Source organism: Pseudomonas sp. P108, from assembly GCF_032613195.1.
Classification (GTDB): Bacteria; Pseudomonadota; Gammaproteobacteria; order Pseudomonadales; family Pseudomonadaceae; genus Aquipseudomonas.
On sequence record NZ_CP126691.1, the window covers coordinates 1,223,670 to 1,339,012 of the forward strand.

Annotated in this window: 103 protein-coding genes and 3 pseudogenes (2 of these 106 cut by a window edge); 67 read left to right on the forward strand and 39 right to left on the reverse strand. The window is 59.2% G+C overall.

What is annotated here, in order from left to right; all coding sequences use genetic code 11:
* On the reverse strand, window positions 1–555 hold the 5' portion of the coding sequence (locus QOM10_RS05200; RefSeq protein WP_316917710.1) for an alpha/beta hydrolase. Its footprint begins 102 nt before the window's first position; only the first 555 of its 657 coding nucleotides appear in the window; the start codon lies at window positions 553–555; the stop codon falls past the left edge of the window.
* A 468-nt stretch (window positions 556–1,023) separates the two neighbouring features.
* Here QOM10_RS05200 and QOM10_RS05205 point away from each other — a divergent pair, with 468 nt between their 5' ends.
* The 4 genes from QOM10_RS05205 (at window position 1,024) to QOM10_RS05220 (ending at window position 5,184) form a co-directional block, all read left to right on the forward strand.
* Entirely contained in the window at window positions 1,024–2,055 is a 1,032-nt protein-coding gene (locus QOM10_RS05205) for an amino acid ABC transporter substrate-binding protein (protein WP_127925921.1), read from the forward strand.
* Window positions 2,056–2,121: 66 nt separating this feature from the next.
* Window positions 2,122–3,303: an amino acid ABC transporter permease gene (locus QOM10_RS05210; RefSeq protein WP_007914329.1), complete on the forward strand. Its 1,182-nt coding sequence runs from the start codon at window positions 2,122–2,124 to the stop codon at window positions 3,301–3,303.
* Between the two features lie 10 nt (window positions 3,304–3,313).
* Window positions 3,314–4,408 carry an amino acid ABC transporter permease gene (locus tag QOM10_RS05215; protein ID WP_007949911.1) on the forward strand — a complete coding sequence of 365 codons (1,095 nt, stop codon included), beginning with the start codon at window positions 3,314–3,316 and terminating at the stop codon, window positions 4,406–4,408.
* 11 nt (window positions 4,409–4,419) lie between these two features.
* Window positions 4,420–5,184, forward strand: a complete 765-nt coding sequence (locus tag QOM10_RS05220; RefSeq protein ID WP_038357653.1) for an amino acid ABC transporter ATP-binding protein — start codon at window positions 4,420–4,422, stop codon at window positions 5,182–5,184.
* Between the two features lie 53 nt (window positions 5,185–5,237).
* On the opposite strand, the gene QOM10_RS05225 is transcribed toward QOM10_RS05220, so the two are convergent.
* Window positions 5,238–5,726: a type II toxin-antitoxin system MqsA family antitoxin gene (locus tag QOM10_RS05225; protein ID WP_034154577.1), complete on the reverse strand. Its 489-nt coding sequence runs from the start codon at window positions 5,724–5,726 to the stop codon at window positions 5,238–5,240.
* On the reverse strand, window positions 5,723–6,034 hold the full coding sequence (locus QOM10_RS05230) for a type II toxin-antitoxin system MqsR family toxin (protein ID WP_127925922.1): 312 nt from the start codon (window positions 6,032–6,034) through the stop codon (window positions 5,723–5,725). Before QOM10_RS05230 ends, QOM10_RS05225 begins: the two co-directional genes overlap by 4 nt.
* 166 nt (window positions 6,035–6,200) lie before the next feature.
* Here QOM10_RS05230 and QOM10_RS05235 point away from each other — a divergent pair, with 166 nt between their 5' ends.
* The 7 genes and pseudogenes from QOM10_RS05235 to QOM10_RS05265 all read left to right on the forward strand — a co-directional run bounded on the left by QOM10_RS05235 (window position 6,201) and on the right by QOM10_RS05265 (window position 10,215).
* The gene (locus QOM10_RS05235; RefSeq protein WP_127925923.1) at window positions 6,201–6,860 is read left to right on the forward strand and encodes a FadR/GntR family transcriptional regulator; all 660 of its coding nucleotides are present in this window, start codon (window positions 6,201–6,203) and stop codon (window positions 6,858–6,860) included.
* The gene (locus tag QOM10_RS05240; protein ID WP_316917711.1) at window positions 6,850–8,154 is read left to right on the forward strand and encodes a CynX/NimT family MFS transporter; all 1,305 of its coding nucleotides are present in this window, start codon (window positions 6,850–6,852) and stop codon (window positions 8,152–8,154) included. Before QOM10_RS05235 ends, QOM10_RS05240 begins: the two co-directional genes overlap by 11 nt.
* A gap of 209 nt (window positions 8,155–8,363) precedes the next feature.
* Window positions 8,364–8,834: a nuclear transport factor 2 family protein gene (locus QOM10_RS05245; protein WP_007909058.1), complete on the forward strand. Its 471-nt coding sequence runs from the start codon at window positions 8,364–8,366 to the stop codon at window positions 8,832–8,834.
* 39 nt (window positions 8,835–8,873) lie between these two features.
* Window positions 8,874–9,176, forward strand: coding sequence for a GIY-YIG nuclease family protein (locus QOM10_RS05250; protein ID WP_008083651.1), 303 nt, complete (start codon window positions 8,874–8,876; stop codon window positions 9,174–9,176).
* Window positions 9,177–9,184: 8 nt separating this feature from the next.
* Window positions 9,185–9,412, forward strand: a pseudogene (locus QOM10_RS05255) (phage portal protein); the annotation flags it as partial.
* Between the two features lie 158 nt (window positions 9,413–9,570).
* On the forward strand, window positions 9,571–9,798 hold the full coding sequence (locus QOM10_RS05260; RefSeq protein WP_316917712.1) for a hypothetical protein: 228 nt from the start codon (window positions 9,571–9,573) through the stop codon (window positions 9,796–9,798).
* 159 nt (window positions 9,799–9,957) lie between these two features.
* Window positions 9,958–10,215: pseudogene (locus QOM10_RS05265) on the forward strand (ogr/Delta-like zinc finger family protein).
* A gap of 33 nt (window positions 10,216–10,248) precedes the next feature.
* Here the strand turns inward: QOM10_RS05265 and QOM10_RS05270 are convergent.
* On the reverse strand, window positions 10,249–10,632 hold the full coding sequence (locus QOM10_RS05270) for a DUF6124 family protein (protein ID WP_127925926.1): 384 nt from the start codon (window positions 10,630–10,632) through the stop codon (window positions 10,249–10,251).
* 533 nt (window positions 10,633–11,165) lie between these two features.
* Here QOM10_RS05270 and QOM10_RS05275 point away from each other — a divergent pair.
* Window positions 11,166–12,101, forward strand: coding sequence for a glutathione S-transferase family protein (locus QOM10_RS05275; RefSeq protein ID WP_123451880.1), 936 nt, complete (start codon window positions 11,166–11,168; stop codon window positions 12,099–12,101).
* 102 nt (window positions 12,102–12,203) lie between these two features.
* On the opposite strand, the gene QOM10_RS05280 is transcribed toward QOM10_RS05275, so the two are convergent.
* Both QOM10_RS05280 and yejK read right to left on the reverse strand, forming a co-directional pair.
* Window positions 12,204–12,554, reverse strand: a complete 351-nt coding sequence (locus QOM10_RS05280) for a glutaredoxin family protein (protein WP_127925927.1) — start codon at window positions 12,552–12,554, stop codon at window positions 12,204–12,206.
* Window positions 12,554–13,558, reverse strand: coding sequence for a nucleoid-associated protein YejK (gene yejK, locus QOM10_RS05285; RefSeq protein ID WP_127925928.1), 1,005 nt, complete (start codon window positions 13,556–13,558; stop codon window positions 12,554–12,556). The genes QOM10_RS05280 and yejK overlap by 1 nt, the downstream gene beginning before the upstream one ends.
* Before the next feature lie 395 nt (window positions 13,559–13,953).
* On the opposite strand from yejK, the gene QOM10_RS05290 reads away from it, so the two are divergent.
* On the forward strand, window positions 13,954–14,235 hold the full coding sequence (locus QOM10_RS05290) for an HU family DNA-binding protein (protein WP_003221909.1): 282 nt from the start codon (window positions 13,954–13,956) through the stop codon (window positions 14,233–14,235).
* A 194-nt stretch (window positions 14,236–14,429) separates the two neighbouring features.
* Here the strand turns inward: QOM10_RS05290 and rlmF are convergent, their stop codons facing one another.
* On the reverse strand, window positions 14,430–15,449 hold the full coding sequence (gene rlmF / locus QOM10_RS05295; protein ID WP_127925929.1) for a 23S rRNA (adenine(1618)-N(6))-methyltransferase RlmF: 1,020 nt from the start codon (window positions 15,447–15,449) through the stop codon (window positions 14,430–14,432).
* A gap of 210 nt (window positions 15,450–15,659) precedes the next feature.
* Between rlmF and QOM10_RS05300 the strand changes: the two genes are divergently transcribed.
* From QOM10_RS05300 to QOM10_RS05305, 3 genes and pseudogenes are all read left to right on the forward strand, one after another.
* Entirely contained in the window at window positions 15,660–16,067 is a 408-nt protein-coding gene (locus tag QOM10_RS05300; protein WP_127925930.1) for a hypothetical protein, read from the forward strand.
* A 173-nt stretch (window positions 16,068–16,240) separates the two neighbouring features.
* The gene (locus QOM10_RS31240) at window positions 16,241–16,339 is read left to right on the forward strand and encodes a transposase domain-containing protein (RefSeq protein WP_127925931.1); all 99 of its coding nucleotides are present in this window, start codon (window positions 16,241–16,243) and stop codon (window positions 16,337–16,339) included.
* Window positions 16,332–16,556: pseudogene (locus QOM10_RS05305) on the forward strand (IS4 family transposase); the annotation flags it as partial. The gene QOM10_RS31240 and the pseudogene QOM10_RS05305, both read left to right, overlap by 8 nt.
* A 224-nt stretch (window positions 16,557–16,780) precedes the next feature.
* On the opposite strand, the gene QOM10_RS05310 reads toward QOM10_RS05305, so the two are convergent.
* From QOM10_RS05310 to QOM10_RS05325, 4 genes are all read right to left on the reverse strand, one after another.
* The gene (locus QOM10_RS05310; protein ID WP_160038414.1) at window positions 16,781–19,627 is read right to left on the reverse strand and encodes a valine--tRNA ligase; all 2,847 of its coding nucleotides are present in this window, start codon (window positions 19,625–19,627) and stop codon (window positions 16,781–16,783) included.
* Between the two features lie 193 nt (window positions 19,628–19,820).
* Window positions 19,821–20,216 (reverse strand): DNA polymerase III subunit chi, encoded by a 396-nt coding sequence (locus QOM10_RS05315; RefSeq protein ID WP_150749494.1) that lies wholly within the window; start codon window positions 20,214–20,216, stop codon window positions 19,821–19,823.
* An 8-nt stretch (window positions 20,217–20,224) separates the two neighbouring features.
* Window positions 20,225–20,653, reverse strand: coding sequence for a DNA polymerase III subunit chi (locus tag QOM10_RS05320; RefSeq protein ID WP_316917713.1), 429 nt, complete (start codon window positions 20,651–20,653; stop codon window positions 20,225–20,227).
* A gap of 57 nt (window positions 20,654–20,710) precedes the next feature.
* The gene (locus QOM10_RS05325; RefSeq protein ID WP_127925936.1) at window positions 20,711–22,201 is read right to left on the reverse strand and encodes a leucyl aminopeptidase; all 1,491 of its coding nucleotides are present in this window, start codon (window positions 22,199–22,201) and stop codon (window positions 20,711–20,713) included.
* A gap of 576 nt (window positions 22,202–22,777) precedes the next feature.
* On the opposite strand from QOM10_RS05325, the gene lptF reads away from it, so the two are divergent.
* The 8 genes from lptF to pdxJ all read left to right on the forward strand — a co-directional run bounded on the left by lptF (window position 22,778) and on the right by pdxJ (window position 31,186).
* On the forward strand, window positions 22,778–23,899 hold the full coding sequence (lptF, locus tag QOM10_RS05330) for an LPS export ABC transporter permease LptF (protein ID WP_095050952.1): 1,122 nt from the start codon (window positions 22,778–22,780) through the stop codon (window positions 23,897–23,899).
* The gene (lptG, locus tag QOM10_RS05335) at window positions 23,892–24,953 is read left to right on the forward strand and encodes an LPS export ABC transporter permease LptG (RefSeq protein WP_122843205.1); all 1,062 of its coding nucleotides are present in this window, start codon (window positions 23,892–23,894) and stop codon (window positions 24,951–24,953) included. Before lptF ends, lptG begins: the two co-directional genes overlap by 8 nt.
* A 172-nt stretch (window positions 24,954–25,125) precedes the next feature.
* Window positions 25,126–26,925 carry a translation elongation factor 4 gene (gene lepA / locus QOM10_RS05340; protein WP_038357686.1) on the forward strand — a complete coding sequence of 600 codons (1,800 nt, stop codon included), beginning with the start codon at window positions 25,126–25,128 and terminating at the stop codon, window positions 26,923–26,925.
* Between the two features lie 5 nt (window positions 26,926–26,930).
* Window positions 26,931–27,785, forward strand: a complete 855-nt coding sequence (gene lepB / locus QOM10_RS05345; RefSeq protein WP_127925937.1) for a signal peptidase I — start codon at window positions 26,931–26,933, stop codon at window positions 27,783–27,785.
* 169 nt (window positions 27,786–27,954) lie between these two features.
* A complete protein-coding gene (rnc, locus tag QOM10_RS05350) occupies window positions 27,955–28,644 on the forward strand; it encodes a ribonuclease III (RefSeq protein ID WP_016986099.1) in 690 nt (229 codons plus the stop codon).
* Entirely contained in the window at window positions 28,637–29,539 is a 903-nt protein-coding gene (era, locus tag QOM10_RS05355) for a GTPase Era (RefSeq protein ID WP_016771562.1), read from the forward strand. Before rnc ends, era begins: the two co-directional genes overlap by 8 nt.
* Before the next feature lie 165 nt (window positions 29,540–29,704).
* Window positions 29,705–30,394: a DNA repair protein RecO gene (recO, locus tag QOM10_RS05360; protein ID WP_127925938.1), complete on the forward strand. Its 690-nt coding sequence runs from the start codon at window positions 29,705–29,707 to the stop codon at window positions 30,392–30,394.
* A gap of 48 nt (window positions 30,395–30,442) precedes the next feature.
* Complete coding sequence (pdxJ, locus tag QOM10_RS05365) at window positions 30,443–31,186, forward strand: pyridoxine 5'-phosphate synthase (RefSeq protein ID WP_038357694.1); 744 nt, start codon at window positions 30,443–30,445, stop codon at window positions 31,184–31,186.
* Between the two features lie 127 nt (window positions 31,187–31,313).
* Here the strand turns inward: pdxJ and mltF are convergent, their stop codons facing one another.
* On the reverse strand, window positions 31,314–32,774 hold the full coding sequence (mltF, locus tag QOM10_RS05370) for a membrane-bound lytic murein transglycosylase MltF (protein WP_127925939.1): 1,461 nt from the start codon (window positions 32,772–32,774) through the stop codon (window positions 31,314–31,316).
* A 285-nt stretch (window positions 32,775–33,059) separates the two neighbouring features.
* Here mltF and purL point away from each other — a divergent pair, with 285 nt between their 5' ends.
* Entirely contained in the window at window positions 33,060–36,956 is a 3,897-nt protein-coding gene (gene purL / locus QOM10_RS05375) for a phosphoribosylformylglycinamidine synthase (RefSeq protein ID WP_150749493.1), read from the forward strand.
* 5 nt (window positions 36,957–36,961) lie between these two features.
* Window positions 36,962–37,273, forward strand: coding sequence for a YqfO family protein (locus QOM10_RS05380; protein ID WP_042607740.1), 312 nt, complete (start codon window positions 36,962–36,964; stop codon window positions 37,271–37,273).
* Window positions 37,274–37,750: 477 nt separating this feature from the next.
* Here QOM10_RS05380 and QOM10_RS05385 read toward each other — a convergent pair whose 3' ends face one another.
* The 9 genes from QOM10_RS05385 to QOM10_RS05425 all read right to left on the reverse strand — a co-directional run bounded on the left by QOM10_RS05385 (window position 37,751) and on the right by QOM10_RS05425 (window position 53,683).
* Window positions 37,751–38,767, reverse strand: coding sequence for an IS110 family transposase (locus tag QOM10_RS05385; RefSeq protein WP_160038422.1), 1,017 nt, complete (start codon window positions 38,765–38,767; stop codon window positions 37,751–37,753).
* 345 nt (window positions 38,768–39,112) lie between these two features.
* Window positions 39,113–45,040, reverse strand: a complete 5,928-nt coding sequence (locus QOM10_RS05390; protein ID WP_316917714.1) for a membrane-targeted effector domain-containing toxin — start codon at window positions 45,038–45,040, stop codon at window positions 39,113–39,115.
* Window positions 45,041–45,093: 53 nt separating this feature from the next.
* On the reverse strand, window positions 45,094–46,809 hold the full coding sequence (nagE, locus tag QOM10_RS05395) for an N-acetylglucosamine-specific PTS transporter subunit IIBC (protein ID WP_316917715.1): 1,716 nt from the start codon (window positions 46,807–46,809) through the stop codon (window positions 45,094–45,096).
* A 23-nt stretch (window positions 46,810–46,832) separates the two neighbouring features.
* Entirely contained in the window at window positions 46,833–49,346 is a 2,514-nt protein-coding gene (gene ptsP, locus QOM10_RS05400) for a phosphoenolpyruvate--protein phosphotransferase (RefSeq protein ID WP_316917716.1), read from the reverse strand.
* Window positions 49,347–49,381: 35 nt separating this feature from the next.
* Window positions 49,382–50,404 (reverse strand): SIS domain-containing protein, encoded by a 1,023-nt coding sequence (locus QOM10_RS05405; protein ID WP_110721222.1) that lies wholly within the window; start codon window positions 50,402–50,404, stop codon window positions 49,382–49,384.
* The gene (gene nagA, locus QOM10_RS05410; protein WP_127925945.1) at window positions 50,385–51,491 is read right to left on the reverse strand and encodes an N-acetylglucosamine-6-phosphate deacetylase; all 1,107 of its coding nucleotides are present in this window, start codon (window positions 51,489–51,491) and stop codon (window positions 50,385–50,387) included. Before nagA ends, QOM10_RS05405 begins: the two co-directional genes overlap by 20 nt.
* Before the next feature lie 22 nt (window positions 51,492–51,513).
* Window positions 51,514–52,245 carry a GntR family transcriptional regulator gene (locus QOM10_RS05415; RefSeq protein ID WP_316917717.1) on the reverse strand — a complete coding sequence of 244 codons (732 nt, stop codon included), beginning with the start codon at window positions 52,243–52,245 and terminating at the stop codon, window positions 51,514–51,516.
* A 283-nt stretch (window positions 52,246–52,528) separates the two neighbouring features.
* Complete coding sequence (locus tag QOM10_RS05420) at window positions 52,529–53,044, reverse strand: murein L,D-transpeptidase family protein (protein WP_127925947.1); 516 nt, start codon at window positions 53,042–53,044, stop codon at window positions 52,529–52,531.
* 87 nt (window positions 53,045–53,131) lie between these two features.
* Window positions 53,132–53,683: an NUDIX hydrolase gene (locus QOM10_RS05425; RefSeq protein WP_127925948.1), complete on the reverse strand. Its 552-nt coding sequence runs from the start codon at window positions 53,681–53,683 to the stop codon at window positions 53,132–53,134.
* 147 nt (window positions 53,684–53,830) lie between these two features.
* On the opposite strand from QOM10_RS05425, the gene QOM10_RS05430 reads away from it, so the two are divergent.
* From QOM10_RS05430 to purT, 5 genes are all read left to right on the forward strand, one after another.
* Window positions 53,831–54,430, forward strand: coding sequence for a CoA pyrophosphatase (locus QOM10_RS05430; RefSeq protein WP_034154815.1), 600 nt, complete (start codon window positions 53,831–53,833; stop codon window positions 54,428–54,430).
* A gap of 47 nt (window positions 54,431–54,477) precedes the next feature.
* Window positions 54,478–55,002 (forward strand): gamma carbonic anhydrase family protein, encoded by a 525-nt coding sequence (locus tag QOM10_RS05435; protein ID WP_007954617.1) that lies wholly within the window; start codon window positions 54,478–54,480, stop codon window positions 55,000–55,002.
* Window positions 54,999–55,211, forward strand: a complete 213-nt coding sequence (locus QOM10_RS05440) for a DUF1289 domain-containing protein (RefSeq protein ID WP_316917718.1) — start codon at window positions 54,999–55,001, stop codon at window positions 55,209–55,211. Before QOM10_RS05435 ends, QOM10_RS05440 begins: the two co-directional genes overlap by 4 nt.
* Before the next feature lie 338 nt (window positions 55,212–55,549).
* Entirely contained in the window at window positions 55,550–56,017 is a 468-nt protein-coding gene (locus tag QOM10_RS05445) for a VUT family protein (RefSeq protein ID WP_016986366.1), read from the forward strand.
* A 100-nt stretch (window positions 56,018–56,117) separates the two neighbouring features.
* A complete protein-coding gene (gene purT / locus QOM10_RS05450) occupies window positions 56,118–57,299 on the forward strand; it encodes a formate-dependent phosphoribosylglycinamide formyltransferase (protein ID WP_016986367.1) in 1,182 nt (393 codons plus the stop codon).
* A gap of 120 nt (window positions 57,300–57,419) precedes the next feature.
* Here purT and QOM10_RS05455 read toward each other — a convergent pair whose 3' ends face one another.
* The 3 genes from QOM10_RS05455 to QOM10_RS05465 all read right to left on the reverse strand — a co-directional run bounded on the left by QOM10_RS05455 (window position 57,420) and on the right by QOM10_RS05465 (window position 61,106).
* A complete protein-coding gene (locus QOM10_RS05455) occupies window positions 57,420–58,736 on the reverse strand; it encodes an MFS transporter (protein WP_160038434.1) in 1,317 nt (438 codons plus the stop codon).
* Between the two features lie 303 nt (window positions 58,737–59,039).
* Complete coding sequence (locus QOM10_RS05460) at window positions 59,040–60,281, reverse strand: transporter associated domain-containing protein (protein ID WP_150776050.1); 1,242 nt, start codon at window positions 60,279–60,281, stop codon at window positions 59,040–59,042.
* Between the two features lie 12 nt (window positions 60,282–60,293).
* Window positions 60,294–61,106: an inner membrane protein YpjD gene (locus tag QOM10_RS05465; RefSeq protein WP_038357737.1), complete on the reverse strand. Its 813-nt coding sequence runs from the start codon at window positions 61,104–61,106 to the stop codon at window positions 60,294–60,296.
* Between the two features lie 210 nt (window positions 61,107–61,316).
* Here QOM10_RS05465 and ffh point away from each other — a divergent pair, with 210 nt between their 5' ends.
* The 6 genes from ffh to QOM10_RS05495 all read left to right on the forward strand — a co-directional run bounded on the left by ffh (window position 61,317) and on the right by QOM10_RS05495 (window position 65,554).
* On the forward strand, window positions 61,317–62,693 hold the full coding sequence (ffh, locus tag QOM10_RS05470) for a signal recognition particle protein (protein WP_008081630.1): 1,377 nt from the start codon (window positions 61,317–61,319) through the stop codon (window positions 62,691–62,693).
* A gap of 411 nt (window positions 62,694–63,104) precedes the next feature.
* The gene (gene rpsP / locus QOM10_RS05475) at window positions 63,105–63,356 is read left to right on the forward strand and encodes a 30S ribosomal protein S16 (protein WP_003198088.1); all 252 of its coding nucleotides are present in this window, start codon (window positions 63,105–63,107) and stop codon (window positions 63,354–63,356) included.
* 5 nt (window positions 63,357–63,361) lie between these two features.
* Complete coding sequence (rimM, locus tag QOM10_RS05480; RefSeq protein ID WP_064393256.1) at window positions 63,362–63,898, forward strand: ribosome maturation factor RimM; 537 nt, start codon at window positions 63,362–63,364, stop codon at window positions 63,896–63,898.
* A gap of 2 nt (window positions 63,899–63,900) precedes the next feature.
* Window positions 63,901–64,653 carry a tRNA (guanosine(37)-N1)-methyltransferase TrmD gene (trmD, locus tag QOM10_RS05485; protein ID WP_008081628.1) on the forward strand — a complete coding sequence of 251 codons (753 nt, stop codon included), beginning with the start codon at window positions 63,901–63,903 and terminating at the stop codon, window positions 64,651–64,653.
* A 45-nt stretch (window positions 64,654–64,698) separates the two neighbouring features.
* Window positions 64,699–65,049, forward strand: a complete 351-nt coding sequence (gene rplS / locus QOM10_RS05490) for a 50S ribosomal protein L19 (protein WP_003175895.1) — start codon at window positions 64,699–64,701, stop codon at window positions 65,047–65,049.
* Window positions 65,050–65,140: 91 nt separating this feature from the next.
* A complete protein-coding gene (locus QOM10_RS05495) occupies window positions 65,141–65,554 on the forward strand; it encodes an acyl-CoA thioesterase (RefSeq protein WP_007908981.1) in 414 nt (137 codons plus the stop codon).
* 118 nt (window positions 65,555–65,672) lie between these two features.
* Here the strand turns inward: QOM10_RS05495 and QOM10_RS05500 are convergent, their stop codons facing one another.
* Window positions 65,673–67,481 (reverse strand): sodium:proton antiporter, encoded by a 1,809-nt coding sequence (locus QOM10_RS05500; protein ID WP_316917719.1) that lies wholly within the window; start codon window positions 67,479–67,481, stop codon window positions 65,673–65,675.
* Window positions 67,482–67,589: 108 nt separating this feature from the next.
* On the opposite strand from QOM10_RS05500, the gene xerD reads away from it, so the two are divergent.
* From xerD to QOM10_RS05535, 7 genes are all read left to right on the forward strand, one after another.
* Window positions 67,590–68,486, forward strand: coding sequence for a site-specific tyrosine recombinase XerD (gene xerD, locus QOM10_RS05505; protein WP_316917720.1), 897 nt, complete (start codon window positions 67,590–67,592; stop codon window positions 68,484–68,486).
* Between the two features lie 255 nt (window positions 68,487–68,741).
* The gene (dsbC, locus tag QOM10_RS05510; protein WP_007908974.1) at window positions 68,742–69,473 is read left to right on the forward strand and encodes a bifunctional protein-disulfide isomerase/oxidoreductase DsbC; all 732 of its coding nucleotides are present in this window, start codon (window positions 68,742–68,744) and stop codon (window positions 69,471–69,473) included.
* A gap of 131 nt (window positions 69,474–69,604) precedes the next feature.
* The gene (locus QOM10_RS05515; protein ID WP_007908972.1) at window positions 69,605–70,909 is read left to right on the forward strand and encodes a homoserine dehydrogenase; all 1,305 of its coding nucleotides are present in this window, start codon (window positions 69,605–69,607) and stop codon (window positions 70,907–70,909) included.
* Between the two features lie 109 nt (window positions 70,910–71,018).
* The gene (gene thrC, locus QOM10_RS05520; protein ID WP_150775846.1) at window positions 71,019–72,428 is read left to right on the forward strand and encodes a threonine synthase; all 1,410 of its coding nucleotides are present in this window, start codon (window positions 71,019–71,021) and stop codon (window positions 72,426–72,428) included.
* A 120-nt stretch (window positions 72,429–72,548) separates the two neighbouring features.
* Entirely contained in the window at window positions 72,549–73,922 is a 1,374-nt protein-coding gene (locus tag QOM10_RS05525; protein ID WP_150650196.1) for a transporter substrate-binding domain-containing protein, read from the forward strand.
* Window positions 73,923–74,038: 116 nt separating this feature from the next.
* Entirely contained in the window at window positions 74,039–74,446 is a 408-nt protein-coding gene (locus QOM10_RS05530) for a response regulator (RefSeq protein ID WP_127925956.1), read from the forward strand.
* Between the two features lie 166 nt (window positions 74,447–74,612).
* A complete protein-coding gene (locus QOM10_RS05535) occupies window positions 74,613–74,894 on the forward strand; it encodes a DUF3509 domain-containing protein (RefSeq protein WP_127925957.1) in 282 nt (93 codons plus the stop codon).
* Between the two features lie 176 nt (window positions 74,895–75,070).
* On the opposite strand, the gene QOM10_RS05540 is transcribed toward QOM10_RS05535, so the two are convergent.
* Together QOM10_RS05540 and QOM10_RS05545 are read right to left on the reverse strand one after the other, a co-directional pair.
* Window positions 75,071–76,051 carry a TIGR02285 family protein gene (locus QOM10_RS05540; protein WP_174245044.1) on the reverse strand — a complete coding sequence of 327 codons (981 nt, stop codon included), beginning with the start codon at window positions 76,049–76,051 and terminating at the stop codon, window positions 75,071–75,073.
* The gene (locus QOM10_RS05545) at window positions 75,978–77,177 is read right to left on the reverse strand and encodes a CaiB/BaiF CoA transferase family protein (RefSeq protein WP_150749480.1); all 1,200 of its coding nucleotides are present in this window, start codon (window positions 77,175–77,177) and stop codon (window positions 75,978–75,980) included. Before QOM10_RS05545 ends, QOM10_RS05540 begins: the two co-directional genes overlap by 74 nt.
* 146 nt (window positions 77,178–77,323) lie before the next feature.
* Between QOM10_RS05545 and QOM10_RS05550 the strand changes: the two genes are divergently transcribed.
* The 3 genes from QOM10_RS05550 (at window position 77,324) to QOM10_RS05560 (ending at window position 81,006) form a co-directional block, all read left to right on the forward strand.
* Window positions 77,324–77,866: a YaeQ family protein gene (locus tag QOM10_RS05550; RefSeq protein WP_007908961.1), complete on the forward strand. Its 543-nt coding sequence runs from the start codon at window positions 77,324–77,326 to the stop codon at window positions 77,864–77,866.
* A gap of 55 nt (window positions 77,867–77,921) precedes the next feature.
* A complete protein-coding gene (recJ, locus tag QOM10_RS05555) occupies window positions 77,922–79,631 on the forward strand; it encodes a single-stranded-DNA-specific exonuclease RecJ (RefSeq protein ID WP_150775847.1) in 1,710 nt (569 codons plus the stop codon).
* Window positions 79,632–79,899: 268 nt separating this feature from the next.
* The gene (locus QOM10_RS05560; RefSeq protein ID WP_150749478.1) at window positions 79,900–81,006 is read left to right on the forward strand and encodes an NADH:flavin oxidoreductase/NADH oxidase; all 1,107 of its coding nucleotides are present in this window, start codon (window positions 79,900–79,902) and stop codon (window positions 81,004–81,006) included.
* 208 nt (window positions 81,007–81,214) lie between these two features.
* On the opposite strand, the gene QOM10_RS05565 is transcribed toward QOM10_RS05560, so the two are convergent.
* Window positions 81,215–82,843 carry a glucan biosynthesis protein D gene (locus tag QOM10_RS05565; protein ID WP_127925960.1) on the reverse strand — a complete coding sequence of 543 codons (1,629 nt, stop codon included), beginning with the start codon at window positions 82,841–82,843 and terminating at the stop codon, window positions 81,215–81,217.
* Window positions 82,844–83,246: 403 nt separating this feature from the next.
* Here QOM10_RS05565 and QOM10_RS05570 point away from each other — a divergent pair, with 403 nt between their 5' ends.
* Window positions 83,247–83,432, forward strand: a complete 186-nt coding sequence (locus QOM10_RS05570) for a hypothetical protein (protein ID WP_102357616.1) — start codon at window positions 83,247–83,249, stop codon at window positions 83,430–83,432.
* A 55-nt stretch (window positions 83,433–83,487) separates the two neighbouring features.
* Here QOM10_RS05570 and QOM10_RS05575 read toward each other — a convergent pair whose 3' ends face one another.
* On the reverse strand, window positions 83,488–83,994 hold the full coding sequence (locus QOM10_RS05575) for a Bro-N domain-containing protein (protein ID WP_316917721.1): 507 nt from the start codon (window positions 83,992–83,994) through the stop codon (window positions 83,488–83,490).
* Window positions 83,995–84,339: 345 nt separating this feature from the next.
* Here QOM10_RS05575 and QOM10_RS05580 point away from each other — a divergent pair, with 345 nt between their 5' ends.
* Both QOM10_RS05580 and QOM10_RS05585 read left to right on the forward strand, forming a co-directional pair.
* On the forward strand, window positions 84,340–84,921 hold the full coding sequence (locus tag QOM10_RS05580; RefSeq protein WP_150775850.1) for a ComF family protein: 582 nt from the start codon (window positions 84,340–84,342) through the stop codon (window positions 84,919–84,921).
* Between the two features lie 5 nt (window positions 84,922–84,926).
* Window positions 84,927–85,484 (forward strand): hypothetical protein, encoded by a 558-nt coding sequence (locus tag QOM10_RS05585; RefSeq protein WP_150749476.1) that lies wholly within the window; start codon window positions 84,927–84,929, stop codon window positions 85,482–85,484.
* 152 nt (window positions 85,485–85,636) lie between these two features.
* On the opposite strand, the gene QOM10_RS05590 is transcribed toward QOM10_RS05585, so the two are convergent.
* From QOM10_RS05590 to QOM10_RS05620, 7 genes are all read right to left on the reverse strand, one after another.
* Window positions 85,637–87,061, reverse strand: coding sequence for a gamma-aminobutyraldehyde dehydrogenase (locus tag QOM10_RS05590; RefSeq protein WP_316917722.1), 1,425 nt, complete (start codon window positions 87,059–87,061; stop codon window positions 85,637–85,639).
* A gap of 165 nt (window positions 87,062–87,226) precedes the next feature.
* The gene (locus QOM10_RS05595) at window positions 87,227–88,054 is read right to left on the reverse strand and encodes an ABC transporter permease (protein WP_034154841.1); all 828 of its coding nucleotides are present in this window, start codon (window positions 88,052–88,054) and stop codon (window positions 87,227–87,229) included.
* Window positions 88,044–88,964 (reverse strand): ABC transporter permease, encoded by a 921-nt coding sequence (locus QOM10_RS05600; RefSeq protein WP_007908947.1) that lies wholly within the window; start codon window positions 88,962–88,964, stop codon window positions 88,044–88,046. Before QOM10_RS05600 ends, QOM10_RS05595 begins: the two co-directional genes overlap by 11 nt.
* A gap of 16 nt (window positions 88,965–88,980) precedes the next feature.
* A complete protein-coding gene (locus tag QOM10_RS05605; RefSeq protein ID WP_127925966.1) occupies window positions 88,981–90,018 on the reverse strand; it encodes an ABC transporter ATP-binding protein in 1,038 nt (345 codons plus the stop codon).
* A 278-nt stretch (window positions 90,019–90,296) separates the two neighbouring features.
* Window positions 90,297–91,448, reverse strand: a complete 1,152-nt coding sequence (gene ydcS, locus QOM10_RS05610) for a putative ABC transporter substrate-binding protein YdcS (protein ID WP_127925967.1) — start codon at window positions 91,446–91,448, stop codon at window positions 90,297–90,299.
* Between the two features lie 83 nt (window positions 91,449–91,531).
* Entirely contained in the window at window positions 91,532–92,989 is a 1,458-nt protein-coding gene (locus QOM10_RS05615; RefSeq protein WP_127930357.1) for a gamma-aminobutyraldehyde dehydrogenase, read from the reverse strand.
* 131 nt (window positions 92,990–93,120) lie between these two features.
* A complete protein-coding gene (locus tag QOM10_RS05620) occupies window positions 93,121–94,035 on the reverse strand; it encodes a LysR family transcriptional regulator (RefSeq protein ID WP_007967749.1) in 915 nt (304 codons plus the stop codon).
* Between the two features lie 176 nt (window positions 94,036–94,211).
* On the opposite strand from QOM10_RS05620, the gene QOM10_RS05625 reads away from it, so the two are divergent.
* The 16 genes from QOM10_RS05625 (at window position 94,212) to QOM10_RS05700 (ending at window position 111,181) form a co-directional block, all read left to right on the forward strand.
* Window positions 94,212–94,934, forward strand: coding sequence for a tellurite resistance TerB family protein (locus tag QOM10_RS05625; RefSeq protein WP_316917723.1), 723 nt, complete (start codon window positions 94,212–94,214; stop codon window positions 94,932–94,934).
* A 294-nt stretch (window positions 94,935–95,228) separates the two neighbouring features.
* On the forward strand, window positions 95,229–96,851 hold the full coding sequence (locus QOM10_RS05630) for a methyl-accepting chemotaxis protein (RefSeq protein ID WP_316917724.1): 1,623 nt from the start codon (window positions 95,229–95,231) through the stop codon (window positions 96,849–96,851).
* Window positions 96,851–97,387: a chemotaxis protein CheW gene (locus QOM10_RS05635; protein WP_150775855.1), complete on the forward strand. Its 537-nt coding sequence runs from the start codon at window positions 96,851–96,853 to the stop codon at window positions 97,385–97,387. Before QOM10_RS05630 ends, QOM10_RS05635 begins: the two co-directional genes overlap by 1 nt.
* Window positions 97,384–98,655 (forward strand): CheR family methyltransferase, encoded by a 1,272-nt coding sequence (locus QOM10_RS05640; protein WP_316917725.1) that lies wholly within the window; start codon window positions 97,384–97,386, stop codon window positions 98,653–98,655. The genes QOM10_RS05635 and QOM10_RS05640 overlap by 4 nt, the downstream gene beginning before the upstream one ends.
* Entirely contained in the window at window positions 98,652–99,335 is a 684-nt protein-coding gene (locus QOM10_RS05645) for a chemotaxis protein CheW (RefSeq protein WP_127925973.1), read from the forward strand. Before QOM10_RS05640 ends, QOM10_RS05645 begins: the two co-directional genes overlap by 4 nt.
* The gene (locus tag QOM10_RS05650) at window positions 99,332–101,620 is read left to right on the forward strand and encodes a hybrid sensor histidine kinase/response regulator (RefSeq protein ID WP_316917726.1); all 2,289 of its coding nucleotides are present in this window, start codon (window positions 99,332–99,334) and stop codon (window positions 101,618–101,620) included. Before QOM10_RS05645 ends, QOM10_RS05650 begins: the two co-directional genes overlap by 4 nt.
* Window positions 101,617–102,627, forward strand: coding sequence for a chemotaxis response regulator protein-glutamate methylesterase (locus QOM10_RS05655; protein WP_150749469.1), 1,011 nt, complete (start codon window positions 101,617–101,619; stop codon window positions 102,625–102,627). The genes QOM10_RS05650 and QOM10_RS05655 overlap by 4 nt, the downstream gene beginning before the upstream one ends.
* A gap of 48 nt (window positions 102,628–102,675) precedes the next feature.
* Complete coding sequence (locus tag QOM10_RS05660; protein WP_077571285.1) at window positions 102,676–103,677, forward strand: PleD family two-component system response regulator; 1,002 nt, start codon at window positions 102,676–102,678, stop codon at window positions 103,675–103,677.
* A gap of 106 nt (window positions 103,678–103,783) precedes the next feature.
* The gene (locus QOM10_RS05665) at window positions 103,784–104,200 is read left to right on the forward strand and encodes a hypothetical protein (RefSeq protein WP_316917727.1); all 417 of its coding nucleotides are present in this window, start codon (window positions 103,784–103,786) and stop codon (window positions 104,198–104,200) included.
* A gap of 51 nt (window positions 104,201–104,251) precedes the next feature.
* Window positions 104,252–105,347, forward strand: a protein-coding gene (gene prfB, locus QOM10_RS05670; protein WP_105707287.1) for a peptide chain release factor 2 whose coding sequence is annotated in 2 segments (ribosomal slippage) — window positions 104,252–104,323 and window positions 104,325–105,347 — 1,095 coding nt in all. Because the reading frame shifts where the segments join, the coding sequence is not laid out codon by codon here.
* Between the two features lie 113 nt (window positions 105,348–105,460).
* Window positions 105,461–106,963, forward strand: a complete 1,503-nt coding sequence (lysS, locus tag QOM10_RS05675; RefSeq protein ID WP_122591277.1) for a lysine--tRNA ligase — start codon at window positions 105,461–105,463, stop codon at window positions 106,961–106,963.
* 105 nt (window positions 106,964–107,068) lie between these two features.
* Complete coding sequence (locus QOM10_RS05680) at window positions 107,069–107,782, forward strand: TetR/AcrR family transcriptional regulator (protein ID WP_127925976.1); 714 nt, start codon at window positions 107,069–107,071, stop codon at window positions 107,780–107,782.
* A 157-nt stretch (window positions 107,783–107,939) separates the two neighbouring features.
* On the forward strand, window positions 107,940–108,494 hold the full coding sequence (locus QOM10_RS05685) for a hypothetical protein (protein ID WP_127925977.1): 555 nt from the start codon (window positions 107,940–107,942) through the stop codon (window positions 108,492–108,494).
* Window positions 108,495–108,527: 33 nt separating this feature from the next.
* Window positions 108,528–109,805, forward strand: coding sequence for a flavohemoglobin expression-modulating QEGLA motif protein (locus QOM10_RS05690; RefSeq protein ID WP_127925978.1), 1,278 nt, complete (start codon window positions 108,528–108,530; stop codon window positions 109,803–109,805).
* Window positions 109,806–109,949: 144 nt separating this feature from the next.
* Window positions 109,950–110,855 (forward strand): alpha/beta hydrolase, encoded by a 906-nt coding sequence (locus QOM10_RS05695; RefSeq protein ID WP_127925979.1) that lies wholly within the window; start codon window positions 109,950–109,952, stop codon window positions 110,853–110,855.
* Entirely contained in the window at window positions 110,852–111,181 is a 330-nt protein-coding gene (locus QOM10_RS05700) for a hypothetical protein (protein ID WP_127925980.1), read from the forward strand. Before QOM10_RS05695 ends, QOM10_RS05700 begins: the two co-directional genes overlap by 4 nt.
* 462 nt (window positions 111,182–111,643) lie before the next feature.
* On the opposite strand, the gene QOM10_RS05705 is transcribed toward QOM10_RS05700, so the two are convergent.
* The 3 genes from QOM10_RS05705 to QOM10_RS05715 form a co-directional block, all read right to left on the reverse strand.
* Complete coding sequence (locus QOM10_RS05705) at window positions 111,644–112,432, reverse strand: OmpA family protein (protein ID WP_038357819.1); 789 nt, start codon at window positions 112,430–112,432, stop codon at window positions 111,644–111,646.
* Window positions 112,433–112,487: 55 nt separating this feature from the next.
* A complete protein-coding gene (locus tag QOM10_RS05710; protein ID WP_034154861.1) occupies window positions 112,488–112,892 on the reverse strand; it encodes a DUF4398 domain-containing protein in 405 nt (134 codons plus the stop codon).
* Window positions 112,893–113,269: 377 nt separating this feature from the next.
* The gene (locus QOM10_RS05715) at window positions 113,270–113,614 is read right to left on the reverse strand and encodes a hypothetical protein (RefSeq protein ID WP_008078374.1); all 345 of its coding nucleotides are present in this window, start codon (window positions 113,612–113,614) and stop codon (window positions 113,270–113,272) included.
* Window positions 113,615–113,827: 213 nt separating this feature from the next.
* On the opposite strand from QOM10_RS05715, the gene ppc reads away from it, so the two are divergent.
* Window positions 113,828–115,343, forward strand: partial view of a phosphoenolpyruvate carboxylase gene (ppc, locus tag QOM10_RS05720; protein WP_316917728.1) — the 5' portion only. It continues 1,115 nt past the right edge of the window; the window shows 1,516 of its 2,631 coding nt (coding positions 1–1,516); the start codon lies at window positions 113,828–113,830; the stop codon falls past the right edge of the window.

The following is a 115,343-nucleotide window of genomic DNA, read 5'->3' on the forward strand; positions in this document are numbered from 1 at the left end:
CTTCACCAAATGCTCGTAGGCACTGCGGCCCATCGAGTTTTGCACCACGCCATCGAACTGGCCGTGCAGGCACAGCGCAGGAATCCGCTGTTGACTGGCTGAAAGCTCCATCGCGTCACTGAAGGTCGGCGCATACGTCGACAACGCCAGCACGCCACCCAACGGCCCCTGCCATTTCACAAATGCGGTGTGCAATACGGCCGCGCCACCCTGGGAAAACCCGGCGAGGAAAATCCGCGAAGCGTCTATTCCGCTGGCGCGCTGGTTTTCGATCAATTCGATGATGCGATCCGCCGACGCTTCCAGCTGGTCACGGTCAATCGCCCGCGCCGGGCTCATGGCTTTAATGTCGTACCAGCTCGGCATGGCATATCCGCCATTTATCGTCACTGGAAGTGTGGGCGCCTGCGGCAGCACGAAGCGCGTGCTCAGCAGGCTTTCCTGCAACGCTTCGGCCACCGGCAAGAAGTCGTAGCGGTCGGCGCCGAGGCCGTGCAGCCAGATCACGCAGGCGTCTGCGGGCTTAACAGGCTGAAGAATCAAGGGCTCGGTCATGTCTGCTCCAAAAATGTGCGGGCGCTCTCATTAAGTGCGTGGTTCGAGTGCGCGTCCGGTTGATCCGTTAAGAAGATGTCGCAAGGTTACAAGTTTTGCTATTGACCTGTCGTCGAATCGATTCGGCGAGCGGTGTGGTACGGGCTTTGCTATGGAACGTTCTGTACGAAGCATCCTACGCGTGGCGGTAACACTATCAGTGTACGACCCGCGACGGGATGGCAAAGAATCCGGTGATGGATGTTCGCCAATGGCCGCTACGGGCGCAGCGAACGTGAAAGGGCTACAGCCCGTTCGGCCGATTGGTGAGAAGTGAGTTGTCCATGATGTGGATTTTCTCCTACTAGACTCATAGCGAAGGTCTTACGTCGGTTGACCCCAAAAAAAGCCAACACGGGTCAACAACGCCTCAAAAGGGTGCGACTGGACTCAAGCTCCGACACAACAAGAGCAAAACTGGAGGTTTGAATGAAGATGTTGAAATCCACTCTGGCGATCGTGACTGCAGCAACAGTTCTCGGCGTCAGCGGGTTCGCTCAGGCGGGTGCAACCCTGGATGGCGTGAAGAAGAAAGGTTTCGTGCAGTGTGGCGTGAGCGACGGTCTGCCGGGCTTCTCGGTACCGGACGCGACCGGCAAGATCCTCGGGATCGACGCTGACGTCTGCCGCGCTGTGGCCGCTGCCGTCTTCGGCGATGCGACCAAAGTCAAATTCAGTCAGTTGAACGCCAAAGAGCGCTTCACCGCGCTGCAATCGGGCGAGATCGACATCCTGTCGCGCAACACCACCATGACCAGTTCCCGTGACGCGGGCATGGGCCTGAAATTCCCGGGCTTCATTACCTACTACGACGGCATCGGCTTCCTGGTAAACAACAAACTGGGCGTGAAAAGTGCCAAAGAGCTGGACGGTGCAACCATCTGCATCCAGGCCGGTACCACCACCGAGCTGAACGTTTCCGACTACTTCCGTGGCAACGGTCTGAAATACACCCCGATCACTTTCGACACCTCCGATGAAAGCGCCAAGTCGCTGGAATCCGGTCGTTGCGACGTGCTGACCTCCGACAAGTCCCAGCTGTTCGCCCAGCGCAGCAAGCTGGCTTCGCCGAAGGACTACGTGGTTCTGCCGGAAACCATTTCCAAAGAACCGCTGGGCCCGGTCGTACGTAATGGCGACGACGAGTGGCTGGCCATCGTCCGTTGGGTAGGCTACGCGCTGCTCAACACCGAAGAAGCCGGTATCACTTCGAAGAACGTCGAAGCGGAAGCCAAGTCGACCAAGAACCCGGACGTCGCCCGTATGCTCGGCGCTGACGGCGAGTACGGCAAAGACCTGAAGCTGCCGAAAGACTGGGTGGTGCAGATCGTCAAACAAGTCGGCAACTACGGCGAAATCTTCGAGAAAAACCTCGGCAAGAGCACTCCGCTGGAAATCGACCGCGGCTTGAACGCCCTGTGGAACAACGGCGGCATTCAGTACGCACCACCAGTGCGCTAATGGTTCTATCGCCCGGCGGGCCAACCGCCGGGTGATGTTCTTGTTCCATTTTTTCCGGGGCACTTCATGCAAAATTCAATCGGCGCACCAAAGCAGAGGCTCAGCCTCAGCGATCCACGAGTGCGTGCGTGGCTATTCCAGATCATCACCGTTGTGGCGGTGGTCTCGCTGGGCTGGTACCTGTTCGACAACACGCAAACCAACCTTCAGCACCGGGGCATTACCTCCGGTTTCGGCTTTCTGGAGCGCAGTGCCGGGTTCGGCATCGCTCAACACCTGATCGACTACACGGAAGCGGACAGCTATGCCCGTGTGTTTGTCATCGGTCTGCTCAACACCCTGTTGGTGACTGTGATTGGCGTGGTTCTGGCGACGATCCTCGGTTTCATCATCGGTGTAGCGCGGCTGTCGCAGAACTGGATCATCAGTAAACTGGCGACGGTGTATGTGGAAGTGTTCCGCAACATTCCGCCGCTGCTGCAAATCCTGTTCTGGTACTTCGCGGTGTTCCTGACCATGCCGGGACCGCGCAACAGCCACAACTTCGGCGACACCTTTTTCGTCAGCAGCCGTGGCCTGAACATGCCGGCCGCATTGGCTGCGGACGGGTTCTGGGCGTTCGTGATCAGCATCGTGGTGGCCATTGTCGGTATCGTGCTGATGACGCGCTGGGCCAACAAGCGCTTTGAAGAAACCGGCGTGCCGTTCCACAAGTTTTGGGTGGGCCTGGCGATTCTGCTGGTGATTCCGACCTTGTGCGCACTGATCTTTGGCGCACCGCTGCACTGGGAAATGCCCGAGCTCAAAGGCTTCAACTTTGTTGGCGGCTGGGTGCTGATCCCGGAACTGCTTGCCTTGACCCTGGCCCTGACCGTGTACACCGCGGCGTTCATCGCCGAGATCGTGCGTTCCGGGATCAAGTCGGTCAGCCATGGCCAGACTGAGGCGGCGCGTTCCCTCGGCCTGCGCAACGGCCCGACCCTGCGCAAGGTGATCATTCCGCAAGCCCTGCGCGTGATCATTCCGCCACTGACCAGCCAATACCTCAACCTGGCGAAAAACTCTTCGCTGGCGGCCGGTATCGGTTACCCGGAAATGGTGTCGCTGTTCGCCGGCACGGTGCTTAACCAGACCGGTCAGGCGATCGAAGTGATTGCCATCACCATGAGCGTGTACCTGGCGATCAGTATCAGCATTTCCCTGCTGATGAACTGGTACAACAAGCGCATTGCGCTGATCGAGCGGTAAGGAAAAGCGCATGAGTACTCATACTTTCAAACCCGACATGCCCCCACCGAACAGCAGCATCGGCGTGGTGGCGTGGATGCGCGCGAACATGTTCTCCAGCTGGCTCAATACCTTGCTGACGCTGTTTGCGTTCTACCTGATTTATCTCGTGGTGCCACCGATCCTCAGTTGGGCGATTGTCGATGCCAACTGGGTCGGCACCACCCGCGCCGACTGCACCAAGGAGGGCGCCTGCTGGGTGTTCATTCAGCAGCGTTTCGGCCAGTTCATGTACGGCTATTACCCGACGGAACTGCGCTGGCGCGTCGACCTGACCGTGTGGCTGGCGGTGATCGGCGCGGCGCCATTGTTCATCTCGCGTGTGCCGCGTAAAGCGATCTACGGGCTGAGCTTCCTGGTGTTGTACCCGATCATTGCTTTCACCCTGCTGCACGGCGGTTTCGGTCTGACCCCGGTGGCGACCAGCCAGTGGGGCGGCCTGATGCTGACTCTGGTGATCGCCACAGTCGGTATTGCCGGTGCGTTGCCGCTGGGGATTGTGCTGGCGCTGGGTCGACGTTCGAACATGCCGGCGATTCGTGTGGTCTGCGTGACCTTTATCGAATTCTGGCGCGGCGTGCCGTTGATCACGGTGCTGTTCATGTCTTCGGTGATGCTGCCGCTGTTCCTGCCGGAAGGCATGAACTTCGACAAACTGCTGCGGGCACTGATCGGCGTGATCCTGTTCCAGTCGGCCTATGTCGCCGAAGTGGTGCGCGGCGGTCTGCAAGCGATTCCCAAAGGTCAGTACGAAGCGGCTGCGGCGATGGGCCTCGGTTACTGGCGCTCGATGGGCCTGGTGATTCTGCCGCAAGCCCTGAAGCTGGTGATTCCCGGCATCGTCAACACCTTCATTGCGCTGTTCAAGGACACCAGTCTGGTGATCATCATCGGCCTCTTTGACCTGCTCAACAGCGTCAAGCAAGCCGCTGCCGATCCGAAATGGCTGGGCATGGCCACCGAAGGCTACGTGTTCGCCGCCCTGGTGTTCTGGATTTTCTGTTTTGGTATGTCGCGCTATTCCATGCATCTGGAACGCAAGCTCGACACTGGCCACAAGCGTTAGGAGTTGTGTAAATGAGTGAAGCAATCAAAAAGCCTGCAGGTCCTGAAGGCATTATTCAGATGCAGGGCGTCAACAAGTGGTACGGCCAGTTCCACGTGCTCAAAGACATCAACCTCAACGTCAAACAGGGCGAGCGTATCGTCCTGTGCGGGCCGTCGGGTTCCGGCAAGTCGACCACGATTCGTTGCCTCAATCGTCTGGAAGAACACCAGCAGGGCCGCATCGTCGTCGACGGCGTGGAACTGACCAACGACCTCAAGCAGATCGAAGCGATCCGCCGCGAAGTCGGCATGGTGTTCCAGCACTTCAACCTGTTCCCGCACCTGACCATTTTGCAGAACTGCACCCTGGCACCGATGTGGGTACGCAAGATGCCCAAGCGCAAGGCCGAGGAAATCGCCATGCATTACCTGGAACGCGTACGCATTCCAGAGCAGGCGCATAAATTCCCGGGGCAATTGTCCGGCGGTCAGCAACAGCGTGTGGCAATCGCCCGTGCCCTGTGCATGAAGCCGAAAATCATGCTGTTCGATGAACCGACTTCAGCGCTCGATCCGGAGATGGTGAAGGAAGTACTCGACACCATGATCGGTCTGGCTGAAGACGGCATGACCATGCTTTGCGTGACTCACGAAATGGGCTTTGCCCGCACCGTGGCGAACCGTGTGATCTTCATGGACAAGGGCGAAATCGTTGAGCAGGCGGCGCCGAATGACTTCTTCGATAACCCGCAGAATGAGCGGACGAAGTTGTTCTTGAGTCAGATTTTGCATTGATGGTTTGTGTGTAAATCAAACCCGGCCTTGTGCCGGGTTTGTTTTTTTGTGGGTCAGGAAACGGTGAGGGTTTCGTGTTCCTTGTGTACGGTGTGCGTGAAACCTCGCAGGTCTGCGCCTTCAGCCAAGGTCTGGATATCGACGAGCATGTAGGGATGACGATCCAATAGACGCATCAGCAGCACCAATGCTTTGGGTGGAAGTAACTCGCCGCGTTCGTAGCGAGAGAATGCGTTATGCCCGCCACCAGAGAGCAGTTGCACCGTCTCTTTCTGCGTCAGGTGCAATTTGCGTCGAATACGTTTCATCTCGGCGCCGATCATTTGTCTGCCAGCGAGAACCAGCTCGTCACCGGCATCACAATAACGCTCAGCACTATCGGTGTCGAAATCCCATTCCACTTCACCGCACTTCTGGCACTCCCAACCAGATAAATCGTCTACTCGGCGCTCCATGCCTTTGACACTCAGGGTTTCTCCGCGACCCTGGAAATGCCTCATTCCCTCACGTGCACCGCAGCTGACACATTGCTGGGTTTTCATGGGTTTTTCTCCTTGAAGGAGATTACCGGTGGGCTGCCGCCGGGGCGGTAGGTCACCTTGATGTAAATCTCCTGATCTCGTGAATTGATGTGATACCCGTCTTGCCAGATTCGATGATCGTCATAAGTAGTCATCGATTTGTACAACATCCTGGTTTGTAGCTCGAAAACGATCTCTAGCATTTCGCTGAGGTTGAAGCCGAGCTTCTCCGCTGATTTGACCGAAGCTTTGGTGAAAGCTTTTTGACCTAACCGCCTCACCTCAGCCTTGATCACCGCCAGCTCATAATGGGGTGTGTTCTTTTCCATAAGAAACCAAAACCCTGTCCCTGAAATTACCCTTAAAGGGTAATTTTCACCAATCGATAATACCGCTTCATGTGTCTCCGATTGACCCTAGGTGGTTGCCGTCCTACACGGGTCTGACTAACATGTCAGAAAATTCATCCTATGATTGGATGAAAGGGCGAATCCTATGTCAGACATTTCTCCACTCATCAAACGATCCCTGGTCGATCAGGCCCTGGATCAACTTCGTCAGCGCATCAACAGCGGTGCCTGGCAGGTCGGCGAGCGATTGCCGACAGAACCCGAGCTCTGCGCCGAGTTGGGCATCAGCCGCAACACCGTGCGCGAAGCCATGCGCGTGCTGGCGTTTTCCGGACTGATCGAGATTCGTCAGGGCGATGGCAGTTACCTGCGCGCAGTGGTCGATCCGATGGATACCCTGAAAGCGCTGTCGCAATGCTCGCTGGAACAGGCACGGGAAACCCGCCACATCCTCGAAGTCGAGGCCATCGGCCTGGCGGCGTTACGTCGTACCGAAGAAGACCTCGTCGCATTGCGCGAGGCGCTCGGCACCAGCGGCAGTCACTACCACGGCGATCTCGACACCTACATTGCTTGCGATCTGGTGTTTCACCGCCGTTTGGTCGACGCCGCGCACAACCCGACCCTCAGCGAGCTGTATCGCTATTTCTCCAGCATCGTCGGCGCGCAATTGCGCCAGACCCTGAACATCGTCCCGCGCCGTCAGGAAGTGTTCGACCTGCACATCGCGTTGCTCGATGCGGTCGAGCAAAGCGACCCGGAACGGGCCAAAGCCCTGTCGAGGCAGTTGATCAATGAACCTTGAAACCGAAAAATCCATGTCCCGCAACGAGATATCCACAACCCCCAAGCGCACGGCAGAACTTGAAGAACTGCTGATCGACGCCGAGGCCGATGACGAACAAGTGCAACAAAGCCATCCGCTGGTGCGCCGGCCGTGGTTGTTGCTGCTGGGTCTGATTCTGGTGGCGCTGAATTTGCGCCCGGCGCTGTCGAGCATGGCGCCGCTGCTCAGCGACGTATCCAAAAGCCTCGGCTTGTCGGCGGCTCAGGCCGGTCTGCTGACCACGTTGCCGGTGCTTTGCCTCGGTTTGTTTGCACCCTTGGCGCCTATTCTGGCGCGACGTTTTGGCGCTGAGCGGGTGGTGCTGGGGATTTTGTTGGCGTTGGCCGGCGGTATCATTTTGCGCAGCAACTTCGGTGAGATCGGCTTGTTCGCCGGCAGCGTATTGGGTGGCGCGAGCATCGGCATCATCGGTGTTCTGTTGCCGGGAATCGTCAAGCGCGACTTCGCCAAACACGCCGGCACTATGACGGGCGTCTACACCATGGCGTTGTGTCTGGGCGCGGCGATGGCGGCCGGTTCCAGCGTGCCGTTGAGTGAGCATTTTGGTGGGAGTTGGTCGATGGGCCTGGGCTTCTGGGTGATTCCGGCATTGGTTGCAGCGGTGTTCTGGCTGCCGCAAGTCGGGCAGAAACATGGCGCGCACAATGTCGCCTATCGCGTGCGCGGTCTGCTGCGTGATCCGCTGGCCTGGCAGGTGACCTTGTACATGGGCCTGCAATCGTCGCTGGCCTACATCGTCTTCGGCTGGTTGCCGTCGATTCTGATTGGGCGTGGACTGACACCGACTCAGGCCGGTCTGGTGTTGTCCGGTTCGGTGATCATTCAACTGGCCAGCTCGTTGGCCGCGCCATGGCTGGCCACGCGTGGCAAGGATCAGCGTCTGGCAATCGTTGTGGTTATGGCACTGACCCTCGGCGGTCTGTTCGGTTGCCTGTATGCGCCGATCGAAGGCCTGTGGGGCTGGGCGATTCTGCTGGGTCTGGGGCAGGGCGGTACGTTCAGTCTGGCGTTGACGCTGATCGTGCTGCGCTCGCGGGATTCCCATGTCGCGGCGAACCTGTCGAGCATGTCTCAGGGCTTCGGTTACACCCTCGCGTCCATGGGGCCGTTTGCGGTCGGCGTGGTGCATGACTGGACCGGCGGTTGGAATGCGGTGGGCTGGATCTTTGGCATCATCGGTACTGGTGCGATCATCGCCGGGCTTGGCGCCGGGCGTGCGCTGTACGTGCAAGTGCAAAGCGAAAAAATCTGAATGCACTGATTTTAAATGTGGGAGCGAGCCTGCTCGCGAAGGCGATTTTACATTCAATATCTGTGTCGACTGACACGCCGCTTTCGCGAGCAGGCTCGCTCCCACATGGGTTTTGCGTGCTGCAGGTATTCGGTGTGCGAATGCCGATAGTGTTTCTGCGCATTGCAGATTATCGTGCTGGCAATCTGTACCTATTTTGGAGATTGCCCATGAGCGAAGCCCACGCCGCGTTGATCACCCGCTTCTACCAGGCCTTCCAGCGCCTCGATGCCGAAGCCATGGCCGCCTGCTACACCGATGACGTAGTGTTCAGCGATCCGGCCTTCGGTGAACTGCGCGGGCGCGATGCCGGCGACATGTGGCGCATGCTCACCACTCGCGCCAAGGACTTCTCCCTGACCTTCGACAACGTCCGCGCCGATGAGCGCAGCGGCGGCGCGCATTGGGTCGCGACCTACCTGTTCAGCCAGACCGGCAACGTCGTGGTCAACGATATCCAGGCCCGCTTCGTGTTCCGTGACGGCAAGATCTGCGAGCACCACGATCACTTCGACCTGTGGCGCTGGTCGCGTCAGGCGCTGGGTTTCAAGGGCCTGCTGCTGGGCTGGACGCCGTTGGTGCGCAACGCCGTGCGTGCACAGGCATTGAAGGGACTGAAGGCATTTCAGGCCGGTCGCTGATAAGATCGCCGCCTGTTTCCTACACGTCTTGATCCCGAAGTGACCAGTCTTAGCGAAAAATCTGTCGATGTCGCCGAACCGGTGAGCAAGTCCTGGTTCGTCTACCTCGTTCGCGCCGCCAATGGTTCGTTGTACTGCGGGATCAGCGATGATCCGGTGCGCCGTTTCGCCAAGCATCAAAGCGGCAAAGGCGCGCGGTTCTTCCTCTCCAGCCCGGCAATGGCGCTGGTCTATACCGAGTTGTGTCGCGATAAAAGCGATGCGCTGCGCCAGGAGCGGCTGATCAAAAAGCTGCGCAAGAGCGCCAAGGAATGTCTGGTCGCGTCTTATCAGTCTGACTGATTGCAACAAAAGACGAGTTCGAGCGCATCAAGAACATCACGCGCAATGACGTGATCGCGGCGTGGCGAATGAACGCAGCGCTGGGGGGGATGCCAGAGAATGCGGCGGGGTTTGGTGATATCGAGAAAATAGATCGGGTTTATATAAATAATTAGATACGACCGATTAGCCAGTTGTTCAAGCAGATGAACAGATCTCTGCGACATGACAGGCAAATTTATTGGTCGGATTTATAGTAAATCAATTATATTAATAGAAATTTAAATCGCAAAATCAACTAAAGACCTGTCAGGTTTGACAGTGGTTTTGATCTTCTTTTAATGACAGGCTAAAGGCTCCAGTCTTACCAATACTAAGACTTTAATTTAACTGGCTAGTGCTTAGGAGCTTCAAAATGTCGAAGACAGCAGAGTTTCCGATCGTGAAAACAGTTGATACGGAGGTGTCCGTTAGGGATAAGTTTGCGAAAGACTATGGGGTGTCTACTCCAATAGTTGAGGTTCGTCTCGACTGGGCGCGAAACATGGCCACGGTTGTTTATGATGATATTCAGCTTAGCGCGCGTGGAGTTGGAACTTACAGCGCGTCCTCAATAGAAAAAACGACAACTATCAAAAGATGATTGTATTCTTGTCTTTTAGTGTTGGTTTGTCGGTGGGTGCAGAGTTTGCATTTATCAATTAGCGTGTGCTGCTGTTTTTAAAGGCTTTAGGGGTAAGTTGACGAGGAGTGGATTTAATGGTGTTAGAATTTAGGTTTGGTCACGTCTGAGTCGGTCTAAATGATGGTGAACTGCAAAGCCTGTGATGAGAAAGGTCGGATTGTTTCTCGAGAAGAGCTTTCATTGGAGTTCGCTCGACTTTACTGTCAGTGCGGTTCGACTGCATGTGGGCATACTTGGGTCACTAATCTTACATTTTTACGCACACACTCAATCCGCCTGCTCAAGCAGTTGATCGCCTACTGTTCGACCGACTACGAGCTTTACCACGCGAAAAAACAACATGATTTATTTGAGCAACTTAGGTCTTTACTATAGTGGCGAGAGTACACCTCTCGCCACTAATTTCATTTACTCAGTGGGTACTAATTTATCCACAACCTGATTGACTGCCATCTCGGCCACCATGACGATTTGCGCTATGCCTTGCAGTGTTTTACGGCGGGGCCCTTCTAACTGGCCGGCAAAATCATTGAGCATCACACTCGCCGATCCCAAGGTTTCGCACGCGTCGACCAACAGGGATTCGGCGTCCGATTGCGGGTTGGCCATGTAGAGGCGGTTGGGTTGATAGGGGGTGTCCATGATCCGGGCCGTGGGTGGACCTAAATAATGGTCGAGTGCGCGTTCGGCGGCTTCGTTGAGTTTTCTCGAATCGGGGGATTCGTATGGCGACGTCGGATGGGTGATGGTTGCCGAGTCTATGACCGGTGGGTTTGGCGTTACTTTAAACATGGTGACTAACCTCTTTGAGGCCGCAAGCCCTAAGCCGCTAAGCGAAAGGGTGGCGGCTATGCGCAAGTTAGCGGACCGGTAGTCACCAAAACCCGGCGCACCCGAAGGTGCCATGCGCACAGCCACCATCAAGTGCAGGCGAATGCCCGACTGGATAGACATGTGCAACCGTAGTGACTAGCTGAGCCGCTAAGCTCGATCACTGGAAATCAGTGACGGTTCCAAGTTACGCAGCCAGTCCAAGGCGCACAAGCCGGCGGATTCTGGCGTACGCGTAGGCAGCGGCGCAAGAATTTGTGGGCCTTTGCGCGTAACACTGAGTGTCTTTAAACGAATTATAAAAATAGCGTGTAATTACCGACGAGTTCCAAGACTTTATCTGTCAGGCAATGCCCTGATGCCATGTCTCGGTACCGCGATCACGGCAGAGCTCTTATCAATCTGACTGATCAGTTCCCATCAGGCAGATCTGTAGGCTGCTAAGCAAATGCACGCTAAGCTGCTGGCTCACTATCTGAGCGGCGGAGCCGAGCATGTCCGAGTTGATTCTGCATCATTACCCGACCTCTCCATTTGCCGAGAAGGCCCGCCTGCTGCTGGGCTTCAAAGGCTTGTCGTGGCGCTCGGTGCATATTTCGCCGGTGATGCCGAAACCGGATCTGACCGCCCTGACCGGTGGCTATCGCAAGACCCCGGTGCTGCAGATTGGCGCTGATATCTATTGCGACACCTCGCTGATCGCCCGTCGTCTGGAGCAGGAAAAGGCGTTGCCGGCGTTCTTCCCCGAAGGTCAGGAGTTTACCGCCGCCAGTTTTGCCACATGGGCTGACTCGGTGGTGTTTCAACATGCGGTGAGCCTGGTGTTTCAACCGGAATCGGTGGCGGTGCGCTTCGCCAAGTTGCCGCCGGAAGCGATCAAAGCTTTTATTGCCGACCGCGCTGGTCTGTTCAGTGGTGGCAGCGCCACGCGTTTGTCTGCTGAACAAGCCAAGCACCAGTGGCCGACGATCATGGCGCGGCTGGAGCAGCAGTTGCAGCGCGAGCAGGGCGACTTCCTGTTCGGCGAACCGTCGATTGCCGACTTTGCACTGGCGCATCCCATGTGGTTCCTGAAAGCGACTCACGTCACTGCACCGCTGGTGGATGAGTATCCGGCGGTTGCAGCCTGGTTGGGCCGAGTGCTGGGCTTTGGCCATGGCGCGGCGAGCGCGATGACCTCGGAAGAAGCGCTGGAGGTGGCACGCAACGCGACACCGGCGGCATTGCCGGATGAGCAGTTCGTAGATCCGAACGGCTTCAAGGCTGGGCAGCAGGTGGCGATCGCCGCGACCGATTACGGAGTTGATCCGGTGGTGGGTGAGTTGCTGTTTGCCGGTAGCGAAGAGTTGATCATTCGTCGCGAAGACGAGCGTGGCGGCGTGGTGCATGTGCACTTTCCGCGTTTTGGTTTCCGTATCGAAGCCCGCTAAAGCTCCATTGTGGGAGCGAGCCTGCTCGCGAAAGCGGTATGTCGGACAACAACAGTGTTGAATGATCAGCCGTCTTCGCGAGCAGGCTCGCTCCCACATTGGTTACTTCAGGGCGGCGAGGATTTCGTCCGGGTCAAATCCGCGAATCAACGTACCGTTCACATCAATCAACGGAATCCCGCGCCCACCCAATGCCTCGTACGCCTTGCGCGCCTCGGCATCCTTCTCGATGTCGAACTCCTGGAAGGGAATCCCCTTGCTGTCGAGAAAACGTTTGGTCTGCTTGCAGTAGCCGCACCAGTCGGTGGCGTAGAGCACGACGTTGGCTTGGGCCCGCGTCTGCTCTGCAACCATCTGCGACGGATTGAACACCCGCTCGATCTTGCCCCAGTTCTGATAGACCACGACCACCAGCAGAACCAGCGCAACCTTCTTCAGCACTTTGCCGAGCATCAGTTACGGCGCTTCAGCTGATCGGTGAGCGACGTTGGCAGGCCTTTGATCACCAGCGTGCCCGCCTCTTCGTCGTACTCGATCTTCGAACCCAGCAGATGCGCTTCAAAGCTGATCGACAGGCCTTCGGCGCGCCCGGTGAAGCGGCGGAATTGATTCAGGGTGCGTTTGTCCGCCGGAATCTCGGGCGACAGGCCGTAATCCTTGTTGCGGATGTGATCGTAGAAGGCTTTCGGGCGTTCTTCGTCGATCAGCTCGGACAACTCTTCCAGACCCATCGGTTCGCCGAGTTTGGCCTGGCTGCTGGCGTAATCGACCAGGGTTTTGGTCTTCTCGCGAGCGGATTCTTCCGGCAGGTCTTCGCTCTCGACGAAGTCGCTGAACGCTTTGAGCAGCGTGCGCGTCTCGCCCGGGCCGTCGACACCTTCCTGGCAGCCAATGAAGTCGCGGAAGTATTCCGACACCTTCTTACCGTTCTTGCCCTTGATGAACGAGATGTACTGCTTGGACTGCTTGTTGTTCTGCCACTCGGAGACGTTGATCCGCGCCGCCAGGTGCAGTTGGCCGAGGTCGAGGTGGCGCGACGGGGTCACGTCCAGCTCATCGGTCACCGCCACGCCTTCGCTATGGTGCAGCAGGGCGATGGCCAGGTAGTCGGTCATGCCTTGCTGATAGTGGGCGAACAGTACATGGCCGCCGACCGACAGGTTCGATTCTTCCATCAACTTTTGCAGGTGCTCGACCGCGACCTTGCTGAACGCGGTGAAGTCCTTGCCGCCTTCCATGTATTCCTTCAGCCAGCCGCTGAAGGGGAATGCACCGGATTCCGGGTGGAACAGACCCCAGGCTTTGCCCTGTTTGGCGTTATAGTTCTCGTTGAGGTCGGCGAGCATGTTCTCGATGGCTGCAGACTCGGCCAGTTCCGTGTCACGGGCGTGCAGAACTGCGGGTGTGCCGTCGGGTTTTTTGTCGATCAGGTGGACGATGCAATGACGGATCGGCATGGGCTTCTCGGCTGTTGGAAGGGAGGAGGGCAGGCTCCCCCGAAAAAGCGCCCAGTGTACCGCAACCACTGGTTTTGGCGCGGGTTGTAGGGCAAAACCGGGGCGCGCACTGACGCATATGCAGTTTTTTACCGATTTAGCGCAATAAAGCTGACCAAATGGGTAGCTAGAGGCGGATATTTCCCCGTCTCTGTGCTAGTTTTGCCCGGTCTTACGCGAAGTCACTGCGTTAAGCGTGCAATCAGCATTTGTCAGGTCGAACCAAACCCTGATTTCGGTATCTATAACCCGACTCGTCGTGGTTATCGCCGAGGGTGCCAGATCCAGAAGATCGGGCTCGATGGCTGACACTGCACTCTGCAATCCATATGAATTTGATAGGGAAGGAACACTACATGGCTCTTACTAAAGACCAACTGATCGCCGACATCGCTGAAGCTATCGACGCGCCGAAAACCACCGCGCGTAACGCTCTGGACCAACTGGGCCAAATCGTTGCCGATCAGCTGGAAAACGGCGGCGAAATCACCTTGCCAGGTATCGGCAAGCTGAAAGTGACCGAGCGTCCTGCCCGCACTGGCCGTAACCCTTCGACTGGCGCTGCCATCGAAATCCCTGCGAAGAAAGTGATCAAGCTGGTTGTGGCCAAAGGCCTGACCGACGCTGTGAACAAGTAAGACGCAGCGATAAAAAAACCGTGCTCCGGAGTGATCCGGGCACGGTTTTTTTGTGTCTGCGATTTGGTGGCTGAATCGCAGGGCCAGTGTGGGAGCGAGCCTGCTCGCGAATGCAGTGGTTCAGTCTCCTTCAATACCGACTGACCTACCGCTTTCGCGAGCAGGCTCGCTCCCACAGGTGAATCTGTTGTGTGTCAGCGAACCCAGCGTTCGCGGCGCCAGATCTGCTGCTCGGACTTGGTCTGGAAGGTCCAGGCGACGAAACGGCTTTGCTTCTGACCTTGGGACATCTCCACCACTTGGCTTTCCAGCACGCCAGCCTTTTTCAGTGCGGTTTCGATGGCGGGCAGGTTCGAGGCTTTCGACACCAGCGTGCTGAACCACAGCACCTTATGCTGGAAGTTCGCGCTCTCAGCGATCAGTTGCGTCACGAAGCGCGCTTCACCGCCCTCACACCACAGCTCGGCCGATTGGCCACCGAAGTTCAGCACCGGCAGTTTGCGTTTCGGGTCGGCCTTGCCCAGTGCACGCCATTTGCGCTCGCTGCCCTTGGTCGCTTCGTCCATCGAAGCGTGGAAAGGCGGGTTGCACATGGTCAGGTCAAAGCGCTCACCCGGTTCCAGCAAGCCGATCAGGATGTGCTTGCGGTTTTCCTGCTGGCGCAACTGGATGACCTTGCTCAGATCGTTGGACTGAACGATGGCTCGGGCGGCAGCCACGGCCGTCGGGTCGATCTCCGAACCGAGGAAGTGCCAGCGGTATTCGCTATTGCCGATCAGCGGATACACGCAGTTGGCGCCCATGCCGATGTCCAGCACATTGACGATCGCGCCGCGTGGGACCTTGCCGTCGTTCATGCTGGCCAGCAAATCCGCAAGGAAGTGCACGTAATCGGCACGGCCCGGCACTGGCGGGCAGAGGTAGTCCGCCGGAATGTCCCAATGCTGAATGCCATAAAACGACTTGAGCAGCGCCCGGTTGAACACGCGCACCGCATCGGGACTGGCGAAGTCGATGCTTTCCTTGCCGTACGGGTTGGTGATCACGAACTTCGCCAGTTCCGGCGTGGTCTTGATCAGCGCCGGGAAGTCGTAACGACCCTGATGGCGATTGCGCGGGTGCAGGCTGGCCTTTTCACGCGGCTCGGCGGTCTTGGCCGGGGTCGCGGTGTCAGGCTTCTTGCGCGCAGGTTTGGGTGTGCGGGGGGCGTTCATGGGCGTGGTCGATTCGGGTATGGCTGAAAGTGGCGGGTATTGTCCCACATCTAATAACAAGCCAGTCCGTAATGTTGGTGGATGTTCTTTTATATAGCTAAATCATATGAATAACTGTCATTTCTGACAGTTGTAAGGCGCTTTCGCTCCTTGTTTACTGAATTTGCACAAACCAGTGCAAATAAAATCCAATGACACAAGGAAGCCATCATGACTGGCGCAATCACATTTCCGGATGCAGATCTCGACGTTGACCCTAATCAGCCATATCTCAATTGCAACTCGAATCCCATGCAGGGATTAAAAGTTGCAATCGGCCCCCTCAGAGATGTACAGGTCGGCGCGGTATTGAATATTTCCTGGGAGGGGTTCGAAGACAAAGAGTCAACGAAACCTGTTAAGGGAACATTGAATTCCGTGACTCATTTCGTAACCGAAGATGATCGCGAGAAAGGATTTGTCGTGAAGATAGGCGATTATTTTCAGCACCTGAAACCTATCCGGAGTGGCTGGGGGAAGGCCTCCTATACGATTAATGGTGCTGGAATTATTGACGCAAGTCTTAGGGTTTACTTGATATACCCGTCAGGTGATTTCTGTGATGAGGTAACAGATTGAGAAAGAAGCAGGCCATCAGGCCTGATGCCGATCAGTTAAGCCTCTTTGCTTGACCTTTGGCCGCAAGAAATCAAAATCCGATGCCTGTAACCGGCATTGGATTTTTTTATGCGTCTCGCTCGGGCATTGGAACTGACCCACAACATCGCCTCTACCCCTAGCGCCATTGAGGGGTGGATTCTTTGCTCGATCCTGCACTGGTCGAGCAGGCACTGGAACAGGCCGGCTTAGCAACCCTGCGCAAGCGGCGGTTGCCCTTGGAAAGGCACTGAGCGGCATTGGCTGATGCCGTTACGCAAAGGGACGCAGTACGAAGTTATTCAGCGTTTGGGACGTCAGGATGCGGTGGTCTCGTTAAGCAATTCGCCGCAGGCCCGCAAGCAATGGCCGGGATTACCAGAACGCCTGACCGCAAGACTCCTGAGCAAAACCGTCAAGGGCAAGGTCTGTCAGATTTTGACGTCGATGGCCGATCCGCTGCATTTCCCATCCGATGGGCGTCTCCGTCGACCGCTCCGGGAACATTGCCAATAATTTTGGCCGAACGGCATGCTTCAGCGCCGCACTACGTGCTGCCGCATCGACGTGAGGAGCGCGCATATCCTCGGGCGATTCGGCTGAAATCACCGAAGTATCCGATCAAAAAAAATGCCAGTCAGCTTAACTGACTGGCATTAGGCCTTTGTAGCCGCCCTTTTTAAAGCGATTTGCCGTTACAGGCTGGCAATCCGCGCGTGTTGCTCGGCCAGTTTGCCCAGGGCTTGTTCAGCCTCGGCCAGTTTGGCGCGTTCCTTCTCGATGACTTCGGCCGGGGCCTTGTCGACGAAACCGGCATTGGACAGTTTGCCGCCAACCCGCTGGACCTCGCCCTGCAGACGCAGGATTTCCTTGTCCAGGCGTGCCAGCTCGGCGCCCTTGTCGATCAGACCGGCCATCGGCACCAGCACTTCCATCTCGCCAACCAGCGCGGTGGCGGACAGCGGTGCTTCTTCACCAGCCTGTAGAACGGTGATCGATTCCAGACGCGCCAGTTTCTTCAGCAGCGCTTCGTTCTCGGTCAGGCGGCGCTGGTCTTCAGCGCTGACGTTCTTCAGGTAGATCGGCAGTGGCTTGCCCGGGCCGATGTTCATTTCGCCACGGATGTTACGTGTGCCGAGCATCAGTTCCTTGAGCCATTCAATGTCGTCTTCGGCGGCCGGATCGATGCGCTCTTCGTTGGCCACTGGCCACGCTTGCAGCATGATCGTCTTGCCCTGAATGCCGGCCAGTGGCGCGATGCGCTGCCAGATTTCTTCAGTGATGAACGGCATGAATGGATGCGCCAGACGCAAGGCGACTTCCAGTACGCGAACGAGCGTGCGACGGGTGCCGCGCTGACGTTCAACCGGTGCGTTCTCGTCCCACAGCACAGGCTTGGACAGTTCTAGGTACCAGTCGCAGTACTGGTTCCAGATGAACTCGTACAGCGCTTGCGCGGCGAGGTCGAAACGGAACTGATCCAGCTGACGGGTCACTTCGGCTTCGGTGCGTTGCAGTTGCGAGATGATCCAGCGATCTGCCAGCGACAGCTCGTAGGCTTCGCCGTTCTGGCCGCAGTCTTCGCCCTTGTCCAGAACATAACGCGCGGCGTTCCAGATCTTGTTGCAGAAGTTGCGATAGCCTTCAACACGGCCCATGTCGAATTTGATGTCGCGACCGGTCGAGGCCAGCGAGCAGAAGGTGAAGCGCAGGGCGTCGGTGCCGTAGCTGGCGATGCCATCGGCGAACTCGTCGCGGGTCTGCTTCTCGATCTTCTTCGCCAGTTTCGGCTGCATCAGGCCGGAGGTGCGCTTCTGCACCAGGTCTTCCAGCTCGATACCGTCGATGATGTCCAGCGGGTCCAGGACGTTGCCCTTGGACTTGGACATCTTCTGGCCCTGGCCATCACGCACCAGACCGTGCACATAAACGGTCTTGAACGGAACTTGCGGCGTGCCGTCTTCGTTCTTGATCAGGTGCATGGTCAGCATGATCATCCGGGCAACCCAGAAGAAAATGATGTCGAAGCCCGTCACCAGCACGTCGGTGGAGTGGAATTTCTTCAGGAACTCGGTCTGCTCAGGCCAGCCCAGGGTGGAGAACGTCCACAGACCAGAACTGAACCAGGTGTCGAGTACGTCGTTGTCCTGTTGCAGTGCAACGTCCGGACCCAGGTTGTGCTTGGCACGCACTTCTGCTTCGTCGCGACCTACATAGACCTTGCCCGACTCGTCGTACCAGGCTGGAATCCGGTGGCCCCACCACAGCTGGCGGCTGATGCACCAGTCCTGAATGTCACGCATCCACGAGAAGTACATGTTTTCGTACTGCTTCGGTACGAACTGGATACGGCCGTCTTCAACGGCAGCAATCGCAGGCTCGGCCAAAGGCTTGGTCGACACGTACCACTGGTCGGTCAACCACGGCTCGATGATGGTGCCGGAGCGGTCGCCTTTCGGTACTTTCAGGCCGTGGTCGTTGACGCTGACCAGCAGGCCGGCGGCGTCGAACGCAGCAACGATTTGCTTACGCGCTTCAAAACGCTCAAGACCGGCGTATTCAGCCGGAATCGCGCCGTCGATGCTGTCGTTCAGCGTGCCATCAAGGTTGAACACCTGCGCTGCCGGCAGCACGTTGGCATTCTTGTCGAAGATATTCAGCAGCGGCAGGTTGTGGCGCTTGCCGACTTCGTAGTCGTTGAAATCGTGGGCCGGGGTGATTTTCACGCAACCGGTGCCGAATTCAGGATCGCAGTAATCGTCGGCGATGATCGGGATGCGGCGGCCAACCAGTGGCAGCTCGACAAACTTGCCGATCAGGGCCTGGTAGCGCTCGTCGTTCGGGTTCACCGCAACGGCGGAGTCGCCGAGCATGGTTTCTGGACGGGTGGTCGCGACAATCAGGAAATCGTTGCCATCAGCGGTTTTCGCGCCGTCGGCCAACGGGTACTTCAGGTTCCACAGGAAACCTTTCTCGTCGTGGTTTTCCACTTCGAGGTCGGAAATCGCCGTGTGCAGTTTGGTGTCCCAGTTGACCAGGCGCTTGCCGCGATAGATCAGGCCGTCTTCGTGCAGGCGTACGAAGGCTTCTTTAACCGCTTCCGAGAGGCCGTCGTCCATGGTGAAGCGCTCGCGGCTCCAGTCAACGGACGAGCCGAGGCGGCGGATCTGACGGCTGATGTTGCCGCCGGACTGATCCTTCCACTCCCAGACTTTCTCGAGGAATTTTTCACGGCCCAGATCATGGCGATTCTGGCCCTGGGCTTCGAGTTGACGCTCCACCAGCATCTGCGTGGCGATACCGGCGTGGTCGGTGCCCGGCTGCCACAGGGTGTTACGACCCTGCATGCGGCGGAAACGGATCAGGGCGTCCATGATCGCGTTGTTGAAACCGTGACCCATGTGCAGGCTGCCGGTGACGTTCGGCGGCGGGATCATGATGGTGTAGGAGTCGCCCGCGCCTTGCGGGGCGAAGTAGTTCTCGGACTCCCAGGTGTTGTACCAGGAAGTTTCAATGGCGTGCGGCTGGTAGGTCTTATCCATGCGCGGCGGGACCCTATTGGCATTAATTCAGGAAAAGCCGACGAGTATAGCGGGGCATGGGGCCGAGGGCGAGCGGGGCGGGCCCGGAGGGGAGCTAAATGTAGGAGCTGCCGAAGGCTGCAATCCCTTGACTTCGGTTTTTAAAAACAAGATCAAAAGATCGCAGCCTGCGGCAGCTCCTACACGGGGCGCGTTATTCGTACTGGCTGAGGAGCCGTTCCATGCGCGCATCGAGACGGCGTTTGATTTCGGTTTCGATGTGCGGCGCGAAGTCGTCGATCACGTCTTGCATGATCAATTGCGCAGCGGCGCGCAGTTCGCTGTCGAGGTGGAGCAGGGCGTCCGGGCCTTTATCCACAGGTGCCGCCGGTTGTACGGCGGGTGCCGGAGCTGGCGCGGGTGGTGGTTCGACAGTGGCCGGCTCGTTGCCAACCGAATCGAACAACATCGGAATCTGTTCCTGTTCGCCGTCATCGACCGTATCGGTCAGCAGTGGCGGTTGCAGGTTGTCGTCGCCGAGCAACTGGCGGATCGATTCGAGATCGTCCAGCAGATGTGCGGACTTTTGCTGCGGTTTCGGAGTGTCCATTGGAATGCTCAGAGTCGCTGTAAACGGTGATCTTGCAGAGGATAGCCCTGTTCGCGGTAGAAACGGAAACTCTCCCGCGCGGCCGCTCGAATCGTCGGTTCTTCCACCACCACTTCCGCCACTCGGGCGAATTTGCTGGCGAAGCCCGGGACTTTCAGGTCGAGATTGACCAGCAAATCCTGATGCTGACCGCAGTCCTCACCCAATCCCAACACAATCAAACCGTCCGGTTCGCTGTCGGCCGGGCCATGCGGCACGAAGGTTTCGCCCTTGAATGCCCACAGGCGCGCATCAAGATCGTCACGCTGAGCCGCGTCGCTGCAATGCAGGTAGATGCGGTGGCCCATGCGCCAGGCTTTCTCGGTGAGCTTGCAGGCAAAGTCCAGACGAGCCGAAGGGTCGGCGCTGGGCAGGATATAGAAGTCGACTTTGGTCATTGCGGTTCCAGAGCAGCAAGCGGCGTCACCCGAAAGTGACGCCGCCCGTCAGCGGGTTCAGGCTTTGGCGCGATCCAGCAGGTACTGGGTCAGCAGAGGCACCGGACGGCCGGTTGCACCTTTGTCCTTGCCGCCGCTGGTCCATGCGGTGCCCGCGATGTCCAGGTGCGCCCAGTTGAGGTTCTTGGTGAAGCGCGACAGGAAGCATGCAGCCGTAATGGTGCCGGCTTTCGGCCCGCCAATGTTGGCGATGTCGGCGAACGGGCTGTCCAGTTGCTCTTGGTACTCGTCGAACAGCGGCAGTTGCCAGGCGCGGTCGTCAGCGGCTTTGCCGGCGCTGAGCAGTTGGCCGATCAGTTCGTCGTTGTTGCCCAGCAGGCCCGAAGTGTGGGCGCCCAAGGCAACGACGCAAGCGCCGGTCAGGGTGGCAATGTCGATCACTGCCTGCGGCTTGAATCGCTCGGAATAGGTCAGCGCGTCGCACAGCACCAGACGGCCTTCGGCGTCGGTGTTGAGGATTTCCACGGTCTGGCCGCTCATGGTGGTGACGATGTCGCCCGGACGGGTTGCATTGCCGCTCGGCATGTTCTCGGCGCAGGCGAGGATGCACACCAGGTTGATCGGCAGTTTCAGTTCAAGTACGGCACGCAGGGTACCGAACACGGACGCCGCGCCGCCCATGTCGTACTTCATTTCGTCCATGCCGGCGCCTGGTTTCAGGCTGATGCCGCCAGTGTCGAAGGTGATGCCTTTGCCGACGAGGGCGTACGGCTTCTCGGATTTCTTGCCACCGTTGTATTGCATGACGATCAGGCGCGGCGGTTGCTCGCTGCCTTGGCCGACGGCGTAGAACGAGCCCATACCGAGGGATTTGATCTTCTTCTCGTCGAGGACTTCGACTTTCAGATCCTTGAATTCTTTGCCCAGATTCTTGGCTTGTTCACCGAGGAACGTCGGGTGGCAGATGTTCGGCGGCAGGTTGCCCAGGTCGCGGGTGAAGGCCATGCCATTGGCGATCGCGGTCGCGTGGTTCACGGCGCGCTGCACTTCGGCTTGCGCGGCCTTGATGGTCAGCAGGGTGATTTTCTTCAGCGCGCGCGGTTCGGCTTTCTGGCTCTTGAACTGGTCGAAGGTGTATTCGCCGTCGACCAGAGTTTCCGCCAGCAGGCGGGTTTTGCCGTAGCTGTCACGGTTTTTGACAATAACTTCATCCAGCGCCAGCACGGCGTCGCTGCCACCCAGACCCTTGAGGGTGTTGAGGATGCCGGCAACGATTTTGCGGAACGGACGGTCGCCCAGTTCTTCATCCTTGCCCACGCCGACCAGCAGCACGCGCTCGGCTTTGAGGTTCGGCAGGCTGTGCAGCAACAGGCTTTGACCGACTTTGCCGGCCAGATCGCCACGCTTGAGCACGGCGCTGATCGCGCCACCGCTGAGTTCGTCGACCTGTTTGGCGGCGACGCCGAGTTTGCGGCCTTCGCCGACGGCAACCACCAGGGTGGCGGTTTTCAACGTTTCTGGGCTAACGCTTTTTACAACCAGTTCCATGTCCGGATCCCTGAATGAATGGTCAACACGCAGGCGTTCGACGGTGTCCGCAGTCGCCTGCTTATAGATAGAAGAGGCGCAGGCCAAAGCCTGCGACAAGGGCCGCAGTTTGAACCTCGCTCCCCGCGCCTGACAACCCTAGGGGGCGTTCTCAATTAGTTTCCACGCCGCGTTGTCGCCTTAAAGCCAGCCAGGCAAGGCGCAGGCCGCTGGGAATGGTTGTTCCCTTTCCAAGGCCTGCAACGCAGACTGGCCGGCTTTAAGGCACAACCCGAAGGGCCGGGCCTGCTGTTGTGCAGGGCTGCGTTGCTCGAAGCTTATTTGGAATGACCAAACCACGCTTCTCGCGCCTTGCCCTGCACAACAGCAGACCCGGCGCGGTGTGAAAACTAATTGAGAACGCCCCCTAGGTTGTACGATCTGCAAAGGATTACAACGATGGATGAGTGTGCGCAGTGACAGGCGCCCCCAATCACAGGATAATGCCGCATCTTTTTTCGACGGCTCTGCGTTGCGGGCCGGTCGATGTGTTTGCTTGTTTGGCCGCCTTAGCCTGACAACCCTGGAGTGTCTGGTTTGATCGTCTTCCGTTATCTGTCCCGCGAAGTCCTGTTGACCCTCAGCGCCGTGAGTGCCGTGCTGCTGGTCATCATCATGAGCGGTCGCTTCATCAAATACCTGGCGCAGGCCGCTGCCGGCCAGCTCGATCCGGGCTCGTTGTTCCTGATCATGGGCTTTCGTCTGCCGGGTTTCCTGCAACTGATTCTGCCGCTGGGCCTGTTTCTCGGCATCCTGCTGGCGTATGGTCGCCTGTATCTTGAAAGCGAAATGACCGTGCTGTCGGCCACCGGCATGAGCCAGCAGAAGCTGTTTCGCATGACCCTGTTTCCGGCGACGCTGGTTGCATTGGTCGTGGCATGGCTGAGCCTGGGCCTGGCCCCGCAAGGCGCCAATCAGTTTCAGTTACTCCTGAACAAGCAGGATGCACTGACTGAATTCGATACCCTTGAACCGGGGCGTTTCCAGGCCCTGCGTGACGGCACTCGGGTGACTTACACCGAAACCCTGAGCGACGATCGCGTCAATCTGGGCAGTGTATTCATTTCGCAGAAGAACCTCGGAGCCGATCAAAAGGATCGCGGGATTTCCGTGCTGGTGGCCGAAAGTGGTCGCCAGGAAGTGCGCCCCGACGGCAACCGCTATCTGATCCTCGATAACGGCTACCGCTACGACGGCAGCCCGGGTCAGGCCGATTACCGTGCCATTCATTACGAAACCTACGGCGTGCTGCTGCCCAAGCCGGACGTCAGCGAAGAAGTCACCGACCGTGACGCCATGCCGACCTCGTCTCTGCTGGGCAGCGATGACATCCGCTCCAAAACCGAACTGCAATGGCGTTTGTCCCTGCCGCTGCTGGTGTTTATCGTGACCCTGATGGCGGTGCCGCTGTCGCGAGTCAATCCGCGCCAAGGGCGTTTCCTCAAGCTGCTGCCGGCGATTCTTCTTTATATGGCTTATCTGACCATCCTGATTGCCGCGCGCGGCGCCCTTGAAAAAGGCAAGATTCCACCGGCCCTTGGCCTGTGGTGGGTGCACGCGATCTTCCTGTTCATCGGTCTCGGCCTGCTCTATTGGGAGCCGCTGCGTCTGAAAATGGCCAGCCGTCGCGCCGCTGCGCTGGAGGTGGCCCGTGGTTAAACTCGACCGCTACATCGGCAGCAGCGTGTTCATGGCGATCATCGCCGTGCTGGCAATCATCCTCGGTCTGGCAACGCTTTTCGCGTTCATCGATGAGATGGGTGATGTCAGCGACACCTACACCCTCGTTGATGTTCTCAGCTTCGTGTTGCTGACCGCGCCACGCCGTCTCTACGAAATGTTGCCAATGGCCGCGTTGATCGGTTGCCTGATCGGCCTCGGCAGTCTGGCCAGCAGCAGTGAGCTGACCGTCATGCGCGCCGCTGGCGTGTCCATCGGCCGGATCGTCTGGGCGGTGATGAAGCCAATGCTGGTGCTGATGCTGGCTGGCGTGCTGATCGGCGAATACGTTGCTCCGGCGACCGAAAGCATGGCGCAGGCCAACCGTTCGCTGGCGCAAGGCAGCGGCGACGCGCAAAGCGCCAAGCACGGTATGTGGCACCGTCAGGGTGAAGAGTTCATCCACATCAACGCCGTGCAACCGAACGGCTTGCTGTATGGCGTGACCCGTTATCACTTCGACAAGGAGCGCCATCTGCTCAGTTCGAGCTTCGCCAAAAAGGCTGAGTTCGATGGCAATCACTGGCAGCTCACCGATGTGGCGACGACCAAATTCAATGAGCGCAGCACTGAAGTGGTGAATATGCCGACCGAGCGCTGGGACGTGTCCCTGAGCCCGCAATTGCTGAGCACCGTGGTCATGGCCCCGGAATCGCTGTCGATCAGCGGCCTGTGGGGTTACATCCACTATCTGTCCGAGCAAGGTTTGAGTAACGGCCGTTACTGGCTGGCATTTTGGGTCAAGGTGTTGCAGCCGCTGGTGACCGCCGCGCTGGTACTGATGGCGATCTCCTTCATCTTCGGTCCGCTGCGTTCGGTGACCCTCGGTCAGCGGGTGTTCACCGGCGTGCTGGTCGGTTTCACGTTCCGCATCGTCCAGGATTTGCTGGGCCCGTCGAGCCTGGTGTTCGGTTTCTCGCCGCTGTTCGCGGTACTGGTGCCGGCCGGGGTTTGTGCGCTGGCGGGTGTCTGGCTGCTGCGAAGAGCCGGTTGATCGGCTCTTTTCTGCCAATGTTTCCGCTTTGAGAACGCCTCGGTCGACAGAACGAGGCGTTTTTGCATGCAATCCGGGTGACAGGTGAACGTGACGCTTGCGCCGTGTATCAGGTACAATTCCCGGCTATTTTTCGGCGGGCCATGCCTGCAGCCTTTTTGAGTGTTGATCCGTGAGTGATTTGAGTCATATCCGCAATTTCTCCATCATCGCCCACATTGACCATGGCAAGTCGACGCTGGCTGACCGTTTCATCCAGATGTGTGGCGGCCTGGCCGAGCGTGAAATGGAAGCCCAGGTACTGGATTCCATGGATCTGGAGCGTGAACGCGGGATCACCATCAAGGCCCACAGCGTCACCCTTTATTACACGGCCAAAGACGGCATCAAGTACCAGCTGAACTTCATTGACACCCCGGGCCACGTCGACTTCACCTACGAAGTCAGCCGTTCCCTGGCCGCGTGTGAAGGTGCGTTGCTGGTGGTCGATGCCGGTCAAGGTGTTGAAGCCCAGTCCGTGGCCAACTGCTACACCGCGATCGAGCAGGGCCTTGAGGTCATGCCGGTACTGAACAAGATCGACCTGCCGCAGGCCGATCCTGATCGCGTCAAGGACGAGATCGAGAAGATCATCGGCATCGACGCCACCGACGCCGTCACCTGCAGCGCCAAGACCGGCCTGGGTGTCGACGAAGTGCTTGAGCGTCTGGTGCACACCATTCCTGCGCCGACCGGCAACATCGAAGATCCGCTGCAAGCGTTGATCATCGACTCCTGGTTCGACAACTATCTGGGCGTTGTCTCCCTGGTGCGCGTGCGTCATGGCCGCGTGAAGAAGGGCGACAAGATCCTCGTCAAGTCCACCGGCAAGATCCATCTGGTCGACAGCGTTGGCGTGTTCAACCCGAAGCACACCGCCACGTCTGACCTGAAGGCCGGCGAAGTGGGCTTCATCATCGCCAGCATCAAGGACATTCACGGTGCACCGGTCGGTGACACCCTGACCCTGAGCTCGACCCCGGACGTTGAAGTGCTGCCCGGCTTTAAACGCATCCAGCCACAGGTTTACGCCGGTCTGTTCCCGGTCAGCTCCGACGACTTCGAAGATTTCCGCGAAGCGCTGCAGAAGCTGACCCTCAACGACTCGTCGCTGCAGTACACCCCGGAAAGCTCCGACGCACTGGGCTTCGGCTTCCGTTGCGGCTTCCTTGGCATGCTGCACATGGAGATCATTCAGGAGCGCCTGGAGCGCGAGTACGACCTGGACCTGATCACCACCGCGCCAACCGTAATCTTCGAGCTGGTACTGAAAACCGGTGAAACGATTTACGTCGACAACCCATCCAAGCTTCCGGATGTCTCGTCGATCGAAGACATGCGCGAGCCGATCGTGCGCGCCAATATTCTGGTGCCGCAGGAACACCTGGGCAACGTCATCACCCTGTGCATCGAGAAGCGCGGCGTTCAAGTCGACATGCTGTTCCTCGGTAATCAGGTGCAAGTCACTTACGACCTGCCGATGAACGAAGTGGTCCTGGACTTCTTCGACCGTCTCAAATCCACCAGTCGCGGCTATGCTTCGCTGGATTACCATTTCGACCGTTACCAATCGGCTAATCTGGTGAAACTGGACGTGTTGATCAACGGCGACAAGGTCGATGCCCTCGCATTGATCGTGCACCGTGACAACTCGCACTACAAAGGTCGCCAGTTGACCGAGAAGATGAAAGAACTGATTCCTCGTCAGATGTTCGACGTGGCGATTCAAGCTGCCATTGGTGGTCAGATCGTTGCCCGGACAACCGTCAAGGCACTCAGAAAGAACGTATTGGCCAAATGCTACGGTGGTGACGTCAGCCGTAAGAAGAAACTGCTCGAGAAGCAAAAGGCCGGTAAGAAACGCATGAAGCAGGTCGGCAACGTGGAAATTCCACAAGAAGCCTTCCTTGCCGTGCTCAGGTTGGATAGTTAGGTCCTATGTCACTAAATTTCCCGCTGTTGCTGGTCATCGCCGTGTTCGTCTGCGGCCTGTTGGCGTTGCTTGATCTGTTGATCCTGGCACCGCGTCGGCGTGCTGCCATTGCCTCTTATCAAGGCAGCGTCAGCCAGCCTGACGGGGTGGTCGTTGAAAAACTGAACAAAGAACCGCTGCTGGTTGAATACGGCAAGTCGTTCTTCCCGGTGTTGTTCATCGTTCTGGTGCTGCGTTCGTTCCTCGTGGAGCCGTTCCAGATTCCTTCGGGCTCGATGAAGCCAACCCTGGACGTCGGCGACTTCATTCTGGTGAACAAGTTTTCTTACGGGATCCGCCTGCCGGTGGTCGACAAGAAAATCATCGAAGTCGGTGATCCGCAGCGCGGCGATGTGATGGTGTTCCGCTACCCGAGCGATCCGAACGTCAACTACATCAAACGTGTGGTCGGTCTGCCGGGTGACACGGTGCGCTACACCGCCGACAAGCGTCTGTTCGTCAATGGCGAGTCGATTGCCGAGCAGATGGTCGGCGCCGAGCCGGGCACGCTGGGCAGTGCCGAACTGTACAAAGAGAAACTGGGCGCCGCCGAGCATCTGATCCGCAAGGAAATGAGCCGCTACCGCGCCACGCCGGACCGCTCGTGGACAGTGCCTGCCGGGCACTACTTCATGATGGGCGACAACCGCGACAACTCGAACGACAGTCGCTATTGGGATGATCCGAACATTCCCAAGGATCTGCTGGGCATGGTTCCCGACCAGAATATCGTCGGCAAGGCCTTCGCGGTCTGGATGAGCTGGCCGGAACCGAAACTCAGTCACCTGCCGAATTTCTCGCGGGTTGGCCTGATCAAGTAATCACACACGGCGCTGTTGACCACAGCGCCGAATGCATTTCTGGAGCCGGCACAATCGGCTTCGCAATCGCCAGGATTTAATTTTTGAACACAGCGTTAATTGTCCCAGGCCTGCGCCGCATCCCGGCGATGGCAGTGGAATCCAGCCACGAACTCAGCGTGGGTAAACCGTGAGCGTTTCTCTAAGCCGTCTCGAGCGCCAGCTCGGTTACACCTTCAAGGATCAGGAGCTGATGCTGCTGGCCCTCACGCACCGCAGTTTTGCCGGGCGTAACAACGAACGCCTGGAATTCCTCGGCGATGCCATCCTCAACTTCGTTGCCGGCGAGGCACTGTTCGATCGCTTCCCGCTGGCCCGCGAAGGCCAGTTGTCGCGTTTGCGCGCACGCTTGGTAAAAGGTGAGACGCTGGCCGTACTGGCGCGCGGTTTCGACCTTGGCGATTACCTGCGACTGGGTTCCGGTGAGTTGAAAAGCGGCGGCTTCCGTCGCGAATCGATTCTGGCCGACGCCCTCGAAGCCTTGATCGGTGCGATCTACCTTGATGCCGGCATGGACATGGCGCGTGAGCGCGTGCTGGCCTGGCTGGCCGGCGAGTTCGAAGGCCTGACGCTGGTCGACACCAACAAGGATCCGAAAACCCGCCTGCAGGAACACCTGCAATCGCGCGGTTGCGATCTGCCACGCTATGAAGTGGTGGATATCCAGGGCGAGCCGCACTGCCGAACCTTCTTCGTCGAGTGCGAAGTTGTCTTACTGAATGAAAAAAGCCGAGGTCAGGGTGTGAGCCGTCGTATTGCCGAACAGGTAGCGGCCGCTGCAGCACTGATTGCCCTGGGCGTGGAGAATGGCAATGACTGATACAAACGCAACTCGCTGTGGCTATGTTGCCATCGTCGGCCGTCCCAATGTCGGTAAGTCGACGTTGCTGAACCACATCCTTGGCCAGAAGCTCGCGATCACCTCGCGCAAGCCGCAGACCACCCGCCACAACATGCTCGGGATCAAGACCGAAGGTGACGTGCAAGCGATCTACGTCGACACCCCCGGCATGCACAAGGGTGGCGAAAAGGCTCTGAACCGTTACATGAACAAAACCGCTTCGGCGGCGTTGAAAGACGTCGATGTGGTGATTTTCGTCGTTGACCGCACCAAGTGGACCGACGAAGACCAGATGGTTCTCGAGCGCGTGCAGTACGTGACCGGCCCGCTGATCGTCGCGCTGAACAAGACCGACCGCATCGAAGACAAAGCCGAGCTGATGCCGCACCTCAGCTGGTTGCAGGAACAGCTGCCGAACGCGCAGATCATTCCGATTTCCGCGCAGCACGGGCACAACCTCGAAGCGCTGGAAAAAGTGATTGCCGATCATCTGCCGGAGAACGATCACTTCTTCCCGGAAGACCAGATCACTGACCGCAGCAGCCGTTTCCTCGCTGCTGAACTGGTGCGCGAGAAAATCATGCGCCAGATGGGCGCCGAGCTGCCGTACCAGATCACCGTCGAAATCGAAGAGTTCAAGCAGCAGGGCAAAACCCTGCACATTCACGCTCTGATCCTCGTTGAACGTGACGGCCAGAAGAAGATCATCATTGGCGACAAGGGCGAGCGCATCAAGCGCATCGGCACCGAAGCGCGCAAGGACATGGAGCTGCTGTTCGACTCCAAGATCATGCTCAACCTGTGGGTCAAGGTGAAGGGCGGCTGGTCTGACGACGAGCGTGCGCTGCGTTCGCTGGGTTACGGCGACCTGTAATCACCGTTCCAGAGAACACCGATACCCACTGTGGGAGCGAGCCTGCTCGCGAAGGGATGTAACATTCAGCATTGATGTTGACTGTCACTCCGCTTTCGCGAGCAGGCTCGCTCCCACAGTGGTTTTGGGTTGTGTGTAAAACTGCGTTTCTTCATCGAGAACTCAATGTCGCAAAACCCACCTCCCGCCCAACCCGCCTACGTTCTGCACAGTCGCGCCTATCGCGAAACCAGTGCGTTGGTGGATTTCCTCACGCCGCAAGGGCGGCTGCGGGCGGTGTTGCGCAGTGCGCGGGGCAAGGCCGGGACATTGGCGCGGCCGTTCGTGTCGCTGGAAGTCGAATTCCGTGGCAAGGGGGAGCTGAAGAATGTCGGACGTATGGAGAGTTCTGGCACTTCGGCGTGGCTCAATGGCGAGGCGCTGTTCAGTGGTCTCTATCTCAATGAGCTGCTGATCCGTCTGCTGCCCGCTGAAGATCCGCACCCGGGTGTATTCGATCACTACGCCGCGACCTTGCTGGCACTGGCTGAAGGCCGTCCGCTGGAGCCGTTGCTACGTTCGTTCGAATGGCGACTGTTGGACGATCTCGGTTATGGCTTCTCGCTGAACACCGATATCCACGGCGAGCCCGTCGCGCCAGACGGTCTCTATCGTCTGCAAGTGGATGCGGGGCTTGAGCGGGTTTTCCTATTGCAACCCGGCCTGTTCAACGGCGTCGAATTACTGGCCATGGCCGAAGCCGACTGGAGCGCTCCCGGCGCGTTGTCCGCCGCCAAGCGCTTGATGAGGCAGGCCTTGGCCGTTCATTTGGGCGGTCGCCCTCTCGTCAGTCGCGAGCTGTTTCGCAAGCCCTAGCCCCGTGTATGCTGTGCGCCGAATCTTTTCCTTCAGGAGCGCGCATCCGTGACCACCAGCAATCGCATTCTTCTTGGCGTGAACATCGACCACGTCGCCACCCTGCGTCAGGCCCGTGGCACGCGCTACCCGGATCCGGTCAAGGCTGCGCTGGACGCGGAAGAGGCGGGTGCCGACGGCATCACCGTGCACCTGCGTGAAGACCGCCGGCACATTCAGGAACGCGACGTTCTGCTGCTCAAGGACGTGCTGCAAACCCGCATGAATTTCGAAATGGGCGTCACCGAAGAAATGATGGCGTTCGCCGAGCGTATTCGCCCGGCACACATCTGTCTGGTTCCGGAAACCCGTCAGGAACTGACCACTGAAGGTGGTCTGGATGTGGCGGGGCAGGAAGAGCGGATCAAGGCAGCGGTCGAGCGTCTGTCGAAGATCGGCAGTGAAGTGTCGTTGTTCATCGATGCGGACGAGCGTCAGATCGCTGCGTCGAAGCGCGTCGGTGCGCCTGCAATTGAACTGCACACCGGGCGCTACGCCGATGCCGAAACCCCGACCGAAGTGGCTGAAGAACTAAAGCGCGTTGCCGATGGCGTGGCGTTTGGTTTGGCCCAAGGCTTGATCGTTAACGCGGGTCACGGCTTGCATTACCACAACGTTGAAGCCGTCGCGGCGATCAAGGGCATCAACGAACTGAACATCGGCCATGCGCTGGTGGCGCATGCGTTGTTCGTCGGCTTCAAGTCTGCCGTATCGGAAATGAAGGCGCTGATCCTGGCTGCTGCCAAGCACTAAAGGTCACCGCATAACAACTTGTGGGAGCGAGCCTGCTCGCGAAAGCGTTGTATCAGTCAAAGATGATGTCGACTGACACGACGCTTTCGCGAGCAGGCTCACTCCTACATTTGATTTGGGGTGTTGGTTAGAGCGGGGCAGGTTCTTGAGTGGGCTTTGATTTGTCGATGCCGGGCACATGCAGATTGCCCTCAGCGACTTGATCGCCCTCAAGCTGCGGCTGCGTCACCCAGGTCAGAATGTCGTAATAGCGACGAATGTTCGCCACAAAATGCACCGGCTCGCCGCCGCGGGCGTAGCCATAACGCGTCTTGCTGTACCACTGCTTCTGCGACAGGCGCGGCAGGATCTTCTTCACATCCAGCCATTTGTCCGGGTTCAACCCTTCCTTGGCCGTCAGTTTGCGCGCGTCATCCAGATGACCGCTGCCGACGTTGTACGCCGCCAGGGCAAACCAGGTGCGATCCGGTTCCTTGATCGAATCGTCGAGCTGATCCTTCATATAAGCCAGGTACTTGGCGCCACCCATGATGCTCTGCTTGGGGTCGAGGCGGTTGGACACGCCCATCGCCTGCGCGGTGTTCTGGGTCAGCATCATCAGCCCGCGCACGCCGGTCTTCGAGGTAACCGTCGGCTGCCACAGCGATTCCTGATAACCGATCGCTGCCAGAAGGCGCCAGTCGACTTTCTCTTTCTTCGCATAATTCTTGAAGTGCTGTTCGTATTTCGGCAGGCGCTGCTGCAAGTGCTGGGCGAAGGTCGTGGCGCCCATGTAACCGAGGACATCGACGTGGCCGTAATAGCGGTCTTTCAGGCGTTGCAGGGTGCCGTTCTTCTGCACCTTGTCCAGATACGCGTTGATTTCGTTGAGCAGGCTGTTGTCTTCGCCAGGGCCAACCGCCCAACTCTGGCTGCGCGCATCGCCGAGGTCGAAGGCCACACGAATGTTGGTGAAGTACACCTGATTCATCGCCACTTCGTTGGAGTCGACCAGGGTCAGGTCAATCTGCCCTTCATCGACCATGCGCAGCAGATCGACCACTTCAACCGCGTCGGACTCTTCGTATTCGATGCCGGGGAATTTCTTTTTCAGCTCGGCCAGTTGTTCGGCGTGGGTGCTGCCCTTGAGCACCATGATCTTCTTGCCGACCAGATCGCCGGGATCGGTTGGCCGCGACTGGCCGTTGCGGTAGATGATCTGCGGGGTGACTTCGAGATAGGAGTGCGAGAAACGCACCTGCTTCTTGCGCTGTTCGCTGCTGACCAGACCGGCGGCGGCCAGCACCGGGCCGTTCGGCTTGCCGATCTGATCGAACAGGTCGTCGAGGTTGTCGGCGGTCTCGATCTTCAGCTCGACACCCAAATCGTCGGCGAAGCGCTTCACCAGCTCGTATTCGAAGCCGGTTTCACCGCTGCGATCCTGAAAGTAGGTGGCGGGGCTGTTACGGGTAATCACCCGCAGCACACCATCCTCCTTTACGCGCTCGAGTGTGTTGGGTTTATCAACACAGCCACCGAGCATCAGGAAGAGTCCGGTTGCGATCAGCCATTTGGCGTACCGCGGACGCAAAGCCGTTGGGAAAAACATCTGCGCAGTATACGCAAACGGCCGCGGGCGCCATATCTCGACAGTGCAAGGCGAGTCTGCTAGCGATCACAAAACCGAGCGAAACCCCGCAGAAACGGGCCTTTACGGCTTTTTGTTACAGTAAAAATAAGCGGCCTCCGAATAGCTGATTTACCTGACTCTGAAGTCGGAAACACAGATTGATACTCGAGTGCAACCGTGCGTAGCGTTTCGGGTGATGTTGAGGGCGGTTTAGGCTAGAATGCACGGCCTCAAAGCACACCCCTTCCCGAGGCTGTCCCGAAGATGTTGATCCTGCGCGGCGCTCCTGCCCTTTCTGCCTTTCGCCACAGCAAACTCCTTGAGCAACTGAGCCAGAAGGTTCCAGCTGTCAGTGGCCTGTATGCTGAATTCGCTCACTTCGCCGAAGTCACCGGCGTCCTGACCGGCGACGAACAGCAGGTGCTAGCGCGCCTTCTGAAGTACGGTCCAAGTGTTCCGGTTCAAGAGCCGACCGGCCGTCTGTTTCTGGTGTTGCCGCGTTTCGGCACCATCTCGCCATGGTCGAGCAAGGCCAGCGATATCGCTCGCAACTGCGGCCTGAGCAAGATCCAGCGTCTGGAGCGCGGTATCGCCTTCTACGTGGCCGGTCAGTTCAGCGAAGCCGAAGCCCAGCAGATTGCCGATGTGCTGCATGACCGCATGACCCAGATCGTGCTGGCCAACCTCGAGCAGGCCGCCGGCCTGTTCAGCCACGCCGAGCCGAAGCCGCTGACTGCAATCGACATCCTCGGTGGTGGTCGCGCCGCGCTGGAAAAAGCCAACACCGAGCTGGGCCTGGCCCTCGCCGAAGACGAAATCGACTATCTGGTCGACGCCTTCAACGGTTTGAAGCGCAACCCGCACGACATCGAACTGATGATGTTCGCCCAGGCCAACTCCGAGCACTGCCGTCACAAGATCTTCAACGCCAGTTGGGACATTGATGGCGAGAACCAGGAAAAAAGCCTGTTCGGCATGATCAAGAACACCTACGTGATGCACAGCGAAGGCGTTCTGTCGGCTTATAAGGACAACGCCTCGGTGATCGTCGGCAACGTTGCCGGCCGTTTCTTCCCGAATCCTGAGACCCGCCAGTACGGCGCGGTGCAGGAGCCGGTGCACATCCTGATGAAGGTTGAAACCCACAACCACCCGACCGCGATCGCTCCGTTCCCGGGCGCGTCGACCGGTTCCGGCGGCGAGATCCGTGACGAAGGTGCAACCGGCCGTGGCGCCAAGCCTAAGGCTGGCCTGACCGGTTTCACTGTATCCAACCTGCAGATCCCGGGCTTCGAACAGCCGTGGGAAGTGCCGTACGGCAAGCCTGAGCGCATCGTCACCGCGCTGGACATCATGATCGAAGGCCCGCTCGGCGGCGCCGCGTTCAACAACGAATTCGGTCGTCCGGCCCTGACTGGCTACTTCCGTACCTTCGAACAATCGATCACCACCCCGCACGGTGACGAAGTTCGCGGTTACCACAAGCCGATCATGCTCGCTGGCGGCATGGGCAACATCCGCGAAGAACACGTCAAGAAAGGCGAGATCGTGGTCGGCTCCAAGCTGATCGTCCTCGGCGGCCCGGCGATGTTGATCGGTCTGGGCGGCGGCGCCGCTTCCTCGATGGCCACCGGCACCAGCTCGGCGGATCTCGACTTTGCTTCCGTACAGCGTGAAAACCCTGAGATGGAGCGTCGTTGCCAGGAAGTCATCGACCGTTGCTGGCAACTGGGTGACAAGAACCCGATCAGCTTCATCCACGACGTGGGTGCGGGCGGTCTGTCCAACGCCTTCCCGGAACTGGTCAACGACGGCGACCGCGGTGGCCGTTTCGAACTGCGCAACATTCCTAACGACGAGCCGGGCATGGCCCCGCACGAAATCTGGTCCAACGAATCCCAGGAACGTTACGTTCTGGCGGTCGGCCCGGAAGATTTCGAGCGCTTCCAGGCGATCTGCGAACGTGAGCGTTGCCCGTTTGCCGTAGTCGGTGAAGCCACCGCCGAGCCGCAACTGACCGTGACCGACAGCCACTTCGGCAACAATCCGGTGGACATGCCGCTGGAAGTGTTGCTGGGCAAGGCTCCACGCATGCACCGTTCGGTGGTTCGTGAAGCTGAACTGGGCGATGACTTCGATCCGTCGAACCTCGACATCAGCGAATCCATCGAGCGCGTTCTGCATCACCCGGCCGTGGCGAGCAAGAGCTTCCTGATCACCATCGGCGACCGCACCATCACCGGCCTCGTGGCCCGTGACCAAATGGTCGGCCCATGGCAGGTTCCAGTGGCTGACGTTGCCGTCACCGCGACCAGTTTCGACGTCTACACCGGTGAAGCGATGGCGATGGGCGAGCGCACTCCGCTGGCATTGCTGGACGCTCCGGCGTCGGGCCGCATGGCCATCGGCGAAACCCTGACCAACATCGCGGCTTCGCGCATCAACAAGATCTCCGACATCAAACTGTCGGCGAACTGGATGTCGGCGGCCGGCCACCCGGGCGAAGACGCGCGTCTGTACGACACCGTGAAAGCGGTCGGTATGGAACTGTGCCCTGAGCTGGGCATCACCATTCCGGTGGGCAAGGACTCGATGTCCATGGCCACTCGCTGGAATGACAACGGCGAAGAAAAAACCGTGACCTCGCCGATGTCGCTGATCGTGACCGGTTTCGCGCCAGTGTCTGACATCCGTCAGACCCTGACCCCGGAACTGCGTATGGACAAGGGCACCACCGACCTGATCCTGATCGACCTCGGTCGCGGGCAGAACCGTATGGGTGCTTCGATCCTTGCTCAGACACACGGCAAGCTCGGCAAACACGCGCCGGACGTCGATGACGCCGAAGACCTGAAAGCCTTCTTCGCGGTGATCCAGGGCTTGAACGCCGACGGTCACTTGCTGGCTTACCACGACCGTTCCGACGGTGGTCTGCTGACCTCCGTGGTGGAAATGGCCTTCGCCGGTCATTGCGGTCTGAGCCTGAACCTCGACAGCGTTGCCGAGTCCTCGGCAGAAATCGCTGCGATCCTGTTCAACGAAGAACTGGGCGCGGTGATCCAGGTCCGTCAGGACGCCACGCCGGACATCCTCGCGCAATTCAGTGCGGCCGGTCTGGGCGACTGTGTGTCGGTGATCGGTCAGCCGATCAACAATGGTCAGATCAACATCACCTTCAACGGTGACACCGTGTTCGAAGGCCAGCGTCGTCTGCTGCAACGTCAGTGGGCCGAGACCAGCTACCAGATCCAGCGTCTGCGCGACAACGCCGACTGCGCCGAGCAAGAGTTCGACGTGCTGCTGGAAGAAGACAATCCGGGTTTGAGCGTCAAGCTGAGCTATGACGTCAACCAGGACATCGCCGCGCCTTACATCAAGAAAGGCATCCGCCCACAGGTTGCCGTGCTGCGTGAGCAGGGCGTCAACGGTCAGGTGGAAATGGCCGCTGCGTTCGACCGCGCCGGTTTCAACGCGATCGATGTGCACATGAGCGACATTCTCGCCGGCCGTGTCGACCTGAACGAGTTCAAAGGTCTGGTGGCGTGTGGTGGTTTCTCCTACGGCGACGTGCTCGGCGCCGGTGAAGGCTGGGCCAAGTCGGCACTGTTCAACAGCCGTGCCCGCGATGCGTTCCAGGGCTTCTTCGAGCGTAACGACAGCTTCACCCTCGGCGTGTGCAACGGTTGCCAGATGATGTCCAACCTGCACGAGCTGATCCCGGGCAGCGAGTTCTGGCCGCACTTCGTGCGCAACCGCTCCGAGCAGTTCGAAGCGCGCGTGGCGATGGTGCAGATTCAGGAATCGAACTCGATCTTCCTGCAGGGCATGGCCGGTTCGCGTATGCCGATCGCCATCGCTCACGGTGAAGGTCACGCCGAGTTCTCCAGCGAAGAGGCACTGCTGGAAGCCGATCTGTCGGGTTGCGTGGCGATGCGTTTCGTCGACAACCACGGCAAGGTCACCGAGCGTTACCCGGCCAACCCGAACGGTTCGCCGCGCGGGATTACCGGTCTCACCAGCCGTGATGGCCGCGTGACGATCATGATGCCGCACCCGGAGCGGGTGTTCCGCGCGGTGCAGAACTCTTGGCGTTCGGAAGACTGGAACGAAGATGCACCGTGGATGCGTATGTTCCGTAACGCGCGCGTCTGGGTGAACTGAGCCCTGTGTACAAGCTCGCCTTTTTTGTTCCCGACAGTCATGTCGAAGTGGTCAAAGGCGCTGTGTTCGCTGCCGGTGGTGGGCGGATCGGTGATTATGATCACTGTGCGTGGCAGGTGCTCGGTCTGGGCCAGTTTCGACCGTTGGACGGCAGTCAGCCGTTTATTGGCGAGGCTGGGCAGGTCGAGCGGGTTGAGGAATGGAAGGTTGAGCTTGTAGTGGCGGATGAGCTGATCGTTGCTGTTGTGGCGGCGTTGAAGCTCAGTCATCCCTACGAGACACCGGCTTATGAAGTGTGGCGGCTGGAAGATTTCTGATAGCCGCTTAAACAGGAAACCCGCAGATGAGTGATTGTCTGCGGGTTTTTTGTTGCCCCCCCGATTTTCCGGGCGATGGGAATCCAATGTGGGAGCGAGCCTGCTCGCGAAGGCGCCGGCTCAGGCAATAATGTTCTGACTGACCGAGTACATATCCATTGCTGCGGTAACGGCTTCTCAGGGGTCCGCCCTTACGGCGGGTCACCTTTTCCAAACGCCGAAAAAGTAACCCAATGTATGGTCAGCCCATCTTCTGCCACTCAGCAGCGATTAACGGTAAATCGAGCTTGCGCTAATGTATCCGGGCTCAGTGTGAGCACGGATAGCGCTCGGCCCTTGATGAGTAGTCGCTCCTGCCTGTCCTTAAAAAGGCTTCAGCTTCCAAAGCTTTTTGGGTTATCAGGTTTTCAGTCAGGATGTCTGCCGTTTATCGTCATCAGTACTGACGTCGCAAAAGCCGTTGGTGAAGCGTACAGATCAAGCTAAGAGCGTTGAGTTAAAGGTGCCGCCCTTGGTTAACAACACCCAGACGATTCTTGCCATTTTGTTCGCGAGGGCGCAGGCCACTTTGTTTGGATGTTTGCGTGCTAGTAAGTTTTTGGCCCAGACACCGAGGGCATCCGTTCGCTTATCGACGCGACACAAAACGGCGTGAGCGCCCTGCATCAGCAAACTCCTTAAATACTTGTCCCCTCGCTTGCTGATGCCGAGCAATGTCGTTTCCCCACCCGTTGAGTACTGGCGCGGCACCAGCCCCAACGACGCTGCAAAATCGCGAGATGACTTGAAAATCGAAGCGTCGCCGACATCGGCCACCAGCGCGCTAGCGATGAGAGGGCCGATACCGGGGATGCTCTGCAGGCGTTGGCCGGCATCGTTTTGCGTCAGCTGTTGTTTGATTTCGACGTCGAGTTTTTTGATCTCATGTGTCAGCTGCCGAATGTCTTCAAGCATGCGTTCGATAGCACTTATCAAGCGAGTGGGCAGTTCACGGCTCTCCATCAGACCTGAGAGCCGATCCAGTGCGGCGTATCCAACGGGAAAAACGACGCCGAACTCCAGGAGAAATCCATGCACTTGATTGATGACGGCGGTGCGTCGATTTACTAAAGACTTACGCAGTCGGTGTTCTGTGGACAGTACCTGCTGTTCTACGGTTTTGACTTGAACCGAGCGGGTTCTGGGGCGCGAGGCCGCTTCACAAATGGCCTCGGCATCAATGAAATCGTTTTTATTTCCGGTGACGTAGGCCTTCACATGTTGGGGGGCAATCAACTGCACGTGATGCCCCTGTTCCATGATTTTTCGGGCGAGCCATTGAGACCCGCCGCAGGATTCCATGGCGATTTTGCAGATCGAGATCTGCGCCAGAAAGGGGAGTAATTGGTTTCGGTTGAGTTTTTTACGCAGTACCTGATGGCCTCTGGCGTCTTGGCCATGCAGGTGGAAAGTGTGTTTGCCGATGTCGATACCCAAAAGCGTGATGGTATTCATGAGAAATCCTCCTTCAGTAAAAAGAGAGCCTCGGCAAGTTTAGACCCGCCGAGGATCTCACCGGGCTGACCATCTCATTAAGGCTTGTCCCAACGTTCGGCCCACTCGCTAAAGCTCGGGGTTCCTTCGCTCCGGGATCCATCCGCTCAGCCTGCCGACGAGGCTGGTGGATCAAGATCAAAAACTGCAGCCGAGCTAACGCTCATCCTGTTGAGTCGGGCGGCTTCGCTGCGGGTATGTTCGCAAATCGAAGTTGTGGGGGCTGGCCCCAAAAACGGCGAGAAGAAAACCACTGGGCCGTCAAGTCCAGTGGTTTTCAGCGTGATTACGCCCTCTCGAAGGCGTTCAACTGACAGCCGAAAGTTTGACTTGGTCGACAAGCATTTCGATCAATTCGGGCAAGTATTGGAACCGCTGCTCCTTCCTGTTCCAGCGGTCAATGAAGAACAACCCTTTGTCATCCACCTGGATTGGCGTGCTGACAATGTCCCCCGTTGCGGACTTATGCACCAGATTGATTTCGCTCGGGTCAGGACGTTCGATCAGAAAGTGTCCGGCCTGGGTGAGTCTGGTCCGACTGACAGACGGAATGGGTGGCAGTTTTTTTGCTCGGGAAACCGCGATGTCCAGATTGAAATCGCTGCGCAGTGCGAACACGCCGGAATTGACTTCCGAGTTCACCACTTCCCAGGTGCCTTGATAGACACCTTTGGCCAGTTCTTGCGGGGTGTCGCGCACATGAAGGCTGGCAGCACCAAGCGTATCGGTCAGCCCCGGTACGCCCAGATTATAGTGGGTGTTCGTTCTGTCGATCAGCGCCACCCACTTATGCGGTCCGTGTGCCAGTTGGTCAGCCTCGATCAGCTGGGTAGCGAAGTAACTGAACATCTGGTTTCGCGAAATATTCTTGTCAGCCAAGCCGTCCAGGTAATAGCTCACCGTGCAATCGAGCGCCCTGATGCGGATGTTGTTTTTCGCCGCCGCGTGGACCAGTTCGGTGTAGAGAGCGACACCGCCCGAACGCCCCATGAGTGAGGAGTCGAGTATCCGCAAGTAGCTTCTGAGGCGGTCGGGCATGCGTTGGGTTTGAAAAAAAATGTCCAGCTCGGCCTGATGCAGGTCGGTCAGCAGATGTTGCATATACAACGTGTCGTAGCCTGACGACTTGAGTGTTTCCATGTGTTTTTTCAGCAGTGTTTTGCTCGACACTGTGAGTCTTGATTCGCCGATCAGCAGGCTCAGACGACTGTCGACCAGTTGGCTCAAAAATGTTTCGAATGAGCTATCGGCAGCGATGTCTGGAAGGGTCGCAGCGGGGGCCGGGGTGTAGTCGGTAAAGGCGTCTCGGGCCTTTTTCTCGAGGCGGTTGCGTTGAGCAATAAACGCGTCATAGGCAGCCTGCGCGTCGCGGCCGGCCTGACCACGCAAGGAGGTAAAGGGGAAGCGAGAGTCCAGTGCTCGGGGGCGGAATTGCATGCGAGCAATTTCGTCACGGAACGCCGTCGGAACATCGAACTCGTCGAAATGTTGAACGCCCGGACTCGCCGTCGCCGGAGGCTGAGCCGGTACTTGGGGCGCTTTGTAGGATGTCGGCAATGCCACGAGGTAATCGCCCTTGGCCGCTGCGTCACCGGGTATCGCGCCGGGTGAGTCCACGCCGATGCGCGTCGGTTGACCCACAGCCACGTCGTCGATGCGCAGCGCAACGGCTTCGTGCAGGTCGGCCAGACCAGGCGTCTTGTCGAACGTGCTCATGCGTGAAGCGTCCGTCAGGGCTATCCAGCGCTCGGCGGGCGCCTCAATCGCATCGGCGGCAATGGCCTTGAGCGAGTAGAAGTTTCTGATGCTGTTGCTGCGGGGCGTCAGCGGCGAAACATCGGCCATCACCAGGGCTCCGTCCAGCTTATAGCTGGTGGAGGCGTCCAGCGCGTGGATTTTCAGACCCTTTTCCCGAGCCGTGCGGACCAGCGCAAGGTACGAGAACGGCGCGTCGGGTCCGTGGCCAAAGGCTTTGTCGACGGCTTTCAAATGTCGTTTGATACCGCGCCATGATTCGCCCCGGTTGAATTTTGCCAGCTTGATATGGAAGACGTCAGCCGGCAGATATTCCATATAAAGGTGTTTGAAACCACTCTTGAGCAACGCGTCCATATAAGTGATCAGCGCCTGTTTACTGGCGATGGAGCCAGGCTGGGCGCCGATGACCAGATTCTTGCCGGCCAACGCGTCGCTGGCGATCAGTTGCGTAAATGACGTGTCGACGGCGATGGCCGGCACTTCGATGCGCGCAGGCAAAGGGGCCAGGTCGGCAAAATGACGGGTCGCGTCCGTGGTCAGCTTTTCGACCTGTTGCAGGTAGGCAGTGCGTGTGGAAGCCAGTTGGTCGGCAGCGGCGAAGAGGCTGGAGTGAGCGTAGGACGTTCCCATGTAGTCCTGGCTGCGCAAAATGAGTTCCTCTCGGGACTCTGGATTGATCACCATTGCAATCCTGTCCCGATATTTGGACGGCACGCCGTAGTCTTTGTGCGGGCCGGGTGTATCCGGCAAGGCGTCGTATTTCGGCGCGCCGCCGGCCACGCCGCTGCGCACCATCACACCTTCGCCATTGGGCACGGCCAGAATCCCGGTCGACAGAAGCCTGTCGGTGTCAGGGTCAAGGCGATGTAGCAGGTATCGGCCAATAACGTCGGGCGTATTCGCTGCCCACAGGGTCTGGCCCTTGTAGTTCACCGGCCGCATGTCCGCCGGGGGTACGCTGGGTTCCAGTTGCTCAATCAGAGCCATGACGCGTTGCTGCTCGCTGGCGCTGCTGACGGCGGCCTGGCGCAGGGGACGGCTGACTGGCTGAAGTGAGCGCAGAGCTGGACGCAGGTCGGTCAATAGCGCACCGGTACTGTTGAGCATGTAGCCGAGCAAATGGTTGAGCGCTTCGGCGTTGTTACCCTGCCGATAGGCGTGCAGGGCGAGCATGCCATCCTTGAATGCCAACAGCAGCCCGGTGCTCAGACTCAACAGTGGAAACGGTGCGGTGGCAATGGCGGTGATCCATTCGACGCACGTCCAGATCAGGCCGGCAATCATCTGGGCGCGGCTGCTGGTAGTCGCGTGGACATCGTCGATCTTGCGCTGCAGCTTCATGTCATACAGCGCGTCGCGCATGTCGCTGATCGGGGCTTTCTGCTGTGTCGAGTCGTAGCGTGCCTGGCTGGACGTGGTTTTGTCGATGTCTTTGGGCAGCTGCTTTTTGGCGGTTTCAAGGAATTTGCGCACCCGGGTCTGCGATTGAATGCCCACCCGCCGGGTGAAGTATTCGATCATGCCGGGCTGCTGTTTCAGCAGGTAATTGAACAGCCGTGCTTCGCGAAAACTCACGCCGTCAGGCGCGTCGGGGGTGTAGAGCAGCACCGGGTTTTTGTCGTGGCCGAACAGCCAGTTGTCGAGCACCCACTCACCCTCAATCATCAGTCGATGGACCGGGTATTTTTTTTGCCGTGGCGCCGATGTGTCCTCCATGCTGTCGATGCTCTGCTCAAGCCATTGCCGGTCACTGCTGGCGATATGGCCCTGCAACTGGCATTCCAGCGCTGCGCATTTCATCTGGCGTTGAGTAATGGCCAGGATTGTATTGCGCCTGAAGGCGTAACCCTCACTCGCGTCACTTTGCAGTTCTTGTCTGACCTTGTCGGTGTAGCGTTTGCCTATCCACACACCGGTAATCGAGCGCGCGACAGTCTCTGCGCTCAGGTTGCTGATATCGATGTCTGGCGGCCCTTTGAAGTGTGCCGAACGAGAGAATTTTTCGTCGAGGAAGCCGACGCCGTCGGCATACCCGTCGCGATACAGCCGTGTGTACGTTAACGGTTTTGGTGTCAGGGCCGGAATGACCGACATGGGTGAGTAAGCGATGACAGTATCCGGGTCGACGTCATTTGCCGGGCGTTTGAGCAACTGGTTCAGTTGTTTTTTCGCCTGCTCGTGCACGTAATCGTCGAACGCCGGAAAGCGGCTGCCCGAAAGTTGATGTCGGTCGAAGCCTTGCAATGCACCTTCGGCGTCTTCGCTCAGCGTCGACAGTTTTCTGCGGTTTTCGTCGGTGGTTGTGCGATACCACAGCGGGGTGCCGAAATCGTAGTCGTCGATTCGCGTGGCCAACACGTGTTCGGCCATGACTTGCAGGCAATCGAGGTGCTTGCCGATGTTCTCGAAGGTGACTTTTCTGTGCTCCTGATCCTCAAGCTTGAAACTGAGGCTGGAGAGCACTTTGCGCAGGCTTGAACGAAAACGCAGAGGTGCACGGCTGATCAGGTAGCCGGTCATGGTATTGACGTCTTCGCTGTGCGTGGCCCAGCCAAGCAGGTGGGTCTGACATTCAAGCTCACTGGCGAAGACCTGGAACTGCTGCTCTCGCGGCGCTTGTGGCGTGCACAGCAACATGCGTTTGAGGACGCCCTCGGCGTCGCTCTGGCGCAACACCCAGAGATCCTGCAGTTGCGCACCGTGCACGGACAGGGTCGCGGCGCGCAGGTGTGGATCGCTGTCGCTGCGCAAGCGCTGGATCAGTTGCAGGTCACTCTCGAGCAGATGGCCTTGCAGCACTGCCGTATGAGCCAGCGCGACGATCCGTTGATCGAGCATGTCCTCGATCGCGGGTTTGATGGCTGGGCCGGCATGCATGTCTTTCTGCAAACGGTCGAATTCGATACGCGGCTTGAGGCTCAACCCTTGCTTGACCAGCCACTGCGGTGTCAGGTCTGCGTAGTCATCGGCCAAAGGCGCATCGTCATAGGTGAGGGTGGTATATCGAAGAAACTCCGAGTCCGGCAATTCGTCTCCCGTGTGCGGGCCACGCAAGGACAGCTCGAGCAAATTGCGCTGATGCTCATACACACCGTATCCGGGCACCCGACGTTGCGTGGTGATTTGCAGCTTCTGCGGTTCCAGATCATCAATCTCCAGATCTTCGCTCAGACGCTCCAGCCATTGATGCCGGGCGAGGGCCAGAAGACTGGCCGACGGCCCCATCAGGTCGAGCAGTTTTTGCCGCGCCTTGTGGTAAATACCGACCTGTTGCGCCAGCTCGGTCTGCCTGGCGGCGCTGGCGCTGCGGTACCACTGCGGTGCACTGTCGCGCAGGTGGCGTTCGAACAAGGTTTGCGCCTGCAGTTCCAGGCGCGGGGCGAGATCCGGCAGGGCTCCTGCAATGGCCCGGTCGAGGGCCGCGAGCAACTGCGCCGAGTCTTGTTGCGGGTTGTCGTCGTAGCTCCAGGCGCGATCGATGTCTTGTGTGCGCTTGTCGATCAGGGCATCGCAGATATGTTCAAACAGCGGTTGGCTATCGATCAGCGAACACTGCAACGGCCAGATCCCCGCTGCACTCAAGTCGTGATAGCGCGCCGGCAACATCTGCATGAATTCAGTGTGGCTGGCGGGATGCTGCAGGTATTGCAGCAAATGGACGTCGAGAGCCGCTGCTGAATCGAAGTACTCGATGCCCCGGCTCGGGGTGAACAACAGGACGTAACCACCGTCCCTGGCCGTCGACAGATCGGTGAGCGCGGACTTGTTCTTTTCCGTGACGACAAAGGCGCCAGCCAGCTCAACGGTGTGTTCCTGAAAGCTGAACTGCAGCGCGTAGGCGGCCGGACGTAGCGTCGGCCCCAGCGTCAGCTGTTCCAGGAGCGCAGCGGCTTGGGGATGCAGCAGGCGATCCTTGACGGCCTGTCGCGCCTCGTGGCCGATCGCGGTGAAACCGGCTTCGTAGGTCAGAAAGGTTCTGGCCGATTTGTTATCGATCAGATCGCGCAGATCCATGTCGAGCAACGCCGTGTCGAGCTTGGCTTTGGTGGTCGCGAGCAGTTTTTTGCCCTGGTCACTGTGCAGGTCGCTGTTTTCCAGGATCTGGTAGATCGCCCGACTTTTTTGCAAGAACTGCTCGCGGTGAGCTTTGAGCAGGCTGTTCAGGCGTTTGAGGTAAATCTGCTCCGCTGTCGGTGCCTGTTCGGCAAGCAACGGGGTCTGGATGTTGAAAAGATGCTGGGCGATCTGGTTGAGATCGCTCCTGATCTCTTCAACCGTGGGGGCGGTGGGAGTGCTCATCGGCACAGTCTCCATGCTGGTGGGAAGAGCCTTCAGCATGGCGAGGGTGATTCGATCGAAGGTGGTACATATGTAGTGGGTGTGCAGTGCGGGGCAGGCGGGGGCGTGAAAGGCGACTCGATCCACATACCGGAGAATTGCAGCATCGTTGATCGCCAGCAGGGCATGTGAATGCATTCCTCTACGGGAACGAGCCTGCCAGCGATACAGTCGACTCAAACACTATCGCTTCAAACCTTCGCGCTGACCTCGCTGCGATTCACCAGGCTCTCCAGCGCTCCACTCAAACTCGCGGCCTTATCCCCCACCAGCAAATGCCAGACCCCGCCATCCAACTGGCTGACGCCATGACACCCCAACGCCTTCAACTGCGCTTCCGACAGCGCCTTGCCATCCGCCAATTGCAGGCGAATCCGCGTCATCGCGATGCAGTCCAGTTGCAGTACGTTGCCGCCACCGCCCAAGGCATTCAGCCATTGCTGCGCCTCGGAGCCGGCGACCACCGGCGCTTTCGGTTCCTCGACAGCCACAGCATTTTCAAGCAGAACCGCATGGCCGAGAGAAGGCATTGCCAGGCGAATCTCGTCAGCAATGCTGTCCGCCATCGGCCCGACCACAACCTGCAAACTGCCACCTTTACCCGGACGCACAACCGCCATTGCGCCCAGCGCTTTCAGATCGGCATCCGAAGCCTTGTTGCGATCGACCATCTCCAGTCGCAGGCGCGTGGTGCAAGCGCCAACAGTCAGCAGATTTTCGGCGCCGCCCAAGGCCTTTATGTAAGCGCTGGCACGTTCGTTTTCTGTGAGCACTGCTTTCTCAGCAGAAGCCACATCCTCGCGCCCCGGCGTCTTCAGGTTGAAGCGACGAATGCAGAAATCAAATACGGCGTAATAGATAACCGCATAGGCGAGGCCCACCGGAATCACCAGCCAACCATTGGTCGAGCGCCCCCAACCCAGCACCATGTCGATAAAGCCGCCGGAGAAGGTAAAGCCCAGATGAATATTCAAGCCATTGGTAATCGCCATCGATAACCCGGTCAGCAACGCATGCAGCAGATACAACAGCGGTGCGAGGAACATAAAGGCAAATTCGATCGGCTCGGTCACCCCGGTCAGAAACGAGGTCAACGCCATCGACAGAAAAATCCCGCCCATGACTTTGCGGCGCTCCGGCAGGGCGTTGCGGTACATCGCCAGACAGGCCGCCGGCAGGCCGAAGATCATCATCGGGAACATGCCGGTCATGAACTGGCCACCCTTCGGATCGCCAGCGAAGTAGCGCGACAGGTCACCGGTCACCAGCGCACCAGTCGTCGGATCGGTGAAGTTACCGAACACGAACCACGCCATGTTGTTGAGGATATGGTGCAGGCCGGTGACGATCAGCAGACGGTTGAATACGCCGAACACGAACGCACCGATGCTGCCGCTCTCCATCATCAACGCACCGAAGGCGTTGATGCCGTGCTGGATCGGCGGCCAGATATAGCCGAACACTACGCCCAGACCGACCGCTGCAAACCCGGTGACAATCGGCACAAAGCGCCGCCCGCCGAAGAACGCCAGATATTCCGGCAGCTTGATGTCCTTGAAGCGGTTGTACAGAGCGCCGGCCATCAGACCGCTGACGATCCCGGCGAGCATGCCCATGTTGATGCTCGCATCGAGCACCTTGAGCGTGGAGATCATCACCAGATAACCGATCACCCCGGCGAGGCCAGCGGTGCCGTTGTTGTCCTTGGCGAAACCGACGGCGATGCCGATGGCGAAGATCATTGCCAGGTTGGCGAAGATCACTTGGCCGGCATCGTGAATGATTGCGATGTTCAGCAGGTCGGTGTCACCCAGGCGCAGCAGCAGACCGGCAATCGGCAGGATTGCGATCGGCAGCATCAGCGCACGGCCGAGGCGTTGCAGGCCTTCGATGAAGAGTTGGTACATGGCGTTTGTCCTTGTTGTTTTTGTTAGCGCAGAGGCCAATGTTGATGACAGGCGTGACGCACGGCGGCGGCGCTGCTCAGTTTGAGCAGGTCGCGGCTGAGACGCTGGCACTCGGCCTCGTGCACCTGGCGCACGCGATCCTTGATTTCGCCGATCTGCACCGGGCTGACCGACAGTTCGGTGACGCCCAGACCGATCAACACCGGTGTGGCCAGCGGATCAGAGGCGAGGGCGCCGCAGACACCGACCCAACGTTTGTGCACCGCCGCGCCTTCGCAGGTCATGGCGATCAATCGCAGCAGCGCCGGATGCAGAGCGTCGACGCGAGCGGCCAAACCAGCGTGGTCGCGATCCATGGCCAAGGTGTATTGCGAGAGATCGTTAGTACCGATCGAGAGGAAATCGGCGTGTTCGGCCAGTTGTTCGGCTTGCAGCGCGGCGGCAGGGACTTCGATCATCACGCCGATTTCCGGGCGCTGGCTCACGCCCAGTTCGACGCACAACGCATCGACGCGTTGGCGAATCTGCAGCAGCTCATCGACTTCGGTAACCATCGGCAACAGGATCCGGCAACGACGCAACGGGCTGACTTGCAGCAGCGCACGCAGTTGCTGATCGAGGATTTCCGGACGCGCCTGAGCCAGGCGAATGCCGCGCAGACCGAGTACCGGGTTGGCCTCGATGGGCAGTGGCAGGTAGTCGAGTTGCTTGTCGCCGCCGACGTCGATGGTGCGGATGATCACGCATTTATCGCCCATGGCATCGATCACCGCCTGGTAAGCACTGCGCTGCACTTCGACGTCCGGAGCGGTCTGGCGATCGACGAACAAAAACTCGGTTCGTAACAGGCCTACACCGTCGGCACCGTTGGCGAAGGCGTCCGCCGCTTCAGCGCTGGAGGCGACATTGGCGACGACTTCGATGTGCACGCCATTACGTGTTTCGGCGGGCAGATGAGCTTTGGTTTGTTGCGCGTCGCGGCGATGCTGCCGGTCGATTTGCGCTTGCCGAACTTCGGCCAGACGTTCAGCGTTGGGCGTCAGTTCGAGACGACCGCCATCGGCATCGAGGACCACCGATTGACCTTGCGGCTGATCAAGCAGCGCCGAACCCAACGCCACCATGCACGGCAGACCTTTACCGCGAGCGAGAATCGCCACGTGCGAAGTCGCGCCACCCTCGGCCATGCACAACCCGGCGACACCTTGCGCGCTGAGTTGCAGCAGATCCGACGGCGTCAGTTCATGTGCCGCGACGATGGCGCCGGCCGGCACGTCGTAGTGCCAGGCCTCGCCGAGCACTGCACGCAACACGCGTTGCTTGAGGTCGCGCAGATCATTGGCGCGTTCGGCCAGCAGCGCGCTGCCGGTGTGTTGCAGGACTTCGCACTGCACATCGATCGACTGGCTCCAGGCGTGAGTCGCTGCAGTGCCTTGTTCGATGGCTTGCTGTGCGGCATCGAGCAGTGCCGGGTCTTCGAGCAGTGCCAGATGCGCGGCAAAGATCGCTTCTTCATCGGCATTTTTGTGTTTTTTCGCTTGGGCGAGGGTGCCGTCGATTTCACTGCGCACCTGATTCAGTGCAGTGTCGAGCGCCTGCAGTTGTTGCAGCGGATCATGATTGCCCGTATCCACCGGCAAACTGATCGCGTTCAAGCGAAACAGTGGCCCGCCGACCAATCCCGGTGCAGCGCACACACCGTGCAACACGCCAGCCTCGGCCGGGCGTTTAACCGATGCGACACTCACCGGCGCCGCAGCGTGACAATCATCCGGCAGCGCTGTGGCCAACGCGGTGAGCAACGCTTGCAGCGCCGCTTCGGCATCCGGCCCCTGACAGCTGACCTGCACCTGATCCTGCTCGCCAACCGCCAGCCCCATCAGGCCGATCAGGCTGTTGCACGGCGCCGATTTGCCGGCGAAGTGCAGTTGCGACCGGCTTTTGAAACCTTGCGCGGTCTGCCGAATCAGTGCCGCAGGGCGCGCATGCAATCCGCCGCGATGCGCCACCAGAACATGGCCATGAACCTCTGGCCCGCCCACGTCTGCAACATTCGCCGCCGAACTGTTGCGCGCAACAATGTGCAGTAACGGCTCGCCGACTTTCACCGCTTTGAGCGTGATCGGACGCACCTGAAAATCCTGGCTGTTGGTCAGGATCAACAAGCTGACGAGGCTTTTGCACTGCTGACCGACCTTGTCCAGGTCATAGCGCAACAACGGCTGGCCCTTGCTGACACGCGTGCCATCCTTGACCAGCATCGAGAAGCCTTCGCCGTTCAGTTCAACGGTATCCAGGCCCAGATGCAAAAGAATCTCCGCACCGTTATCGGCACGCACAGTGAGTGCGTGGCCGGTGCGCGCGACGTGAATGATCACCCCGGCGCATGGCGAGTACAGGGTGTCGTTGATCGGGTCGATGGCAATGCCGTCGCCCATCGCGCCGCTGGCGAACACTGCGTCCGGGACTTTGGCGAGCGTGAGCACCGGGCCGCTGAGCGGGGCGCTGAGGGTCAGCTCTTTATTGTTGTTGTGCATGGCTCGGTCTCATCAGGTCTGCAGTCATTCGGGGCTTAGTGCGTACGCGTTACTTTGCTCAGGTGGCGCGGCTGATCCGGGTCCATGCCTCGGGCCACGGCCAGACCTGCGGCCATCACGTAGAAGCTCTGGATCGCCAGGATTGGATCGAGGGCCGGATGTTCGGCGCGGGTCAGGGTGAGATCACGTTCGCTGACGTCATCCGGTGCGGCCAGCAACACACGGGCGCCGCGTTGACGCATCTCTGCTGCCAGACTCAACAGGCCAGCCTGTTCAGCTCCGCGCGGTGCGAAAACCAGCAACGGATAATGTTCATCGATCAGCGCCATCGGGCCGTGACGGACTTCCGCGCTGCTGAACGCTTCGGCCTGAATCGCCGAGGTTTCCTTGAATTTCAGCGCCGCCTCTTGAGCAATGGCAAAACCGGCGCCACGGCCGATGACCATCAAACGCTCGCAATCGCGCAGCGCTTCGATGGCCACGCTCCAGTCCTGTTTCGCCGCTTCGCGCAGGCCTTCGGGCAAGGCATTGCCAGCCTCGAGCAATTCGCTGTCCTCTTTCCAGTGCGCAATCAACCGGGCGCTGGCGCTGAGGGTGGCGATAAAACTTTTGGTCGCGGCAACGCTGCTTTCAGTCCCGGCCAGCAACGGCACGCTGAACTCGCATGCCGCTTCCAGTGGCGAATCGGCAGCGTTGACCATCGATACGCTCAACGCGCCACGCTTGCGCAACAGACGCAGGCTGTTGACCAGATCCGGGCTTTGCCCCGATTGCGAAAACGCGAACGCGACCTGACCGCTGACCTTCAATGGCGCCTGCTGCATGGTCACCACCGACATCGGCAGCGACGCTACGGGCACGCCCAGTTGCTGCATGGTCAGGTAGGCGAAGTAGCTCGCCGCGTGGTCGGAGCTACCGCGCGCAACGGTCATCGCCACTTGTGGTGGCTGACGGCGCAGGCGCCCGGCGATCTCGATCATTTGCGGGTCGAGCTGTTGCAGTTGGGCTTGCACGGCCTCGAACGAGGACAGCGCCTCCTCAAGCATTTTTGAAGTCAATGTCTTCTCCTTCGACCATGACGGCGGTCAGTGTGAGTGAGCGATCGAGCCGCACGCAGTCGGCCCAGGCCCCGGGTTGCAGGCGCCCGCGTTCAGTAATGCCGAGGTAGTCGGCGGGGAATTGCGACAGGCGCTGCGAGGCTTCGGCGATCGGCAAACCGATCTTCACCAGGTTGCGCAGGGCTTGGTCCATGGTCAGGGTGCTGCCGGCCAAGGTGCCGTCGGGCAGGCGCACGCCGCCCAGGCATTTGGTCACGATGTGGCTGCCGAGCTTGTATTCACCGTCGGGCATGCCGGCGGCAGCGGTCGAATCGGTCACGCAATACAGGCACGGGATCGAGCGCAGGGCCACGCGAATGGCGCCGGGATGCACATGCAGCAAGTCGGGAATCAGCTCGGCGAATTTGGCGTGGGCCAGTGCGGCGCCGACGATGCCCGGCTCGCGGTGATGCAGCGGGCTCATGGCGTTGTAGAGGTGGGTGAAACTGGTCGCGCCGGCATCGAGTGCGGCGACGCCTTCTTCGTAACTGCCGAGGGTGTGGCCGATCTGCATGCGCACGCCACGGCTGCTCAGTTCACGAATCAAACCGTCGTGGCCGGCGATTTCCGGGGCGATGGTGATCACCCGGATCGGCGCCAGTGCCAGATATTCTTCGACTTCGGCCATCAACGCGGTGTGGGCGAAGTTCGGTTGCGCGCCGAGTTTGCCGGGATTGATGTACGGGCCTTCGAGGTGGACGCCAAGGACGCGCGCGGCGCCTTTCGGACGCTGCTCGCAGAACTCTCCGACTTCCTTCAAAACCCTAGAGATCTCGGCACTCGGCGCGGTCATGGTGGTGGCCAGCAGCGAGGTGGTGCCGAACCGCACGTGGGTTCTGGTGATGGTCTCGAAGGCGCTGGCGCCTTCCATGATGTCTTTGCCGCCACCGCCATGAACGTGCAGGTCGATGAAGCCCGGCAGCAGATACGGCAGGTCATTGCTCGCCGGATCGCAGGGTACGCCTTCGATCGACACGACTTTGCCGTGTTCGTGGATCAGCCGGCCGCGAACCCAGCCGCTGGCGGTGAGGATGTTGTCTTCGGACATTTTGGTTCTCGCTTTGGGCCGCCTAGCGGCGCAGCTCTGCAACAAAGTCGTAGTAGTCGTTGCGGCAATAGGTGTCGGTGACTTCGATCGGTGTGTTGTCTTCCAGGTAGCCGACCCGGGTCATCAGCAGCATGGCGGTGCCGGGGGCGATGCCGACCAGCGCGGCGAACTCGTCCGAGGCGTTGATCGCCTGAATGTGCTGCAAGGCACGGACGATCGGTTTGCCGATGCCGTCGAGGTATTCGTAGAGCGAATCGCCGACCCGTTGCGGCTTGGGCATGATCGAGGCGGGCAGGGTGCTCATCTCGATGGCCATGACCGTGTCATCGGCTTTGCGCAGACGCTTCATGCGCGCGACCTTGTCGTTCGGCGACAGGCTGAGGCGGATCAGTTCTTCATGAGTCGGCAGGGTGATTTCACGTTCCAGCCATTGCGAGCTGGGTACGAAGCCTTTGAGGCGGAGCATTTCGCTGAAGCCCGAGAGGCGCGATAGCGGCTGTTCGAGGCGTGGAGTGATGAAGGTGCCGGAGCCTTGCAGGCGGCGGATCAGGCCTTGATCGAGGAGCACTTCCAGCGCTTTACGCGCGGTAACCCGGGAGATACCGAGCATTTCACTGAGATTGCGCTCGGACGGCATCGCCTGCTCGGACTTCCACTGCCCGGCATGAATCGCTGCTTCCAGATTGCGCGCCAGTTGCAGGTACAGCGGCGTCGGCTGGGAGTCGTCTGGGCGTAGGGCCAGGAAGTCGTTCATGTAGGTCATTTCCGACGCGAGTGTAGGATTGTTGTGGCTCGCTTGTGGGGCGGAAATTAATACCACTTGAATACCATGTCAACGCACGGAAATGGGCTTTGGCCCAGTAGGATGGCGGCTTTCAGGGGGTGTGGTTTCAAGTGGTATTAGTGTCGGCCTATAAAAAGCAAAAGATCGCAGCCTGCGGCAGCTCCTACAGTTGAGAGTGGTATCACCTCTGTAGGCGCTGCCGCAGGCTGCGATCTTTTGATTTATTTTTTTGCGGGTGACCAGCGGTCGCTGGTTAAGGGCGGATTTCGACCATCGTGCCGTCCGGCACCAGATTCCACACTTCACGCATATCAACGTTGCGCATGGCGACGCAGCCGTCAGTCCAGTCCAGGGTGTGGAACAGGTCTTCCGGGGTTTCTTCCGAATCTGGCGTGCCGTGGATCATGATCATCCCGCCGGGCTCGACACCTTCACGCCGGGCGCGGGCCGAATCGCTGATGTTCGGGTAGGAAATGTGCATCGACAGATTGAATTTGTCGCTGGTCTTGCGCCAGTCGATCCAATAGAAACCTTCCGGCGTGCGTTTGTCGCCTTCGATCAGTTTCGGGCCCTTTTTCGCGCCCTTGCCCAAGGAAATGCGATAGGTCTTCAGCGGCTTGCCATCGGCGATCAGTTGCAGTTGATGCGCTGACTTGAGCACCAGGACTTTTTCGATGAGCGGGGTATTCGCAGGCGCCACGGTGGTCACGAATGACGCTTGGGAGACGGTAACGAACGACAGGCAGAACAGGGCAAGCAACCAGCGCATTGAAACGATTCCCCAGGAATGACGCAGATACATGATTTATAGGTGTTGTGCAGACGTGCTCGGGTTATCGGCTGGCCGGCGACGAAATCAAGTAATGGCAGGTTGAGCAAGCGGCGGAATCGATTCCGAACGCACTGGATACGTCTCGACGCGCCGATCAGCGAAGAAGCATTCTAAGGTACGCCCCACTGTGCGGAAAGCCAGCTCGTCCCAGGGAATGTCGGCTTCGTCGAATAGTTGCACTTCGAGGCTCTCGGGGCCGGCGGCAAAGTCCAGATCCACCAGTTCGGCGCGGAAGAACACATGCACCTGACTGATGTGCGGCACGTCGATCAGCGTATAGATGCTCAGGTTACGCACCCGGGCGCAGGCTTCTTCGGCAGTTTCGCGCACGGCGGCCTGTTCGATGGTCTCGCCGTTCTCCATGAATCCGGCGGGCAACGTCCAGTAACCGAGACGCGGCTCGATGGCACGACGGCAGAGCAACACTTTCGTGCCCCAGGTCGGCACGCAGCCGGCGACAATATTGGGGTTTTGATAGTGAATGGTCTGACAGCTGTCACAGACAAATCGCAGCCGCGAATCGCCTTCGGGAATGCGCTGGGTGACCGGGTTACCGCAGTGGCTGCAAAATTTCATGCTGGGCTTCCTGAATGCTGCGCCTATCTTGGCGTGCAGCGGTGCCGGTCGGCAAGTTGTCGTTTCGCGACATGGCGAGATTCGGGGGCTTGGGCGGCTGCATTGATTGGTGCATGATGCAGGGTAAGGCACAGATCGAGAACACTCATGCTGGACGAGCTACTGCATAGGGTAAGCAACCACACACCGCGCACGCTGGAGACCGACACACGTTTCCCCGAGGCTGCCGTTCTGGTGCCGATCACCCGCAGTGATGAGCCGGAACTGGTGCTGACCCTGCGCGCCAGCGGGCTCTCGACCCATGGCGGCGAAGTGGCTTTTCCTGGTGGTCGCCGCGATCCGGAAGACCCGGATCTGATCTTCACGGCGCTGCGCGAAGCCGAAGAAGAAATCGGTTTGCCACCCGGACTGGTCGAAGTCATCGGTCCGCTCAGCCCACTGATTTCCCTGCACGGCATCAAGGTCACGCCTTATGTCGGCGTCATCCCCGATTTTGTCGAATACCGCGCCAACGATGCCGAAATCGCAGCCGTCTTCAGCGTTCCGCTGGAATTCTTCCGCAAGGACCCGCGCGAGCATACCCATCGCATCGACTATCAGGGGCGCAGTTGGTACGTGCCGAGTTATCGATTTGGTGAGTACAAGATCTGGGGCCTCACGGCGATCATGATTGTCGAGTTGATCAACCTGCTCTATGACGCGAAAATCAGTCTGCATGAGCCGCCGAAAAGCTTTATCAACACCTGAAGCCGTCGTTCGAACGGCCATTCACCGTGAGCCCTGAGGAAAACAAGATGAAATACCGCCTGGGCGACGCCCGTGTCGAGACCCATCCACAGAGCTGGGTCGCCCCCAATGCCGTGCTAGTGGGCAAGGTCAAACTGGAAGAGGGCGCCAACGTCTGGTTCAACGCCGTGCTGCGTGGCGATAACGAACTGATCCTGATCGGCAAAAACAGCAACGTCCAGGACGGCACCGTGATGCACACCGACATGGGCTATCCGCTGACCATCGGCACCGGCGTGACCATTGGCCATAACGCCATGCTGCATGGCTGCACGGTCGGCGATTACAGCCTGATCGGCATCAACGCGGTGATTCTCAACGGCGCGAAGATCGGCAAGAACTGCATCATCGGCGCCAATTCGCTGATCGGCGAGGGCAAGGAAATTCCCGATGGTTCGCTGGTGATGGGCTCGCCGGGCAAGGTTGTGCGCGAGCTGACCGAGCCGCAGAAGAAGATGCTTGAAGCCAGCGCCGCCCACTATGTGCATAACTCTCAGCGTTATGCGCGCGATCTGGTTGAGCAGGAAGAATGACTACGCTCGAAAGACCGGTCGCCTCGCCGTGCGTGAATATTTGTGCGCTGGATGAGGAGGATATTTGTACTGGCTGCCAGCGTACGGTCGAGGAGATTACCCGCTGGGGCCGCATGAGCAATGACGAGCGTCGGGTGGTGTTGGGGTTGTGTCATGAGCGGGCTAAGGCGAGTGGGTTGGTTTGGATGATGCCGTCGTCGAAGACGTGATCGGCTTGGGACGGCCCTCACCCTAACCCTCTCCCGGAGGGAGAGGGGACTGACCGAGTTGATGGTTCGAGTTACATCGACCTGAGCTACCGAGTCGAACTCAGGTTTTGAAAAGCCTCCGATCGGCTCGCTTTCCCTTCGTTTGAAGGGGGAGGGAGCGACCGGGTTGATTGTTCGGGTCGCACCGACCTGGGTTATCGAGTCGAACTCGGGAGTCGATTCAACGAAGATCTGCTCCCTTTCCCCCTCGCCCCCCTTGGGGGATAGGGCTGGGGTGAGGGGGTGGCTCTTGATCTGCGGGTCCAGTAATCTGTGCGCCAATCTGCCAGGTCGCCTCCATGATTTTCCTCATCGCCTACATCAGCAGCGTCGTGCTGATCAACTTCGCCTTCTCCACCGCGCCGCATCTGGACATCATCTGGTCGGCCTGGGGTGGTCTGGTGTTCGTGCTGCGCGACATGGTGCAAACCCGCTTTGGTCACGGCGCGATCGTCGCGATGCTGGCGGCGCTGGTGCTGTCTTACGTCACCTCCGATCCTTCCATTGCACTGGCCAGCGCTACGGCGTTCGCGGTCTCCGAGTGCATTGACTGGCTGGTGTTCAGCATCACCAAGCGCCCGTTGCGCGACCGCTTGTGGATCAGTTCGGCGCTGAGCATTCCTCTCGATACCTTCATCTTCTTCGGCATGATCGACTTGCTGACGCCGCCGGTGATCATCACCGCGCTGGCCTCGAAATTTGCCGGCGTCACTGCCGTCTGGCTGATCATGGCCTGGCGTGAGCGCAAACAGGCCGTCGCCGGCTGAAGCCAAAGCCTCAGGTTCATGTAAAATGCCGCGCTTTCTCCCCATGGAAAGCGCGTCAGGCGCTGCTTTCCTCGATGATCCGCTTCTTTGAGGACCTGAGATGACCCGTATCGGAACTCCATTGTCGCCAACCGCGACCCGCGTATTGCTGTGTGGCTGTGGTGAGTTGGGCAAGGAAGTGGTGATCGAGCTGCAACGCCTGGGCGTTGAAGTGATTGCCGTCGACCGTTACGCCAACGCGCCGGCCATGCAAGTCGCCCATCGCAGCCACGTGATCAACATGCTCGACGGCGCCGCCCTGCGTGCGGTGATCGAAGCTGAAAAGCCGCACTTCATCGTGCCGGAAATCGAAGCGATCGCCACTGCTACCCTGGTCGAACTGGAAGCCGAAGGCTTCACCGTGATCCCGACCGCACGCGCAGCGCAACTGACCATGAACCGTGAAGGCATCCGTCGTCTGGCCGCTGAAGAGCTGGACCTGCCGACCTCGCCGTACCACTTCGCCGACACCTTCGAGGACTACAGCAAAGCCGTTGAGGACCTGGGTTTCCCCTGCGTCGTCAAACCGGTCATGAGCTCGTCGGGCAAAGGCCAGAGCCTGCTGCGCAGCGTCGATGACGTGCAAAAAGCCTGGGATTACGCGCAAGAGGGCGGTCGCGCTGGCAAAGGTCGGGTGATCATCGAAGGTTTCATCGATTTCGACTACGAAATCACTCTGCTGACTGTGCGTCACATCGGTGGCACCACGTTCTGCGCGCCGGTCGGTCACCGTCAGGAGAAGGGCGACTACCAGGAGTCGTGGCAGCCACAAGCCATGAGCCCGATTGCTTTGGCTGAATCCGAGCGCGTTGCCAAAGCGGTGACTGAAGCGTTGGGTGGTCGCGGTCTGTTCGGCGTTGAGCTGTTCATCAAGGGTGATCAGGTGTGGTTCAGCGAAGTTTCGCCGCGCCCGCATGACACCGGTCTGGTAACGCTGATTTCGCAGGATCTGTCGCAGTTCGCCCTGCACGCTCGCGCAATTCTGGGCCTGCCGGTACCGCTGATCCGTCAGTTCGGGCCATCGGCTTCGGCGGTGATTCTGGTGGAAGGGCAGTCGACTCAGACCGCTTTCGCCAACCTCGGCGCGGCGTTGAGCGAGCCGGACACGGCGTTGCGTCTGTTTGGTAAGCCAGAGGTGAATGGTCAGCGCCGCATGGGCGTGGCGCTGGCGCGGGATGAATCGATCGAGGCCGCTCGCGCCAAGGCGACCCGCGCTGCTCAAGCTGTTGTCGTAGAGCTCTAAATCGAGTTGCGACATTCGCGAGCAGGCTCGCTCCCACATGGCATTGGGTGAACACAGAATCTGTGACCAACCCCAAAACCCTGTGGGAGCGAGCCTGCTCGCGAAGCTTTTGATCTTCTGTCAGGCAACCTGATTCAGATCGTTATTCTTCGTTTCCTTCAGGCACAGCACTGCAATCAAACTCAGCACCGCCGCCGCCGACACATACCCGCCGACGTAACTCAACCCCCCCATCGCCACCAGTTTTTGCGCAAAGAACGGCGCCGCCGAGGCCCCGACAATGCCGCCCAGGTTATACGCCGCCGAAGCACCGGTATAACGCACGTGGGTCGGAAACAGCTCAGGCAACAATGCGCCCATCGGTGCAAACGTCACGCCCATCAAAAACAGCTCGATGCACAGAAACAGCGCCACACCCCAGGTCGAGCCCTGAGTCAGCAACGGCTCCATCAGAAAACCGGAAAGAACCGCCAGCACACCACCGATGATCAGCACCGGTTTGCGCCCGTAACGGTCGCTGGCCCAAGCGGACAACGGTGTAGCGGCCGCCATGAACAGCACTGCAAAACACAGCAGCCCGAGGAACGTTTCGCGGCTATAGCCGAGAGTGGAAACCCCGTAGCTCAGGGAGAATACTGTCGAGATATAGAACAGTGCATAGCACACCACCATCGCTGCCGCGCCCAGCAACGTCGGTGCCCAGTACTGGCTGAACAGCTCGACCAGCGGTACTTTTACGCGCTCCTGACGAGCGATGGCGTTGGCGAACACCGGGGTTTCATGCAGTTTCAACCGTACATACAGGCCGACCATCACCAGAGCCGCGCTGAGCAGAAACGGAATCCGCCAGCCCCAGCTGCGGAACTGCTCGTCATTGAGGGTCATGGCCAGTGTCAGGAACAAGCCGTTGGCCGCGAGAAAACCAATCGAAGGCCCAAGCTGCGGGAACATGCCGAACCACGCACGTTTGCCTTTCGGCGCGTTTTCCGTGGCGAGCAGGGCGGCACCGCCCCATTCACCACCCAATCCCAAACCTTGGCCGAAACGCAGCACACACAGCAGAATCGGTGCCCAGGCGCCAATGCTGTCATAACCCGGCAGCACGCCAATCAGTGTCGTGCACACGCCCATCAAGAGTAAGGAGGCGACCAGCGTCGATTTGCGCCCGATGCGGTCACCAAAGTGGCCGAACAACGCCGAGCCCAGTGGCCTCGCCAGAAATGCGATACCAAAGGTAAGGAACGCCGAAAGCATCTGCGCGGTGCCGGAGGTCTGTGGAAAGAACACTGGCCCGATCACCAGCGCAGCCGCGGTGGCGTAAACATAGAAGTCATAGAACTCGATCGCGGTGCCGATAAAACTCGCCGTCGCCACGCGGGTGGCGGAATTGGTCGGTTGGGCAGGCGCGGTGTCGCTGATAGCGGTACTGGTTGTCATGCGGTGATCCCTGACAGTCATGAGCTCCGTTGGAGCGAATTATTATGGTCGAACACCCAGGGATGTGGGATGAGGCGCGGTCGCTGCTTCAGGTAGGAACAGTCGCCGGAGTACAGCGCAAATGGCCGAAACCTGGTGTGTGCGGGGTAAGCACAAGGTTCGGCGGGGCTTGGGTAAGCGTTCCGATTATAGGAAGGGGGCTAACAATCAAACAAGAGCAAAAAATCGCAGCCTTCGGCAGGTCCTGCATTTGGAATGCGTTGCCCTGTAGGAGCTGCCGAAGGCTGCGATCTTTTGATCTTTCTATCGGGCAGGCACCAAAGCAGGCACAGAAGAGGTATGCCAAATCAGCACTTTGCTAACCCGGTTCTCTTCAGTCTCGAGAATCTCCAGACGATAACGCCCGATCTTCAAGCAAACCGCACTTTCCGGAATAGTCTCCAACGCCTCAGTCACCAGACCATTCAGCGTTTTCGGACCATCGCTCGGCAAATGCCAGCCCAGGCACTTGTTCAATTCGCGGATCGACGCGGCACCGTCAATGACCATGCGGCCATCGTCCTGCGGATGAATATGCGGATTATCCAGGCTGTGCTCGCTTTCAAACTCGCCGACAATTTCTTCGAGAATGTCTTCCAGCGTGACGATGCCGAGCACTTCGCCGTACTCGTCGACCACCATGCCCAGTCGGCGCTGCTGCTTGTGAAAATTCAGCAACTGCAGTTGCAGCGGTGTGCTTTCCGGCACGAAGTAAGGCTCGTAACTCGCCGCCAGCAGCGCCTCGCGGGTCAAATCACCATTGTTCAGCAAATGTCGGATCTGCCGGGTGTTGAGCACTGCTTCAACCTGATTGATGTCGCTGTGGAACACCGGCAGGCGCGTGCGCTTGTTGTGGCGTAGCTGTTCGATGATCTCGTCGATCGAATCGTCGAGGTTGATGCCGTCGACGTCACTGCGCGGCACCAGGATGTCGTTGACCGTGATGTTGTCCAGCGCATGAATGCCTGAGACCGGGTGCGCGCGCACTGGATGCTCTGGGTCGTCGTAGCGATCGGCGGGCGAGTCATCTTCGCTTTGCTGCACGACCTGAACTTTGCGAGCAAACGGACTCATCAGCAAGCCGCTGATACGGCTGAACAACCAGGCAAACGGATAAACAATCTTCAGCGGCACCGCCAGCAATGTATTGCCGAACGCCAGCACGGCATCGGGATACCGTTGGGCGACGGTACGTGGAAAATAATCGGCAAACACCAGCAGGATTGCGCCAGCACCGAGGCATGCCGCCCACGGGCCGTTTTCTTCGCAGAGAAAAATCGCCAGCAGCGTCGCAATCACCACGGCGAGCGCACGGCACAAGGTGTTGCAGAGGATCAGGCTATCGAGCGGAAAGCTCAGCTTCGCCAGCGGTTTGTCGCTGGCGCGCGAGGCGGTGCGCTGCGCAAGCAGGTGCTGTTGCGCGATTTCGACGGCGGTAAACAGCCCTGACCACAAAATCAGCAGGACAAACACCGCGAGCATCGGCCCTAAGGGCAAACCGTCCATTTATGCCGCCCGTCAGATGTGCAGGATGTATTCACGAACCAGTTTGCTGCCGAAATACGCCAACATCAGCAGGCAGAAACCGGCGAGGGTCCAGCGAATCGCCTTGTGACCGCGCCAGCCGAGACGGTTGCGGCCCCACAGCAGCACGCTGAACACGATCCACGCCAGGCAGGCCAGCAGGGTCTTGTGTACCAGATGCTGGGCGAACAGGTTCTCGACGAACAGCCAGCCGGAAATCAGCGACAGCGACAGCAGCGTCCAGCCAGCCCAAAGGAAGCCGAACAGCAGGCTTTCCATGGTTTGCAGCGGCGGGAAATTCTTGATCAGCCCGGACGGATGCTTGTGCTTGAGCTGGTGGTCTTGCACCAGCAGCAGCAAAGCCTGGAACACCGCGATGGTGAACATGCCGTAGGCGAGGATCGACAACAGAATATGCGCAAGGATGCCTGGCTCTTCATCGATGATCTGCACCGTGCCGGTCGGCGCGAACTGCGCAAGCAGCACAGTGACCGCACCGAGCGGGAACAGCAGCACCAGCAGGTTTTCCACCGGAATGCGCGAGCAGGCGATCAGCGTCAGGGCGATCACCGCCGCCGCGATCAGGCTGGAGGCGCTGAAGAAGTCCAGGCCCAGACCGATGGGTGTCAGCAAGTGGGTGAGCAGGCTGGCGGCGTGGGCTACCACGGCGAGAGCGCCGAGGCTAACCAGCAGGCGCTTGTTCGCCTTGGCGCCGGTGGCCAAGCGGGTGCTCTGATAAAGGGTCGCAGCGGCATATAGAAGGGCGGCGGCGAGGGTGGTCAGCAAACTCGGTGACAAGGGGAGCATAAATCCTGTTAGGCAAGCCCGAAAGGGGCTGAGTTTGGCATAGAACCGCCATGGCACGAAAGACTCAGGAAGCTGACAGCGAGGTGTCCGCCAGCCGCAGTCTTCGCTATAATCCGCGACCTGCCCACGCCGCAGGCTCGCCGAGCACATGTTGATTCCGGTCTGGGCCGCCATTATCCCGGTCTACACAGGGCCTGAAAGGATCGCGCAATGTTTGAAAACTTAACCGACCGTCTCTCGCAGACGCTGCGCCATGTCACCGGCAAGGCGAAGCTGACCGAGGACAACATCAAAGACACCCTGCGTGAAGTGCGCATGGCGTTGCTCGAAGCCGACGTCGCCCTGCCGGTGGTCAAAGACTTCGTCAATTCGGTCAAGGAGCGCGCTGTCGGCACCGAGGTTTCGCGCAGCCTGACGCCGGGCCAGGCGTTCGTGAAGATCGTCCAGGCTGAACTCGAAAGCCTGATGGGCGCGGCCAACGAAGATTTGAATCTGAGCGCCGTACCGCCAGCCGTGATTCTGATGGCCGGTCTGCAGGGCGCCGGTAAAACCACTACCGCTGGCAAACTTGCGCGCTTCCTTAAAGAGCGCAAGAAAAAGTCGGTCATGGTTGTGTCGGCGGACGTTTATCGTCCGGCTGCTATTAAACAGCTGGAAACCCTGGCCAACGACATCGGCGTGACGTTCTTCCCGTCCGACCTGAGCCAGAAGCCGGTCGACATCGCCACCGCAGCTATTAAAGAAGCAAAACTGAAGTTCATCGACGTGGTCATCGTCGACACCGCCGGTCGTCTGCACATCGACGAAGAGATGATGGGCGAGATCAAGGCGCTGCACGCCGCGATCAACCCGGTCGAAACCCTGTTCGTGGTCGACGCCATGACCGGCCAGGACGCCGCCAACACGGCCAAGGCCTTCGGGGATGCGCTGCCGCTGACCGGTGTGATCCTGACCAAGGTCGACGGCGACGCCCGTGGCGGTGCTGCATTGTCGGTACGTGCTATCACCGGCAAGCCGATCAAGTTCATCGGTATGGGCGAGAAGAGCGAAGCGCTCGATCCGTTCCACCCTGAGCGTATTGCCTCGCGCATTCTCGGCATGGGCGACGTGCTCAGCCTGATCGAACAGGCTGAAGCGACCCTCGACAAGGACAAGGCCGACAAACTGGCCAAGAAGCTGAAGAAGGGCAAGGGCTTCGACCTCGAAGACTTCCGCGATCAGCTGCAACAGATGAAGAACATGGGCGGCCTCGGCGGGCTCATGGACAAACTGCCGAGCATCGGCGGCGTCAACCTGTCGCAAATGGGCAACGCCCAGAACGCCGCAGAGAAACAATTCAAACAGATGGAAGCCATCATCAATTCCATGACCCCGGCCGAGCGCCGCGACCCTGAGCTGATCAGCGGTTCGCGCAAACGTCGTATCGCCATGGGTTCCGGCACTCAGGTGCAGGACATCGGCCGCTTGATCAAGCAGCACAAGCAGATGCAGAAGATGATGAAGAAATTCACCGCCAAGGGCGGAATGGCGAAAATGATGCGCGGCATGGGCGGAATGTTGCCCGGCGGCGGCATGCCAAAGATGTGAGGTGTCCCGTCTCACCCATTCTGCTCACTTATGGCGGCGTCTGATGCCCTCATGCTGCGTTGCCGCTCCTCGCCATAGCGGGCTATGACTCGTCGCGGCGCCTTGCTTGAGGGCATCAGTCACTCGCCAAAAGTGAGCAAAATGGGTGAGACGGGACACAAGAATCCGCGCCGGTCGTCGCACCGGCGCAGACCCTGCAAGGACGCAGGATCAACAGCAAACCCGCACTCGGCGGGAGCTGACTGGCCGTTTTCATCGACGGCTCTATATGCAGATCTGCACGGCATGCCATAGGCGCCGGAAAAAGTCATTTGCAAAAGTCCGGATATTCCTTAGAATATGCGGCCTTTCGGGCACCCATGCCCGCTGTGCATTTAGATTTGCAGCACCGACTACAGGAACGATGTTCACATGCTAACAATCCGTCTTGCCCTTGGCGGCTCCAAAAAGCGCCCGTTTTACCACCTGACCGTAACCGACTCGCGTAACCCGCGTGACGGCTCCCACAAAGAACAGGTTGGTTTCTTCAACCCTGTTGCCCGTGGTCAGGAAGTTCGTCTGTCCGTGAACCAAGAGCGCGTAGCCTACTGGCTGAGCGTTGGTGCACAGCCTTCTGAGCGTGTTGCTCAGTTGCTGAAGGAATCTGCAAAGGCTGCGGCCTGAGCAATATGAACGCGACGCCTGCTGTTGCCGATGATTTGATCGTTATTGGCAAAATTTATTCTGTTCATGGCGTTCGCGGCGAAGTGAAGGTTTATTCCTTTACTGATCCGACTGAAAACCTGTTGCAGTACAAAACCTGGACGCTCAAGCGCGAAGGCAATGTCAAACAGGTCGAGCTGGTCAGTGGACGCGGGAGCGACAAGTTCCTGGTCGCAAAGCTCAAGGGTCTTGATGATCGTGAAGAAGCTCGTCTTCTGGCCGGTTACGAGATCTGCGTGCCGCGCAATCTGTTCGCTGAATTGACCGACGGTGAGTACTACTGGTACCAGCTGGAAGGTCTGAAGGTCATCGACACACTCGGGCAACTGCTCGGGAAAATCGATCATCTTCTGGAAACCGGCGCCAATGATGTAATGGTCGTCAAGCCTTGCGCTGGCAGCCTGGATGATCGCGAACGCCTGTTGCCCTATACGGAGCAATGCGTGTTGGCCATCGACCTGGCAGCGGGCGAGATGAAGGTGGATTGGGACGCGGACTTCTAAACGTGGCTAATTTGCGCGTAGAAGTGATCAGTTTGTTTCCCGAAATGTTTTCCGCCATCGGCGACTACGGCATCACCAGTCGTGCGGTCAAACAGGGGCTCTTGCAGCTGACCTGTTGGAATCCGCGAGATTACACGACGGATCGGCATCACACTGTGGACGATCGCCCGTTTGGCGGTGGTCCGGGCATGGTGATGAAGATCAAGCCCCTGGAAGATGCTCTGGTTCAGGCCAAGGCAGCAGCCGGGGAGGCGGCGAAGGTGATTTACCTGTCCCCCCAAGGCCGTCAACTGACTCAGTCGGCGGTACGCGAGCTGGCACAATCGGATGCATTGATCCTGATTGCCGGCCGTTATGAAGGCATTGACGAGCGCTTTATTGAGGCTCATGTCGATGAAGAGTGGTCGATTGGCGACTATGTACTGTCTGGCGGCGAGCTGCCGGCGATGGTCCTGATCGATGCGGTTACACGACTGCTGCCTGGAGCTTTAGGGCATGCGGATTCCGCTGAGGAAGATTCCTTTACGGATGGTCTGCTGGATTGCCCGCACTACACCCGACCTGAGGTGTATGCGGATCAGCGTGTTCCCGACGTGTTGCTGAGTGGCAATCACGCGCATATCCGGCGTTGGCGTTTACAGCAGTCCCTTGGTAGGACCTTTGAACGACGCGCCGATCTTCTGGAAAGCCGCTCGCTTTCTGGAGAAGAGAAGAAGCTGCTCGAGGAATACATCCGCGAGCGGGACGATAGTTAACAACGTATCGATGGTAGATCGAACGATTTACCTTAGGAGCACAGCATGACCAACAAAATCATCCTTGCACTCGAAGCAGAGCAGATGACCAAAGAAATCCCTACCTTCGCCCCAGGCGACACTATTGTCGTTCAGGTGAAAGTGAAGGAAGGCGATCGTTCCCGTCTGCAAGCGTTCGAAGGCGTTGTAATCGCCAAGCGTAACCGCGGCGTGAACAGTGCGTTCACCGTTCGTAAAATCTCCAACGGTGTTGGCGTAGAACGTACTTTCCAGACCTACTCCCCGCAGATCGACAGCATGGCTGTTAAACGTCGCGGTGACGTACGTAAAGCCAAGCTGTACTACCTGCGCGACCTGTCGGGTAAAGCAGCTCGCATCAAGGAAAAACTGGCTTAAGTCCAGCTTCCGATGCAGAAAAAAGCAGCCTACGGGCTGCTTTTTTGTTGCCTGCAATTTATTCACCGTACTTTCGTTTCAGGCCAGAACCATGACCACCCGCGACCAGGAAATCCAGCGCCGCACCGAACTCTCGGTGACCCGCGTAACCAAAGCCGTCTTCCCGCCGACCACCAACCACCACAACACCCTGTTCGGCGGCACCGCGCTGGCATGGATGGACGAAGTGTCGTTCATCACCGCCACACGCTTCTGCCGCTTGCCACTGGTGACCGTGTCCACCGACCGCATCGACTTCAATCATGCGATCCCGGCCGGCTCCATCGTCGAGTTGGTCGGGAAGGTGATCAAGGTCGGCAATACCAGCCTCAAGGTCGAGGTGGAAGTGTTTGTCGAGAGCATGAGCTGCGATGGCCGCGAGAAGGCGATTCATGGGCAGTTCAGCTTTGTTGCCATTGATGATGACAAGCGGCCGGTGCCGGTGCTGCCTGGTTTTGCGGCCTGATCAAAAACCGCGTCGCGCCCTTCGCGAGCAGGCTCGCTCCCACAGTGATCGGGGTGAACACAAAATTTGTGTCCGGCATAGAACCTGTGGGAGCGAGCCTGCTCGCGAAGGCGTCAGCTCAGGTGCCGCTGGCCTCGGGTTGAATCAACGCCAATAACGTCCACCCCGCCCCAGGCTTCAACGCCGTCTCCGGCGTCACCACATGCACCCAGCCACTGTCATCGCGCATGAACAACAACGTGGCGCGATTGCCATGCAGCGCCCGGTAATCCTCCCAGCCAAATCCATCTGTCAGCGTCGTGCTGTACAACTCTGCACCCTGACCCATCTGGCTGGCCAGCTTCGCGTAAGTGAATGCCTCGCTACCCAACTGATTGCCGCGATGCTCAAGGCTGGCGCGGTGTTTGTCGCTGCGCCGGCTCTCATGATCGCTGGCCAGACCAAACAAGCGTTGATGGCCGAAATCATGCCGAAAGCGCATCGCCGCCAGAGTATTGAGTTCGCCCGACGGCGACAGCGCCAGCAAATGCCCCAGCCCGACCAGATCCAGATGCGCATCGGCATGTTGCGAGGCCGGGTTGCCGAAATATGTCGGCAAGCCTTCCATCCGCGCCGCGCGAATATTTTCCCAACTCGAATCGGTCAACAGCACGCGGCTGCCCAGTTGCTGCAGCGATTTGCCCAGCTCCCGCGCGGGGCCGTTGGCGCCGACGATCAGGAATCCACTCGGCGCTGGCTCCGCGACCTTGAGCAGTCGTGCAAGTGGTCGCGCAGTCGCACTCTGCAGCACAACAGTGCCGATGATCACCGCAAACGTCAGCGGCACCAGCAGCAATGCACCTTCATGCCCGGCTTCATGCAGGCGAATCGCGAAAATCGCCGAGACCGCCGCCGCGACGATCCCGCGTGGCGCGATCCAGCACAGCAATGCACGCTCACGCCAGCTCAGGCTGGAACCAGCTGTGCTGAGCAACACGTTCAGCGGCCGGGCAATCAACTGGATTACCAGCAGCAGAATCAGCACCAGCGGCCCCAGTCCGATCAGCGCGTACAAATCCAGGCGCGCCGCCAACAAGATGAACAGTCCGGAAATCAGCAGCACGCTTAGGTTTTCCTTGAAGTGCAGGATGTGCCGCACATCCACGCCCTTCATGTTCGCCAGCCACATGCCCATCAGCGTTACCGCCAGCAGACCGGACTCGTGCATCACTGCGTTGGAGGTAATGAAAATCCCCAGCACCGCCGCGAGCGAGGCGAGGTTATGCAGATACTCCGGCAGCCATTGCCGGCGGATCACCGTGCCGAGCAGCCAGCCACCGAGAATGCCGAACGCAGCGCCGCAGAGAATCACGCCGCCAAAGGTGAACAGGCTCTGCTTGAGGCCATGGCCTTCGGCGCTGGCAATGATGAAGCTGTAAACCACCACGGCGAGGAGCGCGCCGATCGGGTCGATGACGATGCCTTCCCAGCGCAGAATGTTGGCGATCGAGGCTTTCGGCCGCACCACACGCAGCATCGGCACGATCACTGTCGGGCCGGTCACCAGCGTCAGGCTGCCGAACAGAATGGCCAGCATCCAGTCGAAGCCGAGCAGGAAATGCGTGGCGACCGCGATGACGACCCAGGTCGAGATCGCACCGATGGTTACCAGGCGATGGACGACGCTACCGATCTCCTTCCACTCCGAGAGGTGGAGCGTCAGGCTGCCTTCGAACAGAATCAGCGCCACCGCCAGTGACACCAGCGGCATCAGCAGTGGGCCAAACATTTCCTGCGGATCAAGCCAGCCCAGCACCGGGCCGACCAGAATGCCGGTCAGCAACAGAAACAGGATCGCTGGCAACTTCAGGCGCCAGGCCAGCCATTGGCAACCCAGTGCCGCCGCGCCAATCCCGCCAAACGCCAAGAGAATTTGCTGCTCGTTCATTGAAGCTCCCTGTTCCTTGAAATAGCGGGCTATGAAAGACTAGCGCCCATTCCTACAGTTCACTCTACATTTGCGCACAGTCTTTGAGGCTGTGTGACTTGAGCGCCCATGCCTGCCATCGACCATCCGCTGATTGATCAATTCCTCGACGCTTTATGGCTGGAGAAAGGCCTGTCCGATAATACCCGTGGCGCTTATCGCAGTGATCTGGCGCTGTTCAATGGCTGGTTGCAGGAGAAGAACCTGGAACTGATCAATGCCGGACGCGAGTTGATCCTTGATCACTTGGCCTGGCGGCTGGAGCAGAACTACAAACCGCGTTCGACCGCGAGATTTCTCTCCGGTGTGCGTGGCTTTTATCGCTATCTGTTGCGGGAAAAGATGATCAGCGTTGACCCGACATTGCGCGTCGACATGCCGCAACTCGGTAGGCCATTGCCCAAATCCCTGTCGGAAGCCGATGTCGAGGCGCTGCTCAAAGCACCGGATCTGAGCGAAGCGATCGGCCAGCGTGACCGCGCCATGCTGGAAGTGTTGTACGCCTGTGGTTTGCGCGTGACCGAGTTGGTGAGCCTGACGCTGGAACAGGTCAACCTGCGTCAAGGTGTGTTGCGGGTGATGGGCAAGGGCAGCAAGGAGCGGTTGGTGCCGATGGGCGAGGAGGCAATTGTCTGGGTCGAGCGCTATATGCGTGACGGTCGCGGCGAACTGCTCGGTGGCCGGCCCAGTGATGTGCTGTTCCCCAGTCAGCGCGGCGAGCAGATGACCCGCCAGACCTTCTGGCACCGGATCAAGCATCAGGCCAAGGTTGCCGGGATCGGCAAATTGCTGTCGCCGCACACCTTGCGTCACGCGTTTGCCACGCACCTGCTCAACCACGGCGCGGATTTGCGTGTGGTGCAGATGCTGCTCGGCCACAGCGACCTTTCCACCACGCAGATCTACACCCACGTCGCCCGCGCTCGATTGCAGGACCTGCACGCCAAACACCACCCGCGCGGCTGAAAAAAGTCCCTGTAGGAGTGAGCCTGCTCGCGATAGCGGTATTCCTCACAACACAGTGCTGAATGAAGGACCGCTATCGCGAGCAGGCTCACTCCTACGGGTTCTTCAGTGCTCTCAAAATCTATGGCGACAGGCGCATTCGGCCACCGTGGCCTTATGTGTTAGGCTTTGCCGGTTTGCACGATGGACGGTTATGACCCGGTGTTCCGGCACGGGCGTTCTGATCGTTCCATTTGTCCGCCTTCAGGAGTTCTCATGCGTCTGACCCAGATTTTCGCCGCCGCAGCCATTGCGTTGGTCAGCACCTTTGCCGTCGCCGATGACGCGGCCGACAAAGCCATTCGTCAAAGCCTGGAAAAACTCGAACTCGAGGTTCCGGTAGAAAGTATCAGTGCCAGCCCGTTGCCAGGCATGTACGAAGTCAAGCTCAAGGGCAGCCGCGTGCTCTACGCCAGTGCCGATGGCCAGTACATCGTGCAGGGCTACCTGTTTCAGCTCAAGGACGGCAAACCGGTCAACCTGACCGAGAAGACCGAACGCCTGGGCATCTCCAAGCTGATCAATGCCATTCCGGTTGCCGAAACCGTGGTCTACCCGGCCGTGGGCGAAACCAAATCGCACATCACCGTGTTCACCGACACCACCTGCCCGTACTGCCACAAGCTGCACGCCGAAGTGCCTGAGCTGAACAAGCGCGGCATCGAAGTGCGCTATGTCGCCTTCCCGCGCCAGGGTTTGAACTCGCCGGGTGACGAGCAACTGCAAGCCGTGTGGTGCTCGAAAGACAAGAAAGCTGCCATGGACAAAATGGTCGATGGCAAGGAAATCAAGGCCGCCAAATGCGATAACCCGGTTTCCAAGCAGTTCGCCCTCGGTCAGTCGATCGGCGTGAACGGCACACCGGCCATCGTTTTGGCTGACGGACAAGTGATTCCGGGCTACCAGCCTGCGCCACAAGTCGCCAAACTGGCGCTGGGCGCGAAGTAAATTCGCATCGTCACGGTCAGCCGTGACGATCATGGTCCGGTAGCGACATCGCCGGGCCATTAATAGAGAGCCGCGAGCACGCGGTTGTTTTCCGGCCGACCCCGCGTCGGCCGTTTTATGGGGAGTTCACAGTGAATCCGGTCAAAGTAGGCATCTGTGGGTTAGGGACCGTCGGTGGCGGTACCTTCAACGTACTTCAGCGCAACGCCGAGGAAATTGCTCGTCGTGCCGGGCGTGGAATCGAAGTGGCACAAATTGCCATGCGCACGCCAAAGCCTCAGTTCCAGACGACCGGTATTGCGATTACCAACGATGTCTTCGAAGTGGCCACGAACCCTGAGATCGACATCGTCATAGAGCTGATGGGCGGCTACACCGTTGCCCGCGAGCTGGTACTCAAGGCCATCGAGAATGGCAAGCATGTGGTCACCGCGAACAAGGCTCTGATTGCCGTTCACGGTAATGAAATTTTCGCCAAGGCTCGCGAGAAAGGCGTGATCGTGGCGTTCGAAGCGGCCGTGGCCGGTGGCATTCCGGTGATCAAGGCGATCCGTGAAGGCCTGTCCGCCAACCGCATCAACTGGGTCGCCGGGATCATCAACGGCACCGGTAACTTTATCCTCACCGAAATGCGCGAGAAAGGCCGTACCTTCGAAGACGTGCTGGCCGAAGCGCAGGCACTGGGTTACGCCGAAGCCGATCCGACCTTCGACGTTGAAGGCATCGACGCGGCGCACAAGCTGACGATTCTGGCCTCCATCGCGTTCGGCATTCCGCTGCAATTCGACAAGGCTTACACCGAAGGCATCACCAAACTGACCACCGCTGACGTCAACTACGCCGAAGCGCTGGGCTACCGCATCAAGCACCTCGGTGTGGCGCGCAGCACTGCCGCCGGTATCGAGTTGCGCGTACACCCGACACTGATCCCGGCCGATCGTCTGATCGCCAACGTCAACGGCGTGATGAACGCGGTGATGGTCAACGGTGACGCTGCCGGTTCGACGCTGTTCTACGGCGCTGGCGCCGGCATGGAGCCAACCGCTTCGTCGGTGATCGCCGATCTGGTCGACGTGGTTCGCGCGATGACTTCCGATCCGGAAAACCGCGTGCCGCATCTGGCCTTCCAGCCGGATTCGCTGTCGGCCCATCCGATCCTGCCGATCGAAGCCTGCGAAAGCGCTTACTACCTGCGCATTCAGGCCAAGGACCATCCGGGCGTGTTGGCTCAGGTGGCGAGCATCCTCTCGGAGCGCGGCATCAACATCGAGTCGATCATGCAGAAGGAAGTCGAGGAACACGACGGTCTGGTGCCGATGATCCTGCTGACCCACCGCGTGGTCGAGCAGCGCATCAACGATGCCATTGCCGCCCTCGAAGCGCTGGCCGGCGTCAATGGTCCGGTTGTACGGATCCGCGTCGAGCACCTGAACTAAACAGAAGCAGCTGCAAGCTTCGAGCTGCAAGCGGCAAGAGAAAAGCGGTCTGGCTTTTACTTGCAGCTTGTAGCTCGTAGCTTGAAGCTCAAACCGAAGGTTTGAAATCATGCGTTATATCAGTACCCGCGGCCAGGCACCGGCCCTGAATTTCGAAGACGTCCTGCTGGCCGGTCTCGCGACCGACGGCGGTCTGTACGTTCCAGAAAACCTGCCACGTTTCACCCAGGAAGAAATCGCTTCCTGGGCCGGCCTGCCGTATCACGAACTGGCTTTCCGCGTCATGCGCCCGTTCGTCACCGGCAGCATCCCGGATGCCGATTTCAAAAAGATTCTCGAAGAAACCTACGGTGTGTTCGCCCACAGCGCCGTGGCGCCGCTGCGTCAGCTGAACGGCAACGAATGGGTGCTGGAGCTGTTCCACGGCCCGACCCTGGCGTTCAAGGACTTCGCCCTGCAACTGCTCGGTCGTCTGCTCGACTACGTGCTGGAAAAACGCGGTGAGCGCGTAGTGATCGTCGGCGCCACCTCCGGTGATACTGGCTCGGCCGCCATCGAAGGCTGCAAGCATTGCGAAAACGTCGACATCTTCATCCTGCACCCGCACAACCGTGTGTCTGAAGTGCAGCGTCGCCAGATGACCACGATTTTCGGCGAGAACATCCACAACATCGCCATCGAAGGCAACTTCGATGACTGCCAGGAAATGGTCAAGGCGAGTTTCGCCGACCAGAGCTTCCTCAAAGGCACGCGTCTGGTCGCGGTGAACTCGATCAACTGGGCGCGGATCATGGCCCAGATCGTTTACTACTTCCACGCCGCCCTGCAGTTGGGCGGCCCGGCGCGTTCGGTATCGTTCTCGGTGCCAACCGGTAACTTCGGCGACATCTTCGCCGGTTACCTGGCCCGCAACATGGGCCTGCCGATCAACCAGTTGATCGTCGCCACCAACCGCAACGACATCCTGCACCGCTTCATGAGCGGCAATCAGTACGTCAAGGAAACCCTGCACGCCACGCTGTCGCCGTCGATGGACATCATGGTCTCGTCGAACTTCGAACGCCTGCTGTTCGACCTGCACGGTCGCAACGGTGCAGCGATTGCCGGCCTGATGGACTCGTTCAAGCAGGGCGGCGGTTTCAGCGTCGAGCAAGAGCGCTGGACCGAAGCGCGCAAACTGTTCGACTCGCTGGCCGTGGATGACGCGCAGACCTGCGAAACCATCGCCGAAGTCTACGAACAGACCGGCGAAGTGCTGGATCCGCACACCGCCATTGGCGTCAAAGCTGCGCGCGAATGCCGACGCAGCCTGGACATCCCGATGGTCATCCTCGGCACCGCCCACCCGGTGAAATTCCCGGATGCAGTGGAGAAAGCCGGTGTAGGAAAAGCGCTCGAGCTACCTGCACATCTTTCTGATTTGTTTGAGCGAAACGAGCGCTGCACCGTTCTGCCAAATGAGCTGAAAGCCGTGCAAGCCTTTGTCAGCCAGCATGGCAACCGCGGCAAGCCGCTTTAAGCCCGTAAAAGCTGTCACATTTTGAAGCCCGTCTCCTGACGGGCTTTTTTGTTTCTGCTGCCACACTGCTCGGGTTTTCACCCACGAAGGACGGGTGAGTCGATCACGAAGGAAGTGGCAATGCTGTTTTATAGAGGTTTGAAACCGGCACTGAGTGGACTGTTCTTGTTCGGATTGCTGGCTTTGACGCGCAGCAGTGTGGCAGCGCAATTGGCGTTGCACGACGATGCCGTGGCGTTCAAGGTCCAGCCGATCGAGTTGGCCGCGCACGAGCGTCAATGGATTCGCGACAATCCCAAGGTGACGGTGACGTCGGTGCAGTACCCGTTGTATCTGTTTCAGGATGAGCATGGGCAGTGGAGCGGTTTGAACAACGATGTGCTCAAGCGTGTGACGGCAATGACCGGGCTGCAGTTCGTGCATCAGGAGTCGTTTTCCACCGATCACATGCTCGAACGCCTCGAGAGCGGGGCGGCGGATATCAGTACGACCCTGGCCATGAGCGAAGAGCGCAAGACGTTTCTGGATTACAGTCACGCATTCGGTGGCGCGGGCTGGGTGTTCGTCGGTCGTGCTGACGCGCCCCGGCTGGAATCGTTCGAGCAGTTGAGCAAACGAGTGCTGGTGTTGCCGGCCCGGCATGCGCTGGAAGACATGATCAGGCGTGACTTTCCCTCGATCGAGATCCGCTCGGTCAAGACTTATGCCGAGGCGCGGGCGCTGGTCGAAAGCGGTGAGGCCTACGCCACCATCGAAAACGAAATCGGTGCGCAGCTTTATCCCTTGGGCCTGCTCAAGGTAGGCGGGCTGGTCGAAGGCAAATGGGAGGCCGATAACCTCGCTGTACGCAAAGGCATGCCAGTGCTGCTGAGTATTCTCAACAAGGCCCTTGAGGCATTTCCTGCGGCGGAATTGCGGGCGATCCGCCTGAAGTGGCTGGAAGGTATTGCGCCGGCGCCGGTGCCGTCGGTCTGGCAGCAGCTGCTCGAATGGGGTTGCTGGGGCATGGGCGGACTTGGCGTGTTCGGTCTGCTGTCGCTGGTGTGGAATCGGCGACTGACGGCGGTGATCAAACTGCGGCGCGCGGCGGAAAAGGATCTGGGCGATCAACTCGCATTCCAGCATGCATTGATCGACTCCATGCCGGACCCAGTATTCGTCCGTGATCTGCAAGGGCGGCTGATCATGTGCAATCGCAGCTATGAGGAGGCGTTGTCGGTGCGACTGGATCAGGTGCTGGGCCGGTTGCTGATCGAAGTCGATGCGTTGCCCGAGACGACGGCGCTGATGCTGCACGACGAGTTCATGGTGCAATTGCGCACGCGCAAATCACGTTTCAGCAAACGGCGATTGCAATTCAATAGCGGTCCCCGTGAGGTGTATCAGTGGACGGTGCCGTTCTACAGTGCCGACGGTCAACTGCGCGGGCTTTTGGGTGGCTGGACGGACATCACTCAGCGTCGCACAGAGAGCGGGTGTCGATGTCCGCATTGAAGATGGGAAATGTCCTATACGACGCGGCTACTTTTCCGATGGGAGGCTTAGGACGGCTGCCCTAGAGTGACAACCACTGCGGTGAGAGTCCGCGATTGTCGCTTCAGAGGTCGCTTATGCGCTCGCTTAAAGTCCTGATACTTGAACCCAATCCGTTCCAGCTGATGGCATTGCATCAAATGCTCAATGCCATTGGCATCTATGACGTACTGACGGCGCCGTCGCTGGCATCGGCCCTGTCTTCGCTGAGCCATCGTGGCGTGGTCGACATTGCAATTTGCGATCCGCAGCTCAAGGGTGGCGATGGTCTGGCGCTGATCCATCATCTGGCGGTTCAGCATGAGGCGCGTGCACTGATCCTGCTGGGAACGGTCGCGCCGAGCCTGCTGAACGATCTCGAACCCTTGCTGTGCGAGCACCACCTGCGGCTGCTGGGGCGTCTGCAAACCCCGGTGTCGGCGGTGCTCATGCGCGGTTTGCTCGACAGTTACCTGATCGCTGCTTCGCCACCGCTCGGGATTTGACGAGGGCCGTTATTTTACTGTCATCTTCGCCGTGCATGCTCTGACAGACCGGTGACACTCCAGGGTGGGGGCGATCGGTATGCAGAACTTTCTTCTCGGGCCGGTGGTCATTTATTGTGAACACGCCCCAGGCACACAGTTTTCGGACTATTGAGTGGAGATCGAGATGGAAAGTATCAGTCTATTGCTCGGTGAGGCTCTGAGCCCGTATCAGGTTTCGTTGTCTCCAAGCGGTTGCCATGGCGAATGCCTGTTGACCTTGAAGAACAGCAGCGGCGCCATTGTGGTGGAACGCGAATTCAATCACGCGCAACTCAACGACAAGCGGCAGCTGACCGACGTCGTCGACGGCTTGCACCGTGACGTGCTGATCGCTGAAGGACGGCTGGAGCCTTGTGTGATCGCGGCATTGCGCAACGCGGCACTGGATAAACGTGCGGCGCTGTAAAGATGAAATATTTTTTGTGGGAACCTTCCTGCATCCCTGTCAGTCAGACCCCGTAACAGCAGGATCAAGCATTGTGCTCCGGTGCTTGTCGCTTGCTGCTACTGGTCTTTATGTAGGCCACGTTTAACCCCGAGTCGTCTCCCCACTTCTCGGGGTTTCTTTTGTCTGCGATTTGCCTACTGCGCGGCCTGGCGTTCGAAGAACGCGCGGGCCTGTTCCAGATAATCCGCTTGTCGCTCGGGGTCCAGCCATGCGGCGTAGAGCTGATTGAGATGCTCGTGGGGCAGGGTGCGCAGCAGTTGGTTGATCTCGCTGATGGCCTGGCGTCCCTGGGTGGTGTCGGAACACGCCACGTAGCCTGAGAGATATTTTCCCGTGCCGCGAATCGGATAAAACTCCAGTTCATCCTCGGCGATCTGCGCCTGTCTGGCCTGATAGCGGATTTCCGGCCAGTAACCCAGCACCACCTGCAGCCGGCCCAGACGCTGCATCGACAGCAGATTGGTCAGTGCCTCGTTACCGTAATGGGGCGTCAGTGCGCCGCTGGGTGCCTGATGCAGAATGTTGTCGATAAATTCGCCATAACTGCGCTCAGCGACCACGCCGACTTTTCTGTCGGTGGCGGTCAGCAACGCCGACAGGTCGACTTCGCCGTCCACCAGATAAGGTTCAAGGACCGAGCGATCTTGCAGGCGCACCACCAGACCATTGCTCACGGCGCGGATCGCCGGAATCGAATACGCAACCCACTGCGCGCGCTCCTTGTTCCACAGCAGTGCGGGATCACAGGCAAACGGGTTTTCATGAAGCATCTGCAGACCACGGGCGCGATTGACCCGCATCAGCGTGTGTTCGTATTGCGGCATGCCGGCGATCAGCAACGGCATCAGTTGGTCAATCACCCCCTGACCCTTTTTCGGACCTTCGAAAATGGTCAGTGGAGGCAAGTCGCGCAGCAGCCATATGAGCGTCGGCTTCGCCTGCGCTCCGGTCGACAGGACGAGCAAAAACAACAGGCCGAACAGCCGCCACGTCCACCAATGATGGGCGCGGTTGGCGTGCGATGGCGGCCGACGTTTCAGCTTAAATGGCTCCGTCTTCGCGCAGCTTGGCGATCTGTTGCTCGTCGTAGCCAAGGTCGTGAAGTACCTGCGCATTGTGTTCACCCAATTGCGGCCCGACCCATTCTGAACTGCCCGGTGTCTCAGAGAGTTTCGGCACAATGCCCGGCATCTTGAAATCTTTGCCGTCGGGCAGTTTGGCCTGCAGGAACATCTCCCGGGCCAGGTACTGCGGATCGTTGAACATGTCCTCGGCGCTGAAGATCCGGCTGACCGGTACTTCGGCTTGATTGAGCAGGTCGAGCACGGTTTGCAATGGCAGCGAATTGACCCAGCGATCAATCACGCCATACAGCTCGTCGCGGCGATTATCGCGTCCGTCGTTGCTGGCCAGCGTCGGATCGTTGGCGAGATCGTCGCGGCCGATGATCAGCATGAAACGTTTGAATATCGCGTCACCGTTGGCGCCGATCTGCACATGTTTGCCGTCAGCGCTGGTATGAATCGAAGAGGGTGTAATGCCCGGCATGATGTTGCCGGTGCGTTCGCGGATAAAACCGAACACATCGAACTCCGGCACCATGCTTTCCATCATCGCGAAAATCGCTTCGTACAACGCCACGTCAACTACTTGGCCAAGGCCGCCGTTGACTTCGCGATGACGCAGCGCCATTAACGCGCCGATCACGCCCCACAGCGCGGCAATCGAATCGCCGATGGAAATGCCGGTGCGCACCGGCGGCCGGTCTTCGAAACCGGTGATGTAGCGCAGACCGCCCATGGACTCGCCAACCGCGCCGAAGCCTGGCTGATCTTTCATTGGTCCGGTCTGACCGAAACCGGACAGGCGCACCATCACCAGTTTCGGGTTCAGCGCGTGCAGGGTTTCCCAGCTCAGGCCAAGCTTTTCCAGCACGCCGGGGCGGAAGTTCTCGATGAGGATGTCGGCTTCGCTGAGAAGTTTTTTCAGGATCGCCAAGCCGTCAGGGTGTTTGAGGTTCAGCGTCAGCGACTTTTTATTGCGCGCCTGAACGAACCACCACAGCGACGTGCCTTCGTACAGTTTTCGCCATTTGCGCAAGGGATCACCGCCGTCTGGCGACTCGATCTTGATCACTTCAGCGCCGAACTCGCCGCAAATACGCGAGGCAAACGGCCCGGCAATCAATGTACCCAATTCAATGACTTTCACACCGCTGAGCGGTTTGTTGGCGAACGGCATACTGAATCCTGTAGGACAAGGCTAAGCAGATACAGCGTTTTAACATAGCCGGCTGTCAGACGCCGCAGGTTGATCGCCATCAATTCGATGATTGCCTACCGCATCGGTTAGACTTGCCGACTTTCCTCGTATCAAGAAGCCCGTTCATGGCCCAGCCGTCCACTACCTACAAGTTTGAACTGAACCTCACCGACCTCGACCGCAGTGTCTACGAGAGCGTCAAGCAGACCATCGCCCGTCACCCTTCGGAAACCGAAGAGCGCATGACCGTGCGCCTGCTGGCCTACGCCCTCTGGTACAACGAGCAGTTGTCGTTTGGTCGCGGTCTGTCAGACGTGGACGAACCCGCGCTGTGGGAAAAGAGCCTGGACGACCGTGTTCTGCACTGGATCGAAGTCGGCCAGCCAGACGCCGACCGTCTGACCTGGTGCTCGCGTCGCACCGAGCGCACCAGCCTGCTGGCCTATGGCAGCCTGCGCGTCTGGGAAACCAAAGTGATCCCGGCGATCAAGAACCTGAAGAACGTCAACATCGCCGCCGTCCCGCAGGAAGTGCTGGAGACGCTGGCTAAGGACATGCCCCGCGTCATCAAGTGGGACGTGATGATCAGCGAAGGGACGATCTTCGTCACCGACGACCGTGGTCAGCACGAAGTCCAGTTGCAATGGCTGCAAGGTGAGCGCGGCTGATCCTGCGCCCTCAACTGATTAATCCCACGTATTAAAGAGAAGTCTCCGTCACCCCATGCGTATCGAACCTCGTCAACTGCCTGCCACTCTGCCCTTTCTCGGTGATATACCGCCACTGCTGACCCGCCTGTATGCGGCGCGGGGCGTGCAATCCGAGGCAGAACTGGACAAGAGCCTGGCGCGGTTGATCCCGTTTCAGCAGCTCAAGGGCATTGATGCGGCGGTGGACTTGCTGGTGACGGCGCTGGAGCAACGTCAGCGCATCCTCATCGTCGGCGACTTCGATGCGGACGGTGCGACGGCCAGCACGGTTGGCATGCTTGGCTTGCGTCTGCTCGGTGCTGCACATGTCGATTATCTGGTGCCGAACCGCTTTGAATATGGCTATGGCCTGACCCCGGAAATCGTCGAAGTTGCGATGACCCGCGAGCCGCATTTGCTGGTCACCGTGGACAACGGCATCTCCAGCGTCGAAGGCGTGGCCGCCGCCAAACGCCATGGCCTCAAAGTGCTGATCACCGACCACCACTTGCCCGGCGATGAACTGCCACTGGCCGATGCGCTGGTCAATCCGAATCAGCCCGGTTGCGAGTTTCCGAGCAAGGCACTGGCCGGTGTCGGGGTGATTTTTTATGTGTTGATGGCGTTGCGCGCGCGTTTGCGCAGCCTCGGCTGGTACGAGAACAAGCCGCAGCCGAACATCGGTGAACTGCTGGATCTGGTGGCGCTGGGCAGCGTTGCCGACGTGGTGCCGCTGGACGCCAACAACCGGATTCTGGTGCATCAGGGGCTTGAGCGAATTCGCGCCGGTCGCGCACGGCCGGGGATCAAAGCGATCCTTGAAGTGGCCAAGCGTGACGCTGCACGCATTACCTCCACGGATCTGGGTTTTATCGTCGGCCCGCGCCTGAATGCCGCCGGGCGTCTGGATGACATGAGTCTGGGCATCGAATGCCTGCTCACCGCCGACGCCAATCTGGCCCGGGAAATGGCCGCGCAACTCGACGGCATGAACCAGGACCGCAAATCCATCGAGCAGGGCATGCAGCGTGAAGCGCTGGCGCAGCTCAAGGAATTGCCGGTCGAGTCGATGCCGTTTGGTCTGTGCCTGTTCGATCCGGAGTGGCACCAGGGCGTGATCGGCATCCTCGCGTCACGCATGAAAGAGCGTTATTTCCGCCCGACCATTGCCTTCGCCGATGCGGGCGATGGTTTGCTCAAGGGCTCCGGCCGCTCTGTTCAGGGCTTCCATATTCGTGATGCCCTGAGTGTGGTCGCGGCGCAGCATCCGAACCTGATCGCCAAATACGGTGGCCATGCGATGGCGGCCGGACTGACCTTGCCACAAGAGAATTTTCCGCTTTTCGCTGAAGCATTCGACGCTGAAGTGCGTAGGCAACTTCGCGAAGACGACCTGACCGGGCGCATGCTGACCGATGGCACGCTGGCGGTTGAAGAGTTCCACCTCGAACTGGCCCGCGCCCTGCGCCACGCCGGGCCTTGGGGACAGCACTTTCCTGAGCCGCTGTTTCACGGTGTGTTTCAGTTGGTTGAGCAGCGGGTGGTCGGCGAACGGCATCTCAAAGTGGTGCTGAAGAGCGAGTGTGGCTCGGTGAAGCTGGATGGCATCGCCTTTGGCGTTGATCGCGATATCTGGCCGAACCCGACGATTCAGTGGGTTGAGCTGGCTTATAAGCTCGACGTTAACGAGTTTCGGGGTAATGAGACCGTTCAGTTGATGATTGCCCACATCGAACCGCGCTAAGCCCTTCGCGAGCAGGCTCGCTCCCACAGGTACGGTGTTGTCCTTGTGGGAGCGAGCCTGCTCGCGAAGGCGGACTTTCACACACAGAATCACTCTGAACCCTCCCTCATCCCCCGTTGTCGACTAGGCTCTAAGCACTGCTTGATTGGCCTTGTGACGTCTTGTCGAATTTTTTGCCCGCGGGGGCGGGTGCTGTACCTTTTTCCTGTCACTCGTCGACTATTCAAACAGAACCCTGGAGCCTGCCCACTGATTTGAGAGGTGCCCCATGAGTCTGCTGCTTGAACCCTTCACCCTGCGCCAACTGACCCTGCCCAACCGCATCGCCGTGTCACCGATGTGCCAGTACTCCAGCGTCGATGGCCTGGCCAACGACTGGCACTTGGTGCACTTAGGCAGTCGCGCGGTGGGCGGCGCCGGTCTGGTCTTCACCGAAGCCACGGCGGTCACGGCCGACGGACGGATCACCGCCGAAGACCTTGGCCTGTGGAACGACGAACAGATCGAACCGCTACAGCGCATCACCCGATTCATTACGTCCCAAGGCGCGGTCGCCGGTATTCAACTGGCCCACGCCGGGCGCAAGGCCAGCACCCATCGGCCGTGGCTCGGCAAGCATGGCAGTGTCAAACCCGATGATGGCGGTTGGACCCCGGTCGGGCCGTCGCCGATTGCCTTTGACCCGCAACACACTCAACCGAAACAGCTCGACGAAGGGCAGATTGCTGACGTCATTCAGGCCTTTGTCGATGCCGCGAAACGCGCGTTGAAGGCCGGTTTCAGTGTGGTTGAGGTGCATGCGGCGCATGGTTATCTGTTGCATCAGTTTCTCTCGCCGTTGAGTAATCAACGCCGCGATCAGTACGGTGGTTCGTTTGAAAACCGCATTCGTCTGGTGCTGCAAGTCACTGAAGCGGTGAGGGCGGTCTGGCCTGAGGAGTTGCCGGTGTTTGTTCGCGTGTCGGCGACTGACTGGGTGGAAGACGGCTGGAATCCGGACGAAACCGTGGAGCTGGCGCGACGTCTGCACACTCTGGGCGCCGATCTTATCGACGTATCGTCGGGCGGGACGGCGGCCAACGCTGAAATCCCCGTCGGGCCGGGTTATCAGACGCGTTTCGCCGAACGCGTACGCAAAGAGTCAGGCATCGCCACCGGCACTGTGGGAATGATTACCGAGCCGGCGCAGGCCGAGCACATTCTGCGCACCTGTCAGGCCGACATTATCTTCCTTGCCCGCGAGCTGTTGCGTGATCCGTACTGGCCGCTGCATGCCGACGATGATCTGGGTGGACGCAAAGCGGTGTGGCCGGCGCAGTATCAGCGTGCGACTCATCGTGATCAGCCGATTCATGAGTCTGATTTGCGCGATTGAGTCGGTAGCGGTAAAGCAAAAAAGCCCCGGTCAGTGATGGCCGGGGCTTTGTTTTTTGTCTGCTGAATGTTGTATTGCCTGGGCCGACTTCGCGAGCAGGCTCGCTCCCACATTGAATCAATGCCGGTCATGACTTTTGTGATCGGCCGAGATCAACTGTGGGAGCGAGCCTGCTCGCGAAGAGGCCTGCCCAAACGCTAGAGAATCCTCAAGGGTACTTACGCTTGTCCGGCGCCGGCGGGAAGTACTGGTACAACCAGGTCTCGCTCAACGTGCGGTCATTGGTGCGAATAAACAACCGCAGCTCCACCGGCTCCACGCTGTCATTGGTCGGGTACCAATCGAACAGAATCCGGTAACCCTTGATGTCATCCAGCACCAGCACGCTGAAGTCCTGCACCTTACCGTTCGAGCACGTCACCACTGGCTCAATCCCGGTGCCCTGTGGCAATCGATCCAGCCCGCCGCCGGTGAAGTCCACGGCAAAACGACGTGCCCACACCGGCGGATAATGCTCGCCCGGGGCCCAGCCTTCGACGAAACCGCCCATGCCCGAACGGGTTGCCTGCACCCGCGCCAACGGCGTACTCACCGGCGGCAGTGCGCTCCAGTAAAGCTTGTAGCCGTAGTTCAGCGAATCGCCGGCAGCCACCGGTTTTTTCGGTGTCCAGAACGCCACGATGTTATCGAGGGTCTCGCCGGTGGTAGGAATTTCCAGCAGATCGATAGAGCCTTCGCCCCACGCGGTGGTCGGTTCTACCCATAGACTTGGGCGTTTGCTGTACCAGTCGACAGTGTCTTGGTAGTTGGCGAACTCGTGGTCGGTCTGCACCAGACCGAAACCTTTCGGATCGGTATCGGCAAACGCGTTGAACTGCAGGGTCGCCGGGTTGTTCAGTGGGCGGCAGATCCACTCGCCGTTGCCGCGCCACATGGCCAGGCGATCCGAGTCGTGGATTTGCGGATGGATGGTGTCGCACATGCGGCGTTCGTGGTTGCCGCAGCTGAACATGCTGGTCATCGGCGAGATGCCCAGTTGCTCGATCGCGGTGCGCGCGTTGATGTGCGCATCGATCTCCATCACTACGCGCTCGGCCTGGCAATCGATGTCGAAGCGGTAAGCACCGGTCGCGCTCGGCGAGTCGAGCAGGGCATAGACCACAAAACGCGTGGCGTTCTTGTCCGGGGTCTCGAACCAGAACTTGGTGAAGTCAGGGAATTCTTCGCGTTTCTTCGCATAAGTGTCGATCGCCAGACCGCGAGCGGAGAGGCCATATTGGCCAGTCGCATCCACCGCACGGAAATAGCTGGCGCCGAGGAACGACACCACGTCATGGCGATCCAGTTCCGGTGCCTTGAACAGCTTGAAGCCGGCAAAACCCAGATCGCCCTTGAGTTGCTGGGTGTCGACCGAAGTGTTCTCGTAGTTGAACAGCGTCGGGCGGAAATGCACTTCGCGTGCAGTGCGGGTCTTCGGGTCGACGCTGTACATGCGCACCGGCTGGCGGAAACCCATGCCGACGTGGAAGAACTGCACGTCGAGCTGGCCTTTGTTTTCCTTCCACAACGAATGGTCGCCGTCGTAACGGATCGCATTGAAATTCTGCGGAGTCATGGTCGCCAGCGTCGGCGGCAGCACCTGTTTAGTGTCCTGATAGGCGCTGCCAGCGAGCTGCTTGGCCTGGCGCTTGAGCGCCTCGAAATCGAACGCCTGCGCCTCGCCATCAGCGGCGCCGCCACTGGCCGCCCACGCGCGGGTAGCCAGCAGGCCAGTGGCCGAAAGACCGGTGTAAGCCGCAATGGCCATGGACGCTTTGAGCAAATTCCTGCGGTGCATAAATACAACCTGTCGTGTGCAATCCCGCGCCGTTCCTGGCACGTGCTGGATCAGAAATAACGGTTCGGACATGCCTTCGGCCAAACGCAACGGACTATAAACAGATACCCGCTAGCTTAAACCGTTCGCTCGCAATGCAAAATTCGTTGATTCACTGCGCGAGTGTGTCAATGAAACAAGACATGTCGGTTAAAAGTCTTACGGTACTTTCTGATTTACACGGCATATCTGCTTTTCTCGACTAATTACTCTAAAAACCGCTTTTCAGCGCCGAATTAATTTCTATTCTATGGGCATGACCGGTGCGACCCATCTGACCGGTAGGGCACACGGCGCTGCTGTAAGGGGCAGGGCGATGTGGTGTTTAAGCAATTCTTTGCAGTATTAGAGAAGGACATCGTCCATGGCAAAAATCCAAGGCATCACCGACATGTTGGGCATCTTTCCTTGCCTGGGCAGCGGCCGCAGAAGACGTCGGCTCAGCTCTGACGAACTGAAACTGGTGGAGCGCTATCGAGAGCTTTCGGAAAGTGACCGGATCGCGATGCGGTATCTTGTGGATGCGATGCGGAGTGTTTCGCGGTTTTAAGAGAAGATAAAAAGGGGCGGACTGAGAAGTCCGCCCCTTTTTTATGGAATCAGCTTTACGTTTCCAGTACGGGATATGGCCGCTGGCCTTGCATCAACTCCGGCACATCCCGCCATTTGACCCACGCCTGCTGTTGCCAGTGCAGCAGCGGCACGGTGACGCCCGCCCAATGCATCGAGCTCAGGCTCGGGTGGTTTTCCACAGGGCTTGATTGGGTTTCGCGCAGCATCGGGATGACTTCATGGCTCAACCATTGGCGCAGGTGACGGTTTTCCGGAACGAAGTGATGGACGAGCAGGGCGAACAGGCCGGACTCGCTGACCATCGCGCAATCGATGATTTCGCCGTCCCGACGCAGAAGGACATGGCGACGCTGGTCGGGATCGAGTTTCAGGGTGAGACGTTCGGTTAGCGGATAGCCCATCAAGCGACCGAGATCTTGCACGCAGAACCAGGCTTCGTGGTCTTGCATGAAGGCGTGGAGGAAACGGTTGTGGCGGGTGAAGATGCTGGGGGTGAAGAAAGCAGAGGTTTCAGAAGGAATTTGTACGTGGTTAGGCATTTGTCGACTCCAATATCGAGAATAGAGCCGCCACTCAAATGAGCGCGGTTGCGCCATGTTGATTTTCTTCCGGCTTCGACACCGGGCCGCTGATTTCGCTGCCGAGAGAAAGCCTATCGGCTAGCAACCTACGACGCCAAGTCGGCTATATCGATACCTTCTGTAGGAAAGAGGATTTATCTCTGAGGGTCGTATCTGTAGGAAATGCCTGTTTTTGCACAGGTGCCAGCGAGCCCGCCCCTCACCAGTGTTTTTTCCGTTATTTGTTTGAATCTTGCGCATCGTTGCAGATGCCGGCCCGTCGTTTCAGGGCTCAAAGGATTGTGACGAATAAAGGAGAATTCAATGAAGGTGTCTCTCAAGCAGATCAACGGCCCTTGGGATCAGGGCTGGGTGCTGGACAAACACATGGTAAGTAGTACCTTTCTTGGCAACGATGATCGCGGACACCCATGCTTCGATAATCAGCGCACAGAGATTGGCGAGGCGACCTACCAGCTCAAATACCAGAAGGATTGGACTCAGGTCAGTCCACTTGCCCAGGCAGTAGCGACAAATGTGTTCCCAAAATTGAATCAGGTCGGGTTTGTAGTGCCTATGCCCGCTTCAAATATTCGTCAGCGACAACCGGTAACTGAGGTTGCCCAAGCGTTGGGAAGAATTATCGGGCGGCCGGTTTTCACGGATTTGCTTCGAAAAGCGACCACGGGAAAGTCGCTCAAGGATTTACATTCCAAGGCCGACAAGGTTGCCGCGATTGGAGACAGTTTCACTGTCAATGATGAAATCACCACCGATGGATGCTGGAATGTTTTGGTTGTAGATGATTTGTTTGATAGCGGAGCGTCGATGGACGCGGCCTGCGCTGTTCTGCGTAAATATCCGAAAGTAGGGAAAATTTACGTCGCAGCGCTAACTTGGAAGTGAATTCAATGACCACTGTATTTATTGCTGGCTCTATCAACATCAAGAACCTTGATCCGAAGGTTAAAGAGCGCATCAATAATATCGTCGCGTCAGATTTTGAGGTGGTGGTTGGGGATGCAGGTGGCGCCGATACCTCCATTCAGGAGTACCTGCTGAGTCTCGAACGATCCAGAACCACGGTGTTCTGCAGCGGTTCGGCGCCGAGGAACAACCTTGGGCATTGGCCCGCCAGAACAGTCGAGTCCAAACATTCGAAAGGGTCGAGAGCTTTCTTCACCGAGAAAGACGTCGTCATGGCCGAAGCAGCCGACTACGGTTTGATGATCTGGGACGCAAAGAGCACCGGCACGCTCAGCAACGTGATTGAGTTGTTGTCGAGAAAGAAGAAGACGCTTGTTTTCGTCAACAAGGAAAAGGAATTCAAAGTGGTCGGAGACGTCAGTCAGCTCGAAGAGTTGATTGCATTCATGTCCGATCACGCCAAGCAAAAAGCCAATGAAAAAATCAAATTGTTCGACCGTATTTCCTTGCTGAAGCACGATCAGGCAGAGCTTTCTTTTTGATGGTTTTTCTCGGCTTTCCTGAACCCCGGCACCTTGTCGGTGCCGAGGTCAAAAACTCTTAGCGACTCACCTTTCAGGCATCCCAGCCGGCGCCTTGCCATGGTCATACGGCTTGCCAATCCACATATAAACCAGGCCTGCTGGCGATGCTTTTAGTGCTTGAACATCACATGCCGAACCGTGGTGTAGTCCTCCAGCCCATACATGGACATGTCTTTCCCGTAGCCGGACAATTTCTGACCGCCATGGGGCATTTCGCTGACGAGCATGAAGTGCGTGTTCACCCACGTGCAGCCGTACTGCAAACGCGCCGACATGCGATGCGCGCGTCCTACATCCGCTGTCCACACCGAGGACGCGAGTCCGTAGTCCGAATCGTTGGCCCATTCCAGTGCCTGCGCTTCATCGGTGAACTTGGTCACGGAAACCACCGGCCCAAACACTTCGCGGCGGACGATCTCGTCGTCCTGCTGGGCATCGGCCAGCACGGTCGGCTCGAAGAAGAAACTATTGCCATCAACAGCCTTACCACCAGTGATCAAACGAATGTGCGACTGCGCCACAGCACGCTCGACAAACCCGGCAACGCGGTCGCGATGTTGCGCGGTGATCAACGGCCCCAGTTCAGTCGACGGATCATCCTGCAAGCCATACTTGATACTGCTGACCGCCGCGCCAAGCTTCTCGACAAACTTGTCGTAGATGCCTTGCTGCGCATAGATCCGGCACGCGGCAGTGCAATCCTGCCCGGCGTTGTAGAAACCGAAGGTACGAATGCCCTCAACCGCCGCATCGATATCCGCGTCGTCGAAGATGATTACCGGCGCCTTGCCGCCCAGTTCCATGTGCATGCGTTTGACGCTGTCGGCGGTGCTGGAAATGATGTTGGCGCCCGTGGCGATGGAGCCGGTCAGCGAAACCATGCGCACTTTCGGATGCGTGACCAACGGACTGCCGACGGTAGGACCGCGACCAAATACCAGATTGAGAACACCAGCCGGGAAGATTTCCGACGCCAGTTCGGCCAGACGCAACGCAGTCAGCGGCGTTTGTTCCGACGGCTTGAGCACCACGGTATTACCGGCAGCCAGCGCCGGGGCGATTTTCCAGGCGACCATCATCAGCGGGTAGTTCCATGGCGCGATGGAAGCGATCACGCCGACCGGGTCGCGACGGATCATTGAGGTGTGGCCGGGCAGGTATTCGCCAGCGGCCGAGCCGCTCATGCAACGGCTGGCGCCGGCGAAGAAGCGGAACACGTCGGCAATCGCCGGGATCTCGTCGTTGAGCGCGGCGCTGTAGGGTTTGCCGCAGTTGTCGGATTCCAGTTTGGCCAGTTCTTCGCTGTGGGCCTCGATGGCATCGGCGAGTTTGAGCAGCAGTAGCGAGCGGTCTTTCGGCGCGGTTTGCGACCACTCGGCGAAGGCGTTGTCGGCGGCGCGCACGGCGGCGTCGACCTGGGCTTCGCTGGCTTCGTTGATTTCTACCAGGACCTCGCCAAGCGACGGGTTGAGCACCGGTTGCGCCGGGCCTTCGCCGTTGACCAGTTGGCCGTTGATCAAGAGTTTGGTTTGCATGGGTTTGTCCTCGCTAACACTTTTATTGTTCTGGCCGAATCGAGAACCCTGTGGGAGCGAGCCTGCTCGCGAAAGCGGTGTATCAGTCGACATCGATGTTGGATGTGACGGCCTCTTCGCGAGCAGGCTCGCTCCCACAGGGGATTTTTGGTGTTTGTTAGATATTTATTTACCGCCGCTACCGGCGACGCTCTCGCCACCGCGCGTCAGGTAATACGCGCCGAGGATCGGCAGCATCGTCACCATCATCACCAGCATCGCGACGACGTTGGTCACCGGCACATCCCGTGGCCGGCTCAGTTGATTGAGCAGCCACAACGGCAACGTGCGCTCATGCCCGGCGGTAAACGTGGTGACGATGATTTCGTCGAACGACAGCGCAAACGCCAGCATGCCGCCAGCGAGCAATGCCGAGCCAAGGTTCGGCAGGATGATGTAGCGAAAGGTCTGCCAACCATCGGCGCCGAGGTCCATCGAAGCCTCGATCAAGCTGTGCGAAGTGCGGCGCAGGCGGGCGATAACATTGTTGTAGACGATCACCACGCAGAAGGTCGCGTGGCCGACGATGATGGTGAACATCCCCGGCTCGATTCCCAGTGTCTTGAACGTCGCCAGCAGCGCGATCCCGGTGATGATCCCCGGCAACGCAATCGGCAAGATCAGCATCAGCGAAATGCCTTGTTTGCCGAAGAAATCGCGGCGGTACAACGCTGCTGAAGCCAAGGTGCCGAGCACCATCGCAATCAACGTGGCAATGGCGGCGATTTGTAGCGACAGCTTGATCGACTCCAGAACATCCGGCCGCGAAAACGCCACGCTGAACCAGTGCAACGTGAAGCCCTTCGGCGGAAAACTGAACGCGGCTTCCTCAGTGTTGAAGGCGTAAAGGAAGATGATCAGGATCGGGAAGTGTAGAAACACCAACCCGCCCCAGGCCGCGATTTTCAAACCTAGAGAGGCTTTCTCCCCCTGCTTTTCTGAATTAGAGCGCATCGAAAGCCCCCAGTCGTTTGACGATGGACAGGTAAACCGCGATCAACACAATCGGCACCAACGTAAACGCCGCCGCCATCGGCATATTGCCGATCGCACCTTGCTGCGCGTACACCATGCTGCCGACAAAGTAGCCCGGCGGCCCGACCAGTTGCGGCACGATGAAGTCGCCCAAGGTCAGCGAAAAAGTGAAGATCGAACCGGCGGCAATGCCCGGAATCGACAGCGGCAAAATCACCTGCATAAAGGTCTGACGCGGCTTGGCACCAAGGTCGGCGGAGGCCTGCAACAGCGACGGCGGCAGACGTTCCAGCGAAGCCTGAATCGGCAAAATCATGAACGGCAGCCAGATGTACACAAACACCATGAACCGCCCCAGGTGCGAGGTCGACAAGGTGCTGCCGCCCACCCCGGGAATCCCCAGAATGAACTGCAACACCGGTTCCAATCCCAGGTGCTGCACGAACCACTGCGCCACGCCGCCCTTGGCCAGCAGCAACGTCCACGCATAGGCCTTGACGATGTAACTGGCCCACATCGGCATCATCACCGCGATGTAAAAAAACGCCTTGGTTTTGCCGGTGGTGTAGCGCGCCATGTAGTAGGCAATCGGGAACGCGACGATGGCGCTGGCAATCGACACAACGATGGCCATGCTCAGTGTGCGCAGGATGATGTCGAAGTTCGACGGCTGAAACAGTGCGGCAAAATTCGCCAGGGTCAGGTCAGGCGTTACCGCCATGGTGAAGTCGTCAAAGGTGTAGAAACCCTGCCACAACAGCACCAGCAGCGAGCCGAGATAAATCGCGCCAAACCACAGCAGTGGTGGAACCAGCAGCATCGACAGATACAGGTTCGGCTTGCGGTAGAGCAGGTTGGAAAACCGGCGCAATGGCGGCGATGCAGTCATCGCGAGTGTGCTCATGTCACACCCCGCTCGCCACGGTGTCGTGCAACGGAATCATCGCTTCCCGCGCCCAACGCGCGCTCAGGCGCTGGCCGGTCTGGTGTTGTGCGCTGCTGTCGATCCACTGATTGTTGGCGTGGCTGATGCTCAGGGTCTGGCCGTTTTCCAGCTTCAATTCATAGCGCGTGGCGCTGCCCTGATATTGGATGTCATGGAGCAGGCCGCTGACTTCGATTTCGTGACTGGCGAGCGGGCCTTCGGCAAACCGCACGTGTTCCGGTCGGATCGAAAACGGCTGCGGATGGCCGCTGATTTCCCGGGCCAGATCGCCGCGAATCACGTTCGAGGTGCCGACGAATTCAGCGACAAACGTGGTGGTCGGTTTCATGTACAGATTGCGTGGCGTGTCGACTTGTTCGATGCGGCCCTTGTTGAATACGGCGACGCGATCGGACATCGACAGCGCTTCGGTTTGATCGTGGGTGACGAAGATGAAAGTGATGCCGAGCTGGCGTTGCAACTTCTTCAATTCACTTTGCATTTGCTCGCGAAGTTTCAGATCGAGCGCACCCAAAGGCTCATCGAGCAACAGCACGCGCGGACGATTGACCAAGGCGCGGGCGAGGGCGACACGCTGGCGCTGACCACCGGACAACTGCACCGGTTTACGTGCGCCGTAACCGCCGAGGGCGACCATGTCCAAGGCTTCTTCGGCGCGCTTGTGACGTTCGGTTTTGCCGACGCCTTTGACCTTCAAACCGTAGGCGACGTTGTCGAGGACGTTCATGTGCGGGAACAGTGCGTAATCCTGAAACACCGTGTTGACGTCACGTTGATACGGCGGCAAACCGGCCGCTTCGGCGCCGTGGATACGGATCGAGCCGGCGCTCGGTTGTTCGAACCCGGCGATCAGGCGCAGGCAGGTGGTTTTGCCCGAGCCGGATGGGCCGAGCATGGAAAAGAACTCGCCGTCCTCGATATCGATGGAAACCCGGTCAACGGCCTTCACTTCGCCGAACTGCCGGGAAACGTTGGTGAACTGGACTGCAAGCGTCATGGTGCGGTGCTCCAAAAAGGCGAAGGCCGTCGCAGCGGCCCTGCCTGGACTTCTGAAAAATCTGAAACGTTTTACGGTTTGCTTAGCTCACACATTCGGCGGACGAGATGCGATCCGCTTTTAGCTCCCTCTCCCTCCGGGAGAGGGCGGGGGGTGAGGGTGGCTTTATTGGCCGTAGCTCTGAAATCAAGGGCAAGATCAAAAGCTACCCCCTCACCCCAGCCCTCTCCCCCAGGGGGGCGAGGGGGAAAGGGAGCTAGACCGAGGTGCTCCCGGGCTTAGCGGCCACCCATGATCGCGATGTAGTCCTGAGTCCAGCGGCTATACGGCACGAACTTGCCGCCTTCAGCCTGCGGGGTTTTCCAGAAGGCGATCTTGTCGAACTGGTCGAAACCATTGGTCTTGCAACCTTCAGCACCGAGCAATTCGCTCTCCTTGCACGCCGCAGGAACGGCCGGCAATGAACCAAACCAAGCCGCCACATCACCCTGTACTTTCGGCTTCAGCGACCAGTCCATCCACTTGTACGCGCAGTTCGGGTGCTTGGCCTCGGCGTGCAACATGGTGGTATCAGCCCAACCCGTGGCGCCTTCTTTCGGAATGGTCGACGCGATCGGCTGCTTCTCGTTCATCAAACCGTTGACCTGATACGGCCATGCGCTCGACGCCACTACGCCTTCGTTTTTGAAGTCGCTCATCTGCACCGTGGTGTCGTGCCAGTAGCGATGGATCAGCGGCTGCTGCGCGCGCAGCAGGTCGAGCACGGCTTTGTACTGATCTTCGGTGAGTTGGTACGGATCCTTGATGCCCAGTTCAGGCTTTGTCGATTTCAGATACAGCGCCGCATCGGCGATGTAGATCGGGCCGTCATACGCTTGCACGCGGCCCTTGTTCGGCTTGCCGTCGGGCAGATCCTGCGCGGCGAACACCACGCTCCAACTGGTCGGTGCGGTCTTGAATACGTTGGTGTTGTACATCAGCACGTTCGGGCCCCACTGGTACGGGGTGCCGTAAGTCTGCTGGTTGACCACGTACCACGGCGCATCTTTGAGGCGCGGGTCGAGGGTGTTCCAGTTCGGGATCAGCGCGGTGTTGATCGGTTGCACACGCTTGCCGACGATCAACCGCAGCGACGCATCGCCCGACGCGGTGACCAGGTCGTAACCGCCCTTGGCCATCAGGCTGACCATTTCGTCGGAGGTTGCAGCGGTCTTCACATTGACCTTGCAGCCGGTTTCTTTTTCGAAACCGGTGACCCAGTCGTAAGCCTTGTCGCTCTCGCCACGTTCGATGTAACCCGGCCACGCAACGATATCCAGCTGACCTTCGCCAGCGCCGACAGCCTTAAGCGGCTCGGCAGCTTGCAGGCTGGCGCTGGCCAGCAGGGCCGTGGTGATTGCACTGAGCAATGCGGTCTTGTGCATGAACATGGTTGAACCCTCTTCTTTAAATTATGGTCGGGGCAGTTGTGAACGCGGTGAAGCATGCCGTTGACGGCTTGTTATTAGCGTAGTCAGAGATGCTGGCCGTGGCGGGCCATGATGTGCCGCACCACGCTGTAGTCCTGCAGCGAATCACTGGATAAGTCTTTGCCGTAACCCGAACGTTTCAGACCGCCGTGGGGCATTTCGCTGACCAGCATGAAATGACTGTTGATCCACGTGCAGCCGTACTGCAAGCGCGCGGCGACTTGCATCGCCTTGTCCAGGTTCTGTGTCCAAACAGATGAGGCGAGGCCATATTCGGAGTCGTTGGCCCAGTCGACGGCTTGCGCGAGTTCGTCAAAACGGGTCACGGTGACCACCGGGCCGAACACTTCGCGCTGAACGATTTCGTCGCTCTGTTTGCAACCGGCGAGCAACGTCGGTTGATAGTAGAAACCGGCGCCGGAATGCACCGCCGCACCGGTCACGCGTTCAATGTGCGGCTGACCGAGGGCGCGCTCGACGAAACTGGCGACGCGGTCGCGCTGGCGGGTGCTGATCAGCGGGCCGATCTCGTTGTCAGCGTCGCGTTTGCCGGCGAAGCGCAGGCTGCTGACGGCGGCGCCGAGTTCGGCGACCAGCTTGTCGTGAATCCCGGCCTGCGCGTAGATCCGGCACGCGGCGGTGCAGTCCTGCCCGGCGTTGTAGTAACCGTAAGTGCGCACGCCCTCGACCACAGCCTGGATGTCGGCGTCATTGCAGACGATCACCGGGGCTTTGCCACCGAGTTCGAGGTGCGTGCGTTTCAGGGTTTTCGCCGCGGCTTGCAGGATTTTCTGGCCGGTGACGATATCGCCGGTCAGCGAGACCATGCGCACTTTCCCGTGGCCGACCAAATGACTGCCAACGCCTTCGCCGCCACCGCAGATGATGTTGATCACCCCGCGCGGGAGGATTTCGGCCAGCGCTGGCGCCAGGGCGAGGATCGACAGAGGTGTGTGTTCGGACGGTTTGAACACCAGCGTGTTGCCGGCGGCGAGGGCCGGGGCGATTTTCCACGCGGCCATCATGATTGGGTAATTCCACGGTGCGATCGAGGCGACCACGCCAATCGGATCGCGACGGACCATGCTGGTGTAGCCCGGCAGGTACTCGCCGCTGAGCTGACCGGTCTGGCAACGCACGGCGCCGGCGAAGAAACGGAACACATCGACAGTCGCCGTCAGATCGTCCTGACGCGCCAGGTGCAAAGGCTTGCCGCAGTTCAGCGATTCGAGGCGGGCGAGGTGGTCGGCGTGTTTTTCGACGGCGTTGGCGATGTCGAGCAGCAGGTTCGAACGTTGCTGCGGCGTGGTGCGGGACCACTCGGCAAAGGCTCGGTGGGCAGCGAGGATGGCGGCTTCGACTTGCTCGGTGCTCGCCTCGGCGATGTGCGTAAGAATTTCACCGGTCGCCGAGTTGAGAATCGGCTCGACAAAACCTTCCCCAGCGACCAGTTCGCCATCGATCAACAACGCGGTACACATCGGGGTCTGCGCGCCAGCCATTTTCCGCGATCTCTTTTCTTGTGTGGCCATTGTTGCTCCCTGATATCGGGAGCCGACCGTCTTATAGATGCAGCAAGACTAGTGCGCGGCTCCGAGGTCGACAAATTCTAAATACTGAAGGCAGCATTCGATTAAATAGATGGCTTGCGCCCGCCGTGAGGTTGTTCGCGGGCCACGGTCAGGAAGGGGTCGACCAATGCGGGGCGCGCGGTGCCGCGGCGCCAGGCCAGGCCAACGTCGAGAGTCTGGTTGAGGTCGGCGATGGGCCGCGCTTCGATGATGTCGCCTTCCAGTGACCAGGGGCGATAAGTCATGTCCGGCTGAATCGACACGCCCAAACCGGCGGCGACCAGACTTCGCACGGCCTCGGTGGATGCGGTTCTCAGGGTTATTTTTGGTTGCAGCCCGGCGCCGCGCCACAATCGCTGGGCGTTGCGATCCATCTCATCGACATTTAGCTGAATCAAAGGCTCGCGGGCGACGTCAGCGAGGTTGATGCTGTCGTGTTCCAGCAGTGGATGCTGGGCCGGAAGCCACAAACGGTGCGGTGAATGGGTCAGTACTTCAGTCTGCAAGGCGTGGCGATCTTCGAGGTTGGAGAGGATCAACACGCCGACATCGATCTCGCCACTGACCAGCAAATGCTCGATGTAAGGGCGCTCGTCTTCCATCACGCGGATTTCGACGTTGGGGTAGGCACGTTGAAACCGGGTAAGCAAATCTGCCAGGTAATAACCGGCGACCAGACTGGTCACGCCGACGATCAACTGCCCGGCGACCTGATCGGTGCTCTGTTGCAGGCTGCGCTTGGCGTTGTCCACGGTCGCCAGAATCAGGTGCGCTTGGCGTAGGAATTGATGACCTTGGTGTGTCAGCGTCATGCCCTTGGCGTGGCGGCTGAACAGGCTGACGCCGATTTCCTCCTCCAGTTGCTGGATCGCCAGGGTCAGGGTCGATTGGGAAATGAATGCAGTTTGCGCGGCGGCGGAGATTGAACCGGTCTCGGCCACGGCGATGAAGTGACGGATCTGACGCAGGGTCATCATGAGAAGGGTACCCAGTGGGCGGTTTTTATAGATTGGCCTGAGTGTATATCTATTTTCACGAAGGGCCGCTGCGGGGCAAGCAACATCTGGAAGCACACTCGCAGGTCGGACAGGGGCACTTTCGAACTAGGCTGAGGGCCATATAGATCCGGATAACCCCTGTTTGGAGGCGGAACATGAACACCCGTGGATTGCTCGATCAACTGCTCAAGTCTGGGCAGGATCTTTTGCAGAACAAGGCTGGCGGAACGCAGAACAAAACGGCTGGCGGTGGCTTGGGCGGTTTGCTCGGCGGCGCTTCAGGCTCCAGTGGCCTCGGCAGTCTGCTGTCAGGTGCAGGTGGCGGTGCATTGGCGGCTGGCGCGATGGGTCTGCTGCTCGGTAACAAGAAAGTGCGCAAGGTCGGCGGTAAAGTCGCGATTTATGGCGGCCTCGCGGCGTTGGGAGTGCTGGCTTACAAGGCTTATGGCAACTACAACGCGCAAAAAGGCACCGCCCCACAAATTGAACCGCAGACCCTCGACCGCTTGCCACCGGCGCAGGCCGAACAACACAGTCAGGCCATTCTCAAAGCGCTAGTCGCCGCTGCCAAAGCTGACGGCCACATTGACGACCGTGAACGTCAACTGATCGAAGGCGAATTCACCAAGCTCGATAACGATCAGGAGCTACAGCACTGGCTGCACGCGGAACTCAACAAACCTCTCGACCCGACTGACGTGGCCCGGGCTGCGAGCACGCCGGAGATGGCAGCGGAGATGTACATCGCCAGTGTGATGTTGGTGGACGAGGAAAACTTTATGGAGAAGTCATATCTGGATGAACTGGCGCGCCAGTTGAAGCTGGAGCCGGGTTTGAAGGTGGAGCTGGAAAAGCAAGTGCGCATCGCATCGGCGTAAACCCGGCTGACCCCCTTCGCGAGCAAGCTCGCTCCCACAGGGTATTGCGTTCCAATGTGGGAGCGAGCTTGCTCGCGAAGGCATTTTCCGCCGCACAGCGACGGCCATGACCATTCCATCGCCCCTTTTTGCCATTACCCCACTGGCACGCCCACCCGCAATTGTCGGACATTCCCACCCCAGAGCCCTCCCGCAAATCACTGCGGACAGGCCCGAGGGTCAAAAGCGTCTTATAAATGAAACACCGCCCTCGGCTATACTCCCCCGCATTTCGATCAGGCACGAGGAATCACTGTGAAGAACTGGACGTTGCGCCAACGCATTTTGGCGAGCTTTGCGGTGATTATCGCCATCATGTTGCTGATGGTCGTCGTCTCTTATTCGCGACTGTTGAAGATTGAAACCAGTGAAAACAGCGTGCGTGATGACGCGATTCCCGGCGTCTATTACAGCTCGATGATCCGTGGTGCGTGGGTCGATAGCTATCTGCAGACTCAGGAATTGCTCGGGCTCAAGGAAGGTCAGGGGATTTCCAGCGAGGACGCGGCGGACTACAAAGCCTTCGAGGCGCGTTTGCAGGAGCAGATGGCCAACTATCGCAAGACCATGGCCACCGACGAGGACCGGACCGAGTTCGCGGCGTTCGAGAAGTACCACGACGCCTACATCCAGATTCAGGATGCCGTGCTGGACCTGCACAAGCGCAACCTGGAAGCGGACGCGGTCAGGATGTTCCACGACAAGCTCACACCCGCCTGGTATTCCGGGCGCATGAAGCTCAACGACATCATTGGCGAAAACAAGAAAGTCGCCGATCAGGCCATGAACAATATCGATGACGCTGTGGCCGCGGCCAAAGTCAGCATGTTCATTTCCCTGTTGGTCGCGGTTCTGGCCGCCGGCCTGTGCGGCCTGTTGTTGATGCGCGCAATCATGGCGCCGATGAACCGCATCGTGCAGATCCTCGAAACCATGCGCACTGGCGACCTCAGTTCGCGCCTGAACCTTGAGCGCAAGGACGAGTTCGGCGCCGTCGAAACCGGCTTCAACGACATGATGACCGAGCTGACCGCGCTGGTGTCGCAGGCACAGCGCTCGTCGGTGCAGGTAACCACCTCGGTGACCGAGATCGCCGCGACCTCCAAGCAACAGCAAGCCACCGCTACCGAAACCGCAGCGACCACCACCGAAATCGGCGCGACCTCCCGCGAGATTGCCGCCACGTCGCGCGATCTGGTGCGCACCATGACCGAAGTTTCCACCGCCGCCGATCAGGCCTCGGTGCTTGCCGGTTCCGGTCAGCAAGGTCTGGCGCGCATGGAAGACACCATGCACTCGGTGATGGGCGCGGCCGATCTGGTCAACGCCAAACTGGCGATCCTCAATGAGAAGGCCGGCAACATCAACCAGGTGGTGGTGACCATCGTCAAGGTTGCCGACCAGACCAACCTGTTGTCGCTCAACGCGGCGATTGAAGCCGAGAAGGCCGGTGAATACGGTCGCGGTTTTGCTGTGGTCGCCACCGAAGTGCGACGTCTGGCGGATCAGACCGCTGTCGCCACTTACGACATCGAGCAGATGGTGCGCGAAATCCAGTCGGCGGTGTCTGCCGGGGTGATGGGTATGGACAAGTTCTCCGAAGAGGTGCGCCGTGGCATGTCCGAAGTGCAGCAAGTCGGCGAACAGCTGTCGCAGATCATCCATCAAGTGCAGGCACTGGCGCCGCGGGTGTTGATGGTCAACGAGGGCATGCAGGCTCAGGCCACCGGCGCCGAGCAGATCAACCATGCGCTGGTGCAGTTGGGTGACGCCAGCAGCCAGACCGTCGAGTCGCTGCGTCAGGCCAGTTTCGCCATCGACGAACTGAGCCAGGTGGCCGTCGGGCTGCGCAGCGGCGTTTCGCGATTCAAAGTCTGATGAGCGACATCATCGCCAAACGCAGCGCCGCGCAGGTGGCGAAGCCGGCGTTGTTCCTGCTGTTTCGCATCGGCAGCGAGCGTTACGCCCTGCGCGCCACCGAAGTGGCGGAGGTGCTGCCGCGTCTGCCGTTGAAGCCGATCGCGCGGGCGCCACAGTGGGTGGCCGGCGTGTTCGCCTATCGCGGCGCGGTAGTTCCGGTGATTGACCTCAGCGCATTGACCTTCGGCCATCCCGCCGAAGCGCGCACCAGTACGCGGCTGGTGCTGGTGAATTACCAGCCTGATGAGTCGCAACCGGCGCAATGGCTCGGACTGATTCTGGAACAGGCTACCGACACGCTGCGCTGCCATCCTCATGAGTTTGCGCCCTACGGCCTCGACAACCGCGAGGCGCCCTACCTCGGCCCGGTTCGCGAAGATGCTCAGGGGTTGGTGCAGTGGGTACGGGTCAATGACCTGCTTGATGATGCCGTGCGCCGTTTGCTGTTCCCCGATCCGCCGCTGAGTCCGGCGCAGCTTGAGGCGCAGGCATGAATAGCGATCAGCGCTTTTTCGACTTTCTCAAGGAACGCATCGGTCTCGATGTCACCTCGGTCGGCCCGGCGATCATCGAGCGCGCCGTGCGTCAGCGCACGACGCTCTCGCAAGCGGCGCATGCCGATGAGTATTGGCTGTTGCTGCAAGGCTCGCGGGAAGAACAGCAAGCGCTGATCGAGGCGGTGATCGTCCCGGAAACCTGGTTTTTCCGCTATCCGGAATCCTTCGCGACGCTGGGCAAACTGGCGCGTAAACGCCTTAGCGAACTGAACAATATGCGTGCGCTGCGCATCCTCAGTTTGCCGTGTTCCACGGGCGAAGAACCCTATTCGATTGCCATGGCCTTGCTCGATGCCGGGCTCAAGCCGCATCAGTTCAAGGTCGACGGCATGGATGTCAGCCCGCTGTCGGTGGACAAGGCTCGACGTGCGTTGTACGGCAAGAATTCGTTTCGCGGCCAGGATCTGGACTATCGCGAACGGCATTTCACGCCTGAGCAGGACGGTCATCGGGTCAACGAGAATGTCCGTGAGCAAGTGCGTCTGCAGGTCGGCAATGTGCTCGATCCAACGCTGTTGGCCAGTGAGCCGGCGTTCGATTTCGTGTTCTGCCGCAATCTTTTGATCTACTTCGATCAGCCGACCCAGAAGCAGGTGTTCGAAGTGCTCAAACGCCTGACTCATGTCGATGGCGTGCTGTTTATCGGTCCGGCCGAGGGCAGTCTGCTCGGGCGTTTGGGCATGCGTTCGATCGGCATCCCGCAATCCTTTGCCTTCAGCCGCCACAGCGACCCGCACCCCGAGCCGTTGCCGACGCCTAAACCCGTCACATTGCCTGTCAGCCTACCGCCGCGCAGCACACCGCCAGCGGTGGTGCGCCAGCGACCGTTTGCCTCCGTGACGCCTTTGCCTGTTTCCGGCAAAGCGAGCAACCCGGACGCAGCGACCTTGCTGGCCAATATCGCCGCGCTGGCCAACGAAGGCAAAAGCGCCGAAGCCCGGGCTGCCTGCGAGCAATATCTGCGCAGTCATGAACCGGTGGCTCAGGTGTTTTACTGGCTCGGCTTGCTCAGCGATGTCGCTGGCCTGACGCTGGAAGCCCAAGGTTTCTACCGCAAGGCGCTGTATCTCGAACCGCAACATCCCGAAGCGTTGATGCACCTGGCCGCGTTGCTGCAGGCTCAGGGCGACAGTGTCGGAGCCAGACGATTGCAGGAGCGCGCCGCCCGCAGTGGCCGCACCGCTGACAGTGAGCGTAACCGATGATCCCGTCCGACACCTTGAACGTCACCCACGAAGACGCCCGGGCCATCGATGATTGCTGGAATCGCATCGGCATCCATGGCGACAAGTCCTGTCCGCTGCTGGACGAGCACATTCATTGCCGCAACTGCTCGGTGTATTCCGCCGCTGCCACGCGTCTGCTCGATCGATATGCGTTGCAGCAGGACGAGCGCGATCCGGTGGCCACGGCCGTTGAAACGGACGTGAAAACCCGTTCGCTGTTGATGTTCCGTCTCGGCGAAGAATGGCTGGGGCTGGCGACACGCAGCCTCGTTGAAGTCGCGCCGCTGCAGGCGATTCACTCGTTGCCGCACCAGCGCTCGCGAGCCTTGCTTGGCGTGGCGAATGTGCGCGGCGCGCTGGTGGCGTGTCTGTCACTGGTCGAACTGCTCGATCTGGATGGCAGCGTTACACCGACCACCAGCGGGCGAATCATGCCGCGTATGTTGATCATCGCCGCCCATGGCGGGCCAGTCGTGGTGCCGGTGGATGAGGTCGACGGTATTCATGCCATCGACGAGCGCATTCTCGACGCCGCATCGCAGTCCGGCGCGCAAGCCAGCGCGAAATACACCCGTGGCGTTCTGCAATATCGCGGTCGCAGCCTGCGTTGGCTGGATGAAGAACAGCTGTTGTCCGCCGTGACCCGGAGCCTCACATGACCCCCGAGCAAATGCGCGACGCCTCCTTGCTGGAGCTGTTCAGCCTCGAAGCCGAAGCCCAGACCCAGGTGCTCAGCGCCGGGCTGCTGGCGCTGGAGCGTAATCCGACCCAGGCCGATCAACTGGAATCGTGCATGCGTGCGGCGCACTCGCTCAAAGGTGCGGCGCGAATCGTCGGCATCGACAGCGGCGTCAGCGTTGCTCATGTGATGGAAGATTGCCTGGTCAGCGCGCAGGAAGGGCGCTTGCTGCTGCGTCCCGAACACATCGATGCGTTGTTGCAGGGCACCGATTTGCTGATGCGCGTTGCTACCCCGACGAATGCACCGCAGCCGAGTGACATCGACGCTTACGTGGCGTTGATGGCCGGTTTGCTCGATCCAGCGACGCCGCCAGCAGCACTTGCTGTGTCGCCGATGGCCGAGTTGCAACTTGACGCGCCGTCTGTGTTTGAACCCGCGCCAGCGCCTATCATCGAAGCCCCGGTCGAACCCTCCGAATCGGCACCCCGCAAAAACAAACGCACCACCGAAGGTGGTGAGCGCGTCTTGCGTGTCACCGCCGAGCGTCTGAACAGCCTGCTCGATCTGTCGAGCAAATCGCTGGTGGAAACCCAGCGCCTCAAGCCGCATCTGGCGACCATGCAACGCCTCAAACGCATGCAGAACAACGGCCTTCGCGCGTTGGAAAACCTCAACGTGCACCTCAAGGAACACGCGCTGAGTCTGGAGGCGCTGGAAGCCTTGGAAGACGCGCGGCGTTTGCTCGCCGAATCCCAGCAACTGCTGAGCGAGAAAAACGCCGAACTCGACGAATTCGCCTGGCAGGCCAGTCAACGTGCGCAAGTGCTCTACGACACCGCGCTGGCGTGCCGCATGCGGCCCTTCGCCGATGTGCTGACCGGTCAAGTGCGCATGGTGCGGGATCTGGGTCGCAGCCTCGGCAAACAGGTACGCCTGGAGATCGAAGGCGAAAAGACCCAGGTCGACCGCGACGTGCTGGAGAAACTCGAAGCACCGCTGACGCATTTGCTGCGCAACGCCGTTGATCACGGCATCGAAACCCCTGAGCAGCGTCTGCTTAAAGGCAAATCAGAAGAGGGCCTGATCCGCCTGCGCGCCTCGCATCAGGCTGGTCTGCTGGTGCTGGAACTGAGCGATGACGGCAACGGTGTCGATCTGGAAAAAGTCCGCCGCAGCATCGTCGAACGGCAGTTATCCCCAGCTGAAACCGCCGCGCAGTTGAGCGAAGAAGAACTGCTGACCTTCCTGTTCCTGCCCGGCTTCAGCCTGCGCGACACGGTCACTGAAGTGTCCGGGCGCGGCGTCGGCCTCGATGCCGTTCAGCATATGGTTCGTCAGTTGCGCGGTGCGGTGGTGTTGGAGCAGGCGGCGGGCGAGGGCAGTCGCTTTCATCTGGAAGTGCCGCTCACCTTGTCGGTGGTGCGCAGCCTGGTCGTCGAAGTCGGCGAAGAGGCGTATGCCTTCCCACTGGCGCACATCGAGCGCATGTGTGATCTGGCCCCGGAAGACATCGTGCAGGTCGAAGGCCGTCAGCATTTCTGGCACGAAGGCCAGCACGTCGGGCTGGTCGCGGCCAGCCAGTTGCTCAATCGTCCGGCCAGTCAGAACAGCGGCGAAACCCTTAAAGTCGTGGTGATTCGCGAGCGCGATGCAGTTTACGGCGTTGCCGTCGAACGCTTCATCGGCGAGCGCACCCTGGTGGTCTTGCCACTCGATGAGCGTCTGGGCAAAGTGCAGGACATCTCCGCGGGGGCGTTGCTCGACGACGGCTCGGTGGTGCTGATCGTCGATGTCGAAGACATGCTGCGTTCGGTGGACAAACTGCTCAATACCGGGCGCCTTGAGCGCATCGCCCGCCACGGCAATCAGGCTGCTGAGGCCGCGCGTAAACGGGTGCTGGTGGTCGACGATTCGCTGACCGTGCGCGAGTTGCAACGCAAACTGCTGCTCAATCGCGGCTACGACGTCGCGGTGGCGGTGGACGGTATGGACGGGTGGAACGCGCTGCGTTCAGAGGACTTCGATTTGCTGATCACCGACATCGATATGCCGCGCATGGACGGCATCGAGCTGGTCACATTGCTGCGTCGCGACAACCGTCTGCAATCGCTGCCGGTGATGGTCGTGTCGTACAAGGATCGCGAAGAGGATCGCCGCCGTGGACTCGATGCCGGGGCGGACTATTATTTAGCCAAAGCCAGTTTTCATGACGACGCCCTGCTCGACGCAGTGGTCGAGCTCATCGGAGGAGCGCGCGCATGAAGATCGCAATCGTCAACGACATGCCCATGGCGGTTGAGGCGCTGCGCCGGGCGCTGGCCTTCGAGCCGGCGCATCAAGTGCTCTGGGTCGCCAGAAATGGCGCCGAGGCAGTGCAACTGTGCGCTGAAAACACCCCGGATCTGATTCTGATGGACCTGATCATGCCGGTGATGGACGGTGTCGAAGCCACTCGCCGGATCATGGCCGAAAGCCCGTGCGCCATCGTTATCGTGACCGTTGACCGTCAACAGAACGTGCACCGTGTCTTCGAAGCCATGGGTCACGGCGCGCTGGACGTGGTCGATACTCCGGCCCTCGGCGTCGGTGATGCTCGGGAAGCAGCAGCGCCTTTGTTGCGCAAAATTCTCAATATTGGCTGGCTGATCGGCGATAAGCCGCAACGTTCGCGGCCGGCGCCGACGGCTCAGCGCAGCTCTGCCTCATGTAAGCGGCTGGTGGCGATCGGCTCATCGGCAGGTGGGCCAGCGGCGCTGGAGGTGTTGCTCAAGGGCTTGCCGAAGGATTTCTCGGCGGCGATCGTACTGGTGCAGCATGTCGACCAGGTGTTTGCTGCCGGCATGGCCGAATGGCTGGCCAGCGCCAGCGGCCTCGATGTGCGTCTGGCCCGCGAGGGCGAACCGCCGCAGGCCGGCGCCGTGTTGCTGGCCGGCACCAACCACCATATTCGCTTATTGAAAAACGGCACGCTGGCCTACACCGCCGAGCCGGTCAACGAGATCTACCGACCCTCGATCGACGTGTTTTTCGAGAGTGTTGCCAGCTATTGGAATGGCGACGCGATCGGGGTTTTATTGACCGGGATGGGACGTGACGGCGCGCAAGGGCTTAAGCTCATGCGCCAACAGGGTTATCTGACCATCGCGCAGGATCAGCAAAGCAGTGCGGTGTATGGCATGCCCAAGGCCGCTGCGGCCATTGATGCCGCCGTAGAAATACGTCCACTGGAAAGAATAGCGCCACGATTGCAGGAGATTTTCCCCAAATGATCAGGTCAATCCGCAATCCTGGCCCCCGCAGTACTCAGGTGACCGCCCATGAATGACTTACAGATCGACGACATTAAAACCGACGAAAACGCCGCCATGGTGTTGTTGGTGGACGATCAGGCGATGATCGGCGAAGCCGTGCGCCGTGGGCTGTCGAATCAGGAAAATATCGACTTCCACTTCTGCTCCGACCCGCAGCAGGCCATTGCCCAGGCGGTGCGGATCAAACCGACGGTGATCCTGCAGGACCTGGTGATGCCCGGCCTTGATGGCCTGAGCCTGGTGCGCGAATACCGCAATCACCCGGCGACCAAGGACATCCCGATCATCGTCCTGTCGACCAAGGAAGACCCGCTGATCAAAAGCGCGGCGTTTTCCGCCGGGGCCAACGATTATCTGGTGAAACTGCCAGACACCATCGAACTGGTGGCGCGCATCCGCTATCACTCGCGGTCTTACATGACGTTGTTGCAGCGCGATGCCGCGTACCGCGCGCTGCGGGTCAGTCAGCAGCAGTTGCTCGACACCAATCTGGTGCTGCAACGCTTGATGAACTCCGATGGCTTGACCGGGCTGTCCAACCGCCGCCATTTCGACGAGTACCTGGAACTGGAGTGGCGCCGCTCGTTGCGCGATCAGAGCCAGTTGTCGCTGCTGATGATCGACGTCGATTACTTCAAGTCCTACAACGACAGCTTTGGCCACGTTGAAGGGGATGAGGCGTTGCGCAAGGTGGCGACGGCGATCCGCGAGGCCAGCGCACGACCGTCGGATCTGCCGGCGCGTTATGGCGGTGAGGAATTTGTGCTGGTGCTGCCGAACACCTCGCCGGGCGGCGCGCGGCTGGTGGCGGAGAAACTGCGCCAGACCGTGGCCTCGCTGAAAATTCCGCACAACACCCCGGCGGAAGGGGCGAGTCTGACCATCAGTATTGGTCTGGCGACCATGGTGCCGCAGGCGGGCAGTGATTGCCGGTTGCTGATTTCGGCGGCGGATCGTGGCCTGTACCTGGCGAAGAACAATGGCCGTAATCAGGTCGGAATCGAGTAAGCGCTTACCCTCACCCCAGCCCTCTCCCGGAGGGAGAGGGGGCCGATCGAGGTGTCTGGCGCTGTACATCGACCTGATCGACCGAGTCGATCATGGATCTTCAAGCGTGGCGATTCCGGATTCGGCATTACCATTTCAAGTCGGCGTACCTCTTGAATATCCCCCAATCAGTCCCCTCTACCTCTGGGAGAGGGCTAGGGTGAGGGCAGGCCCACACGCCAATTTCCGCCTGAAAGCCTTGGCGATCTTGGATTCGGCAAAGCCCTTTCACGTCGGCGTACCTCTCGAATATCCCCCAATCAGTCCCCTCTACCTCTGGGAGAGGGCTAGGGTGAGGGCAGGCCCACACGCCAATTTCCGCCTGAAAGCCTTGGCGATCATGGATTCGGCAAAGTCCTTTCACGTCGGCGTATCCCTCAAATATCCCCCAATCAGTCCCCTCTACCTCTGGGAGAGGGTTAGGGTGAGGGCAAAGGCTTTAATGATCCCCACACCCGCCAGACGGGCTGCCGTCACAGCCTGATTACGTTATACTCGCCGGCTTTCAAAAGTTCGCCAACGAGTGCTGCCCGTCATGGAAATCAACCCGATCCTGAACACCATCAAGGACCTGTCCGAGCGCTCCGAAACTATTCGGGGGTATCTTTGACTACGATCAAAAGCATGAGCGTCTGACTGAAGTCAATCGCGAGCTTGAAGATCCGAGCGTCTGGAACAAACCTGAATACGCCCAGGAACTGGGTCGCGAGCGCGCTGCGCTGGCACAGATCGTCGACACCCTCGATGAACTGAACGCCGGTCTGGCCGATTGCCGCGACCTGCTGGACATGGCCGTCGAAGAAAACGACGAAGGCGCAGTGGGCGATGTCGTCGCCGAGCTGGCCCGTCTCGAGGAAAATCTGGCCAAGCTGGAATTCCGCCGCATGTTCAGCCATGAAATGGACCCGAACAACGCGTACCTGGACATCCAGGCCGGTTCCGGCGGCACTGAAGCCCAGGACTGGGCCAACATCCTGCTGCGCATGTACCTGCGCTGGGCGGACAAACGCGGTTTCGATGCCACCATCATGGAACTGTCCGCCGGTGAAGTCGCCGGTATCAAAGGTGCGACTGTGCATATCAAGGGCGAATACGCCTTTGGCTGGCTGCGTACCGAGATCGGCGTACACCGTCTGGTGCGCAAGAGCCCGTTCGACTCCGGCAACCGTCGTCACACTTCGTTCTCCGCGGTTTTCGTTTCGCCAGAGATTGACGACAAGGTGGAAATCGAAATCAACCCGGCAGACCTGCGGATCGACACCTATCGTTCCTCCGGTGCCGGTGGTCAGCACGTAAACACCACAGACTCGGCTGTACGTATCACCCACGTACCGACCAACACCGTGGTCAGCTGCCAGAACGAACGTTCCCAGCACGCCAACAAGGACACCGCCATGAAAATGCTGCGGGCCAAGTTGTACGAGCAGGAAATGCAGAAACGCAACGCCGCGTCGCAAGCGCTGGAAGACACCAAGTCGGACATCGGCTGGGGTCACCAGATTCGCTCGTACGTGCTCGATGCGTCGCGGATCAAGGATCTGCGCACCAACATCGAACGCAGCGACTGCGACAAGGTACTCGACGGCGACATCGACGAATACCTGTATGCCAGCCTGAAATCCGGGCTGTAAAAGACGCAATACAGCATCGGCTGATTCAACCCGATCCCTGTAGGAGCCAGCCTGCTGGCGATCCCCGGGCCGCAACGCCCGGGGGCAACGAACCTGATGGAATATCTAAAGACATGAGCGACCAACAACTCGACCCGCAAGCCCTGCAACAGGAAGAAAACTCCCTGATCGCCCTGCGCAAGGAAAAGCTGGCTGCCGAGCGCGCCAAGGGCAACGCCTTCCCGAACGACTTCCGCCGCGACAACTACTGCGATGCCTTGCAGAAACAGTACGCGGACAAGACCAAGGAAGAGCTGGCCGAGGCTGCAATTCCGGTCAAGGTTGCCGGTCGCATCATGCTCAACCGTGGCTCGTTCATGGTGATCCAGGACATGACCGGTCGCATCCAGGTCTACGTCAACCGTAAAACCCTGTCGGAAGACACCCTGGCCGCGGTGAAAACCTGGGACATGGGCGACATCATCGCCGCTGAAGGCACCCTGGCGCGTTCCGGCAAGGGCGACCTGTACGTTGAGATGACCAGCGTGCGTCTGCTGACCAAATCGCTGCGTCCGCTGCCGGACAAGCACCACGGCCTGACCGACACCGAACAGCGCTACCGCCAGCGCTACGTTGACCTGATCGTCAACGAAGAAGTGCGTCAGACCTTCCGCGTCCGTTCGCAAGTGATCGCGCACATCCGCAGCTTCCTGATGAAGCGCGACTTCCTCGAAGTCGAAACGCCGATGCTGCAGACCATTCCGGGCGGCGCCGCGGCCAAACCGTTCGAAACCCACCACAACGCGCTGGACATGGAAATGTTCCTGCGTATCGCGCCAGAGCTGTATCTGAAGCGCCTGGTGGTCGGTGGTTTTGAAAAGGTCTTCGAGATCAACCGCAACTTCCGTAACGAAGGCGTTTCGACTCGTCACAACCCTGAATTCACCATGTTGGAGTTCTACCAGGCGTACGCCGACTACGAAGACAACATGGACCTGACCGAAGAACTGTTCCGTGAACTGGCGCAGCTGGTGCTGGGGTCTACCGACGTGCCGTACGGCGACAAGGTGTTCCACTTCGGCGAGCCGTTCGTGCGTCTGTCGGTGTTCGACTCGATCCTCAAGTACAACCCTGAGCTGACCGCCGATGATCTGAACGACATCGACAAGGCGCGCGCCATCGCCAAGAAGGCCGGTGCCAAGGTGCTGGGCTTCGAAGGTCTGGGCAAGTTGCAGGTGATGATTTTCGAAGAACTGGTCGAGCACAAGCTGGAACAGCCGCACTTCATCACTCAGTACCCGTTCGAAGTGTCGCCGCTGGCCCGTCGTAACGATGACAACCCGAACGTCACCGACCGCTTCGAGCTGTTCATCGGTGGCCGTGAAATCGCCAACGCCTACTCCGAGTTGAACGACGCAGAAGACCAGGCCGAGCGCTTCATGGCGCAGGTGGCCGACAAGGACGCCGGTGACGACGAAGCCATGCACTACGACGCCGACTTCGTTCGCGCGCTGGAGTACGGCATGCCGCCAACGGCCGGTGAAGGCATCGGCATCGATCGTCTGGTGATGTTGTTGACCAACTCGCCGTCGATCCGCGATGTGATCCTGTTCCCGCACATGCGACCGCAAGCGTAAACGTTTCAGTTAAAAAGCCGCCTAAAACAGGCGGCTTTTTATTGCCTGTCTGGTACAAATGTATCAATTGGTTAATTTTGCAATAGCAGAGGAAGTTCTGTCGTGATGGGTGCAATAGCTCAAGAGGGTGCAGCGGGTATCGCCACTGCGGTCGCTGAAAGTGTTCAGTACCAGGGTCGCAAGGCCAGCCGACAGGGCAGTGAGCAGCGTCGACAGGACATTCTCGACGCGGCGATGCGCATTGTCGTGCGTGACGGCGTACGTGCCGTGCGCCACCGCGCAGTGGCCGCCGAGGCCGGCGTGCCGTTGTCGGCGACCACCTACTACTTCAAGGACATCGACGACCTGCTCACCGATACCTTCGCCCAATATGTCGAGCGCAGTGCGGCGTACATGGCCAAGTTGTGGGTCAACAACGAAGGTTTGCTGCGCGAGATGGTGGTCAGCGGTGACGGCAGCCCGGAGTCGCGTTCGCAACTGGCCGACGACATTGCGCGGTTGATGGCGGATTATGTACACCGTCAATTGCTTAACCGTCGCGAGCATTTGATGGCCGAGCAGGCGTTTCGCCAGGAAGCGCTGCTCAATCCGCGTCTGGCAATTCTGGTGCGCTCGCATCAGCAGATTCTGTTGCAGGGCACCTGCCAGTTGTTTCAGGTATTGGGCTCGCGTGAACCGCAACAGGATGCCAAGGTGTTGACGGCGATTATCGGACGGATGGAATATCAGGGCCTGCTCAACGACGCCGAGCCTTTGGCCGAAGAGGACATGCTCGGCATTCTGACGCGCTACATGCACCTGGTGCTCGCGTCGGTGTAATCCGCTGTTGCTTCACTCTGTGGGAGCGAGCCTGCTCGCGAATGCGGTCTGACATTCAACATCTCTGTTGCCTGACACACCGCTTTCGCGAGCAGGCTCGCTCCCACAGGGGACTGCAGTGATATTCAGGGCGGCGAATGTTCATAGGGAGTATTGAATGAAAGCCTGGCGTGGCGTGCTGATCGCCTTGTCGTTTCTGCTGCTCAGTGGCTGTCTGGTGACCTTCAAGGAACCGCTGGCCACCAGTGACCCGGCGCCCAAGGGCTTGCTCGGCAAATGGTCGAGCACCAATGCCTGGGGCGAGCCGATGAACCTTGAGCTGACGCGCCTGGGCAATGACCGCTATCAGGCCGTCACCTACTTCAAGGCCAAGCCCCGTGAACGCGAAGCCTATCCGTTCACCGTGTCGCGCCATGGCAACCGCTGGTATCTGTCGGCGAAAGTCCCGGCGCGGTTTGGCGGCCACTACACCATCGCCGGTTTCGAACTCACCGATAAACACGAACTGGTGGTTTATAACCTCGACCTCGAGCAGATCAACCAGGCGATCAAACAAAAAGCCCTCGACGGTCAGGCCTTCCAGACCGACGATGGCGACGGCGTGCATGTCGACAGTAACCTCGACAAGGTCTTTGCTTACCTCGACGATCCGGCCAATTCCGATGTCTTTGTCGAAGCCGTGCGCTACCAGCGCCAGGCCCGCGCCCAATAATTCACTACGTCAGGTTTTCTACAGGAGTTTCGGGTGGACGATTACCAGCAGTCGATACGCATATTGTCCGACCGCATTGTGCTGGCGCAGACACCGATCCGTGTGCTCGACGCGGTCAAGTGGGACGAGAACATCCGCAAGGGCTTCCTCAAGGCCAAAGGCAAGGAAATGCCGGCGGTGGATCGTGACTACTACCTCAATCGACCACTGAGTTTCGATTCGAGCAAGGTCAAACTGGAATTCCAGAACATCGAGCGCGACATCACCCGCCAGCTCGGCCAGTTCAACCCGGTCGGGCAGATCATGCGGCGCATGTGCAAGGAATACCGCATGGTGGTGCGCATGCTCGAAGCGCGCGGCACCGAGGATTTCGGGTTGATCTCGCAAGAGCTGTACGGCGCTGCGTCCGATGCCTTCCACGCCGGTGACCCGACGCTGGCCGACCTCGGCCTGATGATGTCCGACTATCTGAACAACATCGATGGTCGTGGCGACCTCAAGGACGAACCGAAAACCCTCACCGCCAAGGACGCCGTGCACTTGCTGCAAACCCGTCTGAACAAGGTGTTCGGCGAGGCCGAGGAAACCATTCGCGTATTCGAATCCGACGGCATCGTCGCCGACGCAGCGGCCGGTGCGGATTACATCAAGATCCGTACCGACGCGATGTTCAACGATCGCGACGTGCGCGCGCTGGAAGTCCACGAGGGTCTGGTCCACGTCGGCACCACGCTCAATGGTCTCAATCAGCCGATCTGCACCTTCCTCTCCAAAGGCCCGCCCTCGTCGACGGTGACCCAGGAAGGCCTGGCGATCCTGATGGAAATCATCACTTTTGCCTCCTACCCGAGTCGTCTGCGCAAACTGACAAACCGCACCCGCGCGATTCACATGGTCGAGGAGGGCGCGGACTTCCTGCAGGTGTTCGAGTTCTTCCGCGAACAGGGTTTCGAGATGGCCGAAAGCTACGGCAACGCCAGCCGGGTTTTCCGTGGATCGACGCCGACCGGTCTGCCATTTACCAAAGACTTGTCCTATCTCAAGGGCTTTATCATGGTTTACAACTACATTCAGTTGGCTGTGCGTAAAGGCAAGCTTGAGCAGATTCCGTTGTTGTTCTGCGGCAAGACCACGCTGGAAGACATGCGGACCTTGCGCCAGTTGGTGGATGAAGGATTGGTAGTGCCACCGAAGTATCTGCCGGACCAGTTCCGCGATTTGAATGCGTTGTCGGCGTGGATGTGCTTCTCCAACTTCCTCAACCATTTGAGCCTGGACCGGATCGAAGCGGATTACTCCAATATCCTCTGATACCACACCGATCGTTCCCATGCTCTGCGTGGGAATGCCGCCATGGACGCTCCGCGTCCACTGTGACGCAGAGCGTCACAGGATGCATTCCCACGCAGAGCGTGGGAACGATCTAAACCCGAATTTTTTGCGAGGTTTCACCGGATGAGAATCCTCGGCATCATCTGCCTGCTCCTGACCCTCGGCGGTTGCAGCTCTTTGTTGTTCTACCCCGAGCCGGGCCAGATTTTCACCCCGGAAAAAGCCAAACTCGAATACCGCACCGTCACGCTGGTCACGGCTGACGGGTTGAAGCTCAACGCCTGGTGGCTGCCGGCCAAACCCGGTGTCGAGGTCAAAGGCACCGTCCTGCATCTGCACGGCAACGGCGGTAATCTGCCGATGCACCTGGGTGGCAGTTGGTGGCTGCCGAAAAATGGCTATCAAGTGCTGCTGGTGGACTATCGCGGCTATGGCTTGTCCGAGGGCGAGCCGAGTTTGCCGGCGATCTATCAGGACATCGACGCCGCGTTCGCCTGGCTCGACAAGTCGCCGGAAGTCAAAGGCAAGCCATTGGTGTTGCTCGGCCAAAGCCTCGGCGGTTCGATGGCGGTGCATTGGCTGGTACAACATCCTGAAAGACAAAAGCAGCTCAAGGCTTTGGTGCTCGACGGCGTGCCCGCCAGCTATCGCAGCGTCGGCCAATACGCCCTCAGTACCTCGTGGCTGACCTGGCCATTTCAGGTGCCGTTGTCGTGGCTGGTGCCGGACGGCGACAGCGCGATCAACTCGATGCCGCAGCTCAACGGCGTGCCGAAACTGATTTTCCACAGCATCGACGATCCGCTGGTACCACTTTCCAACGGCATCCGCCTGTATCAGGCTGCGCCGCCACCGCGCGTGCTGCAACTGACTCGCGGCGGTCATGTGCAGACCTTCGGCGACCCGGTGTGGCGTCAGGTCATGCTGCGCTACCTCGACGATCCCGAGCACTTCAACGGCCTGCGCCGTCTCGGCGAAATCCCCAATTACCCGACCCCCCCGAATTCTGAAGACGAGAGTCCGCAATGACTGAAGAACGTAACGCCATCCCGCTGATCATCACCGGTATCTGCAGCATCCTCGGCACCGTCGGGGCGCTGTGGTACTACGGCTACCTGCACTTTGCCAAACCCGAGGATGCGTTGTTGCTCAATGAATTCACCATGCTCAAGACCGTGCCGGGCGAAGACTACAAAGTCTCGCTCACCCCGGCGCCGCAAGTGGCGCAGTGCATTGATGGCGTGCTGGTGTTGTTCGATACCGAGCAGAAAGGGTTGACCGGTGTGCTGATTAACGCTCAGAAAAAAGCCGTGCGCTGCATGGGCGAAGAGACCCCGCAGAAGCTGCAAGAGTGATTCTGCAGGTTCAGCCCTCACCCTAACCCTCTCCCAGAGGGAGAGGGGACTGACCGAGGTGTTCTTTCGCTATACGCCGACCTGATCCATCGTGTCGAACACAAATTCTGAAAGCACTACGAATCGGCTCCCTCTCCCTCGGGAGAGGGCTGGGGTGAGGGGCTGCGATTTCAGCCCGCACAAAAAAAGCCCAGCCTGATCCATCGTGTCGAACACAAATTCTGAAAGCACTACAAATCGGCTCCCTCTCCCTCGGGAGAGGGCTGGGGTGAGGGGCTGCGATTTCAGCCCGCACAAAAAAAGCCCAGCCTGATCCATCGTGTCGAACACAAATTCTGAAAGCACTACAAATCGGCTCCCTCTCCCTCGGGAGAGGGCTGGGGTGAGGGGCCGCGATTTCAGCGCCACAAAAAAAGCCCCGCCTGATCACTCAGACGGGACTTTTGCGTTACAGCCTGAAGCTTAGTTCGAGCTGACTGCCGAACGTGGCATCACTGGCTGGTTGTCGTTGGAAATGGTCACTTCCACACGACGGTTCATCGCACGGCCGGAAACACTGCCGTTCTCGGCAACCGGGTATTCCTTGCCATAGCCTTGGGTGACGATACGCGCTGGATCAACGCCCATTTTCACCAGCGCGGTGCGCACGGAGTTGGCGCGACGCTCGGACAGCGACTGATTGTGGCTGGCAGTACCGGTGCTGTCGGTGTAGCCCTCGACGATCACTTTGCGATCCGGGTTTTCCTGGAGGAATTGCGCCAGTTTGTTGATGTTCACCAGACCGCTGGATTTCAGGTCGGCACGGTCAGTGGCGAACAGCACGTCACCGAAAGTCACCAGCGTACCGCGATCGGTCTGCTTGGCGTTCAGGCTGTCCTGCAGCTGTTTGATCTGCTGATCACGCGCATCCAGACGCGCCTGGGCACGTTGGGCTGCAGCATTCTTCAGATTGTTTTCAGCGGTGCGCAGGGCGATGGTCTGCTTGGCCACTTCCACACGCTGGTTGGTCAGGTAGGCCAGTTGGTCGACCTTGGCCGCGTCTTGCTTGTCCAGATAAGCCTTGTCGGCCTTGTCCAGGTAGTCGCTGGCGTCTTTGGTTTCCAGTGCTGCGACTTTGCTCGCCTGTGGGTTGGCTTGCAGGCCGGCGTAGTTGGTGCGCGCCTGTTCCAGGTTCGGGTTCGGCGGGGTAGAGCAGGCAGCCAGAGCGACGCTTGCGGCCAGAAGAGCGGGGATCATCAGTTGCTTACGCATAATTTGTCGTCCTTTCTATCGATAAAAGTTTCAGCGTTGCTATCGGGATGCGCGCTTACTGCACGGTGCGCTGACTTTCCTGACGCAGTTCCTGAACACCTTTCTGGGAATCCTTCACAGCCTGTTCGGCTTTTGCCGCCTGAGCCTTGCGTTCGGCGACGCGAGCGTCCCACTCGGCTTGCTCGGACAGGGTGCGCGCTTCGTCATACTTCTTGTCGTGCATGGCGATTTCGGCTTGTTTCAGTTTGTCCTGCGCCTGCTTCATCTCAACCGCAGCGAACTCGGTACCGCCGGCGCTGACAGCGCTGTTCACGGCCGATTGGGTCACGGCGTATTGCTCGGTCGGTGGGTTACCGGCGCAACCGGCCAGCACGAAGCTGGTGCCGATGGCCAGAGCCGCCAGTTTCAGACCGCGCAGGTGGGTAAACGAGGTTTGGTTTTTCATGGTCTTCAACTCCATTAGGCATCTCCTGAAAACATCTGAATCCATCCTGGTCGAGGAGCCGCAAGCGACGTGTGAAAGCGCGTTTTTGAAACGCTCGTTCCAGGCGTGGTTACAGGTTCCGACCGGCGGGATTTTTCAAAAGTTCAGAAAAGATGGCCTATCGCCAAAAAATATTTTGACCGAATGGACAAGGCTCTAAAGCGGGAACTTTGGCGGCAGAGAGTGGTACGCGCGGGGTTTCAAGACGCCGAAAGCACATCGATTTTCAGCTTGAAATACCATCCCTGTAGGAGTGAGCCAGCTCGCGATGGCGTTGTATCAGACAACAAAAATGTTGAATGAAAAACTGCTATCGCGAGCAGGCTCACTCCTACAGTTTGATCTAGGTTGTGTCAGTGTTTTTGCTTGCCGGCAGCCGCCGAGAGGTCATGCAAATGCCGGCGCGACAACGCCAGAAACCGCGGCGTCGGCCCAACATCCTCATACAACGGATCACCTTCCTCATCGGTCGCCACCACCGTCGAACCCTTCACATACGGCAGGCTCGCTTCAAACTCTTCAAGGGCTGCGCCGATCAGTTCGCCGAGCAGCTCTTCGGCATGCCGTTTGGGGTACATCTCGGCAATCGCTGCCAGACGCGCAGCGGCCTCGACGTCCAGATGAATCGTGTAGCCAGTGTCGGTCAGGCGACCCTTGGCGTTTTCTTCCCAATGCTGGGCGAGTTCACGAATTTTCATGATGACCTCATTTCGCGCCTGCTCATGGCAGGCCTGGGTGAGTGTCCGGCAGCGCCGGCGGCAAGCCGTTGTACGGCTTACTGTTGAGACTAGCTTTTGTCAGTAAGGTTTAAAGTCCCTTGGTCGGCTGCTTGTAAGAAGCGTCGTAGAGCGGCACTCTCTAGGTCATGCACTTGTTTCTAAGCCGTCCGGATTACTGCTGGGGAATTGCTGATGACCGATATTGATGCACGCTTGCGCGAAGACGTTCACCTGCTCGGAGAGCTGCTGGGCAACACCATTCGAGATCAATACGGCGAGGCCTTCCTCGACAAGATCGAGCAGATCCGCAAGGGCGCCAAGGCCGATCGGCGTGGTTCGATGGACGCTGAACTGAGCGCCAGCCTCAATCAATTGAGCGAAGACGAATTGCTCCCGGTGGCGCGGGCGTTCAACCAGTTTCTCAACCTGGCGAACATCGCCGAGCAGTACCAGTTGATCCATCGACGCGAAGAGTCGCAGCCGGCGCCGTTCGAATCCCGCGTGCTGCCTGAGTTGCTCGCCCGTTTACGCAACGAAGGCCACAGCGCCGAGTCGCTGGCCCGGCAACTGGCGCGACTGGAAATCGAACTGGTGCTGACCGCGCACCCGACCGAAGTCGCGCGACGCACGCTGATTCAGAAGTACGACGCGATCGCCGGACAACTCGCTGCGCAAGACCATCGCGACCTGACCAGCGCCGAACGCGAACAGATTCAAAACACCCTGCAACGGCTGATTGCCGAAGCCTGGCACACCGAAGAAATCCGCCGCACGCGCCCGACGCCGGTCGACGAAGCCAAGTGGGGCTTCGCGGTGATCGAGCATTCGCTGTGGCAGGCGATCCCCAACCATATGCGCAAGGCCGACAAGGCCTTGCATGAAGCGACCGGCCTGCGTCTGCCACTGGAAGCGGCGCCGATTCGCTTCGCTTCTTGGATGGGCGGCGACCGTGATGGCAACCCCAACGTCACCGCCGCGGTGACTCGCGAAGTGCTACTGCTGGCGCGCTGGATGGCCGCCGATTTGTACCTGCGCGATGTCGATCATCTTGCGGCTGAACTGTCGATGCAGCAGGCCAGCGATGCCCTCAAAGCCAAGGCTGGCGACAGCGCCGAACCGTATCGTGCGGTGCTCAAACAACTGCGCGAACGCCTGCGCGCGACGCGCAACTGGGCACACGCCGCGCTGACCGCACCGACGCCAGCGCCGTCTGATGTGCTGAGCAACAACCGTGATCTGCTCGATCCGCTGGAGCTGTGCTTCAACTCGCTGCACGAGTGTGGCATGGGTGTGATCGCCGATGGCCCGCTGCTTGATTGCCTGCGTCGTGCGGTGACTTTTGGCCTGTTCCTTGTACGCCTCGATGTGCGGCAGGATTCCTCGCGGCACAGCTCGGCAATGACCGAAATCACTGATTACCTCGGCCTCGGTCGTTATGAAGACTGGGACGAAGAGCAGCGCATCGCTTTCCTCACCCGCGAACTGAGCAACCGTCGGCCATTGCTGCCGGCGCACTTCAAGCCTTCTGCTGATACCGCTGAAGTACTCGACACCTGCAAGGAAATCGCCGCCGCACCGGGCGCTTCGCTCGGCTCCTACGTGATCTCCATGGCCGGCGCTGCTTCCGATGTGCTTGCCGTGCAACTGCTGCTCAAAGAGTCCGGCGTGCTACGGCCGATGCGCGTAGTGCCGCTGTTCGAAACCCTCG

Coding starts and splice junctions, on each gene's coding strand:
- QOM10_RS05205 (WP_127925921.1), top strand. CDS start 1,024: ATGAAGATGTTGAAATCCACTCTGGCGATCGTGACTGCAGCAACAGTT.
- QOM10_RS05210 (WP_007914329.1), top strand. CDS start 2,122: ATGCAAAATTCAATCGGCGCACCAAAGCAGAGGCTCAGCCTCAGCGAT.
- QOM10_RS05215 (WP_007949911.1), top strand. CDS start 3,314: ATGAGTACTCATACTTTCAAACCCGACATGCCCCCACCGAACAGCAGC.
- QOM10_RS05220 (WP_038357653.1), top strand. CDS start 4,420: ATGAGTGAAGCAATCAAAAAGCCTGCAGGTCCTGAAGGCATTATTCAG.
- QOM10_RS05225 (WP_034154577.1), bottom strand. CDS start 5,726: ATGAAAACCCAGCAATGTGTCAGCTGCGGTGCACGTGAGGGAATGAGG.
- QOM10_RS05230 (WP_127925922.1), bottom strand. CDS start 6,034: ATGGAAAAGAACACACCCCATTATGAGCTGGCGGTGATCAAGGCTGAG.
- QOM10_RS05235 (WP_127925923.1), top strand. CDS start 6,201: ATGTCAGACATTTCTCCACTCATCAAACGATCCCTGGTCGATCAGGCC.
- QOM10_RS05240 (WP_316917711.1), top strand. CDS start 6,850: ATGAACCTTGAAACCGAAAAATCCATGTCCCGCAACGAGATATCCACA.
- QOM10_RS05245 (WP_007909058.1), top strand. CDS start 8,364: ATGAGCGAAGCCCACGCCGCGTTGATCACCCGCTTCTACCAGGCCTTC.
- QOM10_RS05260 (WP_316917712.1), top strand. CDS start 9,571: ATGTCGAAGACAGCAGAGTTTCCGATCGTGAAAACAGTTGATACGGAG.
- QOM10_RS05270 (WP_127925926.1), bottom strand. CDS start 10,632: ATGTTTAAAGTAACGCCAAACCCACCGGTCATAGACTCGGCAACCATC.
- QOM10_RS05275 (WP_123451880.1), top strand. CDS start 11,166: ATGTCCGAGTTGATTCTGCATCATTACCCGACCTCTCCATTTGCCGAG.
- QOM10_RS05280 (WP_127925927.1), bottom strand. CDS start 12,554: ATGCTCGGCAAAGTGCTGAAGAAGGTTGCGCTGGTTCTGCTGGTGGTC.
- yejK (WP_127925928.1), bottom strand. CDS start 13,558: ATGCCGATCCGTCATTGCATCGTCCACCTGATCGACAAAAAACCCGAC.
- QOM10_RS05290 (WP_003221909.1), top strand. CDS start 13,954: ATGGCTCTTACTAAAGACCAACTGATCGCCGACATCGCTGAAGCTATC.
- rlmF (WP_127925929.1), bottom strand. CDS start 15,449: ATGAACGCCCCCCGCACACCCAAACCTGCGCGCAAGAAGCCTGACACC.
- QOM10_RS05300 (WP_127925930.1), top strand. CDS start 15,660: ATGACTGGCGCAATCACATTTCCGGATGCAGATCTCGACGTTGACCCT.
- QOM10_RS05310 (WP_160038414.1), bottom strand. CDS start 19,627: ATGGATAAGACCTACCAGCCGCACGCCATTGAAACTTCCTGGTACAAC.
- QOM10_RS05315 (WP_150749494.1), bottom strand. CDS start 20,216: ATGGACACTCCGAAACCGCAGCAAAAGTCCGCACATCTGCTGGACGAT.
- QOM10_RS05320 (WP_316917713.1), bottom strand. CDS start 20,653: ATGACCAAAGTCGACTTCTATATCCTGCCCAGCGCCGACCCTTCGGCT.
- QOM10_RS05325 (WP_127925936.1), bottom strand. CDS start 22,201: ATGGAACTGGTTGTAAAAAGCGTTAGCCCAGAAACGTTGAAAACCGCC.
- lepB (WP_127925937.1), top strand. CDS start 26,931: ATGTCACTAAATTTCCCGCTGTTGCTGGTCATCGCCGTGTTCGTCTGC.
- era (WP_016771562.1), top strand. CDS start 28,637: ATGACTGATACAAACGCAACTCGCTGTGGCTATGTTGCCATCGTCGGC.
- recO (WP_127925938.1), top strand. CDS start 29,705: ATGTCGCAAAACCCACCTCCCGCCCAACCCGCCTACGTTCTGCACAGT.
- mltF (WP_127925939.1), bottom strand. CDS start 32,774: ATGTTTTTCCCAACGGCTTTGCGTCCGCGGTACGCCAAATGGCTGATC.
- purL (WP_150749493.1), top strand. CDS start 33,060: ATGTTGATCCTGCGCGGCGCTCCTGCCCTTTCTGCCTTTCGCCACAGC.
- QOM10_RS05385 (WP_160038422.1), bottom strand. CDS start 38,767: ATGAATACCATCACGCTTTTGGGTATCGACATCGGCAAACACACTTTC.
- QOM10_RS05390 (WP_316917714.1), bottom strand. CDS start 45,040: ATGCATTCACATGCCCTGCTGGCGATCAACGATGCTGCAATTCTCCGG.
- nagE (WP_316917715.1), bottom strand. CDS start 46,809: ATGTACCAACTCTTCATCGAAGGCCTGCAACGCCTCGGCCGTGCGCTG.
- ptsP (WP_316917716.1), bottom strand. CDS start 49,346: ATGCACAACAACAATAAAGAGCTGACCCTCAGCGCCCCGCTCAGCGGC.
- nagA (WP_127925945.1), bottom strand. CDS start 51,491: ATGTCCGAAGACAACATCCTCACCGCCAGCGGCTGGGTTCGCGGCCGG.
- QOM10_RS05415 (WP_316917717.1), bottom strand. CDS start 52,245: ATGAACGACTTCCTGGCCCTACGCCCAGACGACTCCCAGCCGACGCCG.
- QOM10_RS05420 (WP_127925947.1), bottom strand. CDS start 53,044: ATGCGCTGGTTGCTTGCCCTGTTCTGCCTGTCGTTCGTTACCGTCTCC.
- QOM10_RS05425 (WP_127925948.1), bottom strand. CDS start 53,683: ATGAAATTTTGCAGCCACTGCGGTAACCCGGTCACCCAGCGCATTCCC.
- QOM10_RS05430 (WP_034154815.1), top strand. CDS start 53,831: ATGCTGGACGAGCTACTGCATAGGGTAAGCAACCACACACCGCGCACG.
- QOM10_RS05435 (WP_007954617.1), top strand. CDS start 54,478: ATGAAATACCGCCTGGGCGACGCCCGTGTCGAGACCCATCCACAGAGC.
- QOM10_RS05440 (WP_316917718.1), top strand. CDS start 54,999: ATGACTACGCTCGAAAGACCGGTCGCCTCGCCGTGCGTGAATATTTGT.
- QOM10_RS05445 (WP_016986366.1), top strand. CDS start 55,550: ATGATTTTCCTCATCGCCTACATCAGCAGCGTCGTGCTGATCAACTTC.
- purT (WP_016986367.1), top strand. CDS start 56,118: ATGACCCGTATCGGAACTCCATTGTCGCCAACCGCGACCCGCGTATTG.
- QOM10_RS05455 (WP_160038434.1), bottom strand. CDS start 58,736: ATGACAACCAGTACCGCTATCAGCGACACCGCGCCTGCCCAACCGACC.
- QOM10_RS05460 (WP_150776050.1), bottom strand. CDS start 60,281: ATGGACGGTTTGCCCTTAGGGCCGATGCTCGCGGTGTTTGTCCTGCTG.
- QOM10_RS05465 (WP_038357737.1), bottom strand. CDS start 61,106: ATGCTCCCCTTGTCACCGAGTTTGCTGACCACCCTCGCCGCCGCCCTT.
- ffh (WP_008081630.1), top strand. CDS start 61,317: ATGTTTGAAAACTTAACCGACCGTCTCTCGCAGACGCTGCGCCATGTC.
- rpsP (WP_003198088.1), top strand. CDS start 63,105: ATGCTAACAATCCGTCTTGCCCTTGGCGGCTCCAAAAAGCGCCCGTTT.
- rimM (WP_064393256.1), top strand. CDS start 63,362: ATGAACGCGACGCCTGCTGTTGCCGATGATTTGATCGTTATTGGCAAA.
- rplS (WP_003175895.1), top strand. CDS start 64,699: ATGACCAACAAAATCATCCTTGCACTCGAAGCAGAGCAGATGACCAAA.
- QOM10_RS05495 (WP_007908981.1), top strand. CDS start 65,141: ATGACCACCCGCGACCAGGAAATCCAGCGCCGCACCGAACTCTCGGTG.
- QOM10_RS05500 (WP_316917719.1), bottom strand. CDS start 67,481: ATGAACGAGCAGCAAATTCTCTTGGCGTTTGGCGGGATTGGCGCGGCG.
- xerD (WP_316917720.1), top strand. CDS start 67,590: ATGCCTGCCATCGACCATCCGCTGATTGATCAATTCCTCGACGCTTTA.
- dsbC (WP_007908974.1), top strand. CDS start 68,742: ATGCGTCTGACCCAGATTTTCGCCGCCGCAGCCATTGCGTTGGTCAGC.
- thrC (WP_150775846.1), top strand. CDS start 71,019: ATGCGTTATATCAGTACCCGCGGCCAGGCACCGGCCCTGAATTTCGAA.
- QOM10_RS05525 (WP_150650196.1), top strand. CDS start 72,549: ATGCTGTTTTATAGAGGTTTGAAACCGGCACTGAGTGGACTGTTCTTG.
- QOM10_RS05530 (WP_127925956.1), top strand. CDS start 74,039: ATGCGCTCGCTTAAAGTCCTGATACTTGAACCCAATCCGTTCCAGCTG.
- QOM10_RS05535 (WP_127925957.1), top strand. CDS start 74,613: ATGGAAAGTATCAGTCTATTGCTCGGTGAGGCTCTGAGCCCGTATCAG.
- QOM10_RS05540 (WP_174245044.1), bottom strand. CDS start 76,051: ATGCGCAGGTACTTCACGACCTTGGCTACGACGAGCAACAGATCGCCA.
- QOM10_RS05545 (WP_150749480.1), bottom strand. CDS start 77,177: ATGCCGTTCGCCAACAAACCGCTCAGCGGTGTGAAAGTCATTGAATTG.
- QOM10_RS05550 (WP_007908961.1), top strand. CDS start 77,324: ATGGCCCAGCCGTCCACTACCTACAAGTTTGAACTGAACCTCACCGAC.
- recJ (WP_150775847.1), top strand. CDS start 77,922: ATGCGTATCGAACCTCGTCAACTGCCTGCCACTCTGCCCTTTCTCGGT.
- QOM10_RS05560 (WP_150749478.1), top strand. CDS start 79,900: ATGAGTCTGCTGCTTGAACCCTTCACCCTGCGCCAACTGACCCTGCCC.
- QOM10_RS05565 (WP_127925960.1), bottom strand. CDS start 82,843: ATGCACCGCAGGAATTTGCTCAAAGCGTCCATGGCCATTGCGGCTTAC.
- QOM10_RS05570 (WP_102357616.1), top strand. CDS start 83,247: ATGGCAAAAATCCAAGGCATCACCGACATGTTGGGCATCTTTCCTTGC.
- QOM10_RS05575 (WP_316917721.1), bottom strand. CDS start 83,994: ATGCCTAACCACGTACAAATTCCTTCTGAAACCTCTGCTTTCTTCACC.
- QOM10_RS05580 (WP_150775850.1), top strand. CDS start 84,340: ATGAAGGTGTCTCTCAAGCAGATCAACGGCCCTTGGGATCAGGGCTGG.
- QOM10_RS05585 (WP_150749476.1), top strand. CDS start 84,927: ATGACCACTGTATTTATTGCTGGCTCTATCAACATCAAGAACCTTGAT.
- QOM10_RS05590 (WP_316917722.1), bottom strand. CDS start 87,061: ATGCAAACCAAACTCTTGATCAACGGCCAACTGGTCAACGGCGAAGGC.
- QOM10_RS05595 (WP_034154841.1), bottom strand. CDS start 88,054: ATGCGCTCTAATTCAGAAAAGCAGGGGGAGAAAGCCTCTCTAGGTTTG.
- QOM10_RS05600 (WP_007908947.1), bottom strand. CDS start 88,964: ATGACTGCATCGCCGCCATTGCGCCGGTTTTCCAACCTGCTCTACCGC.
- QOM10_RS05605 (WP_127925966.1), bottom strand. CDS start 90,018: ATGACGCTTGCAGTCCAGTTCACCAACGTTTCCCGGCAGTTCGGCGAA.
- ydcS (WP_127925967.1), bottom strand. CDS start 91,448: ATGTTCATGCACAAGACCGCATTGCTCAGTGCAATCACCACGGCCCTG.
- QOM10_RS05615 (WP_127930357.1), bottom strand. CDS start 92,989: ATGGCTGGCGCGCAGACCCCGATGTGTACCGCGTTGTTGATCGATGGC.
- QOM10_RS05620 (WP_007967749.1), bottom strand. CDS start 94,035: ATGATGACCCTGCGTCAGATCCGTCACTTCATCGCCGTGGCCGAGACC.
- QOM10_RS05625 (WP_316917723.1), top strand. CDS start 94,212: ATGAACACCCGTGGATTGCTCGATCAACTGCTCAAGTCTGGGCAGGAT.
- QOM10_RS05635 (WP_150775855.1), top strand. CDS start 96,851: ATGAGCGACATCATCGCCAAACGCAGCGCCGCGCAGGTGGCGAAGCCG.
- QOM10_RS05640 (WP_316917725.1), top strand. CDS start 97,384: ATGAATAGCGATCAGCGCTTTTTCGACTTTCTCAAGGAACGCATCGGT.
- QOM10_RS05645 (WP_127925973.1), top strand. CDS start 98,652: ATGATCCCGTCCGACACCTTGAACGTCACCCACGAAGACGCCCGGGCC.
- QOM10_RS05650 (WP_316917726.1), top strand. CDS start 99,332: ATGACCCCCGAGCAAATGCGCGACGCCTCCTTGCTGGAGCTGTTCAGC.
- QOM10_RS05655 (WP_150749469.1), top strand. CDS start 101,617: ATGAAGATCGCAATCGTCAACGACATGCCCATGGCGGTTGAGGCGCTG.
- QOM10_RS05660 (WP_077571285.1), top strand. CDS start 102,676: ATGAATGACTTACAGATCGACGACATTAAAACCGACGAAAACGCCGCC.
- lysS (WP_122591277.1), top strand. CDS start 105,461: ATGAGCGACCAACAACTCGACCCGCAAGCCCTGCAACAGGAAGAAAAC.
- QOM10_RS05680 (WP_127925976.1), top strand. CDS start 107,069: ATGGGTGCAATAGCTCAAGAGGGTGCAGCGGGTATCGCCACTGCGGTC.
- QOM10_RS05685 (WP_127925977.1), top strand. CDS start 107,940: ATGAAAGCCTGGCGTGGCGTGCTGATCGCCTTGTCGTTTCTGCTGCTC.
- QOM10_RS05695 (WP_127925979.1), top strand. CDS start 109,950: ATGAGAATCCTCGGCATCATCTGCCTGCTCCTGACCCTCGGCGGTTGC.
- QOM10_RS05700 (WP_127925980.1), top strand. CDS start 110,852: ATGACTGAAGAACGTAACGCCATCCCGCTGATCATCACCGGTATCTGC.
- QOM10_RS05705 (WP_038357819.1), bottom strand. CDS start 112,432: ATGCGTAAGCAACTGATGATCCCCGCTCTTCTGGCCGCAAGCGTCGCT.
- QOM10_RS05710 (WP_034154861.1), bottom strand. CDS start 112,892: ATGGAGTTGAAGACCATGAAAAACCAAACCTCGTTTACCCACCTGCGC.
- QOM10_RS05715 (WP_008078374.1), bottom strand. CDS start 113,614: ATGAAAATTCGTGAACTCGCCCAGCATTGGGAAGAAAACGCCAAGGGT.